The organism is Verrucosispora sp. TAA-831 (assembly GCF_050780145.1).
Classification (GTDB): domain Bacteria; phylum Actinomycetota; class Actinomycetes; order Mycobacteriales; family Micromonosporaceae; genus Micromonospora.
In genome coordinates this window covers 6295994-6411336 of sequence record NZ_CP192240.1, presented here as the reverse complement: position 1 = coordinate 6411336, position 115343 = coordinate 6295994, and the positions used below count along the sequence as shown (strand labels likewise).

The following is a 115343-nucleotide window of genomic DNA, read 5'->3' as shown; positions in this document are numbered from 1 at the left end:
GCCGTGACCGATGGTGGCACGCAGGGTGCGGGTGCCGTCGCTCCAGTACGGGGTGACCGTCCAGTCCGTCCAGTCGGCGACCCGGACGAGCGGTGCGGCGAGCCCGGCCACGCCGACCCGGATGTCCTCGACGTAGGGGTACTTGTACTCGCCGACGCCGGTCGCGGTGCCGCTGATGGCGGCCACCGACTCGGCGGAGAAGCCGAGTCCGTCGGTGACCGGCCGGTAGGAGGCCGGGTGGGCGTGCAGTGGCTCGCTGAACGAGCAGTTCAGCCGCTTCCACAGCAGCGAGGACCACCAGTCGTTGGTGGGGATCGGGCCCGGCGGTGCGTCGGCGGTGGCGAACTGGCGCGGGTTGGTGGTCATGTCGCCGCAGCCGCTGGGCAGCGGGCCGACGGGGGTGGTGGTGTAGCTGCCGGCGCCGACGGGCGCGGCCTGCGCGGGGGAGGTGGCGGTGACGGCCAGCCCGCCGAGGACGAGGGCTGCTGCGGCGGTGGCGGCCAGCAGCCGGTGACGGGTACGGCGTGGGACGGGAGGTCGCATCTTTCCTCCAGGGCGCCGGTCGACGGCGCGTTTCGTCGTCGTTTGGGAGGTTGATTCCATGAGAGAGCGCTCTCTCTGGTGTTACGCGACGGTAGTTCACCGGCAAGACCTGCGTCAATGTGTCGGACTGATGAAGTGCGGATGACGCCGGACGGGACGTCTCCGGCTCACCGCGCCGGTGGGCGCTCCGGGCAGCCGTTCCTGCGGTGCCAGGCGGCCACCTTCGCCGCCGGCTCGCGGTTGCCACCCTCGCGCCACGAGTCGAGGTACGGAGCCGGCCAGATCACGCCCCGGCGGATCCACCAGCCGTCCTCGCCCAGGCACGGCGGGGAGATGCCGAAGTGCAGGTGACAGACGTTGTTGGCGTTGCCGGTCCGGCCCACCGTGCCGAGCTGCCGCCCGGCGCGGACCCGCACGCCCGGCGCGATGTCGTCGGCGATCTCGGTCAGGTGCGAGCCGTAGTAGCGCACGCCGTCGTCACCGAGCACCGACACCGACAGGCCACCGTTGTACGGCCCCTGCGGCCCCTGCCTGTCGTACCGGTCCCGGCGACTGACCTCGCCGATCGTGCCGTCGGTGACCGCCACGACGGGTTCGCCGCAGTCCGCGAAGATGTCGGTGCCCGGGTACGCCGAATGGGTCGGGTGGTAGGCCACCTTCGTCGCGCGTACCGGGAAGACGTGCCGGAGCCCGGCGCGGGTCGGACTGGCGGTCACCGCCGGCTGGTCCGCGGTGTCCGGCGTCGCGGCGGTCGGCGGCGCCGCCTCGCCGGTGATCGGCGGCGCGGGCGAGCCGGTCGGCGGCGCCACGCGCGGGGGCGGGGGCGTCCCGCAGCCGGCGGCGGCGAGCACCGGCACGAGCAGCAGCGCGGCGTACGCGCGACGGCGTCCGATCGTCAGCGAGACCATCGGGCCATCCTGACAGAATCGCCTACGGTGGGAGGACGACGTCCGCACGTGGGAGGAGTGGCAGGGATGATGCCGTACAGCCCCTCGGGCCTCTTCCCGTCCGGGCGTCCGCCGCGCCCCACCTATCGCGAGCCGCACCCGGTCAGCGGCGCCGGTGTCGCGTCGGGAGCCGTCGGCGCGCTCGCCTGGCTGGGCCTGTTCGCCCTACTCGGACGCAGCCTCGCCGGGTACGCCTGGTGGACGCTGCTCGCCGGTGGCGTGGCCTGGCTCGTCGCCCTGGTGCTGGTCCGCTTCGGCGACCGGGGAGCCGCCGCCGGCATCGCGATCGTCACCGCCGGAGGCTGGAGCATCGCCACCGTCGCGGTGGTCACCCGCTGGGCGGCCAGCGGCGACTGGCCGCTCTGGTAGGGCGGGCACCGACTTCGGCCGCACGGGGTCGGACGGCGGCCACGGCCGCCACCGGCGGTGACTGCGCTGCGTTGTTGTGCAGGCACCGAAACCCGTCTTGACTCGGCCGCCGGGACTCGGCACGCTCCCGGTATGGCCTGGACCACTCCGCGGTTCGATCCGGATCGCAGCCGTCGCCGCCTTCAGCTCCTGGCGCAGTTGGCGGACGCCCGCTCGGTGCGCGAACGTGAGCGGCCACAGCGGGCCCGCACCCAGCGACTCCGCCAACTGATCGCCACCCGCCGTCGCCTGACCGGCTGACCCGCGCCCGTCACTTTCCCCAGGAATGACCGGCCCTTCGGGGCGTTGACCGGTCGCCTGCCGACCCGACCGGCTAACGTGCACGCGTAACGGGTCGGCGTGTGCTGTGCCGAGGCTACTTGGGGGAACCGTGTCGTACTTCGCTGCGGCCGTCGTGCGCGAAAAGGGCGGCTGGACGGCCGCCGAGCTGAGTCTGCGGGGGACCGCCGACGTCGACGAGGTGGCCGAGCGGCTCCGCGACCTCGCCCCCGACGCGGACCTGTCGTTGCTGTTCGTCGAGGCCGACGACACCTATCTGGTCATCCTCCGCCTCGACGAGGGCGAGGACCTGCGGGTCTTCGGTTCCGACTCGGCGTACGCGGAGGAGTCCCGGCTCGGTGCCCTGCTGGTCGGCGACCTCAAGACGTCGGTCACCGGCCTGGACGACACCGAGGAGGTGCGCCCGGCCGCGACCAGCGACGACAACGAACAACCCGCCGTCGACCCGGAGGCGGACCCGGTCGGCGAGGCGGACCTTCTCACCGACCTGGGCATCCCCGCGCAGCGGCTGCTCGCGCTCTGCGCCCACGAGGGCATGATGCCGGCCGACGTCACCGCCGAGGTGTGCCAGGTGCTGGGCTGCGTGGACGACGTCGAGGAACTGCGTGAGGTATGACCCGGTCGAGGGTGCGCCGGTCCGGTCCGGCGGTGGACCGGTCGATTCGACGGACCCGGCACTGGAGACGGTCCGACCCGGCCAACCCACGCCCGGCGCGGTCGGCCGGGTGGGGCCGGGAGCGCACGAGGCACTCGCCGACCTGACCGGCACCGGTCGGCGGCAGCGGCACGAACTCTGGATGCGTCGGGCGCTGGAGATCGCGGTGACCGGGCCGGACGCCGGTCCGGCCGTCCCGGCTTCGGCCGGTGCGTCAGCCCCGGCCGACGACGTGTCGACCGGCGACGTGCCGGTTGGTGCGGTGCTCTACGGTCCGGACGGCACCGAGCTGGCGGTGGCCCGCAACGAGCGGGAGCTGACCGGCGACCCGACCGCGCACGCCGAGGTGCTGGCGCTGCGACGGGCCGCCCAGCGGCGGGGCCGGTGGCGGCTGGACGGCTGCACGCTGGTGGTGACCCTGGAACCCTGCACCATGTGCGCGGGCGCGCTGGTGCTGGCCCGGGTCTCGACCGTGGTGTTCGGCGCGTGGGAGCCGAAGACCGGGGCCGCCGGTTCGCTCTGGGACGTGCTGCGGGACCGCCGACTCAACCACCGCCCCGAGGTCTACGGCGGCGTCCTGGAGGCGGAGAACGCCGCCGTGCTGCGCGCCTTCTTCCGCTGACGCCGTCGGGCGTCGCCGGGCCCGGTCGTGCCGTCGTCGGTCGCCGCCGGGCGGCACCGTCCGGCTCGTCAGGCCGAGGTCGGCCGGAGCAGCGTGTCGGCCACCGCCCGGGCCGCCTCCGTCCACGGTGTCGGGCGCATGGTCGCCGGGTCCAACCGGACGATCGCCCGTCGGCCCTCGGCGTACGTGGTGGTGTCGTCGTCGAGGGAGTGGAACCGGAAGGCGTACTCGGCGCTGCTGGTGCCGAAGTGCTCCAGCCAGAAGTGCACGGCGATCGGGCCGGTGCCGGTGACCGGCGCGCGGTAGGTGATGCTGAACTCGCGGACCGCGTGGAACACGTCCGGTGTGGTCGCCCGTCCGGCGCGGTAGGCCACCCCCCGATCCGACCAGTACGCGGTGAGCGCCCGCTCCAGCAGCAACGCGTACCGGGCGTTGTGCAGCAGGCCGAGCGCGTCGAGGTCGTCGAAGTGCACCATGGCCTGCCCGACGTGGCCGTACGTGACGGCGGACTGGTCGGCGAGGGCGTGTGTCATCAGGGGCCTTCCGGTAGCAGGGTGGAATCGGGGCACAGCGCCCGCAGGCGGGCCAGTACGCCCCGGCGGGCGTGTCGATAGGTGGTGTCCGGGTCGAGCAGCCGGGAGCGCATCGCCGCCGCGATCCCGTACGCGTCGATCTCGTACGCGAGCAGCGCGACGTCCAGGTCGGCGGGGAGTTCGCCCAGCTCGACGGCCTCCCGCACGAGCCGCTCCAGGAACTGTGTCCAGGCGGCGAAGACCTCGGCGAGGCGATCCCGGACCGCTCCGGGCCGGGCGTTGAACTCGAACTCCGTGGTGGCGAAGAAACAGCCGCCGGGCAGCACCCGCGCGGCGTAGAAGTCGATCCGTGCCTCGTGCAGCGCCAGGATGCGGCGTACGCCCCGGGGTGCGCGCAGGGCTGGCGCGACGATCCGCTCCTGCCACTGCCCGACCGCCCGGTCGATGGTGGCCAGTTGCAGCGCCTCCTTGGAGCGCCAGTGCGCGAAGAGGCCGGACTTGCTCACGCCGAGGGAGTCGGCGAGGTGCCCGAGGGAGAGGCCGTCGAGACCGTTGGCGGTGGCCAGGACGACGGCGGCGTCCAGCACCGCGGTGCGGGTGCGCTCACCCCGGGCGAGCCGGCCGTCGACGGTCATGCGACGACCCTACTAAAGAAGACCGACCGGTCGTATTTATTTCGGCGGTGACGGCCGTCACCACTCCGGGCGCGCCACGTCCCGCCACCGCGAGGCGGTGACGGGACGGTCGATGCGGCTGCCGCCGTGGTTGCGTCGGCGGTGGCTGTGCTGCGGCGGCGCGGTGCTCAGGCGATGATCGTGTCCAACGCGATCTCGACCATCTGGCTGAACGTCTGCTCACGCTCCTGCGAGGTGGTCTTCTCGCCGGTCTTGATGTGGTCGCTGACCGTCAACAGCGTCAACGCCCGCGCCTTGAACCGCGCGGCGATCGTGTACAGCGCGGCCGACTCCATCTCCACCGCCAGCACGCCGTACTCGGCCAGGCTGTCGTAGAGGTCCGGGCGGTCGGTGTAGAAGGCGTCCGCCGCCAGGATCGGCCCCACCCGCATCGCCACGCCGCGCCGCTCGGCCACCTCCACCGAGGTACGCAGCAGCCCGAAGTCGGCCACCGGGGCGTAGTCGATCAACCCGTCGAACCGCATCCGGTTCATGTTCGAGTCGGTCGACGACCCGATCGCCGCGATCACGTCACGCAGCTTCAGGTCCTCGGTCAGGGCACCGCACGAGCCGACCCGGATCAGCGACTTCACGCCGTACTCGTTGACCAGCTCGTGCGCGTAGATCGAGGCGGACGGCATGCCCATCCCCGAGCCCTGCACGGAAACCTCGACACCGTTCCAGCGCCCGGTGAAGCCCAACATCCCCCGGACCGTCGAGTAGCAGGTCGCGCCCTCGAGGTAGGTCTCCGCGATCCACTTGGCCCGCAGGGGGTCACCCGGCATCAGGACCCGCTCGGCGATCTCGCCCGGCTTCGCGCCGATGTGCGTACTCATGGCAGAGATCCTGCCAGGCCCACCTGCCCGGGACCGGTTCGGCGTCGGAACCGGCAGTCCTGTACCCTCGTCGGCGGTGGCGTGTCCGAGTGGCCTAAGGAGCACGCCTCGAAAGCGTGTGAGGGTTTACGCCCTCCGCGGGTTCAAATCCCGCCGCCACCGCCCGTGAAACACCGAGAACGCCCGGCATGATCCCTGCGGATCGCGCCGGGCGTTCTCGGTGCCGTCTCCTCGTCTCGCCGCCCGGTGAGCGCTTCCGCTCGTACGGGTCGCCAGGTCTGGCCGACCGGACATGGTCATCGATATCCGTGTCCCTAGGATGTGTGAGCGGCGGTCACCGGTGACCAGGCCGGTGTCTCGTCCGGGTCGGTCGCGGTGTTCCACGGTGGCTCCGGCGGGCTCGTCCCGCAGGTGACCTCGTGGAGCGGCCTGAACCTGCGCACCGAGACCGTCTGGCCGAAGTGGTACGGCCGGGCGGATTCGTACCAAGATCTCGTCGTCAGCAGGGGCCGTGGCCCTCGACGAAGAGGCGGTGCGCCCAGTCCGCGTACCCGGCGATGATCTTCCGGACCGTCTCACCGTCGTGCAGGAACAGGTACGCGCGGTCGCCGTCGCGGGCGAACAGACCGTCGAAGCGGTGCGTTCCCGGCGGTGCGTGCAGCGCGCGTACCTCCGGATAGCTGGCCCTGACCTCGGCGATCGGTGACCCGGCCGCGATCCCCTCCGGGGTGCGGACCGGCTCGCCGGCCCAGAGCAGGACCAGCCGGTCATCGATGAAGACCGGGCTGATCATGTCGTGCCCGGCCAGCGTCGGACCGCAGGCGTCGACGTCGGTGCGGAGTATGCCGCGCCGGGCCAGGTCGTCCTCCGTGTCGCCAAAGTCGACATCGGACAGACCGTCGAGGTCGACGATGCTGGCCGCGGCGACCGGCTCGCGGACGGCGATGGTGTCCGGTGGCATGGGTCCGCTGCCCGAGATCGCGGCAGCAAGCAGCAGTGTGGCGATGAAGCCGAATTGTCGCAATTTCATGGAATCCCCCAGTCCCCAACGTGACGGGAGCGAAGAGGTTATTGCCGCGCCTCCCATTCCTCGGCCAACTCGTCCCAGTAGTCGGCGCTGAGCCCGCGTCGGCCGTGCGTGAGCCAGCCCTCGGTACTCCGCTCCACGTGCAGCCCCAGCTCGGCGAAGGGGTCGATCCAGCGCCCCGGCTCCGCGCCCAGCTCGGTCAACGCGGCGTTGATCGGCCACTCAGGACGGGGCCCCTCGAACGCCGCGTCGAAGCGCGGCCCCCAGGACAGGACGCCGCCCAACCAGACCGCCGCCGCCTGACGCCCGACCCCACCGAAGAACTCCGCCTCGACATACGCCACCGGCCCCCGTCCCGACCAGCGGGCCAGCACCTCCACCAGCGTGGGGGAGAGCACCAGCGCGAACGGGTCCGCCGCGCTCGGCTCGTCGGCCGCGTAATCCGGCGGGATGCCGGTCAGCTCCGCCACCAACTGCGGCGTCACCGGCAACAGGGCGAAGTCCTGCCGCAACTCGCCGAGCACCGCATGATCCAGGTCCCGGGTCTCCTCGCGCAGCAGGTCGGCGTCCGCGACGATCGCGCTGAGCTGGTAGCTCACCGCGCGTCCACAGCCTGTGGATAGCACATGTGTACGACGGCGGTCGGGCGTGCTCGCCGTCGTCGGGCAGCGCTCGGCTCCATCCGGTCAGTATCGCGGCAACGGCGACCAGGACCCCGGCCACGGTGAGCCCGGGATCAGCCGTGGGAGCTGGTGTTCCAGGACGCGTCGACCTCTAATCTAAGCTAAGGCGACCCTCGACCGGTACAACACCGTCCCGGCGGTCTGACCGGCCAGCGCGGGCCGTTGTCGCCGCCGTCCTCGTCGCCGCGCCGCTCCGAATGGTCGGCTGGCCGGGCTGACGCCCGTGATCGCAGTGCGATGCGATGTCAGGGGGTGACGACCGGGTCGATCCAGGCGGCGTAGACGGTGCCCTTGCAGGTCGCGTTCTCCATGACCTGCGTCCTGATCTCGATGCGGAACGCCCCGGTGATGTCGGCCTCGAAGGGCACGGTCTGCCCGAGCGCCACGGTTTCGGTGTGGCGCACCACGCCGTCTGCGAGAACCGTGAACCTGACCCTGGCTTCGGAGGTCGTGTCGTCGCCGATCCCGACCTCGGCGCCGAACGTGCCGTACTTCCGATCCACCTGGTAGGTCTCCGAGATGGGTTCCAGGTACGCGCACCCCGGGTGGTTGTAGAGCACCTGCTCGTACAACCGGGTGTCGACCGTCAACGGGCCGGCTGTGAAGCGTGCCTCGTCGTCGCCGACACGCTTGGCATCGAGGAGGGACAATTCACCTGCCGGTGGAGGTGGCGCGGACGCGGACGGGGTGTTGCTGGGCGTGGGTCGCGGTGCGGCACTGCTCGGGTTGCCGGTGTCGCCGCCGGTTGCCGCCGTGGTCGGCGGTTGATCTTCGTTCAGGGCGTCCTGCGTCACCACCACCAGCGCCGCCGATCCGGCGATCATGGTGACGGTGGCCATGGCGATCCGCCAGTCCACCGGCCGGCCCCACCGCACCGCAAGCTGATAGATCCCGGCCAGCAACGCGCACAGCCCGATCACCGCGACCACCATGCGAGCGCCGGAGCCCAGCACGGCGATCACCGCCGACACGTCGGCGATCACCGCGACCGTGATCCACAAACGGTCCGGAGTACGACGAGCAGGCTCTCCACCGGAATCCGGCACGGTCAATCCCCTCGGCGCTCACAGACCCATCGACGCGGGGCTCATCGTAGTCGGCCCAGCGCAACCTGTGCCGCCCTGCGGCCGTCCTGCGCGGTGCTGACAGGAGCCAGCGGAACGGACGAAGCCGGGCTGCTCCGAGCTGGCCGGGAGGCTGAGTCACGAAACGACGAAAGGGCCGACCTGTCGGTGCGGCCCTGTCGTTCGTGCTGCTCAAGCGAGCGGAGGATACGAGATTCGAACTCGTGAGGGTGTAAACCCAACACGCTTTCCAAGCGTGCGCCCTAGGCCTCTAGGCGAATCCTCCGTCGAACAGGATACAGGTCCCTCACGACCCGCCCACCCCACCACCCCCTGAAGATCGAGGGCGGGTCGGGTAGGCTGGTGCCACCTCCCGTGCGGCGGTATCTCGTGAACCTCCCCAGGGCCGGAAGGCAGCAAGGATAAGCGAGCTCTGCCGGGTGCACGGGAGGCCTTTCTGTCTCCGGCGCCGTGCGCTCCCCTCCCACCCAGCGTGGTCGGGCGCTGAGCTGTCGGTGTTAACAAGGGGCCCTTCCTCTACCGGAGGCGTTAACAAGGTGCCCTTCCTTGCACTCGGCGCTGCACTCGGAACACCCCGAACAGCGGGGTGGGTGGTCAGTGGGGTGTGCGCGGGGCGAGAATGGCGCGGTCGAGAGGAGGCGGGACGCCGTGGCACTGGCGCTCTACCGCAAGTACCGGCCGCGTACCTTCGCCGAGGTCATCGGGCAGGAGCACGTCACCGAGCCGTTGTCGCAGGCGCTGCGCAGCGGGCGGCTCAACCACGCCTACCTCTTCTCCGGGCCGCGTGGCTGCGGCAAGACCTCCAGCGCCCGCATCCTGGCCCGGTCGCTCAACTGCGAGCACGGTCCCACCCCGGAGCCCTGCGGCACCTGTGACTCGTGTCGCTCGCTGAGCGGTGACGGGGCCGGCTCGATCGACGTCATCGAGATCGACGCGGCCAGCCACGGTGGCGTGGACGACGCCCGCGAGCTGCGGGAGAAGGCGTTCTTCGCGCCGGCCAACAGCCGCTTCAAGATCTATGTCATCGACGAGGCGCACATGGTCTCGTCGGCAGGCTTCAACGCCCTGCTCAAGCTGGTCGAGGAGCCGCCGGAGTACGTCAAGTTCATCTTCGCCACCACCGAGCCGGAGAAGGTCCTCGGCACGATCAAGTCGCGAACCCACCACTACCCGTTCCGGCTGATCCCGCCGAAGACCCTCCGGCCGTATCTGGAGCAGCTCACCGAGGCCGAGGGCGTCCAGGTGGAGCCGGCGGTGTTCCCGCTGGTCGTCCGCGCCGGTGGGGGCAGCGCCCGGGACAGCCTCTCGGTGCTCGACCAGCTCATCGCCGGTGCCGGCCCGGACGGTGTCAGCTATGCCCGGGCCGCCGCGTTGCTCGGTGTCACCGACGCGGCGTTGATCGACGAGATGTGCGACGCGCTGGCGGCCGGGGACGGCGCGGCGGCGTACGCGACCGTCGACCGGGTGGCCGAGGCCGGGCACGACCCCCGCCGGTTCGCCTCCGACCTGCTGGAACGCCTGCGCGACCTGATCGTGCTCCAGCAGGTGCCGGACGCCGCCACCAAGGGGCTCATCGACGGGCCGGACGACCAGATCGAGCGGATGGCCGCCCAGGCCCAGCAACTCGGGCCGGGCACGCTGTCCCGGTGCGCCGACATCGTGCACGACGGCCTGGTGGAGATGCGCGGTACCACCGCGCCCCGGCTGCTGCTGGAGTTGATCTGCGCCCGGATGCTGCTGCCCGGCGCCGACGACTCGGCCGGCGGTCTGCTCCAGCGCCTGGAGCGCATGGAACGTCGGCTCACCCTCGCCGGTACGGACGCGCCGTCGGCCGCCGTCGGCTCCGCGCCCGCGACCGCGCCTGCCGCCGTACGCTCCGCGCCTCCCGCCGCGCCCGCGGCTGCCGCCGCGAACCGGGCCGGGACCGGCACGCCGGCTGCCGCCCCCACCTCGACGGGGTACTCCGGTCCGACCGGCGACGCCCCGACGGGGACTGGCACACCCTCGCCGAGCCGTGACTCCGACGGCGTCTCCGGCGCAGCGGGGGTGGGCGGTCCCGGCGACGCGGGTCAGGTCGACGTGGCCGGATCGACCGCGCGCCGTCCGGTGCACCCGTCGGCCGTGATGCCCGACCCGGCGACCCCGGAGCCGCCCCGCCCCGGTGCGGTGGCGCCCGGCGAGCTGGACGCGGTGGCGGTGCGCCGGGTCTGGCCCGAGGTGGTCGGCAAGGTCAACCGGAGCAACAAGCGGATCGCCGCGCTGATGCGGGACGCGGTGGTGCGGGATCTCGACGGCGACACGCTCGTGGTGACCGTGAAGTCGGGTGTGCTGGCCAAGATGATGACCGACCACGCCCGGGTGCTCACCGACGCGCTCTACGAGGAGTTGGGCGGGCGCTGGCAGATCCGCTGCGAGGTGGCCGGCGAGCGGGGCGGCATGTCGCCGGGCAACCCGCGTGCCGCCAACTCGGCGCCGACCCGCCCGACGCCCGCCGCCGAGGCTCCGGGCCGCCCCGCCGGTGCGGGGTCCCCGGCCGACAACGGTCCACCCGACGGCACGGCCCATCCGGGCTCCGCCGGTCGGGCTCCCGGAGGCGTCGCTGCTGACGGTACGGCCGTGGCCGGCCGACCCGGCGGCGCCGACGCGGGCAGTGGCGGCGGTGCGAGCGCGGGACCGGGTGGCGTGGCAAGCGCGGGTCCCGGTGGTGCGGCAGGCACGGGTCGTGGCGGAGGTCAGGCCAGCGCCGGCCCTGGTGGCGCGGTCGATGCGAGTGCGACCGGCTCCGCGCGCTCCGCTGGGGCGGCCGATGCGGCTCGCGCCGGAGGGGGCGCCAACGCGGCGACCGACGCGGGTGCGTCCGGTGCTGCCGGGCGACCGCCGGGCCGGGCCGGTGGCGGCGCAGCGTCGGCGGCGTCGGCCCAGGAGGACGACGGGGGCTGGCCGGAGCCGGCCAGGCCGGGCGGTGCGACGGCGTCCACGTCGGGTGGATCGGACGAGGGCTGGCCGGAGGCGGCCCGGCCGGGCGGCGGGTCCGCGTCGACCGGGGCCGGCTCGGTAGCGCAGGCCACGGTGACGAACGGTCGGTCCACCCCGATGGACGGTCAAGCCGTGGACGCGGCGGCAGGCCGCTCCGGATCGGCCGCCCTGCCCCGCCCGGCTTCGCCGGGCAACGGCAACGGTGGCTCCGGTGGCGCACCGGTCAGCAGCGCGATCGCGGCGGCTCGGGCGGCGGCGGCCGGGCGGGGTACGCGTACCGCTGCGGCCGGCACCCGTACCGCTGCGGCGGGGCGGCGGACCGCGGACGCCGAGTTCGCCGGTGAGCCGCCGTACGATCCGGACTTCGACGGTCCGGGACGCGGCGGTGGGCGTCCGGGCGGTGGCCCACCGGCGACGACGCCGGTCTACGAGGGTTTCGACCCGGGCGACGAGCCCGGGGACGAGATCATCGACGAGAAGACCGCCCGGGAGTCGGGCGAGGAGCAGGCGGTACGTCTGCTGCGGGAGGCGTTCGGCGCCGAGAAGATCGACGAGGCACCGACCCGCTGACCCACGGACCGCGCCCGATGGGCGGGGTGTGGCCGCCGGGGGGTGGTCGGTGGGCATGGTTAGGGTGGGCGTGGTCTTGTAGACGAGTCGAGGGAGCGATCGTGCGGCCTGGTGGACAGCCGAACATGCAGCAGATGCTGAAGCAGGCGCAGAAGATGCAGCAGCAGATCGCCAAGGCACAGGCCGAGTTGGCCGAGGCCGAGGTGACCGGCACCGCCGGCGGTGGTCTGGTCACCGCGACCGTGTCCGGTGCCGGTGAGATCAAGAGCATCAAGATCGACCCGAAGGCGGTCGACCCGGAGGACGTGGAGACCCTTGAGGACCTGGTCCTCGCGGCGCTGCACAACGCCACCGCGGCGGTCCGGGAGCTGACCGACCAGAAGATGGGCCCGGTCGCGGGTGGGATGGGCGGCCTCGGCCTGCCCGGGTTCTGAGCCACCCGATGTACGAGGGTGCCATCCAGGATCTGATCGATGAGCTGGGCCGCTTGCCGGGCGTGGGCCCGAAGAGCGCCCAGCGGATCGCCTTCCACATACTGTCGGCGGACCCGGCGGACGTGAACCGGCTGGCCGGTGCGCTGCGCAAGGTCAAGGACCTGGTGCGCTTCTGCACGAGCTGCTACAACGTGGCCGAGTCCGAGCAGTGCCGGATCTGCCGCGACCCGCGACGCGGCAACGAGGTCATCTGTGTGGTCGAGGAGCCGAAGGACGTCGTCGCGATCGAGCGGACCGGCGAGTTCCGGGGGCGGTACCACGTGCTCGGCGGGGCGATCAATCCGTTGGAGGGCATCGGGCCGGACAACCTGCGCATCCGGGAGTTGTTGACCCGGCTCAGCGGCGGTGAGGTCCGGGAGCTGATCCTGGCCACCGACCCGAACACCGAGGGCGAGGCGACCGCGACGTACCTCGCCCTCATGGTCAAGCCGATGGGCATCTCGGTGACCAGGTTGGCCAGTGGTCTGCCGGTCGGCGGCGACCTGGAGTACGCCGACGAGATCACTCTGGGCCGTGCTTTCGAAGGTCGTCGGGCGGTCTGATCGAAGGCGGATCGGTGTGACACCGCCGTCGGCGGGCCGTCCGAAACACGTAACAGATTGATATCGATTATTTGCGGTTTTTGATCGCTTTTGTCGCGTGGCCCCTGTGCGGGCTTCCTGGTGGCCGGTCACTAAGGACACGATCCGGTACCAAGAGCTTCGCGCGCCGTTTCCCGGCGGTCGAAGTGGGAGCTATGGTCACCGCCATCGGTGACCCTGTCACCACGTTGTCCGTACCCCCTAGGACGAGGTGAAGCACCCATGCGTGCATCCAGGCCGAAGGTCGCTATCGCGGCCGTGGCGGCCGCGGCCCTCGCGGTAGCAGGCTGTGCCGAAAGCGATCGCGATGGTTCCAGCGGTAGTAGCAACGAGACCCTCGTCTTCGGCGTCGCCGGAGACCCGAAGGTGCTCGACCCCAGCTTCGCCAGCGACGGTGAGTCGCTGCGCGTGGCGCGTCAGGTGTTCGAGACGCTGGTCAGCCCCGAGGAGGGCGGCACCAAGGTCAGCCCCGGCCTCGCCGAGTCCTGGGAGCCCGACGCGGCGGGTACGACCTGGACGTTCAAGCTGCGCTCCGGCGTGAAGTTCCACGACGGCACCGACTTCAACGCCGAGGCCGTCTGCACGAACTTCGACCGCTGGTACAACGCCAAGGGCCTCATGCAGAGCCCGGACGTGACGGCGTACTGGCAGGACATCATGGGTGGCTTCGCCACCAACGAGGACGACACTCTTCCGGAGAGTCTCTTCAAGTCCTGCACGGCCACCGACGCGACCACGGTCAGCCTGGCCTTCACCCGGGTCTCCAGCAAGATCCCGGCCGCCCTGATGCTGCCGTCCTTCTCGATCCACAGCCCGAAGGCGTTGCAGGAGTACGACGCCAGCAACGTCACGGGCAGCGCGGACGACATCAAGTACCCGACGTACGCGACCGAGCACCCGACCGGTACCGGTCCGTTCAAGTTCAAGTCCTGGGACGTCCCGAACAAGACGCTGACCCTGGAGCGTAACGAGGACTACTGGGGCGAGAAGGCCAAGCTCAAGAGCCTGATCTTCCGCACCATCTCGGACGAGAACGCGCGCAAGCAGGCGCTGCGCTCCGGTGACATCCAGGGCTACGACCTGGTCGGACCGGCCGACGTCGAGCCGCTCAAGGGCGAGGGCTTCAACGTCCTGACCCGCCCGCCCTTCAACATCCTCTACCTGGCGATCAACCAGAAGGGGAACCCGAAGCTGGCGGACCTCAAGGTCCGGCAGGCGCTGGCGCACGCCGTCAACCGCCAGGCGCTCGTCGACTCGAAGCTGCCCCCGGGCGCCCAGGTCGCGGTGAACTTCTTCCCCGAGACCGTCGAGGGCTGGAACGGCGACGTCACCAAGTACGAGTACGACGTCGAGAAGGCCAAGTCGCTGCTGGCCGAGGCCGGCGCGTCGGACCTGACGCTGCGGTTCCACTACCCCACCGAGGTCACCCGGCCCTACATGCCGAACCCGAAGGACCTGTTCGAGCTGGTCTCGGCGGACCTCCAGGCGGCTGGCATCAAGATCGAGCCGATCCCGCTCAAGTGGAGCCCGGACTACCTCAACGCCACCACCTCCGGCTCCGCGCACGACCTGCACTTCCTCGGCTGGACCGGTGACTACGGCGACGGTTACAACTTCATCGGTACGTTCTTCGACCGGCAGAAGGACGAGTGGGGCTTCAACAACCCCGCGCTCTTCGAGAAGTTCAAGCAGGCGGACACCACCGCGGACCAGGCGGCCAAGGTGGCGCTCTACAAGGAGCTGAACGCCGACATCATGAACTTCCTGCCGGGTGTGCCGATCTCGCACGCACCGCCGGCCATCGTGTTCGGCAAGGACGTGACCGGGGTCAAGGCGAGCCCGCTCACCGCCGAGGACTTCTCGACCGCCGAGTTCAAGTCCTGATCTGACACGCACATAGAACGCGGGCGGGCGCTGTACCACAGCGCCCGCCCGCTACCCTCAGCACACCCTTCGAGGCCGCCGTGTTCCGGTTCATCGTCAGACGCCTCCTGCAGCTGATACCCACGCTGTTCGGGCTCTCCATCCTGTTGTTCATCTGGCTCCGGCGACTGCCCGGTGGCCCCGAGACCGCCATCCTCGGCGAGCGGGGCACACCCGAGATGCGCGCCGCGATCCGCCGCAATCTCGGCCTCGACGAGCCGATCCTGATCCAGTACGGCCGGTTCGTGCGACGGATGGTCCGCCTGGACCTGGGTACGTCGATCTCCACCAAGCGCGAGGTCACCACCGAGTTCCTCCAGCGCTTCCCCGGCACCGTCGAGCTGACCGTCACCGCGATGGTGATCGCGATCGGCATCGGTATCCCGCTGGGCTACCTGGCCGCCCGTCGACGCGGACGCTTCCTCGACCACGCCTCGGTCGGCGGGTCGCTGATCGGCATCTGCATCCCGGTCTTCTTCCTGGCGTACGTGCTGAAGGCGATCTTCTCGGAGAACCTCGGCTGGTTCCCCTCCAGCGGACGACAGGACCCGACGCTCGGCGCGACCCGGATCACCAACTTCTTCGTGCTGGACGGGCTGATGACCCGGGAGTGGGACGCCGCCGCCGACGCGCTGTGGCATCTGGTACTACCCGGGCTCGCGCTGGCCAGCATCCCGCTGGCGATCATCGTCCGGATCACCCGGGCCAGCGTGCTCGAAGTGCTCAACGAGGACTTCGTGCGTACCGCCGAGGCCAAGGGCCTGACCGAGAACGTCGTACGCCGCCGGCACGTGCTGCGCAACGCGATGCTCCCGGTGGTGACCTCGATCGGTCTGCTCACCGGCGGTCTGCTCTCCGGCGCGGTGCTCACCGAGACCGTCTTCGCGTTCAGCGGGATCGGCGCCTTCCTCGCCGAGGCCATCAACCAGCGCGACTATCCGGTCCTGATGGGCTTCATCATGATCATTGCGGTGGTGTACGTGCTGGTGAACCTGATCGTGGACCTCTCGTACAGCCTGATCGACCCGAGGGTGAGGGTCCGATGACGATCATCAGTGGCAAGAAGCGCGAGAAGATCGACCGGCTCGCCGAACTCGCCGCGCGCGAGGAGGAGCGGGGCGTCAGCCTGTGGCAGGACGCCTTCCGGCGGCTGCGGCGCAACCCGGCGGCCGTCATCGGTGCGGTCATCCTGGCCATCTTCGTGGTGGTGGCGCTGGTCGGACCGTTCCTGGTGCCGTACGGCCCGACGGACACGATGGGTATCCGCGAGGGCGTGATCAGGCCGGGTGTCATCCCCGGCCCGTCCGGCGAGCACTGGTTCGGCTACGACCACCAGGGTCGGGACGTGTTCAGCCGGATGGTGGTGGGTGCCCGGCAGACCCTGCTGGTCGGCGTGGTGGCCACCCTGATCGGTCTGGCCGTCGGCGCGCTGATCGGTGGCGTCGCGGGTGCCGCCGCCGGCCTGGGTGGCCGCTGGGGACGCTGGATCGACAGCACCCTGATGCGCTTCATCGACATGCTGTTGGCGCTGCCCAGCCTGCTGCTCGCGGTCAGCATCGCCGCCCTGCTCGGCCGGAGCCTGACCACCGTGATGATCGCGGTCGGCATGGTCTCGGTGCCGGTCTTCGCCCGGCTGCTGCGCGGCTCGATGATCGTGCAGTCGAACAGCGACTACGTCCTCGCCGCCACCTCGCTCGGCGTACGCAAGTCGAAGATCGCGCTGACCCACGTACTGCCCAACTCGCTCGCCCCGGTCATCGTGCAGGCGACGTTGACCCTGGCCACCGCGATCATCGAGGCTGCCGCGCTCTCCTTCCTCGGACTCGGCAACCCCGACTCGGCCACCCCCGAGTGGGGCGTCATGCTGGCCGACGCGCAGCAGTACCTCGGGGTACGGCCGGAACTGGCCATCTATCCGGCGGTCGCCATCATCATCACCGCCCTGGGATTCACCCTGCTCGGTGAGGCGATGCGCGAGGCCCTCGATCCGAAGCTGCGGAAGTAGGAGGGTTCGTAATGGCACTACTCGAAGTGAACGACCTCTCCGTCACCTTCGCCCGGCGCGGTCAGCGCGCCGTGCACGCCGTCGACGGGGTGTCCTTCTCGGTCGACGCCGGTCAGGTCGTCGGCCTCGTCGGTGAGTCCGGCTGCGGCAAGTCGGTGACCTCGCTGGCCATCATGGGTCTGCTGCCCAAGCAGCCCGGTCTACGGGTCGGCGGCAAGGCGGTGTTCGACGGCACCGACCTGCTCCAGCTCGACGACCGGTCCCGGCGGGACATCCGAGGCCGCGACGTCGCGATGATCTTCCAGGACCCGCTGTCGTCCCTGAACCCGGTCGTACCGATCGGACTCCAGGTCACCGAGGTGCTGACCCGGCACCGGGGGATGAAGGGCGCCGCCGCGGCGAAGGAGGCCGCCGCGCTGTTGGACCGGGTCGGCATCCCCGATCCGACGCGGCGGCTCAAGGAGTACCCGCACCAGCTCTCCGGCGGGATGCGGCAGCGCGCCTTGATCGCGATGGCGGTGGCCTGCCAGCCCCGGCTGCTGATCGCCGACGAGCCGACCACGGCGCTGGACGTCACCATCCAGGCCCAGATCCTGGAGCTGCTCAAGGATCTCGTCCGGGACTCCGGCACCGCGCTGGTGATGATCACGCACGATCTGGGCGTGGTCGCCGGCATGTGCGACACGATCAACGTGCTCTACGGCGGCCGGGTGGTGGAGACCGCCCGGCGACGTCCACTGTTCCGCGAGCCCCGGCACCCGTACACGGTGGGGCTGCTCGGCTCGGTACCCCGCCTGGACGCCGGGCGCGGCGAGCGGCTGAACCCGATCCCCGGCTCGGTGCGCGACCTGCTGCCCTGGCTGGAGGGCTGCGCCTTCGCCCCGCGCTGCACCCGCCGGGTGGACGCCTGCATCGGCCAGCCGCCGGAACTGGTGCTCACCCACGCCGGCCGTGGCTACCGATGCGTCAACCCGGCCCCGGTGGCGGACACCACGCCGGCCACGCCGCCTGCCGAGGCGACCGCGCCCGCCGAGTCGTCGGGTGCCGACCGGGTGCCCGCGCCGCGCGAGGAGGAGAAGCCATGACCGAGAGCGACGTCCTCGTCGAGGTACGGGACCTCAAGGTGCACTTCCCGATCAAGCGGGGGGTGCTGTTCGACCGGACGATCGGCCACGTCAAGGCGGTCGACGGCGTCGACCTGAGCATCCCGCGCGGCAAGACGTACGGTCTGGTCGGGGAGTCGGGCTGCGGCAAGTCGACGCTCGGCCGGGCGCTGCTCCAGCTCAAGCCGCCCACCGCAGGCGAGGTGCGCTTCGACGGCGTGGAGTTGACCACGCTGGCGCCGCGCAGGCTGCGGACCATGCGGCGGCGGATGCAGATGATCTTCCAGGACCCGATGTCCAGCCTCGACCCGAGGCAGAACGTCGAGTCCATCCTCACCGAGGGCCTACAGACGCACGGCATCGGTGGCGACCGGAACGGCCGTCGGAAGATCATCGCCGAGACGCTGGACAAGGTGGGCCTACCCCGCTGGGCGTTGTCCCGCTATCCACACGAGTTCTCCGGTGGTCAGCGGCAGCGCATCGGCATCGCCCGCGCGCTGGTGCTCGGACCGGAGCTGATCGTCGCCGACGAGCCGGTCTCCGCCCTGGACGTGTCGATCCAGGCGCAGGTGATCAACCTGCTCGACGAGTTGCAGGACAGCCTCGGCCTCACCTATCTGGTGATCGCGCACGATCTGGCGGTGGTGCGGCACATCTCCGACACCGTCGGCGTGATGTACCTGGGCGGACTGGTCGAGGAGGCGCCCAGCGACCGGCTGTACACCGAGCCGCTGCACCCGTACACCCGGGCGCTGATGTCGGCGGTGCCGGTGCCGGACCCGGACGTGGAGGACCGTCGCGAGCGGATCCTGCTCTCCGGTGACCTGCCCTCGCCGGCCAACCCGCCGTCGGGTTGCCGGTTCCACACCCGCTGCCCGTGGGCGCAGCCGACCCGGTGCGCGGACGAGCGGCCGGTGCTGCGGGAGATCGGCGGAAGCCGGGTGGCCTGCCACTTCGCCGAGCAGATCGCCAGCGGCGAGCTGCGACCGCACAAGGTGAGTGCGGAGATCGTCCGCCCGGAGGGCGAGGGCGAGGAGCCGGGCGTGGTCTCCGCGCCCAGCGAGCCCGGCACGTTCGTCTAGCAGAGATGTAAGGAGGGGGCCCTTTCTATGCCGTAGGCGTTAGAAAGGGCCCCCTCCTTGCGACCAGGATCAGCCCTCGGGGCGGTTCAGCAGGCCGACCGCGATGCTGTGCACCGCATTCAGCCCGGCGGCGTCGGCCAACGCCGCGCTGCCGCCGGTGACGGCGTACCACTCGTCGGCGTCCTTGTACTGCACGTGCAGGGTGACCCGCCCGTCGGCGAGGTCGGTGCGCAGGGTCAACTCCCCGGTGACCACGCCGACCTCGTCGGTCATCACGCCGCCCGGTCCGGGCACGATGTCCGTGGTCCGGCTCTGCGGGCCGGTGGCGCCACCGGCGTCGGCGGTCATCCCGGCACCGGGCACCTCCACCTCACCCGCGGCCGCACCGTCGGCGGTCATCCCGGCGGTGGCCGGGCCGGGGCTGCCGGTGGCCGCCGCGGCGTCGTCCCCACCCGCGTCAGGCGTCCGCTCGGGTGCCGGGGTGCCGCCGGCTCCGGTTACGGCTTGCTCTCCCATGTGCAGCCCTCCAACATGTCGGCCAGCGCGGCCTTCTCAGCACTGGTGATCGTGAGCTTCCAGTGGTGCTTCACCGCCACCCAGTCGCCGGCATACTGGCACCAGTATGACCGGTTTGGCGGTTTCCACTGGGACGGATCCTGATCACCCTTTGCCCGGTTGGAGGAGGCCGAAACCGCGAAGAGCTGCGGTCGGTCGAGGTCGTTCGCGAAATCACTACGCTTCGAGTCGTCCCACTCGTCGGCGCCGGAGCGCCACGCGTTGGCGAGCGGGACCATGTGATCGATGTCCACGCTGGACGGGTCGGTGAAGGTCCGTCCGTCGTACACGCTCTCCCAGTTGCCACCCACCACGTTGCAGCCGGAGTGCTGGATGTCCTTGCCGTCGCGTTCCAGCACGGTGTCACGGACGTCGCAGTTCTGGCCGGTCTTGCGCCAGTGCGAGAAACGGTTGCGGCTGTAGCCGCGCATCGGGTTGGCCTCGGCGACGGTCAGTTCGGAGAGCATCTGGGTGGCGGTGCCGCCGTCACCGCTGGTGGGCGACACCTCCGGCTCCACCAATTCGACGCAACCGGCCGCGCCGAGGGTCAGCGCCGCGACGAGCGCGAGCGCCCCCAGGGCGCGAGGTCCTGATCTGGTACGCACAGACGACACCTCTCCAGCTTGCGGGCTCTTGGCGATCCCGCACAGTACCCGGGCCCAGTTTCGGCGATTCGTGGTGTCTCACGTATGGCGCACGGCACATTGGTAGGCATGCCCGAAACCGCGCCCGCACTCCGGCTGAAGTCGCACGCCGGCCGAGGCACCCTGGCCGCCGCCGTCCTGGCCTCCGGCATGGTCTTCCTGGACACCACCGTGGTCAACGTGGCCCTGCCCCGGCTCGGCGCCGAGCTGGGCGCCTCGGTGGCGGGACTACAGTGGACGGTGAACGGATATCTGCTCACGTTGGCCGCGTTCGTGCTGCTCGGCGGGGCGCTCGGGGACCGCTTCGGGCGACGCCGGATCTTCCTGCTGGGCGTGGTCTGGTTCACCGTCGCCTCGGTGCTGTGCGGGCTGGCACTGCGTACCGACTGGTTGGTGGCCGCGCGCTTCCTCCAGGGTGCCGGCGGCGCGCTGCTCACGCCCGGCTCGCTGTCGCTGCTCCAGTCGAGCTTCCACCCGGACGACCGGGGCAAGGTGATCGGGGCGTGGTCCGGGTTGTCCGGCGTCTCCACCGCGCTCGGCCCGTTCATCGGTGGATGGCTGATCGACGCGCTCTCCTGGCGGTGGATCTTCTTCCTGAACCTGCCGCTGGCCGTGCTGGTGGTGCTGGCCTCGCTGCGCTGGGTGCCGGAGAGCCGGGACGAGAGCGCCTCGCGTAGCCGGGGAACGGGCCGACGCTTCGACATCGCCGGTGCGCTGCTCGGCGCGCTGGCCCTGGCCGGGGTCACGTACGCGCTGGTGGACGCGCCGGGTCGCGGGATCAGCTCACCGGCGGTGCTGGTGGCGGCCGTGGTCGCGGTGCTGGCCGCGGTGGCGTTCGTCGGGGTGGAACGGCGTCGCGGCGAAACCGCGATGCTGCCCACCGGCCTGTTCGGCAGCCGACTCTTCTCGGTGCTGAACGTCTTCACCGTGCTGGTGTATGCCGCGCTCGGCGGTTTCACCTTCTTCTTCGCCGTCTACCTGCAGAACGTGGTCGGCTGGTCGGCTCTGCTCACCGGCCTGGCGCTGCTGCCGATGACGGTGCTGCTGCTGATCGGCTCGCCGAGGGCCGGGGCGCTGTCGGCGAAGATCGGGCCGAGGCTGCCGCTGACCGTCGGCCCGGTGCTGGCCGCCGTCGGGCTGCTGGTGCTGCGCGAGGTGGACGCGGGTGCGTCGTACTGGCGGCAGGTGCTGCCCGGGGTGGTGCTGTTCGGCGCCGGGCTGACCCTGGTGGTGGCGCCGCTGACCGCGTCCGTGTTGGCCGCCGTGGCGGACCGCTTCGCCGGGGTGGCCAGCGGCTTCAACAACGCCGCGTCCCGGGTGGGCGGTCTGCTGGCGGTGGCCGCGTTGCCGCTGCTGGTCGGGCTCAGCGGTACGGGCTACGAGCAGCCCGCCGAACTCACCGCCGCCTACCGGGGCGCGCTGCTCTGGTGCGCCGGTCTGCTGGTGGCGGGCGCGGTCATCGCCGTGCTGCTGGTACGCCGTCCGGCCCGCCGTCCACCGCCCGCACAACCCTGCCACTCCATGCCGGTCTCCACCCCGGACCACTCGACCGCCCGGGACAGATGAAAGGAGGGGTCCCCTGCTATGCACGAGGCGATAGCAGGGGACCCCTCCTTACATCCAGGCCGGCGGTCAGCGACGGGCGCGGTTGACGGCGCTGGTGACCGCCTTGACTGAGGCGGTGACGATGTTCGCGTCCATGCCGACGCCCCAGATCGTCCGCCCGTCCACCTCGCACTCCACGTACGCAGCCGCCTGCGCGTCGCCACCGGAGGAGAGCGCGTGCTCGTGGTAGTCGAGCACCCGGACGCTCACCCCGGCCGAGCCCAGCGCGTTGACGTACGCGTCGATCGGGCCGTTGCCGATCGCGGTCACCGACCGGGCCTGGCCGCCGACCCCGACCTGTGCGGTGATCTCGACCTTGCCGTCGGCGCTGCCGATGACGTACTCGGTCAGCGTCACCGCCGGGTCGACCTGGTGGTCGAGCAGGTACTGCGTGGCGAAGATCTGCCACATGGTGTCCGGGCCGACCTCGCCACCGTCGTGGTCGGTGACCTGCTGCACCACGCCGGAGAACTCGATCTGGAGCCGCCGGGGCAGGTCGAGCTGGTGCTCGGTCTTCATGATGTACGCGACGCCGCCCTTGCCGGACTGCGAGTTGACCCGGATCACCGCCTCGTAGCTGCGGCCCAGGTCCTTCGGGTCGACCGGCAGGTACGGCACCGCCCAGGTGAAGTCGTCGACCGGTACGCCGGCCGCCGCCGCGTCGGCGTTCAGCGCGGCGAAGCCCTTGTTGATGGCGTCCTGGTGGGAGCCGGAGAAGGCGGTGTAGACCAGGTCACCGGCGTACGGGTGGCGCTCGTGCACGGGCAGTTGGTTGCAGTACTCGACGGCCCGCTTGACCTCGTCGATGTCGGAGAAGTCGATCATCGGGTCGATACCCTGGGAGAAGAGGTTCAGGCCCAGCGTCACCAGGTCGACGTTGCCGGTGCGCTCGCCGTTGCCGAACAGGCACCCCTCGATCCGGTCCGCGCCGGCCAGCAGGCCCAGCTCGGCGGCGGCGACGCCGGTGCCCCGGTCGTTGTGCGGGTGCAGGCTGAGTACCAGACTCTCGCGCCGGGGCAGGTGCCGGTGCATCCACTCGATCGAGTCGGCGTACACGTTCGGCATGGCCATCTCGACCGTGGCGGGCAGGTTGACGATCAGCTTGCGGTCCGGCGTGGGGTCGACGACCTCGATGACTTTGGCGCAGACCTCCAGCGCGTACTCCAGCTCGGTGCCGGTGTACGACTCCGGCGAGTACTCGTAGTGGATCTCGGTGTCCGGCGTGTGGATCTCCGCGTACTTCTGGCAGAGCCGGGCGCCGGTGGTGGCGATGTCGGCGATGCCGTCGCGGTCCAGCCCGAAGACCACCCGTCGTTGCAGCGTGGAGGTGGAGTTGTAGAAGTGCACGATCGCCCGGCGCGCGCCGCGCAGTGCCTCGAAGGTCCGGTCGATCAGGTGCTCCCGGCACTGCGTCAGCACCTGGATGGTGACGTCGGCGGGGATCATGTCCTGCTCGATGAGCTGCCGGACGAAGTCGTAGTCGGTCTGGCTGGCCGACGGGAACCCGACCTCGATCTCCTTGTAGCCCATCTGCACCAGGAGCTGGAACATCCGGCGCTTGCGCTCCGGCGACATCGGGTCGATCAGCGCCTGGTTGCCGTCGCGCAGGTCGACGGCGCACCAGCGCGGTGCGGTCTCGACGTGCCGGGTCGGCCAGGTGCGGTCCGGCAGGTCGATGCGGAACTGCTGCTGGTAGGGCTGGTACCGGCGGTACGGCATCTGGCTGGGACGCTGCCGGGCGATGGCATCGGAATCAACGTCGGTGGTGCCGGCTGGGTGAGCCATGGCGGACTTCTCCTGGGGTCATGTGACGTCAGCGACGGGGGTCGGCACGGGGTGCCGAGCGAAAGATCCGGGACTGTGCTGGCGGCGCGGTTCGACTCCGCGACGAGGTGCCGGCCGTCAGGCCTCGTCGCGGCGACCAAGGAGGAGGTACGCCTGCCACATGACAGGGTGACCCTACGTGATGGCACCTGGCCTGGGAAAGGCCCGTCCGGAGTATGGGATGGAAATTGCGCCCAACGGCTCAGTCGACGGTCTCGCCGCAGCTCAGAACGAGTTCGGCGAGCGGGCGACGGTGCCGCAGGGCGGTCTCATCGGCCAGCAGGTCGGCGGGAAGGCTCAACGGATCGCCGAGTTGGCCGACCGCCACCACCACGTACGGTCGCACGTCGCGGGGAAGGTCGAGGTCGGCGATCAGCCCGGCCCGGTCGAAATCGGTCACCTGGCGGACGTGCAGTCCCAGCGCGGTGGCCTGCACGGTGAGGTGGGCCACCGCCTGCCCCAGGTCGTACGCGGCGAACGCCTGCTCGGTTCGCCGGTACGCGCCGAGCAGCAGGGCCCCGGCGCGTCCGGCCCACCGCTGCTCGGTCGGCGCGAGGTTGACCAGGATCCGCTTGAAGGTCTGGTCGTCCCGGTGCCCGAGGGCGAACCGCCAGGGCTGCCGATTGCCGACCGACGGCGCCCATCGGGCGGCTTCCAGCAGTGCGACCGCCTCGGCCCGGGGCAGTTCCGCGACCGGGTCGAAGGACCGGGGACTCCAGCGGAAGGCCAGCACGGGGGTGAGGTCGGTCATGCGTAGAAGCGTCCCGTATGGGGGATTTGGTAGTGATGTCAGGGTGGCCGAATGTGGGAAACGACACCCGTAACGGGACGGCCGCCCCGGCGTTGGCGGCGCGGTCGAGACCCGGTGCCGACCCGGGACGCCGAAGCGGACGTCGTGGTCGACGGCGCGGATCGGGCGACCGGACCGTACAGGCCGGGACCGGCGGCGCGAGCTGGAGTCGACCCGGCCTACCCGCCGCCGGTCGGTGCGGTGCCGCCCGGCTCGATCCCGCCCGGTGCCGTGCCGTTCGGCGTGGGGTCACCCGGGGTGGTGCCGCCCGGATCGAGGTCGGACGGCGGCGGTGGCGGGGCCTCCATGCCCAGCGGTTCGCCGTCGACCACCGGGCCGGCGAGCTGCACGGTGGCCGGTGCGGGCTCGGGCGGGCCGGCCAGTGTCAGGGTGCCGAACGCCGCGCGGACCGCGGTCGGCGTGCCGTCGGCGTCGAAGCAGTAGATGCCGACGTCCAACGGCGGGTTGATCGAGGCGGCGGTGGTCTCCACCGAGTAGCAGGTGCCGATCGCCTCGGGTGGGGCCATCGCGGGGGAGACCGACAGCGGAGCGCGCCGGTCGGTCAGCACGTCCAGCCAGTCGGTGAACGGATGCTGCACCCGGGGGTCGATCCGGCGGGGCAGCGTGTCGTCGCGCTCGCCGACGCGTACGCAGCTCGCGGGCTCGGGCCGGGTCGCCGTCGGCAGCGCGCACTGGAACAGCCCGTCGGCGGTGGCCGCGAGCGAGATGTCCGCCGTGCCGCCGAGCGCCCCGCCGGGTACGTCCACCCGCCAACTGCCGTCGTTGGCGCTGGTCACCACGATCGTGCGGTCCGGGGTGTCGGCCACCCGCAGGGTGTACCGGGCGATCAGGTGCCGGTCCTGCGCGGCGGCGGCGAGCGCGGCCAGTTCGTCCCGGGCCGCGTCCTGGCCGGCCGGTCGGGGCGCGGTGCTCGGCGGTGGCGGCGGGTCGTCCGGCGGGTCCGAGGAGCAGCCGGCGAGCAGGACGGGCAGGGCGAACGCGATCGGGGCGGTCAGGCGGACGGCGGGACGATGGGCGACGTACACCCGGCCATTCTCGGCGTTGGGTGCGCTTACGGACACCCCCGGAAAGGTCGGCCTTCCCGGCGTGTCGCACACCACCTCGCCCGCCGCGCCGGGCCGGATCGTGGGATCACCTGACCCGGCGGTCAGAGCGGCCCGATACCCTGAGGTCGTCCGACCCGCGCCGCCGGCCCCGGTGCCGGCGGCGTCGGCACGCTCAGGGCAACCGGGAGGGAGTGCGCCGTCGTGGCACTCGTGGTGCAGAAGTACGGCGGATCCTCCGTCGCCAACGCCGAGCGGATCAAGCGGGTGGCGGAACGGATCGTGGCCGCTCGCAAGGCCGGCGACGACGTCGTCGTGGTCGTGTCGGCGATGGGCGACACCACCGACGAGCTGCTCGACCTGGCCAACCAGGTCAGCCCGCTGCCGCCCGGGCGCGAGCTGGACATGCTGCTCACCGCCGGGGAGCGGATCTCGATGGCGCTGCTCGCCATGGCGATCCACAACCTGGGCTACGAGGCCCGCTCGTTCACCGGATCGCAGGCGGGTGTCATCACCACCTCGGTGCACGGCCGGGCGCGGATCATCGACGTCACGCCGGGGCGGCTCAAGGGCGCGCTGGACGAGGGCGCGGTGGTCATCGTCGCCGGGTTCCAGGGTGTCTCGCAGGACACCAAGGACGTGACGACCCTGGGGCGGGGCGGCTCGGACACCACCGCCGTGGCGCTGGCCGCCGCGTTGCACGCGGACGTGTGCGAGATCTACACCGACGTGGACGGCGTCTTCACCGCCGACCCGCGGATCGTCACCAACGCCCGGCACATCAAGCAGATCACCTACGAGGAGATGCTGGAGCTGGCCGCCTGCGGCGCGAAGGTGCTGCACCTGCGCAGCGTGGAGTACGCCCGCCGGGCGGGACTGCCGATCCACGTCCGCTCGTCATACTCGACCAACACCGGCACCATGGTCATCGGATCGACGGAGGAGCTTCCTGTGGAGCAGGCACTGATCACCGGCGTCGCCCACGATCGCAGCGAGGCCAAGATCACCATCGTCGGGGTGCCCGACGAGCCCGGCGCCGCCGCGCGGATCTTCGACACGGTCGCGGGCGCCGAGATCAACATCGACATGATCGTGCAGAACGTCTCCACCGAGGGGACCGGGCGCACGGACATCTCCTTCACCCTGCCGAAGACCGACGGCCCGACCGCGATGGCCGCGCTCAGCAAGATCCAGGAGTCGGTCAACTTCAAGGGCCTGCTCTATGACGACCACGTCGGCAAGGTCTCCCTGATCGGTGCCGGGATGCGCTCGCACCCGGGCGTCGCGGCCGGCTTCTTCGCCGCGCTCGGCCAGGCCGGCGTGAACATCGAGATGATCTCCACCTCGGAGATCCGGGTTTCCGTGGTCTGCCGGGACACCGACCTCGACGCAGCCGTCCGCGCCATCCACGAGGCGTTCGACCTGGGCGGTGACACCGAAGCCGTGGTGTACGCGGGAACGGGACGGTAGCGCGGATGGCCGGGCTGCCCACCCTGGCCGTGGTCGGGGCGACGGGCGCTATCGGCACCGTGATGTGTGAGTTGCTCACCGGGCGTCGCAACGTCTGGGGTGAGATCCGCCTGCTCGCCTCCGAGCGGTCGGTCGGGCGCAGGGTCCGCTGCCGGGGCGAGGAGTTGACCGTCCAGGCGCTGACCGCCGAGGCGTTCGACGGCGTCGACGTGGCGATGTTCGACGTACCGGACGAGGTCGCCGCGCACTGGGCGCCGATCGCCGTACGCCGGGGCGCGATCGTGGTGGACAACTCGGGCGCTTTCCGGATGGACCCGGACGTCCCGCTGGTGGTGCCGGAGATCAACCCAGAGCAGGTCCAGCACCGCCCCCGGGGCATCGTCGCCAACGCGAACTGCACCACCCTCGCGATGATCGTCGCGGTCGCCCCGCTGCACCGCGAGTACGGCCTGCGCGAGCTGGTCCTCGCCTCGTACCAGTCGGTCTCCGGGGCGGGTCAGCGCGGCGCGGACACGCTGCACGACCAGTTGGCCAAGGTGGCCGGCGACCGGCTGCTCGGCTCGCGTACCGGCGACGTGCGGCAGGCGGTCGGTGACGACCTCGGCCCGTTCCCCGCACCGATGGCGCTCAACGTGGTGCCGTGGGCCGGAACACCGGCCGACGACGGCTGGTCCTCCGAGGAGATGAAGATGCGCGACGAGTCGCGCAAGATCCTCGGTACACCGCACCTGAAAGTCACCGCCACCTGCGTACGGGTGCCGGTGCTCACCGGCCACTCGGTCGCGGTGCACGCCGTCTTCGGCACCGAGATCAACGCCGAGGGGGCGCGTGGGGTGCTGCGCAACGCCCCCGGTGTGATCGTCGTCGACGACCCGGCCGCCGGGGAGTTCCCGATGCCGATCGACGCGGTCGGCACCGACCCGTCCTGGGTCGGCCGGATCCGTCGGGCCCTCGACGATCCCCGTGCGCTGAACTTCTTCGTCACCGGCGACAACCTCCGCAAGGGTGCCGCCCTGAACACCGCCCAGATCGCCGAACTCCTGGCCAAGGAACTCACCCGACGCTGACCGGCGGGGCCGGTCAGGCGGCGGCGAGGCGTACGCCGTCGCGACCCTGCCGTTTCACGGCGTAGAGCGCCTGGTCGGCGCGGCGCAACGTCACCTCGGGGGACTCGCCCGGCCGGGGCAGCGCGACACCGACGCTGATCGTGCGGCCGATCCGGCGGGCGGCCTCGGTGAGCCGCTCGGCCACCCGGACGGCCTCCTCGGGACGGCTCACCTCGATCACCGCGACGAACTCGTCGCCGCCGACCCGGTACAGCTCGTCGCCCTGGCGCAGCGCGCCCTCCAACGCCCGGGCCAGGCCGACCAGCACCCGGTCACCGGCCTGGTGCCCGTACGTGTCGTTGATCGTCTTGAAGCCGTCCACGTCGATCGCGAGCAGCGCGGTCCGTCCCGGCGTCGCGGTGGCGATCCGCTGCCCGAACGGGCCGGTGTGCCGCAGCCCGGTCAACGGGTCGGAGCTGGCCTGTTCGCGCAGCCGGTCCAGCGTGCGCAACCGGTCCAGGCAGCTCCACGCCTGACCGGCCAGCAGCTCCAGCAGGTTGACCGTGGTGGGGTCGGGGCGCAGCAGCCGGTCGTCGGCCACCAGCAGCACCCCGCCGCGTCGGGCCGGACCCACCGGCACCGTGACCAGCGTCCGGACACCGGCGCGGACCAGCGGCTCGTGTTCCACGGTCGGCGGGTGGCCCGCCTCGCCGAGGGTGTACCCGGCCCCGTACCGGTGCGCCCGGTCGATGATGCCGCGCAGCGCCTCCGGGCCTGCCTCGGTCAGCTCGGCCCGCATCCGGCACTCCAACTCTCCGGGGGCCACGGTCGGGGCACCGAGCCGTACGCCACCCCGGCCGCCGAGCACCAGGACGGCCGCGCCGAGCGTGGAGACGTCCCGGGCCGCCCCGATGGCGGCGGTCATCAGGTCCCACTCGGTGCCGGCGGCGGTCATCGCGGCGGCGTGCCGGAGCAGCTTCTCGCTGCGGCTCTCGGTCGGCCCGCCCAGCGCGACGATCCGCGCGCCGAGGCGGGCGGCCACGCGCTCGGCGCTGGTCCGCCAGGCGGCGAGGTCGGCCGGGCCGGTCCACTGCACGTCGAGTACGCCGATGACCCGCCCCGCCGGATCCGGCACCGGTACGCACACCTCGGCGGTGACGTCGGGGCGTACCGGGATGTGATCGGGATCGGTCGTCACGTCCGGGGCGACGACGGTCGCGCCACCGGTGTAGGCCCGACCGACGATCCCGGCGTCCGGCGCGACGGTGGCGAAGACCTGCCAGGAGCCGGTGGCGGCGACGCACCGGAGCCGGTCGTGCACGTGCAGCAGAACGGCGATGGTGGCGGGGGTGTGACGGGCCAGCGCTTCGACGGTGGCCTGACACACCTCGGCGACGGTCGACGCCATCGGCAGGCGCACCGTCACGTCGCGGAGGACTTGCTGATGATCCACTCGCACGTCGTTCCAGGTCGGGTATGTCTCCCGGCGGCACCGGGAGGATGACCAAGCGTACTCACCGGAAACCGGGAGCGGGCTGGGCTCGTACACATGTGCTATCCACAGGCTGTGGATGCAGGCTGTGGGCTACGCACGGACGTCTGCGGCGATAGCGTGAGGTCTCCGGTCGAGTGGAGGCCCGATGCTCGTCGCACACCTCAGCGATCCGCACCTGACCACCGGCGTGCTCGGCGCCGAGGCCGCCGCCGGGCTGCACCGCGCGCTCGGCCGGGTGCTGGCCCTCGACCCCCGACCCGACTGCGTGGTGATCACCGGCGACCTGGCCGACCACGGTCGCCCCGACGAGTACGCCCTGCTGCGCGAGGTGATCGGCCGGTTCCCGCTGCCGGTGCACCTCGCGACCGGCAACCACGACGACCGGGAGTCGCTGCTCGACGCGTTCGGCGGCACCGGCTGGTTGGGCGGCGGCTTCTCGGCGTACTACCAGGTCGAGCAGCCCGAGGGGACGCTTGTCGTACTCGACTCGCTCGTCCCCGGGGCGGACGGTGGCCGGCTCGGCGACGAACAGCTCGCCTGGCTCGACGCGGTGCTGGCGGCCCGCCCCGGCGTACCGGCCGTGGTCTGCCTGCACCACCCGCCGATCGAGGTCGGCATCCTGGCCGCCGACGCCATCCGCCTCGCCGACGGCCCGGCCCTCGCCGAGGTGCTGCTCCGACACCCCCACGTGGTACGCGTCGCCGCCGGTCACGTGCACCGGTCGGTCACCGCGACGTACGCCGGCACGGTGCTCACGGTCGCCCCGAGCACCTGGCGGCAGGCCACCCTGACCACCGACGAGCACCAGCAGATCGGCTGGGTCGACGAACCGACCGCGTTCCTGCTGCACCGGGCCACCGCTGACGGTTGCGTCACGCACACCGTCCAGGTCAGCCACACCGCCGGAAAGACCTGCGGCTTCTGAAACTGGTCAGGGTGAGCCGGCAAGCGTCGCGTCCGACGGCTCGTCGACGGCGGCCGGTGGCATCGTCGGCCTGCGGTGACGCCGGGCCCGGAACATCTCGACCAGGCGCGGACTCCAGCCCACGATCAACAGGAGCAGCATTCCTGCGCCGATGGCCCAGGCGGCACGATCCGTCCAGTTCCGCATGCTCGGGAGCGTGAAGGCCAGTGCGAGCGCAGACACACCGGGGAAGATGAGCCCCAGGGCGAATGCCTGCGCCAGATGACCGTCGTGCTTGCGCATCCGGTAGTACGTCTCCCAGCCGAACAGGGAGTCGTCGCCCGTGTGCCTGGCGATGGCCGGTCGGAGCACCTCTTCGAGATAGGCCCCGGCGATGCGGCCGTCGCGATACTGCGCGGCGACGCTCAGACCCAGCGCGGCGCTGAGCATCGGAAGGAGGAGGAGCAGCCGGACGTCCGCCTTCTCGGAGAGCACCACACCGGCGACCGCCGCCACCGCGGTGAGGTACAGGCTGATCAGGTTCTGATTGTGGTTGGCCTTGCGTTCGATCGTGGCGCGGATGGCGGCGGCATCGGCGAGCGCCGCATCCAAGGCCAGGTTCCGTGTCTCCTGGTGCACCGGACACTCCCTTCCGAGGACTGCCCTCCGGTGTATCAGGATTCCTCAATGGCGGTTCGATCTGCACGCCGTGACGGCTCCGGTGGCTCGCCTTCCGGTCCTCGATGGACATCGAACGCACAGCCGTCGATCATCTTTCGTGCGGTCGGCCCGGAACTCCGGTCGAGTCGGCACAACCGGACCGGCGGGCCGGGTCGAGCCGGCTGGACGCTAATCGACACCCGCGTGGCCGTATTCGGCGGCGCGGGTGCGAGCGGGACCCATGTTGCCGTAACTCGTCGTTAACCTCGCTCCGTCACGCGTCGGCGTGACGTTTCCGCGCCGAACTTCGGCGCGCATCATGTGGGGGTAACACGCATGTCGAGAAGGTTCATCGGGTTGGTGTCCGCGCTCGCCGTGGCGCTCGGCGGTTCGCTGGCCGTCGCCGCACCGGCGCAGGCCGCCACCCCGGCGATCGAGATCACGAAGGTCTACTACGACTCGCCGGGTACGGACACCCGCTCGAACGCCAGCCTGAACGCCGAGTACGTGAAGCTGACCAACCGGCGCGCCCGCACCATCAACCTGAAGAACTGGACGCTGCGCGACAAGGCCAACCACGTCTACACGTTCACCGGGGACGTCAAGCTCGCCAAGGGCAAGAGCGTGGTCATCCGGACCGGCAAGGGCAAGAACACCGCCAAGAACCGCTACTGGGGTTCGGGCAACTACGTCTGGAACAACACCGGCGACACCGCGTACCTGCGCAACGCCAGCGGCAAGCTGATCGACAAGTGTGCCTGGTCGAAGAAGGGCAAGGGATACACCGCCTGCTGAACGGGTAACCGTTGATCGGCGCAGGCGTTGTGGCGTCGAGGGAGTCTCTCGCACGGGCTTGATCTCACCGGGGCGTCGCGGTTCTCGGTGAGATCAAGTTCCCGTCCGGCCGACACCACGGCGACGTCGTCCGGGCCGCCTTGGTCGAGTGCCATACCGACCAGCCCTTTCGCGACCGGCGCTGCGTCATCTGAGGAACACCGGACATCACGTACCCCCTCTTCAGGCACGTGCGAGCGGTTCGGGTGGCCAGGGCTGGTGGGCGTTCTCGTCACGATGCAGGACATGGACGGTCTCGACCCGGTCGCTCGCCACCACGCACTCGGTGACCTCGACCGGCCGATCATCTGTCCCTGACGTGCCGACGCGCACGATCTCCAGTACCGGCAGATCGGCCGGGATCTCCAGCAGGCCGGCCTCTTCCGCGCCGGGCATTCGCGCGCGGTGAATCTCCATCCACCTGATCGGCCAGTGTCCGGCCTTCTCGATGCGACTCAGCCACTCGCCCGCCGCCGGGCTTGCACCGAGGCCGGCGACGATGTCAGCGATGCGCGGATGAATCCACGTGACGTTGATCTGAAAGGGCGCTTCCGACGCCGGCCCGGTCACCCGGAATCTCCGCAGCACCTCCGTGCCGGGATCGACGCCCAGGAGCATGGCGATCCGCGGATTCTCCAAGTGGGCTGGCGCGTTCGTGGCAGTGCCGTGACGAACCCACACCTCCCGGCTGCTTGCGGACGGAAACGAGTAGCCGGTCACCCGCTCGTTGCGTTCGACCAGGTCACCACGCTCTCGGCGGGGCCGCAGCGTGTCGTAGCGCACGGAGATGCCCCGCCCCTGGACCGCCCACACGAAACCCGCGGTCTCCAGTTCGGCGATGGCCCGGACGACGGTGTCCCGGTTCGCCCCGTACTCCGCCGCGAAGTCGTCGAGGCGAGGCAACCGGGCACCGGGAAGCCACTCGCCGCCCTCGATTCGCTCGCGGATCCTTGACGCGATCTCCAGGTAGCGCGGATGCACGGGCACGTCGACGCCCTCCTTCCACCATCGCGGCGATCTCTGACGGTTGGCCGCGTCGTCCCCAGACCGCCCACACCGATTGTCCCGAGCCGAGCTCCGTGGGCGGTGCATCTCCTCTGCGGCGAGCCGTAGCCTGAGAGTCGTGCGCCGCCCACGCCTCCGACCCGTACTGCTCTGCCTCGGCTTCCTGCTCTGGCTGGTGGCCGCACTCGGCCTGTGGTTCGGGTGGTCGGGACGGTACGGGTCACTGCTTCTGCTGGCCGCAGGCGCCCTCGTGCACGGCCCGGACCTTGTGCAGGAGTGGCGGGAACGCAGGTCGAAGTCACCGGAACCGGCGGACCGGGTACTGCGGCACTACCCCAAGTGGTGGTGACCACGACCGTCAGAGGTATTCCGACGAGGCAGGCCCCGAGAGCAGCATCCGGTGATCGGGCGATCACGGTCGAGAGGTGCGGCGTCGACTGGCCGGTTGACGAACCGCCGCAGAGGCAAGCGAGTGAGGCGTGATTGCCGAATGAGATCTAATGATCTCGTGCCCAAACTCTTCGATTCTTCACTCAGCAACCACCTGCGCTATCCGCTGTGGCTCTTCGCGTTGCCGGTGGTCCTCTACGGGGTCTTCATCGCCTATGTGCTGGTTGAACGCGGCGACATCATTCCGGCTGTGCTGTTGATGCTCAGCTACGTGCACGCGATCCTGCTGGGGCGGGTTCGTCTGGCGAAGAGTCTTGTCACCCGGGGAAAGGTGAGACCCGAGGACCTGGGCTGAGTCGCACCGCTCGCGGCGCGACTCAGCACGACGTCCCGTCCGTCAGCTCCCGAAGATCGGCTGGCGGTACACCTTGTGCTGGGCAGCTTGGGCGACCGGGCGGACGACGAGACGATCCACGTTGACGTGGCCGGGAAGCGCCACCGTCAGGGCGATGCACTCGGCGACGTCCTCGGCCACCAGCGGTCGGTCCACGCCCGCGTACACGGCGGCGGCCTTGTCCGCGTCGCCGTCGAACCGGTTGACCGCGAACTCGTCCGTGCGGACCATGCCCGGTGCGATCTCGATGACCCGCACCGGTTCACCGCAGAGTTCCAGCCGGAGCGTCTCCACCAGCGCGTGTTCCGCGTGCTTGGCGGCGGTGTAGGTGCCGCCGGACTCGTAGGTCACGTGCGCGGCCGTCGAGGTCACGGTCACGATGGTCGGTGCGTCGGAGGCGCGCAGCAGCGGTAGCAGCGCCTGGGTCACGTACAGCATGCCCAGAACGTTGATCTCGAAGCTCCGCATCAGGTCGGCGGGCGAGGTGGTGGCCAGTGGGTCGGCGCCCACCGCCCCGCCCGCGTTGTTGACCAGGAGGTCGCAGCGGTCCAGCCCGGCGGCGAGGGCCTGGACGGACGCCTGGTCGGTGACGTCGAGCGCGACGGCCCGCCCACCGATCTCGGCCGCCAGTGCTTCGAGTCGGTCCAACCGGCGGGCCGCCACCACGACGAAGAATCCGTCCTTGGCCAGTCGGCGTGCCGTGGCCGCCCCGATCCCGCTGCTGGCGCCCGTCACCACCGCGGTGCGCTTCATGGTGTTCTCCTTCATCAACCGGTGACGAAGTCTATCTTCGCGTTGATCGCCTCGGCCTTGGCGATGGCGTCGAGCGCGTCCGTGCCGGAGGCCAGGATGTAGCCGTTGCTACAGTCCGCGACCGTCAACAGCGGTGCGACCTCGTCGCCGGGGTTCTTGGTGATGACCACGGCGGTGTCCTCGGCGCCCAGCTCGAACAGGTACGGCATGAAGACCCGGGCCGACTCGCCGGGCGGGATGCGGCGTACCGTCGCCGGGATGTCCTCGCTGACGGCGATCGACGTGATCGGTCCCGGTTTCGGGGTCAGGAAGAGTGCGACCGCGCCCCCGATCGGTGCGGGCGATTCGAGCGGAAGTTCGTCGATGCCCAGCGGCACCGTCAGGAACATGCGGTTGAGGTCCAGGCCGAACGCGCGTCGCACCAGCTCCGGCGCGCCGCTGCCGGCCAGGCGCGCGTGGGATTCGAGCACCCGGGGTCCGTTCGGGGTGAGCACGAACTCGCTGTGCGACGGCCCCTCGGTGACGCCGACGGCGTCCAGGAGCTTCGCGGTGAGTTCCCGGAGTTCCGCGAGGTGGGGCACGGCGACCCGGCTCGGCGTGCTGACCTCCCACTCGACGAACCGATCGTTCATCCGGTACTCGGAGTAGCCGATGGTGAGGTGCCGGCCCTCGAAGGAGAACGAGTCGACGCTCACCACCGGGCCGGAGAGGAACTCCTCGGCCATCGGGGCGGTGATGCCGGCGGCGGCCAGCTCCGACATGGCCTCGGCGACCTGCTCCGGGGTGTCGACCTCCTTGATGTGCAGGCTCGCCGCACCGTCGATCGGCTTGAGGACGATCTTCCCGCCGATCTGCTCCAGGAACGCGACCGCCTCCTGGACCGAGTTGACCACCTGGTAGCGGACGTGCTCGACGTCGGCCTTGGCCAGGCACTCCCGGGTGAGCGACTTGTCCTTGAGCGCGCGGGCGGTGAACTCGGTGACGCCGGGCAGGCCGAACCTGTCCACCACGTAGCCGGAGGAGATCGCGGCGACCTCGGTCGTGGTCATCACGCGGTCGAACGGGCGCTCGGCGTGCAGTGGGCTGAGCGATGCGTGGATGGCCGGACCGTCGTCCAGCGGGGCGTGGACGACCCGCTCGGTGTGCGCCAGGATGGACGGCTCGTACTTGCCCTCCTCGTGCACCAGCACGACGTCGATGCCGAGTTCCTTGGCGCCGTGGATCGGCGCGGGCATCCCACCGATGACGGCGACGCGATACTTGCCCATGATCGTCCTCCTGGTGTCCGGGTCAGCTTGCATAGCAGCGGCGCAGCCAGCGGGCGGTGTCCGCCGGACCGGGTCGGAACGCCCGACGGCGGTGCAGCACCCGGTAGTTGTCGAAGATCAGGAAGTCGCCGGGGCGCAGCACGAACGCCTCGGACCGCGCCTGGTCGAGGGCTCGTACCCACCGGTCGAGGGCGGCGGTCGCCGCGGGCGTGGTCGGGGAGACCGTGCCCCGGTCGAACCGGGCGCGGGTGCCCTCGTAGCTCTGCTCCAGCAGCGCGGTGTCCCGTAGCGGTGCCGTCTCGTCGTTGGAGGCGGGCGGGCCCACGGTGAACTGGGCCGACTGCAACTCCTGGACGGTGGCCCCGTCCAGCGCGGCCACGGCCTCCTCGATGGCGAGCACCTCGGTCGGCACCTGCTCGTCGTTGCGGACCGCATAGAAGCTGAGGTAGCGCGGGACGTACCGGCGCGGGTCGACGCCCTTGCCGCCGAAGGGCAGGTGCGGGTTGTCGGTGTGCCAGGAGAACTCCGAATCCGCCCCCCACGAACTGGTGGTGCCCGCCGCCGCCGGGTTCGGGGCCACGTTGCGGATGTATCGGCCGGTGTTCTCGTAGTCGACCGCGAACGGCGTCAGCGAGAGCAGTTGCAGCAGACCGAAGTGCAGGGCGTTGGTCACCGCCATCGCGGGTTCGGCGGTGAAGCCGTCGCGCGGCGTGGCCGGGAACTCCTGCTGCGGCAGGTTGCCGATGGTCAGGACGTGTGAGCCGGTGGCCGGGTAGAACGTCAGTGCCTGGAGGATCTCGCCGGGCAGGTGGGTCTGCAGGGCGTGTGCGCCGATACCGGCGAGGATCGCCTCGTGGGCGTCCGAGTCCAGTTCGATGTCGCAGACCGCAGCCGTGAGTTCCTTGGCGAGCAGGTCACGGGTCCGGTCGTTGAGATGGTGACGGGCCACCCGGAGTGCGCGGGTCATCTACGGCTCCGATCATGAGGGGTCGCCGCGAATCCCCAGCTCGCGGTCGGATCGGGTGCCACGCCCAGTCGTCGGGCACCCGAGACCTCACGATGCCGCACGGCGACAGGGGGTAACAACGCCGTCACGGAGGCCAGAAGTGGCCAGGCACCTTGCTGCCGTCTCCGGCCACCGGCAGGAGACGGGGAGTCCTACGGAGCGCCGTCGCCCGGCACGACCGGGGAGCGTACGGCGCCCCAGCGGACCGACAACCGTGTCGCCGCCCGCTCCGCGCGGATCTCCATGGCGTCGCCGACGACCACCGCGCGGTCCACCACCACGGCGGTCCCGTCGAGGGCGATCGTCGTCCGTTCGCTGACGAAGACCGGGCTGCCGGCAGGCTGGCGCAGGTGCCCGGCAGCCGGCGCGGCGAGCAGGGACGGCACGATCCGTTCCGAGGCGCGCAGGATGGCGACCCCGGCGTCGGCCAGCGCGGCGTAGAGCGACGTCCGGACGAAGTCGCGGTCCCGGATCGCCGTCCCGTACGGCGGCCGGACCCAGGAGACCTGGTGGATGGCGGGACGGCCGTTGAGCAGGCGCAGCCGTTCCAACCGCAGGGCCCGCTCGCCGCCACCGTCGCCAAACCGATCGACCACCCAGGTCGGCGGTCGGCGCATCGCACCGGACAACACCTGGGTCACCACGTCGTGGCCCTGCTCGCGCAGGTCCTCGGTGAAGCTGCGCAGGGTGTCCACGCGATAGGCGGCCTGGACCGGGGTGACGTAGGTGCCCCGCCCGGCCTGCTGCACGATGAGCCCCTCGTCGGACAGCTCCTGGAGAGCCTGACGCAACGTCATCAGCGTGACGCCGTAGTGCGCGCTCAGGTCACGCTGCGCCGGCAGCGCCTCGCCGGGCTCGTACTCGCCCTGCCGGATCCGGGCCGCCAGGTCGGCCGCGATCTGCCGGTAGCGCGCGGACGGTCGACCACCCACCGTCGCCTCACCCATGGGCGTCTCCCGTCCCTGCGGCCGTACCGGTGCCCAGTGTGGCCCACGGTCGACGACCGGCCGCAGCGGGCACCGGCCCGGCGCGCGGTCACCCGGGGATCGGTACGCCCACGCCGTCCAACGCCGCCCGGAACTCCGCGACCACGGCCCCGACCTGTGCGGGGTCCGCGCCGTCGAGCACCATCCGCATCAGTGCCGAGGCCACCACGACACCGTCGGCGGCCTCGGCCGCCTCCACCGCGTGTGCGGGCCGCGAGATGCCGAAGCCGAGCAGCACCGGCAGGTCGGTCAGGGCCCGCAGGTCGCGGGCGAGCCGGGCGGCGTCCTCGGCGAGCCGGTCGCGCTCGCCGGTGGTGCCCATCACCGAGACGGCGTAGACGAAGCGGCGACTGCGCCGCGCGATGGTGGCCAGCCGAGGGGCGGGGGTGGTGGGCGCGGCGAGCAGGACCAGGTCGACCCCGGCCGCCGTGGCACCGGCCGCCAGCTCGTCCACCTCGTCGATCGGCACGTCGGGCACGATCAGCCCGCTGACCCCGGCCGCCGCGAGGTCCGCGCAGAACGCCGGGTCGTGCATCACCAGGTTGTAATAGGTCATGGCGATCAGCGGTACGTCGACGTGCACCCCGGCGAGATCGTCGAGGATCGACCGCACCGTGGCCCCCTGTTGCAGGGCTCGGTAGGACGCCTGTTGGATCGTCGGCCCGTCGAGGATCGGGTCGGAGAACGGGAGCCCGATCTCGATCATGTCCGCGCCGCTGTGGGCGTACGCCTCGACGTACCCGGTCCAGTCGGGTCGGATGCCCCCGGTCACGTACGGAACCAGCAGCTTGCCGCTCATGCGCTCTCCCGGATGGTGTGCATGTCCTTGTCGCCACGGCCGGAGAGCGCGACCAGCACGGTGCTGAAGGGTGGCAGCTCGCCGCTCTCCGCGGCGCGGATCACCCAGGCGATGGCGTGGGCCGACTCCAGGGCGGGCAGGATCCCCTCGGTGCGGGCCAGCCGCCGGACCGCCGGGATGACCTCGGCGTCGTTGACGGTGACGTACCGCGCCCGGCGGGAGTCGTTGAGGAAGGCGTGCTCCGGACCCACGCCCGGGTAGTCGAGCCCGGCCGCGATCGAGTGCGCCTCGCTGACCTGGCCGTGCTCGTCCTGGAGGACGTACGAGCGGAACCCGTGCAGCACGCCGACCCGGCCGAACGCGACCGCCGCCCCACCCTCGGCCTCCACGCCGACGAGCCGGGCCGGGGTGTCGACGAAGCCGGCGAAGGTGCCGGCGGCGTTCGAGCCGCCACCGATGCAGGCGACCACGTAGTCGGGCACACCGGTGCGCAGTTCGGCGGCGCACTGGGCGCGCGCCTCCTCGCCGATCACCCGCTGCAACTCCCGCACGATCCACGGGTACGGGTGCGGGCCCATCACCGAGCCGATGCAGTAGTGGGTGTCGTCGACCCGGGTGACCCACTGCCGCAGCGCCTCACTGGTGGCGTCCTTCAGGGTGCGACTGCCGCCGGTGACCGGAACGACCTCGGCACCGAGCAGCTCCATCCGGAAGACGTTGAGCGCCTGACGCTCGACGTCCTTGGCCCCCATGTAGACGGTCGCCTCCAGGCCGAGCAACGCGGCGGCGGTGGCCGTGGCGACGCCGTGCTGGCCCGCGCCGGTCTCGGCGATCAGCCGCGTCTTGCCCATCCGGCGGGCCAGCAGGGCCTGGCCGAGCACGTTGTTGATTTTGTGCGAGCCGGTGTGGGCGAGGTCCTCCCGTTTCAGCAGCACGTTGATGCCGAGTTCCGCGGAGAGCCGCCAGGCCGGGGTGAGCGCGGTCGGGCGTCCGGCGTGCACCGCGAGCAGGCGGTCGAGGTCACTGCGGAAGCGCTGGTCCGCCCACGCCTCCCGGAACGCCGCCTCCAGCTCGGTGCAGGCGGGGATCAGCGACTCGGGGACGAACCGGCCCCCGTGCCCGCCGAATCTGCCGCGCTCGCCGGGATCAGCCATGACGCTGCCGTTGGGCAGCACGGTCAGATCGGTCACCTGGACTCCAACTGTTCTAGAACTGTTGGAGTCAGGATGGCACACCCGGCCGTCCGGACGGAAGCCCGGTTCACCGCGAGGCCACGCCGTCCGGGTCGCGTGGACGTGCCCGACGTCCGGGCGGGGCGCTGTCCCGAGGCGTACCCGGATCGTCGTCGTCCGGGTGGCCACGCATGGTCCGCAGCGGCGAGAGGTAGACCGGCAGGACGGCGACCAGGCTGAGCACGGCCCCGACCCAGAGTGCCTCCCGGAGCCCGACGTGCTCGGCGAGGAACCCGCCGAGGAACGAACCGACCGGCATGGCCCCGAAGATCAGGAAGCGGATCGTGGCGTTCATCCGGCCCTGCAACTGCGGCGGACACAGTTGCTGCCGGATCGCCATGCTGTTCACGTTGTTGATGACCAGGCCGGTGGAGACCAACGCGTTGCCCGCCCCGGCGAGCCAGAGCCGCCAGTCGGCGTCGGCGAGCGGCACGACCAGACCGGCGACACCGGCCACGGCCATCCCGACCCAGACCGCCGGCCCCGGCCCGATCCGGGCGCTGACCCGCCGGACGACGAACGCCCCGACCAACCCGCCGATCCCGCCGACGGCGAACCACAGGCCGACCGTCCCGGGAGCGATGCGCAACTGCTGGGCGAGCAGCACCACCACCACGGTCCCGGTGACGAAGACCCCGAGGTTGAACAGGGCGCCCGAGACGGCGAGCGCACGCAGGGACCGGTGCCCGAAGACGAACGACAGCCCCTGTCGGATCTCCCGCACCAGGTGGCGGTCGGTGCCACGGGCGGGAACGGCCTCCCGCATCCGGATCAGCGTCAGGACCACCGCCGAGGCCAGATAACCGCCCGCGACGGTGAGCACCGCGAGCGGCGCTCCCAGCCACTGGGTCAGGTAGCCGCCGAGGGTGGGACCGCCGACCTGCGCCACGGACCGGGTGCTCTCCAGCTTCGCGTTGCCCTCCACCAGTTGCCCGCGTTCCAGCAGCAGCGGCAGGTAGCTCACGTACGCGGTCTCGAACAGCAGCGTCCCCACGCTCACCCCCAGCGCGACCACGTACAACTGGGCCAGGGAGAGCACGTCCAGGTAGGCGGCCACCGGCACCCAGGCCAACAGCAGACCGCGCCCGAGGTTCGCCGCGATCATGACGGGGCGCTTGCGCCGCCGATCGACCCACGCCCCGGCGGGCAGGCCGACCACGAGGAACGCCACGGTCTGGAACGTCGCCAGCAGCCCGGCCTCGAACGCGGTGGCGTCCAGGGCCAGGATCGCCACCAGGGGCAGGCCGACCCGGCTGAAGTGCGCGCCGAACTGCCCCAGCGTCTGCGTGACCCACAGCAGCCGGAAGTCGTGATGCCGCAGGAGCGTCACGTGTGGAACTGGATCTGCTGGTCCACCAGGACACAGGTGGCGACCGCCGACTCGGCGTCCGCGCCGGTGGCGAGCACGTAGCCGGAGCTGCAGTCGGCGAGCGTCTGGATCGGGGTGATCACGTCGCCCGGATTCTTGTGCACGACCGCGCCGACCGGTACGTCGACCAGCTCACCGAGCAGCGGGAGGTACACGTCGGTCAACTCGCCGGGCGGTACCCGCTTGACCACCGCCGGGATGTCCTCGGCGACCGTGACGGCGCGGATCTCACCGGGCTCGGGCCGCAGGAACCGGATGGCGGCACCCGCCGTGGGCTGCGGAGACTCGGCGGGCAACGCGTCGATCCCCAACGGTACGGTCAGCCACATCCGGGCCAGGTCCAGGCCGTAGGCCCGGCGGACCAGCTCCGGGATGGCGTGGCCGCCCATCCGGGCGTGCGACTCCAGCACGCGGGGACCTCGCTCGGTCAGGACGAACTCGCTGTGCGAGGGGCCCTCGGTGAGTTCGACCGCGTCCAGCAGGCGCACGGTGAGGTCCCGAAGCTCCGGCAGGTACGGCTCGACGAGCCGGCTCGGCACGCTGACCTGCCACTCCACGTGGTACGAGTTGACCAGGTACTCGGAGTAGCCGACGGGCAGGTGCCGACCGGCGTAGGAGAACGACTCCACGCTCACCACCGGCCCGGAGAGGAACTCCTCGGCGAGCACCGAGGTGTTCCCGGCCTCGGTGTGCACGCGCCAGGCGTGGCCGAGTTCAGCGGCGTCCGCCACCCGCAGGATGTTCCGGCTGGCCGCGCCGTCCACCGGCTTGAGCACGACGGGTCCGCCGACCGCCGCGAGGAAGTCCCGCGCCTCGCGTTCGGAGCGCACCACCCGGTACCGGACCGGGCTCAGGTCGTACTTGGCGAGCCGCTCGCGCATCAGCGCCTTGTCCTTGAGTAGGCGGGCCGTCTTCTCCGAGGTGCCGGACAGGCCGAGGCCGTCCACCACGTGTCCGGTGGGCACACCCCACGGCTCGGAGACGGTCAGCACCCGGTCGAAGGGGCGCTCGGAGTGCAGCGGGCGCAGCACGTCGAGCATCGCCTCGCCGTCGGCCAGCGGGGCGTGCACGATCCGCTCGCAGTGCGGGCGGATCGACTCCTCGTACTGCCCGGGTTGGTGTACCAGGACGACGTCGACGCCCAGGTCCCGGGCTCCCTTGATCGGGGCGGGACGGCCTCCGATCACCGCTACTCTGAACATCGCGTTCCGCACCTTCTCGTGGGTTGAGGGGTCATCGCTGTCGGTTCAGGAGAGGCCGAGCTGGTCGGCGAGCAGCGCGGCGACGATGTCGTTGCCCTCGTCGGTGAGGTGGGCCCGGTCGACGTACAGCCAGGACTTGTCGGTCACCGCCGCGCGCAGGACCGGGTTGAGGTTCACGAAACGGACGCCCTGCCGCTCGCAGGCCGGTGCCAGCGCGTCGGCGTACCGCTGCCCGGCCGCCACCGAGGAGACGTCGCCGTAGAGGGCCTCCCAGGTGCCCAGCTTGGAGATCCGGTCCAACTCGTCGAAGATCAGCTTCTCCTCGGGCGCGGGCTCGGCCCGCAACCAGGTGGCCATCGGCTGCAACACGAAGGAGACCCGCGCCCCGGTGGCGGCGGCGAGCACCTGCCAGCTCGCGAGGTGCCGACCGACCAGGTCGACCGCGCTGGCGATCGCCTCGTCGAGCTCGGGACGGACCTCGTCCGGCGACGGCCAGGAGGGTACGGCCGACCTGGCCCGACGACCGAAACCGCGCGACGTCTTGCGGTGCCGGGCCCGCACCTCCTCCATCTGCTCGAAGAACTCGCCGCAGAAGTAGAACGGCCCCTGGTCGGCGCGGTGCATCTCGACCAGCCGGGACATCACCAGCGTGTTGAAGCCGCTGAGGATGACGATCTCCTCGACCGGCGGCAGCAGGTGCCGGTAGAGCAGGAACAGCAGCAGTTCCTGGGTCGAGTTGTAGCAGTGCCCGGCATAGGTGAGCCACGGACGGGACGAGGCGTGCTTCGTCCACAACCGCGAGGCCATCGTGGTCGCGTCGCTGGTGGAGCCGTACCCGAGCGGGACGGAACCGCCGACCAGCAGGCGGACCGGCCCGTCGGGCAGAGTACTGCCGACCGAGGCCTGCTCGTCGACGCCGTGCGAGATGCGGAAGCCCAGCCGGTCGGTGTTGATCGCCTCCGACCGGTAGTCCGGCCGGTTGAAGTACATCAGGTAGGGGAGGTACTGGGTCTCCCCACGGGACGCGAAGTCGTCGTACTGCACCATCTGCGGCGTCAGGATCTCGCGCTGGAGTTTCACGTCGGGTTCTCCTTGTCGGATGGGGAGGGCAGAGGTGCGGGGGTCACCAGAGCGGACTGATGTCGGTCCGGCCCGACTGGTCGGAGTCCGCCACCTCGTCGGCGAGGATCCCGAGCTGAGCGATCCTGACGCCGGCCTGGAAGCGGCTCGACACGTTGAGGCCCTTGAGGATCGAGGAGATGTGCCGTCGACAGGTACGCAGCGCCATGCCCAGCCGGTTGGCGATGGCCTCGTCCTTGAGGCCGGCGGCCATCAGCCGGAGGATGGCCATCCGGGTGCCGAGCGACACCTCGTCCATCTGGTCCTCGGCGAGTTCGAGCGGGACCGCGTTGGCCCAGAGGTGGGTGAACGTGCGGTGCAGGTACTCCACCACCAGGTCGTCGGAGATGACGGCGGCGGCGTGTTCCGCCGATCCCGGTGCGTCGACGGGGACGAACGCCACCCGGCGGTCGAAGATGATCAGACGTTCGAAGCTCGCCGCCGTGGTGCGGATGCCGCCGCCGTACGCCGCGACCGCCTTGGCCCGCGCCGCGAGACCCGGGTTCGCGCGGGCGGTGTGGTGGTAGACGAACTGACACCGCAGGCCACGGACGAGGATCGAGGTCACCGACGCCTCGGAGGCGCTGAACCGGTCCGTCGACCGGGGACCTCCCGGGCGCAGCGAGAGGATCTCGGTGGCGCAGCGCAGAACCGCTGAGTCGATCTCGTCGCGGATCGCCTTCTCACCCTGGACGACCCGTACGCCGTCGTGCTGCCGGCCGTTCTCGGCCAGCCGCCGGCCGATCGACTGGAGCACCCGGCTGTTGGCGGCCATCGCCTGTTCCCGCTGCCGGATCTCGTCGGTGAGCGGCGCGTTGAGGATGCTCAACGCGACGTCGGGATGGACCGCGGTCAGGCCACCGTCCTCGTCCCGGGAGAGCAGACGGCGCCGGACCAGGTTCTCGCAGGCGCGCGCCCACTCGCCCGAGCCGACGCCGATCTCCGGCGGCGGACGGTCGGCGTGCAGCCGACTGCCCAGCACCGCGTGTTCGTACGCGGCGGACTCGGCGCTGTCGAGCGGGCCACGCTGCTGGTGGAGGCAGGACACCGAGGTGCTCATCGGGGCGTCAGTGGGCCGACGGCAGGTCCGACCGGCTGGGCACACACTCCAACCAGAGCTGGCCCGCCGTACGCCGGATCGCCTTCTCCACGTCGTCGGTGGCCGCGCCGGAGAACCGGAACCGCGCGCCGACGTGCTCGTAGCCGCCGGCTCTCGGGATCTCGGTGCCGACGGTCGGGATCACCCGGGCGTAGGGCCATTCGGCCTCCGGCAGGTCGAGTTCCGCGACGGTGATCCGGCAGGGCGCGGGCACCGGCGTCGGCACCAGCAGCCATCCGCCGACCCGCTGGTCGGTGATCTGCCGGACGGTCGGGGCGCGCCCGAGCTGGATGTGGATCGCCGCTTCCATCAGGTCCACGCCGTGCACCTCGCGCCAGACGAACGGGATCTCGGCGCCACCCACCCGGGAGCCGGCTTCCAGGAAGTTGATCCGGACGGTGCCGTCGGCCTCGGTGCCGACGAACGCCTCCATGTGGAACACCCACGGTGCGTCGCCGAAGGCGGCGCAGGCGTCGGCGAGGAACTCGCCGAGCGGCCCGAGCAGGTCGGCGTCGTCCACCTCCACCGAGCCGAGCACGTCCCCGGCGGCGAACTCCATGCAGGTGTTCACATAGCGCGACGCTCGCCAGGGACCGAGCGCGGAGCCGGTCCACAGGCCGTCGATGTGGAAGACCTGGTCCGGGCAGAAGGTCTGCACCATCCGGGGTTCGGGCGGCAGTCGGTCGAGCATGGACAGGTCGTCGACCGAGTTCAGCCGCAGCACGTCCCGGCTCGCCGTGCCCCGGCGGGGTTTGACGATCAACGGCCAGCCGTGGGAGTCCGCGAACCGCACCACGGCCTGCGTGTCCGGCGCATCGGCGAACGCCGGGATGGCGACGCCGCCGTTCACGACGGTCTGCGCCATCACCAGCTTGTCGCGGAACCGGGCCAGCCGGTCGGGCCGGTCACCGGCCACCGCCAGGCGGGCGCGCAGCTCGGCCGCGGTGTCCAGGTCGCCCTCGTTGAGCGCGATGATGCGTTCGGGGACGCCGAAACGCGCGATCAGCCCGTCGGCGGCGGCGCTCACCAACTCCAGGCGGTCGGTGGCGGCGACCAGCGCCACGGCCGAGGCCGACGCGGGTACGGCGGCCGTGGCCAGTTCGGTGCAGACGTACGTGACGTGGTGCAGGTCGTGGTCGAGGTGTTCCGCGTACCCCGCATAGTGATCGCGCCAACGGTGAATGACCAGAATGTGCGGCTTCATCGGACGTGCTCCTCGCCTGTTTCGTCGATCCACGATTCGAACAGGTGGCGAATTCGCCACCGAACACGTAGTCAAGGAAGTCGCTCGGCGGCACGCAGTAATTGCCCGACGTTGCCGGAATCGACTATTGCGGTACGGTTGCCTCCGTCCGGTCGAACGCCATGCTCGCCGCGAGGCCGATCAGCACGCTGCCCATCATGTAGCGCTGGGCCCGCAGCCAGGCCGGCTTCCGGGCGAGGAAGGCGGCGACCGAACCTGCGGTGAGCACGATGAGGCAGTTCACGGTCAGTGCCACCGTGATCTGGATCAGCCCCAGGGAGAGGCTCTGCGCCGCGATGTCGCCCTTGGCCGGGTCGACGAACTGCGGGAGAAGCGACACGTAGAGCACCGCGATCTTGGGGTTGAGCAGATTGGTCATCAGGCCCATCGTGAACAGCTTCCGGGGCCGGTCCTCGGGCAGGTCCCGGGGCGCGAAGGCGGACTGGCCACCGGGCTTGAGCGCGTTCCAGGCCAGCCACAGCAGGTAGCCGGCGCCCGCGATCTTGATCGCCGTGTAGAGCGCGGGCACCAGCGCGAACACCGCCGAGACACCGGTCACCGCGGCGAGCAGGTAGACGAAGAAGCCGACCGCGACCCCGAGCAGGGAGATCAGGCCGGCCGGGCGGCCCTGGGTGATCGACCGGGACACCAGATAGATCATGTTCGGCCCGGGGGTGAGCACCATTGCCAGGGCGACGGCGGCGATGCCCAGCCCCGCGTTGAGGTCGATCACGTGTTTTCTCCTGCTTCGGACAATGGGCAGCCGAAATCACAGCGGCCGTTCGTGGAAATCCCAGTAGGTGTTCAGCTCCGGCTGCAATTTTCTGCGCAGCGGATCGCGAAACACCCGGAAGAATATACCAACCGGAACGAATATCAGGAGATAGGCCAGGGTCCACAGGAGTCTCATGATCATCCTCGTCGGTGCGGAAGCGGTCGGTCAGTCCAGGGCGATCTCGTCGCGCCAGTCGCCCTGCTCCCGCCATTCGGGCTGGTCGGCCTTGTGCAGGAGGAAGCTGCCCATGGCGAGCAGATCGATGTTGGTGCGCATGAAGCACTGGTAGGCGTCGTGCGGAGTGGCCACGATCGGCTCGCCCCGGACGTTGAACGAGGTGTTCACCAGCACCGGGCAGCCGGTGATCTGCTTGAACGAGGTCAACAGCCGGTGGTAGGCCGGATTGGAGTGGGCGGTGACCGTCTGCACCCGCGCCGAATGGTCCACGTGGGTCACCGCCGGAATCGCCGACCGACGCACCTTGAGCCGATCCAGCCCGGTCGTCGCCGACTCCGACACCTCCCGGCGCTGCTGCTGCGCGACCGGCGCCACGATCAGCATGTACGGGCTCTCCTGGGTCAGGTCGAAGTACTCCTCGACGTCCTCGGCCAGGACCGAGGGCGCGAACGGCCGGAACGACTCACGGAACTTGATCTTCAAGTTCATCGTCGACTGCATGTCGGCGTCACGCGGGTCGCCGATGATCGACCGCGCGCCCAGAGCCCGGGGTCCGAACTCCATCCGGCCCTGGAACCAGCCGACGATCTTGCCGGTGGCCAGCTCCTCCGCCACGTGCTTGGCGATCGCATCCTCGGCCAGCCGGGTGTACGGCACACCCAGACCGTCCAGGAAGCGGGCGATCTCCTCGTCGTCGTACGCGGGACCGAGCAGCGCGGAGGACATGCCGTCACCGCCCCCGGCGAGGTGGGCGCGGGGCGCACCCGACTCCGTCGCCACCAGCAGGGCGGCACCCAACGCGCCACCGGCGTCACCGGCGGCCGGTTGCACCCACACCGAGTCGAAGAGGCGCTCCCGGACGACCTTGCCGTTCGCCACGCAGTTCAGCGCCACGCCGCCGGCCAGACACAGGTCGGTCTCACCGGTCAGGTCGCGTGCGGTCCGCGCCAGCCGGGTCACCACCTCCTCGGTCACCAGTTGCACCGAGGCGGCCAGGTCGAACTCGCGCTCGGTCAACGGGCTCTCCGGCTCGCGCCGGGGACCACCGAACAGCCGCTCGAACCCGCGACCGGTCATGACCCGACCGCGCAGGAACTCGAAGTTGCGCATGTTCAGCCGGAACGAACCGTCGTCCTTGACGTCGATCAGGTGCTGCCGGATCACGTCGGCGTAGCGCGGCACACCGTACGGCGCCAGCCCCATCAGCTTGTACTCGCCCGAGTCGACCTTGAACCCGCAGAAGTAGGTGAAGGCCGAGTAGAGCATGCCCAACGAGTGCGGATACCGGATCTCCGCCACCTGGCGCAGCTCGCTGCCCCGCCCGTGCCACAGGGTGGTGGTCGCCCACTCGCCGACGCCGTCGATGCAGAGCACCGCCGCCGACTCGTACGGGCTGGGCAGGAACGCGGAGGCCGCGTGGGACTCGTGGTGTCGTCGTACGCTGATCTGCGGCACCTCGGCCGACCCCAGCGCCGCCAACGACCGGCGTACCTCGCCGACGGTGTCCCGCTTCCAGGACATCCACTCCGGCATGACCCGGGTGAACGCCTCCAGCGAGAACGGAGCCGAACCGGCGAAGCTGGTCAGCACCCGGCGGAACTTCAGCTCCGGGTCCTCGTAGTAGGCGACGGCGTCCACGTCGCGCAGCGTGACGCCGCCCTCGGCCAGGCAGTACCGGACGGCCTCGGCCGGGAAGGCCGGGTCGTGGCGCTTGCGGGTGAACCGCTCCTCCTGGGCGGCGGCGACGGGCGTGCCGTCCCGCACCAGCACCGCCGCGCTGTCGTGGTAGTAGGCGGACAACCCCAGAACCAGCTTTCCCACTGGCGTTCCCCTCGGTCGTGGGTGTGGGTGGGTGGACGGTCAGATGGCGGCGAGTGACCTGCTGGCCTTTCGGGCGCGGCGAAACGCCCGGCGGGCCAGCAGACCCGTCGGTGGGTTGAGCGAGCGGAAGCCGGTGCGTACCCGGTCCCAGACCTCGGTGACCGCCTGCGCGCCGTGCGAGACCGGCAGCGAGGCGAGATAGGTGTCGACGGCGTCGGCGGCCCAGGCGGAGTGCCCGGTGGCGACGTTGTCGATGGTGTTGTGGATGTCCACGAACTTCGTGGAGAAGCCGTACCTCTTCAGCGCCTGACGGGCCCGCCGGTAGGTGCCGCCGACGCCGGACAGCTCCATGGCCAGGTTCAACCCGAGGATCTCCGGCAGGAACGTACGCGGGAAGCGCCCGATACTCAGCCAGTAGACCGGGAGTTCGAAGGACTCGTCCCGGAACCCGTCCCACTCGGCGAACTCCCGCGACGCCGTCGGCGGCACGTGGACGTCCATCTCGGCGAGCACCTCCCGGTAGATCAACGGGTGGTTCATCCGGGGCACGCCGTTGCCGAGCTCGTCCCAGTAGGTCTCGAACAGGAAGTAGCCCTGCTCCGACGCCGCATGTTCGTAGTCGGTGAACCCCTGGAGCCAGGCACCGTCGATCAAGGTCAACGGGGCCAACTGCACGGTGGAGTCGACGAGATCCTCCCGCGTCGGCATCGGCGTGCCGGCCGACTCCTCGAAGTCACGCCCCTGCCGGTCGTGCTGCTCGACGAGCCAGGGACGCAGGCCCTCCCGTCCCCACACGTCGGGCAGGCGCTGCGGGTCCGACGCCATGTTGTGCCGGGACCGCGCCAGCCAGCCCCGCACGTAGTCGACGGCGAACCGGCGGACGGCCGGGGTGTCCGTCCGTTGCTGGAGCAGGTGGTACGCCTCCCGGACGTCACCCGGCTCCCGGTCGTCCGCGACCGAACCGACCGTGACCGAGGCCAGCACCGTCGGGGACACCGTGGGCGCCTGCTGGACCGGCCCGGGTCGAGCCCGCTCCGGCTGCCCGGTGGGGAGTGAGTCGATCCACCGGCGGATGACGACCAGGTCGGCCGGGGAGAACACCCGGAACATCGGGCCCCGCTCCCCGACGAGACCGTTGACCAGCGGGCTCTGCGCGGAGCGGCCCGGCTTGACCAGGCGGCTGGCGGCCAGTTCGGCCAGCAGCCCGCTCGGATCCGTGCGGGCCTCCGCCAACCAACTCGACAGCGAACGGTCCGCCACGGTGAAGTCCCGGTGGTAGACCGCGCCCTCGCGCGCCCGATGGCGGAGCAACTCGGCCATCTCGTACGCCGGGTCGAGGGCCTCCGCCAGCTCCGCGTACAGAGTCGTGCTCCACCTGCGCAGCACGGTGAACGCCCACCGGAAACCGGCGGTCACCCGGGCCAGCTCCCCGTCGGCGAAGCCGTGCTCGACGACGTCCCGGCACAGCTCCAGCCCGGTCCGCGGATCGCCGTCCCGGGCGGCGGACGGGTCGACGGCACTCCAGTCCACGAGTTGTGGATGCGCCTGACGCACCAGCCGCAACGCGGGCAGCAGTCCGACCGTACGCAGACACAGGTCGGCGCCGAGGATCTCGGGGCGGAACTCGACCGGTCTCCGGCTCATCGCCAGCAGGATCGCGGGCAGGTAGAAGTGGTGGTCGGCCACCCGAGGGTCGTGCGCCAGCCGGGCCACCGGCACCGCGTGCTCGGACAGGTGCAGGTGGCGGAGCAGGGCCAGGTAGACGCTGCCGCGCGAGTCCTGCGGCCGACCGACGCCGACGTCGGAGGCGTACAGGGTCAGGATGCGCAGCGTCGTCGCCTCGTCGGCGTTCCCGGGCGCACTCTGCCACTGCAACCAGGCCCCGGACCGCAGCGCGAGCGGCGCCGCCGCCAGGGCGGTGCGGCGGACCAGGGACTCGGTGGCCAGCGGAGCCGGGGCGGTGGAGACCAACTCCTCGAACCGGCGGGACTCGGCGGTCGACCAGCGCACCGCCTCGTCCCGAAGCCCGTCAAGTGCTGCCGGCAGCGACTCCTGGTCGGCGAGGTCGCCGACCTCGGACCGCAGCCGGGCGACGAACGGGTCACCCGGAAAGGAGGTCTCCGGGTCGACCGCGATGACGAAGAGTTCGCGGGACCGGGCCTGATGATCAATCGGTCGGGCCGCCTGCCGGTCCGACTCACCGTCTTCTTTCGTTGACACTGCCAGCTCCTGGCTCTATCCGTGTCTGCTATCCCGAAACAAATTGGTAATCAAATGTCCGGACGGAGTTCGACGGCACGGAGGGCCCGCGCGACGAACATGTCACGTGTCGCCACGGGAAGGTGTCGCCGTCTCGGGAAGCTAGAACATCGGGTAGATGGAGGCGTCGTTCTTCGGCTTCTTCTTGCGTCCGAAGATCTTGTTAAGAATTCTGCGCACCACGTTCATCTTTCTGTCCTCACCTCAGGCGGGCCCGTGTCGGCCCTAGGACGAGAAATGCAACTGTTCGGCCAACAGCCGGGCCACCAGGTCCAAACCGTGGTCGGTCATGTGGGCTCGGTTGACAAACAGCCAGTCGTCGTCCTTGACGCTGGTCGCGAGGAGGGGGTTGATGTCCAGGAATTCCACGCCGATCTTCTCGCAGCCCAGTTGCAGCAGCTCGGCATATCTGCGGGCCGAATCCCTGGTGGCGATGTCACCGAACAGCTCCCAGAAGTTCGAGATCCGGTCCAGCTCGTCGAAGAGTCGCTTCTCCTGTGGTGCCGCCGACTCGCGTACCCAGGTGGCGAGCGGTTGCAGCACGAAGGCGATCCTGGTGTCGGTCGCGGCGGCGAGCTGCTTCCACGACTCCAGATGCCGCACGGTCAGCGCTGCGGCGTCCGCGATGCGTACCTCCAGCGGACGGACCGGTTCGTCGTCTCCGGCCGACGGGGCGGCAGGGCCGAACGGGTGCGTCCGGTGCTGGGACCTGAGCTTGTCCATCTGTCCGAAGAAGTCGCCGCAGTTGAAGAACGCGCCGTCGTCGCCGCGCTGGGCGGCGGGCAGGCGGGCCAGGGCGAGGTTGTTGAGCCCGGACACGATGACGATCTCCTCCACCGGCGGCAGCAGGTGCCGATAGAAGAGGAAGAGCAACAGCTCCTGGGCGGAGGAATGACTGCGTCCCGCGAAGTTCAACCAGGGCAGCGAGGGTGCGTGGGCGGCCCACAGTCGCGAGGCGAGTGTCGCCTGATCGCTGGTGGCTCCGATGCCCATCGCCATGGAACTGCCGGCCAACAGCCGGATCGGGCCGTCGGTCGGCTCCCCACCCGCCGACGCGTGGCTGTCCACGCCGTGCGAGATGCGGAAACCGAGGCGATCCGTATTGATGACCCGGGAGCGGTAGTGCACGCGGTGAAAATGCATCACATAGGACATCCAGCGGGCCTGACCGCGTTGGTCGAAATCGTCGTAAACAAGCATCTGCGGGGTCAACTCGGAGCGCGCCGAGCTTGGACAACGCACTGTTCCCCCAATAGAGAGAATTATCCGGCCGCGGCCCCCAACCCATCTACGGCCGTTGTTGCGTGAGTACGGTAACACGCTCAGTGGTGGAGGAAAAAGGGTCGACCACGGGAATTATTGCCTGTCTGGTTTATCCTGGCTTGAGTGGAGGATTCCCGAACCAGCAAACATTGAACTGATCTCAGCGACTTTGCGCGTAGGTATTTGTGTTCGAAACGAGGTGCCCCGATTGTGGCGGCGGCCGTGTCGAGTGAGGTCAGACGGCCTTTCGGGTGTTCTCGGACTGTAGTGCACCACCACCGTTCTCGGGGGGTGGGATGCGCGGGTCGACGCGGCTGCGGCGGCGGCCGGATCGTTCGGCCGAATGATGTACGCCACTGTCCGCCGGTCGCCCTGCGGCGGCGGTCCGCGCAGGACTCGCCGCACCTCGCACGAGAGAGGCCCTGGCCGGCGAGAATGCCGATCAGGGCCTCACATCTGTCGGGGTGGCCGGATTCGAACCGACGACCTCTTCGTCCCGAACGAAGCGCGCTACCAAGCTGCGCCACACCCCGAGGCGTGCGGACAAATACTAGCCCACCCGCCCCAAGGGTCAAACTCGGTACCCCCGGGGCGGGGAGGTCAGCGCGGGATCAGGGTGAGCAGGCTGGCCTCGGGCGGGCAGGCGAACCGCACCGGGGCGGTCGGATGGGTGCCGAGGCCGGCGGAGACGTGTAGCCAGGAGTCCGAGCCGGGCCAGCGGTGCAGGCCCTTGGCCATCGACCGGGGCAGCCCGCAGTTGGTCACCAGCGCGCCCACACCCGGTACGCACACCTGGCCGCCGTGGGTGTGCCCGGCGAGCAGCAGCCCGAAGCCGTCGGCGGCCATCTCGTCGAGCAGAGCCGGCTCGGGGGAGTGGGTCAGCGCGATGGAGAGGTCGGCCGAGGCGGAGACCGGACCGGCCACGGAGGGGTAGTCGTCGCGTTCGATGTGCGGGTCGTCCACACCGACCATGTCGATCGCCCGGCCGCCGGCCTTGAGCGTGCCCCGTCGGTTGTTCAGGTCGGTCCACCCGGCCCCGGTGAAGACGTCGCGCAGGTCCTCGTAGGGCAGCTCGACGCCCTCGGTGTACTCCCGGTCGGGCAGGAAGTAGCTGAACGGGTTCTTCAACACCGGGCCGGTGTAGTCGTTGGAGCCGAAGACGAAGGCACCCGGGTAGTCGAGCAGCGGTTGCAGCGCCCGCAGGACGCCCGGCACCGCCCCCGGGTGGGCCATGTTGTCCCCGGTGACCACGACCAGGTCGGGGTCGAGGGCGGCCAACGAGGCCACCCAGTTCTGTTTGCGTACCTGGTTGGGGGTCATGTGCAGGTCGGAGAGGTGCAGGACGCGCAGCGGCTCGGTGCCGGTCGGCAGCACCGGGACGTCGAAGCGCCGGAGGGTGAACATGTTGCGCTCGACGAGGGACGCGTACGCCAGGGCGGCGGCGCCCGTCGCGACAGTGGCGGTCGCGAGCCGGAATAGTGTGCGCTTTCGCATGCCGATCAGGGTAGTTTGGGCGACCATGAGCACGCTGAAGGACCGTCTGACCGCCGACATGCGCGCCGCCCTCAAGGCCCGCGACGAGCTGACCACCTCCACCCTGCGGATGGCCCTGGCCGCCGTGGGCACGGCCGAGGTCTCCGGCAAGGCCAAGCGTGAGCTCAGTGACGACGAGGTGCTGGGTGTGCTGACCAAGGAGGCCAAGAAGCGTCGCGAGGCGGCCACCGCCTTCGCCGACGCGGGTCGCGCCGAGCAGGCCGCCAAGGAGACCGCCGAGGGCGAGGTGCTGGAGCGCTACCTGCCGAAGCAGCTCTCCGACGCCGAGCTGACCGAGTTGGTCGCGGGGGCACTCGCCACGGGCGGGTTCACCGGCAAGGCGCAGATGGGGCCGGCCATGAAGGCGGCCCAGGCCGCGACGGCCGGCCGGGCCGAGGGTGGTCGGGTCGCCGCCGAGGTACGCCGACAGCTCGGCCTCTGACACCTCACCGGCCGGTACGCGCCGGGCGGCGCTACGGCTGACCACGCCCGACGACGCGGAACGGGCGGGCAACCCCTCCAGGGTTGCCCGCCCGTTCGCGTGCGGTCTCGGCGGTGATCAGCCGCCCGGTCGGCCCGGCGGTCTACCGGGGCTGCTCGGCGTACCACCCGGAGGGCCGTTGCCGGCGTCGTTGTTGCCGCCACCACCACCGGCGCTGACCAGGATCGTCACGATGCCGTTCTTGATGGTGCGACCGTCCGGGCTGGTGCCGGCTGCGGTGCCCGCCGCGCATTCCGAGGCGACCCGGTTGCTGGAGACCACCGGCTGGAACCCGGCACCGGAGATGCGGGATCTGGCCTCGTCGACGGAGAGGCACTTGACGCCGGGGATGCTGCGCTGGTCGCCTTCGGCGATCTTCCTGCCGGGCGGGTCGAAGTTGATCCTCTTCTTGCCCTTCATGGCGTCCCGCAGCGTCTCGTTGACCGGCGGGTTGATGCCGTCCGGCTGGTTGTGCCTCATCTTGACGTTGGTCTGCGGCCAGTCCGGGTCGGCCATGATGCCGGCGACCGCATACTGCTTGGTCATCGCGACCAGGGAGGCGGACTTCTCGCCGTCGGTGGTGCCGGACTTGCCGGCGACCGGCGCGTCGACGAGAGCCTTGGTCTGCGGGGACGTCCGGCTGCTACCGCACTTGGTGGTGGGGGAGTTGTCGCCGACCGGGCAGCGGGCCGCGTCCACGGCCGCCCGGGCCACGTCCGTGCTGATCCGCTTCTCGCAGCGCGGGTTCGCCACGTCCAGCTTGTTGTCGTCGATGTCGCGGATCTCCTGCACCGGGATCGGCTCGCAGTACTTGCCGTCGGCGGCCAGCGTGGCGTAGGAGTTGGCCAACTCCAGCGGGGTGACCTGCGAGACGCCCAGCGTGAAGGCGCCCCACTGGTTCGCCGACTCCTTGGTTCGCGCGAGGTCCGCGTCCTCGCGCTCCCGGAACTGGATGCCGAGGCGCTTGGCCACGTCCACCACGTTCGCCGCGCCCACCTGCTGCTGCAGCGGGACGAAGTAGGTGTTGGTCGAGGCGGAGAACGCGCTCCACATGTCCTTCACGCCACCGGGCTGCTTGTTCGAGTTGGTCGGGCAGTAGAAGTGCGTGCCCTCGCAGGCGGCCGGGCTGCTGGGGCTGATGATGTACTCGGACTTGAACTGCTGCGGGGCGTTGATGGTGTAGCTGAGCGGGATGCCCTTCTCCAGCGCGGCCACGATCGTGAAGATCTTGAAGACCGAGCCGGCCTGGTAGCCGGTGATCCCGTCGCCGCCGGTGAGCAGCGGGTTGACCGTGTTCGGGTAGTTGCCGCGCTTACCGTTCTCGCGTTGCTTGGGTTCGCTGTGCGGCAGGTTCTTCGGCTTGTTCGGGTTGTCCAGCTTGTAGTTGCGGTTGACCGAGAGCGCCCGGACCCGGCCGGTGCCGGGCTCGACCACCGCGATCATCGCGGCTTCCTTGGACTTCACCGACTTGGCCTTGCGGACCGCCTTGTCGGCACCGTCCTGGGCCTGCTTGTCCAGGGTGGTGACGATCGTGTAGCCGCCGCTCTTGAGGAGCCGCTCCCGGTCGTACGTGGTCGAGCCGAACGTCTCCTGCGACAGCCACCAGCGGTAGAAGTAGTCGCAGAAGAAGCCCCAGGCGTTCTTGTTGGTGGCGACGCAGCCGTTCGGTGCCCGCTTGCCCTTCACCACCAGCTTGGCGGCCTTGGCCTTGTCGGCGTCCTCCTGGCTGACGGCGCCGGTCTTGACCATGTTGTCGATCACGTAGTTGCGCCGGGCCTCCGCCAGCGGGTGGCCGCCCTTGGTGGTCGGGTCGAACGAGGTCGGCGCCTTGACCAGACCGGCCAGCATGGCGGCCTCGTCGATCGTCAGGTCCTTCGGCGGCTTGTTGAAGTAGACCTGGCTGGCGGCGTAGACGCCGTAGGTGCCGTTGCCGAACGCGGCGAGGTTGAGGTAGCGCTCCAGGATCTGGTCCTTGGTGAGCGTCTTCTCGATCTGCAACGCGTAGTTCATCTCGCGCAGCTTGCGGGCGCTGGTGTCCTCCGTCGCGGCGACCACGTCGGCCGGGTGCGTCGCCGAGTACGCGATGCTCATCCGGACGTACTGCATGGTCAGCGTCGAGGCGCCCTGCCGGTCGTTGCTGGCGGAGCTGTTGTTGACGAACGCGCGGGCGACGCCGTTGAGGTCGACTCCGTTGTGGTTGTAGAAGTCGTGGTCCTCGGCGGCGATGATCGCGTTGCGCATGTTCTCGCCGATGTCGTCGAACGTGATGTCGCGCCGGTTCTCGTCGTACATCGTGGCCAGTGGTGTCTTCTTGTCACTGGCCAGCAGGTAGCTGATCTGGGGGGCGCGGGACACCGTCAGTTCCTTCGGCAGCGCGCCGAAGGTCTCCGCGCCGGCCTTGGCGGCCAGGCCAGACATCGCCACCGCGGGGAATGCCGCCGCGGCGACCACCACGCCGGCCAACAACCCGCAGATGAGCAGCGATGCGGCGTTGGTCAGAATGTTGTGGTCACGTTTCCGCATCCAGGTCACCTCGACAGGGTACGCGAACAGGTAACGAGGGGCGCTGGGGCGTCTTTTCCCCATTTCCTGCGCGCGCCGTCCTCGTTGTGCTAGACGCGTGGCACCGGAGATCTGGTTGCCTGTGATCCGTGCCGAGTCTCCTCTGGACGAGGGGTGACGCGCAGCGTTTTCGCGGACTCCGGTGGGGTAAGCGGGGGTCCCGAGCCCGAGAAGCCGGGAGTGTCCGGAATGATGGATTTAGCCGACAACGTTGCGTAATCGGGTGACTACAGAGCATGATGGTTGCGGCGACAGCGCCACATGTCGTCTGTGCCGCCTTGGGGTAAGGCGTGCCGGACGACCGGGGGGAATTGCCGGCTGGCCCGCGACGGCGTCGGTAGTACTGCAAGGGGGGACGAGTACAGATGGGCATGATCACTGACTGGCCGTCGTTGGCGGCATGTCAGAACGGGGACCCGGACGCGTTGTTCGTACAGGGCGCCGAACAGAACGTGGCCAAGCGGATCTGCCGGAGTTGCCCAGTCCGCTACGAGTGCCTGGCCGACGCGTTGGACAACCGGATCGAGTTCGGCGTCTGGGGTGGCATGACCGAACGCGAACGCCGGGCACTGCTGCGCCGGCACCCGCAGGTGACGAGCTGGCGCAAGATGTTCGAGGCGGCGATGAAGAAGAACGCCAAGGACAAGGCCGGCAAGGACAAGATCCTCGCCACCACCTGACCGGCGCGATCAGGAGCGGCTGATCGCCGCTGCGATCGTCCGCAGCCCGTCGACGTCGTGCACGTCGGCGGGCTGTGCCGTCACCGAGACGGTCGGCACCTGCGGGAACGCCTCGGTGAACCGTGCCGCCACGTGCTGCTCGCGTACCGCCTGCTCGGCCAGGGCCGCGTGGGCGCGCAACACCTCGACGACGCCCTCGTGACCCCCGGTCGAGGCCAACCGGTCGGCGGCGGCCCGGCTGTCCGACGCGTCCAACCCGGTGTCGGCCGGGCGGTGCACCCGGTTGAGCACGAGGCCGGCCAGCGGCATCGTCTCATCCCTCAGCCGCCCGGCGAAGTAGGCGGCCTCCCGGACCGCGTCCGGCTCCGGCGTCGCGACCAGCAGGAACGCCGTCTCGCTGGCCTGGAGGATGCGGTACGTCTGTTCGGCCCGCTGCCGGAACCCGCCGAACATCGAGTCGAGCGCGGCCACGAAGCCGGACAGATCAGTCAGCAACTGCGCGCCGAGGATCTTCTGGACCACCCGGGAGAACATCCCGAACGAGGCGGTGACCAGGCTGAACATGCTGCGTCCGCCGGTCCGTGCCGGGGCCAGCAGCAGGCGCAGCATCCGCCCGTCGAGGAACCGGGACAGCCGGGCCGGCGCGTCCAGGAAGTCCAGCGCCGACCGTGACGGCGGCGTGTCCACCACGATCAGGTCCCAGTCGCCGCGCGCGTGCAACTGGCCCAGCTTCTCCATCGCCATGTACTCCTGCGTACCGGCGAAGGTGGAACTCATCGCCTGGTAGAAGGGGTTGGCGAAGATCTCCGCCGCCTTCGACGGGTCGGTGTGCGCGAGCACCACGTCGTCGAAGGTGCGCTTCATGTCGAGCATCATGGCGTGCAACTCGCCGCCGCTGGCCTCGACGTCGATGCCCTTGACCTGACGGGGTGTGTTGTCCAGCTCGGTCAGGCCGAGCGACTGGGCCAGCCGCCGGGCCGGGTCGATGGTGAGCACCACCGTCCGGCGACCGTGTCGCTCGGCCGCGCGGAGCGCGAGCGCGGCGGCCGTGGTCGTCTTACCCACCCCGCCCGCACCGCAGCAGACCACGATCCGTACGCCGGGATCGGCCAGGATCCGGTCGACGTCCAGCAGCGGCGCGGCGTTGTCGGAAGGCACCATTCGAGCGTATCGGCCCGACCCGGTCCGCGCGGCGGGCCGAGGTCAGGTGTGAGTCAATCGCCCCGCACCAGAGCGGCGGCGAGCACGTCCAGGCCGGCGCGGTCCACCCCGTCGGGCAGCAGCGGCAGCTCCACCAGGGGCACGTCGAGTTCCGCCAGATCGGCGCGGAGCGAGTCCTCCAGCTCGCGGCGGACGGCCTGGTCGCGTGCCTCGTCGCGCAGCCCGTCCAGGGTTCGCCGGTCGGCGGGCAGACCGGCGGCGCGCAGCCCCCGCGCAAGCTCCGCCTCGGTGACGATCCGTCCCGCCGGAAGCGGCGACCGGGTCCCGTTGACGATCACCCGACCCACCCCGAACCCGAGCGAGGCCAGCTCGGCGATGGCGTCGACGGTCTCCTGGACCGGCATCTCCTCCAACAGCGTCACCACGTGCACGGCGGTCATCGGCGACCGCAGCAGCACCGAGACGCTCTCGCTCTGGGTCTTGATCGGGCCGACCTTGGCCAGTCGGGCGGTCTCCGCGGTCACGTTCAGGAAGCGGCCGATCCGGCCGGTCGGCGGGGCGTCCAGCACCACCGCGTCGTACACCCGCCGTTGCTCGACCCGGCGGGTCGTGGCCTCCTTGACCTTGCCGGTGAGCAGCACGTCGCGGAGGCCGGGGGCGATGGTGGTGGCGAAGTCGATCGCGCCGAGCTTGCGTAGTGCCCGGCCGGCGGCGCCCAGCTTGTAGAACATGTCCAGGTACTCCAGCAGCGCTTCCTCGGCGTCCACCGCGAGCGCCCACACCTCACCGCCGTCCGCCGCGTCCGCCAGGTGTCGCTCGGCGTACGGCAGCGGGTCGGTGCCGAAGAGCTGGGCGATGCCCTGCCGCCCCTCCACCTCGACCAGCAGCGTGCGCCGCCCACCGGCGGCCAGGGCCAGGGCCAGGGCGGCGGCCACGCTGGTCTTGCCCGTGCCGCCCTTGCCGGTCACCACGTGCAGGCGGGCGGGCCACTCCGTACCGGCCCGGTCGGCCGGGCGCTGCGCTGCTGCCACCGGCCGAGCCTATCCAGCGGGCCGGCTCAGGCGACCTCGCAGACCCACCAGCCGCTCTTCCGGATCACCGTGAAGCGCAGGTCCTGGTCGGCGATCTTCTCGTCGGCCGTGGTCACCGTCACGGTGGTGGTGACGGTGGCCCGGTCCCCGGTCTCGTTGTCGACCTTCGGGGTGTCCCAGCGGAACCGGGGGCTCTGGTGCGCCGACACGTACTGCTCGACCTCAGCGACCTTCGCCCGGATCTTGTCCTGGTCGCGGGCGCCGGTGCAGACCAGCCGGGTCGCCTTGGCGGCATCGCGTTCCTGGTAGACCGCGGTGAGGAAGTCGTCGACCGCGACCGACGGATCCTGGGCGCCCTCGCCGGACTCGGCGTTGCGCACGGTCAGGAACGCCGCCACACCGCCGCCCGCGCAGAGCAGCAGCACCACGGCCAGCGCGATCGAGGCCACCAGCGCGCCGCCGCGTCTGCGGGACGGCGCGGCCGGCGGCGGGTACGGCGGATAGCCGCCGGACGACGCCGCAGCCGGTCCCGGACCGGCCGGCGAGGAGGGGGCGACCGGCGAGCCGGCCGGCAGCGGGTCGGTGGGGCCGGTCGGGCCGCCGGTGGGTGGCTGGGTCATCGCGTACCCCCGGGTGCGGCGCACCGCCGCGCGACGGCGACGGGCGTGGGATGGGGCGGCCGGGCCGGGCGCCCGTCCAGACGGGAAGGGTAACGGTCCATCGGTCGGGTGCGGGGGTCCCGGTGTCACCCGTGCGGGCCGCGCGATCAGCTTCCTGCTGATGAGGTGTCGCAAATGTGACGAAAGGCCACTGGGCGCGCGCGTCCTGTTGATGGGACCGCCGCAGCGGTCCTACCGTCGCTCCGGCACGCCCTGAAAGGGCTGGCCGCAGCGGCGCCGGACCGGCCGGCGGCGCCGTGACCAGGTACGACGCCCGGAGGCAGTGCATGCGCGAGATCGACAACACCCCCCGAGTCCAGTTCTCCGCCGGGGGGCGCCGGGGCAGCCGGACGGCCGGCGGCGACTCCTCCGGCCGGCTGCCGGTCAACGAGCGGTCGTACCGGCGCACCGTCGACCCGGTCGGGATGGTCGAGCCGGCCGGCGGGCGCGACGACGAGGTCCCCGGCTACGTCATCCACCTGCCCGTCCGGGTGGCCGACCTGGCCGCCGCGACCGCGCTGGCCGCCCGGGTGGCGACGTCGCTGAACTTCCTGCCCGAGCTGGACGCGGGAGAGACCGAGGTGTCGACCGCCGACGACCAGAACAACCGGCACCAGGTCTTCTGCGACCTGCTGCTGCCCGACCGCAGCCGATGCCCGCAGCCGTACGATCACAAGGGCCTCTGTGGCGAGCTGTCGATCGCCCCCGAGCAGCGTCCCGCCGCGGAGCAGTGGCCGACCTCCGAGCAGCGTCCCGCGTCCTGACCGGCCGGCGGACCGTAGGCTGTGCCCCGAAGTGTCCATGCCACCGAGGGAGCTCTCCACCGATGCAGAAGTGGGAATACGCCACGGTCCCGCTGCTGGTCCACGCGACCAAGCAGATCCTCGACAACTGGGGTGAGGACGGCTGGGAACTGGTCTCCGTCGTACCCGGGCCGAACCCGGAGCAGCTCGTCGCCTATCTCAAGCGCCCGAAGGCGTGACGCGGTGAGCAACGGACCGCACGGGAAGTTGGCCGAACTCGGGCTGGAACTGCCGGAGGTGGTGCCGCCGGTGGCGAGCTACGTGCCGGCGGTGCAGTCCGGCCAGCACGTGTACGTCTCCGGGCAGCTCCCGATGGCCGAGGGCAAGCTGCTGGCCACCGGCAAGGTCGGCGCCGGTGTCTCCGCCGACCAGGCCAGACAGCTCGCCGAGCGGTGCGCCCTCAACGCGCTCGCCGCGATCGACTCGCTGGTCGGCCTGGAGAACGTCGTCAAGATCGTCAAGTTGACCGGTTTCGTGGCGAGCGCCCCCGGCTTCACCGGTCAGCCCGGCGTCATCAACGGCGCGTCAGATCTGTTCGGCGCGGTGTTCGGCGAGGCCGGTCGGCACGCCCGGTCGGCCGTCGGCGTGGCCGAGTTGCCGCTCGACGCGCCGGTCGAGGTCGAGGTCATCGTCGAGGTCGCCTGACCCGACGTCACCGTGATCTTGCGGTTCCGCCCGGACGAAGGCCCCTAACGAGGGCGAATCGGGGAGCGGAACCGCAAGATCGCGGAGGTGCGCCCCCGGGGTCGTACGATCGCAGCCATGGGAGGGCATGTGACGGGGGCGGTGACCGCCCTCGCCAGCGAGTTGCCGGGGTGGGTGACGCTGCTGCGGGCACCCAATCCGGGGCCGATGACGCTGGACGGCACCAACACCTGGCTGCTGCGCGCCCCGGGCGCGGAGTACGGCGTGGTGGTCGACCCGGGACCGGCCGACGAGGCACACCTGGCCGCGATCGCCCAGTGGGGGCCGGTCGGCCTGGTGCTGATCACCCACGGGCACCCGGACCACACCGAGGGCTCGCCGCGCCTGCGTGACCTGCTCGGCGGGGCACCGGTACGCGCCGCCGACCCGGCGCACAGCATCGGCGGACCGCCGCTCGACGCCGCCGGTGAGGTGGCCGGGCACGGGCTGACGATCCGACTCGTACCCACTCCCGGGCACACCGCCGACTCGGTCTGCTTCCTGGCCGAGCACGGCGACCGGCAGGTGGTGCTCACCGGCGACACCATCCTGGGCCGGGGCACCACCGTGGTCGCCCACCCGGACGGCCACCTCGGTGACTACCTGGCCAGCCTGGAACTGCTCTCGACGTACCGGGGGATCCCGGCGTTGCCGGGCCACGGTCCGGCGCTGGCCGACTGCGGTGCCGCCGCCGACTTCTACCTCGCCCACCGGCGGGCCCGCCTGGACCAGGTCCGGGCGGCGCGCGACGGCGGAGCGCGGACCCCGGCCGAGGTGGTCGCCGTCGTCTACGCCGACGTGGACCGGTCGCTGTGGTGGGCGGCGGAGTGGTCCGTGCGCGCCCAACTGGAGTACCTGGACCGGGAATCCGAGGGTGACGCCGCGAGGTTGGACCGACCGTGACCTGTCCGGTGTGCGGAACCGTCGCGGTGCCCGGCGCCCGGTTCTGCCACAACTGCGGTGCCGCGCTGCCGGCCGCCGCCACCCTGCCCGCCGCCGAGCGTCGGGTGGTCACCGTGCTCTTCGGCGACCTGTCCGACTTCACCTCCTGGTCCGAGGACCTCGACCCGGAACGCGTCGGCGCGGTCACCGACCGGGTGCTGGCCGCCCTCGCGGGTGCGGTGAAGACCTTCGGCGGGCACGTCGACAAACTCACCGGTGACGGGATCATGGCGGTCTTCGGTGCTCCGGTCGCGCACGAGGACGACGCCGAACGCGCCGTCCGGGCCGCCCTGTCCATGCAGCGCGCGGTCCGTCGGGTGCTCGACGACGAGCGCGGCGGCGGTGCGCCGCTGGGGCTGCGGGTCGGGCTGAACACCGGTGACGTGATCGCCGGCATCCAGGCCGCCATTGAGTACACCGTCATCGGCGACACGGTGAACACCGCCGCGCGGCTGGCCGACGCCGCCGCCGTCGGCGCGGTCTACGCCGGGGCGCGGACCGCGGCGGCCACCCGGCACGTCGCCAGTTGGCGGGCGCTGCGACCGTTGCGGCTCAAGGGCAAGCGCGAGCCGGTCGAGGCGTACGAGCTGCTCGGTCTGCTGGACGCGCCGGGCACCCGCTCCGGCCTCGGCGACGAGGCACCCTTCGTGGGCCGGGAGACCGAGGTCGGCCGGGTCGCCGGTCGACTGGCCGAGGTGATCGACCGGGGTGAGCCCCGGGTGCTGCTGATGACCGCCGAGGCCGGGATCGGCAAGTCCCGGTTCGCCGCCGAGGTGGAGCGCCTGGCCGCCGGCTACGACGTGGGCGCCGGACGGTACGCCGCGCACACCGGCGCCCGGGTCCTCTCGGTACGCTGCGCCGCCTTCGGCGAACGCCGTCGGCTCGCCCCCCTGGCCGACCTGGTACGCGCCGCCACCGGCCTGCCCAACGACACGGCCACCGCGGTCACCCGGGCCGCCGTGGAGGAGCGGCTGCGTCGACTCGGGCAGCGCCTCAGCCGCTCCCGCACCGCGCCCGCCCCGGTCGCCGTGGACCAGTTGCTGGCCCTGCTCGGATACGCCGAACTACCCGCCGCCGGCCACACCGACCAGAGCGAGTGGACCGGCACCCAACCGCCGCCCGACGCCGAGGCGGTGCCCAACGCGGTGGCCGACCTGCTCAGCGCGCTCGCCGAGGAGGCACCGCTGATGGTGGTGGTGGACGACCTGCACGACGCCACCGCGGAGACCATCGGCGCGCTGGAGGTCACCCTGTCCCGGCTCAACGGGCCGATCCTCGTGCTGCTGCTCGGGCGGCCGGAGCTGGTGCGTACCGCCGGCACGCTGGCCCGGGTCGCGGACGCCGAGGTGCAGCCGTTGCCGCCGCTGCGCGGCGCCGACGCGTCCCGGCTGCTCACCAGCTACCTCGGTGGCGGGCGGCTGACGCAGGCCGACGCCGACCGGCTGCTCGCCACCGCCCAGGGCAACCCGTTCTATCTGGCCGAGCTGGTCACCCTGCTGATGGAGCGCGGCGCGCTGACCGCCGGTGCGCGCAACGACTGGCGGCTGGCACCCGGCTCGCTCGGCAGCCGACTGCTCTCCCGGGACCTCGCGGCGGTGCTCGCGGCCCGGATCGACGCGTTGCCCGCCGAGGCCCGTTCGGTGCTGCGGGACGCGGCGGTGGTCGGGGACACGGTGCCCGAGGGGGCGTTGCAGGCGCTGCGCGAGCAGCGGGCCGGACGCGACGGCCGACCGGGCGCGGTGGTCGCGCTCGACCTGGACCGGGCCGTGGAGGAGCTGCTGCAACGCCGGATGCTGCACCGCACCCGCACCGGGTACGCCTTCGCCACCCCGTTGATGCGGGAGGCCGCGTACGCCGGGATCAGCAAGGCGGAGCTGGCCGAGCGGCACGCGGCGCTGGCCCGGTGGGCGAGCCCGGCGGCCAGTGTCAGCAGTGGCCTGGGCGGCCCCGACCTGGTCGCGACCGGCGCCACGGCCGGTCCGAGCGGCTTCACCGAGGCGGCCCGGGACGACTTCGTGGCGCAGCACGTCGAGCGGGCCACCGCGTTGGCCGACGCGGTCACGTTGCGCCCGGATGCTCCGGCCCGGGCGGTCGCCCCGCTCGGGGTCGCCGCGCTCGGCCGGGCCACCCGCCGCGCTCTGCACGAGGGCGAGCCGGCTCTCGCCGTCGAGTACGCCGAACGCGCCGCCGAACTGGCCCGCGTGGACGGCGTACCGGCCTCCGACCGGGTGGTGCACGCGCGGGCGCTGCTCCAGGTCGGTCGGGTGGCCGACGCGCTGGCCTCGGCCGAGAAGATCGCCGCCAACGCCGGGGACCAGGCGACCACCCGGGTCAGCGCGTTGCTGCTCGCCGGGCAGGCCCAGCAGGCCATGGGTGACCTGCGGCGGGCCGAGACCTGCTGGCGCGAGGCGTTGCAGGTGGCCACCGACGCGGACCTGCCGAGCCTGCGGGCGTCGGCCATGCGTCGACTGGGCATGGCCGACTTCCTCGCCGGACGGCTCGGCGAGGCGAGTAGCCGGTTGGCCGCCGCGTACCAGGTCAGCCTGGCGGTGCAGGACCGCCGGGGGCAGGCGTGGTCGTTGCAGAACCTGGCCTGGGTGACCACCACCCGGGGCGACTTCGCGGGTACGGACGCGGTGCTCGGTCGGGCCGCCCGACTCTTCGCCGAACTCAAGGATCCGTACGGGCGGGCGTGGTTGCGTGGCACCACCGCCTTCGCCCGACTGCTCGCCGGTCGGCTGAGCGAGGCGCGTCGGCTGGCCCGGATCTTCCTGCCCTTCGGGGAACGGGTCGGCGAGGCGTGGGCGGTGGGCACCCTGCGGGCGGTCGACGCGTACGCCAACGCGGAGTTGGGCGAACTGCTCGACGCGGACCGGGAGGCCCGGCGGGCGTACCGCGAGTTCGCCGCCGCCTCCGACGAGTGGGGGCAGGGTTTCGCGCTCGTCGTCCGGGGTGTGGTGGCGCGTGGCCTCGGCGAGCCCGAACACGCTGCCGACCTGCTCACCGACGCGCTGGAGTACGCCGGCCGGACGGCTCATCCGCTGCTCACCGGCATGGCCGGCACGCTGCGCGGCTTCGTGGCGCTGGACATGGGCGACGTGGCCGGCGCCGAGCAGTACGCGCGATCGGTGCTGACCAGTGTGGAGCCGCACAACCCGCAGGCGCCCGCGCAGGTGGGGCCCCGGGTGCTGCTGGCGACGGCCCGGTTGGCGGCCGGTGACTCCGGCACTGCGGTCGGACTGCTCGCCCCGGTGGCCACCGCCGCCGCCACCTCGCCGTCGCTGCTGTTCTCCCGTCGACAGTCGATGGCGCGTTACGCCTCGGCACTGCTCGCGCACGGACAGTGCGAGCAGGCGCTGGTCTGGGCCCGCCGGGCGGCGGCCACGCCGGCCGAGGACGTCCGCAGCCAGGTGGTCGCGGCCCGGGTACGCGCCGAGGCGCTGGCCGCCTGCGGCCGGTCGTCGGAGGCGTTGACCAGTGCCGAGGAGGCGGTACGCCTGTCGTTCGCCACCGAGCAGCGCAGCGAGCGCGCCGATTCCGAGGCGCTGTACACCCGGTTGCGCGACGCGCGCTGAGCCACGCCGCCGGCTTGTCGACATGGTGTGGTCCGGCCGGTTCTGTCGGTTCCGGTGATGTCGTCTGTCGGGGCCGACCGCTACCGTGCACGGTGCACGCGGCGGTCAACATGGGCGGTCGTGCCGTCAAGGGGGAGGGCTCAGATGAGGCTGCCGCGCTCGGTCGCCGGCTGGACGATCGCGGTGTTCGGCGTGTTGGCGCTGGTGATGGGGGCGGTCGGGCTGCTCTGGCCGGAGGCGCTGCTCGGGATGCTCGGCTTCGAGATCCCGGCGACCCGGGCGCCCGGCGACTACACCGGCGTGTTCGTGACCGCCTCGTCGATGGCCTCGTTCAACATGGGGGTCTACTACCTGCTCGCCACCGCCACCGAGTGGCGGGCGTTCTACCGCTTCACGGTGGTGTTCCGGTTGGTCACGTTCACCGTGTTCACACTCGCGGTGCTGGCCGACGTGGCGCCCGGCCGGTTCTTCGGCGTGGCGGCGTGGGAGGCCGTGGGTGCGCTGGCCACTGCCGCCGGCCTCTGGTGGGACTCCCGACGCAGTGCGGAAACCTCGCCGGAGCGGTCGCCCGCCGATGCGGTTCACTGAGCCGCCGGTCCAGTTGGGTATTTTCGAAACCGTGACCGACACCCCGCCCGGCGCCCTGCCGACGCCCATCGTGCCTGGTCTGACTGATTTGCAGGTCTTTGCCCGGGGAGGCTACGCGACCGTCTACCGGGCCACCCAGATCTCGGTGGACCGCGAGGTCGCGGTCAAGGTCGAGAACCGCACCCTGGCCAGTGACCGGGACCAGGCCCGCTTCCTGCGCGAGGCGCGGGCAGCCGGTCGGATGTCGTCGCACCCGCACGTGGTGGATCTCTTCGACGTCGGGGTCACCATCGACCAGCACCCCTACCTGATCATGGAACTCTGCGACGGGTCGTACGCCGAACGGATGCGTACCTCGCCGCTGGGCGCCGCCGAGGCGCGGGACCTCGGCATCAAGATCGCGGACGCGCTCGCCCACTCGCACGCGGCTGGGGTGCTGCACCGCGACGTCAAGCCGGCCAACATCCTCTACTCGCACTTCAACTCGGCCGTCCTGGCCGACTTCGGGCTGGCCGTGGTCGCCGAGATGCGCGACGCCACGGTCGCCCTGGAGGTGCTCACCCCGGCGTACGCCCCGCCGGAGATGTTCAGCCACAGCCCGCCCTCACCTGCGGTGGACGTCTACGCGCTCTGCGCCACCCTCTACGCGGTGATGCACGGCCGTCCGCCCCGCTGGCAGACCGAACGCAACCCGAGCCTGGTCACCGTGCTGGAGATGTTCCACCAGCCGATTCCCGGCATCCCCGGCATCCCGGAGGAGCTGGTCGACGTGCTCCGCGCCGGGATGGCCAACGACCCGGCGGACCGCCCCTCCGTCGTTCAGTTGCACGACATGCTGGTCGGCCTGCAACTGGAGGGTTCCGGCCCGCCGAGCCCGCCGATCGGCCTGCTCGGCGGCGGATTCCAGGGCGGTCCGCGGAGCACGGGTACGGCACCCGACGCCGGGGCCACCGGCACCTCCACCGAGCGCAGCCGGGGACGGCGCTGGTTCCTGGGCGCCACCGGCGTGGTCGCGCTGGCCGCCTCGGCGGGGGTCGGCGCCTGGGCGGCCGGTGGATTCCCGCCCGGCCAGCCCACCGTGCCGAACCGGCCCATCACGACCGGGGTGCACCGTCCGGGCTGCGCCACCCTGCCCGAGGTGCTGCCGGAGGGCGCCCGGTGCGCGGAGGAGTTGGAGTGCTTCGGCCCGGTGCAGGTACGCGCCCAGCGGGCCGAGGCCGACCAGGTGTCGTGCGACACCCGGCACACCTGGGAGAGCTACGCCGAGGGGGAGTTGCCCCGCGCGCTGTTCGACGCCGACCACGACGAGATCGTGACGGACCCGGGCGTTCGCAAGGTCTGCAACACGGAGACGTTCCGGCTGGTCAGCGGCATGGACAAGCCCACCGGGTGGAACCTGGAGGTGCTGCCGCCAGCCGACGCGCAGACCGACGCCACCTACCGCTGCCTGGCCGGGCGGGGTCTGGACGGGCTTGCGTCGCCCACGATCACCGGCGGCTGAGCGCGAGGTCAGTGGCTCGCGTCGCGGCGGTAGCGGTCCCGCATCGCCCGGACTGCCTCCCGGTCGCCCAACGTCTCCAGGGTGTCCGCGTCGATGCCGGGTGCGTGGGCCATCGGGTGGACCGGCGGGGCCGGAGGCGGGGTGTCGACCGGGCGGGCCTGCCGGGCGGCGGTGACCGCCACTCCGCTGACGATGGCGAGCAGCACGCAGCCCAGGGCCATCGCGACTCCCAGCAGATCCTGCCGGGGCCCGACGATCAGTGTCACCAACAGCCACAGCGATCCGAGTGCGGCGACCACCGCCACGGTGCGCGCGTCAGGTCCGGGGATGCGTCTCACGCGTCCAGAATGTCGGAGATTGCCGATCTGTCAACAGCAGATGGTCGAGCGCCTGCGTAACACCTGATAACTCCAGCTTACGGGATTCGGGAATCGTGACATCGGCGCCTGCATTGTCGGACATGTTGCTGTTCATTGGACCGCATCCATCGTTCGACGTCTCTAGAGTGGCGGAGGTCGAGTCCGACTCGACCTGTCCCGTATCCCACCGGAAGGCGTCCACATGCCACGACCAATCCGGAACCTCGCCGCCGCAGGGCTCGTCGGCGCGCTGCTCGCCGGAGCGGCGGTCGTACCCGCCAGTGCCGCACCCGCCACGATCGGTGCGGGCATCGTCACCGTCGCCCACCGCACCAGCCTGCTGGAGCGGCTGCGGGTCGACCGCGTGCCCACGCCCAGGCTGGACTGGTACGAGTGCTACGACTACGCCGAGTGCGCCACTGTCGACCTGCCGTTGGACTACGACCAGCCGAAGGGTGACACGACCGAGATCGCGGTCCTGCGGGTCAAGGCGCGGGACCAGAAGCGCAAGATCGGCAGCCTCTTCGTGAACCCCGGCGGCCCGGGCGGTTCGAGCACCAGCTTCGCCCTCGCCGCGCCGTACGTCTTCGGTGACGACGTGCTCGACCGGTTCGACATCGTCGGCGTCGACCCGCGTGGAGTGGGCGCCAGCGAGCAGCTCCGGTGCTTCCGGTCGGTCAAGGACCAGGCCCGGGCGTACGAGGGGGCGAACGTCGCCTTCCCGTACACGAAGGCCGAGGAGAAGGCGTACGTCGCCGCCGCGATCAGGATCGGCAAGGGCTGCTCGACCACCGGCAAGCCGCTCAGCGGCGCGATGTCGACCGCCGAGGTCGCCCGCGACATGGACGTGCTGCGGCGGGCGGTCGGCGACCGGAAGCTGTCCTACGTCGGCTTCAGCTACGGCAGTGTGCTGGGGCAGTACTACGCGAACATGTTCCCGGACCGGGTGCGGGCCGTCGCGATCGACGGTGTGCTCGACCCGACGGCGTGGTTCGGCGCCGGTGCCTCCGGGAACCTGGGCCAGGAGGACCGGATGCGCAGTGCGCAGGGCGCGCACCTGGCGCTCCGCGAGATCCTCACGCGCTGCAAGACCGCCGGTGTGGACGCCTGCCCGCTGGCCTCCGGTGACCCGGCCGCCCTGTTCGAGCTGGTGGCGAAGCGACTCAAGGCCAAGCCGTTGGTGCTGGAGGATCCGGACCTGGGCGAGTACACCTTCACCTACGCCGACTTCGTCGCCTTCATCGCGAGCTCCCTCTACGGCCCGTACGGGTACATGGACGTCGCCTACCTCACCCAGGAACTGCTGGTCCTGACCGACCCGTCGGCGACGAACGCGTCACGTACGCAGGCACGTACCTCGCTGCTGCGACGGGCCGAGAAGGCTCGGGAGTCGGCCCGCGCCTACGACTTCCCGTACGAGAACGGGCTGGAGACCTTCCTCGGGGTGGACTGCACCGACGCCAACCACCCGAAGGACGCCGCCTCCTGGGCGGCTCGGGCCGCCAAGGCCGACAAGCGCGACCCGTACTTCGGTCGGTACTGGACCTGGCTCACCGCCCCCTGTGCCCGGGACACCTGGACGGTGCGCGACGAGGACCGCTTCACCGGTCCGTTCGACCGGCGGACCGCCAACCCGGTCCTGGTCGTCGGCAACTACTGGGACCCGGCCACCAACTACAACGGTGCCGTCGCCTCCGCGAGGCTGCTGCCGAACAGCCGCCTGCTGTCCAGCGACAACTGGGGCCACACCGCGTACGGCTCGTCGGCCTGCGCGACCGGCGCCATCGACGCGTACCTGCTGCGGCTCACGCTGCCGAAGAAGGGCACCGTCTGCCACGGTGACATCCAGCCGTTCGAGGAGCTGCCGGAGTCGGCGGCCTCCGTCCGGGTCGACATCTCCAAGGAGGACCTGGCGGCCAGGGGCGCGCCGCGCCGCGGTGAGCCGAAGCAACTCCCGCCGGTGGTCGTGCCGATGCCGGCCCTCGGCGCGCCGACGGCGCGCTGAGGTCGCGACACACCTTCCGGGGTGCGGCGGGCAGTCGGATGCCCGCCGCACCCCGGTGCGTTTCGCGGCGGCGTCGACTGGCAGACACTCGCTACTTTCGGTGGCATGACAACTTCGGAAGGTAGTGAGGTGATCCATGGTCGGACGGTTCTCCACCACCCGGTTCCGCTCGGTCGCCACCACCCTCGCGGTCGCCCTGACGCTGTTCCTGGGTGCGGCGGCCGGTTGTGACAGCCAGCAGGAGCCGGAACTGCCCTCGGTGCAGGAGAAGCTCCGCGAGTCCCACATCTGGGAGCAGAACGTGCTGCGGATCGGAGTGGCGACCAACGAGCCGCTGATGGGCGACGTCCGCGACGGCGGGCACGTCGGCTTCGACGTCGAGATCGCCCGCTACGTCGCCGCCTCGCTCGGCTTCGAGGGCGACCAGCGGATCGAGTTCGTGTCGGTCTCCACCGAGGACCGGATCCCCGCCCTCCAGGGCGGCATGGTCGACCTGGTGGTGTCCAGCTTCTCCATCACCGAGGAGCGCAAGAAGGAGGTCAGCTTCGCCGGGCCGTACCTGGTGACCACGCAGGAGGTGCTGGTCCCGAGCCGACACCGGGACACCATCCGGACCATCGAGGACCTGCGGAACCCGGAGTTCCAGATCTGCACCAGCGGTGGCTCCACCACCGAGGCGGAGCTGGAACAGCACCAGGTGCGCGCGGTGGTGGTGAAGGACGTCGGCGACTGCGTCGAGGGCATCCTGGACGGCCGGTACGACGCGGTCAGCTCGGACGAGACGATCCTCGCCGGTTTCGTCGCCCGGTATCCGACCGAGTTCGAGATCGTGGACATGCCCTTCGGCACCAGCGAACTGCTCGGCATCGGCGTGCCCATCGGCGACCCCGCGTTGCGCGACCTGGTGGCGTACTTCCTCGACAAGAGCTACCGGCAGGGACGCAACGGGGAGATCAGCCCGTGGCAGGTCGCGTACAACCGGACGCTGGGCCCGTGGCTGCGGACGGAGAAGCGGCAACCACAACCGCTCGACGTACCCCGACTGGTCGACTTCGACGACAAGGTGCCGGGGCGATGAGCACGCCGGCGGCGACCACCGGCAACGCCCCGGACGCCGACCGGCCGGTGCCGTACCAGGTGACGCCCTCCGTCCCGGCGGATCCGCCGGTGGACGACCGCGCCATGCCGGACGGTCTCGCCAAGTCGAGTGGGCGCGCGGAGGTCGGCGTGGACCGGAGCGAGCGCCGGGCCCGGGCCAGCCAGTCGTTCTGGACGGCGGTGGTCGGCGTACCGGCGGTCTTCTCGGTGCTCCGGCTCGGCGTCGAGGCCGGCGGCGAGTTGCAGACGACGCTGCTGCTGGTGGCCAACGTGGGGCCGGTCAACATGCTGGCCGGCTTCCTCACCACGGCGGCCCGCCTGCTCTGCACCGCGCTGGTGGCGGTGTTCGCGCTCGGCGGGGTGCTCGCGGCCAGCCGGGAGGCCACCGCCCGCCGCTCGCTCTTCGCCCGCTGGATGGACGTCACACCGAGCTGGTTCATCGCGGCGAGCTTCCTGATGGCCCTGGTCACCTGGCCGCTGCTGTACCTGCCGCTGCTGCTGCCGACCCTGGCGGCGGCGTTCGGGCTCGCGCCGGTCCGCCTGCACGAGCGTCCGGCGGTCCGCGCGCTGACGATCACGGCGGCGTACGCGGGCTATCTGTGGTTGCTCGTCCCCACCTTGCGCGACGCGTGGCGGCAGGCCGAACCGCTGCCGATCGTGCTGCTGGTGGTGCCGCCGTTGCTGGCGCTCTTCGTCGCCGGGCCGCTGCCCCGGGTGGTGCTGCGGGCCTTCGCCCCACTGAGTCAGGCCGCCGTGCTGGTGGTGCTGGTCTGGGCGGCGTTGCCCGTGATCAGCACACCGGTGCTGCCGCTCACCGTGACCACCGTCGGAGCCACCCCCGAGGTCACCGAGGAGATCCGGGGGCACGTGGTGACCACCGACGATGTGCACATGGTGATCCTCCAGGAGCGGGGCGGCGTCCGGTACGTGCCCGTCGACTTCGTACGCGAACAGGTGCTCTGCCCCGCCGAGGAGGAACTGCCCCGCTACCGGCTGTGGATCCACGACTTCCACGTCGAGGACTCGCTGCTGGAAGGGCTGGGCCGACGGGTACGCCCGGTGCACCGGGTGGACGCGGCCTGTCGGTGAGCGCCCGACTCAGTACGACTTGTCCTGGCCGAGCACGTGCTGCGCGACGAAGTTGAGGATCATCTCGCGGCTGACCGGGGCGATGCGACCGGCCCGTACCGCCCCGAGCAGCGTGGCCACCCCGTACTCGGTGGTCATGCCGGCACCGCCGAGCGCCTGCACGGCGGTGTCGACCGCGAGCGCGGCGGCCTCGCCGGAGGCGTACTTGGCCATGTTGGCGGAGATGCCGGCCTCCAGGTCTCGGCCCGCGTCGTAGAGCGCCGCCGCCTTCTGGATCATCAACCGGGCCAGCTCCACCTGGACCGCCGCGTGTGCCAGGGGATGGGACACGCCCTGGTGCGTACCGATGGTGCGACCACCCCAGACCGTGCGGGTGGCGGTGTACTCCGAGGCGCGCTCGATGGCGTACCGGCCGGTGCCGGCGCCCATCGCGGCGACGGTGATGCGTTCCGGGTTGAGCCCGGAGAACAACGCCGGCAGTCCGGCGTCGAGCGACCCGCCGACCAACGCGTCGGCGGGCAGCCGGACCTCGTCCAGATAGAGCAGGAACTGGTTCTCCGGGGAGAGGATCTCCATGTCCAGCTTGGACCAGGTCACGCCGGGGGCGTCGGTCGGCACGATGAACAGGGCCGGCTTCAACCGCTGCCCGGCACCGTCGGTGGCGGTGTCGTCCCCGGCCCGGGCCACCACGAGGACGTGCCCGGCCTCGTCGACGCCCGAGATGTAGCACTTGCGGCCGGAGAGGACCCAGTCGTCGCCGTCGCGGCGGGCGACGGTGCCGAGGCGGTGGAAGTTCGATCCGGCCTCCGGCTCGGTGATCGCGAACACGATCTTCCGGGAGCCGTCGGCCAGGCCGGGTAGGTGGTGTTTGCGCTGGTCCTCGGTGCCGTGCCGGGCGATGACCGTGGCCGCGATGGCGGGGGAGACCACCAGCAGCAGCAACGGGCAGCCGGTGGCGGCCAACTCCTCGCAGACGATGGCCAGGTCGGTGATGCCGCCGCCCCCGCCGCCGTACTCGGTGGGGATGTTGACGCCGAGGTAGCCGAGCTGTCCGGCCTCGTGCCACAGCTCGTCGGTGTGCTCGCCGGCCTTTGCCTTCGCCACGAAGTAGCGGTGCCCGTACCGCCGACCGAGCGACCGGACGGCGTCGCGGAGCTGCTCCTGCTCCGGGCTGAGGTCGAAGTTCATGACGATGCCTCCTCGATGGGGGTGACCACGGCCAGCACCGCACCCGTCTCGACCTGACCGCCGGCCGGGACCGGAAGCTCGGTGACCACGCCGTCGGTCGGGGCGAGCACGGGGTGTTCCAGCTTCATCGCTTCCAGGGTCAGCAGCAGGTCACCGGCGGCGACCCGCCGTCCGACCTCGACGTGCACCCGGGCCACCGCCCCGGGCAGCGGAGCGAGCAGCGACCCGGCGGCCAGCTCCGCGCCGGGTGCCGGGAAGCGCGGCAGCTCGGTCAGGCCCGCCGCACCGTCCGGGCCGTCCACGAAGAACACCGCGCCGGTCAGGTGCACCCGGTACGCCCGGCGCACCCCGTCGACGTCGAACACCACCCGGTCCGGGCCTGCCCCGACCAGCGTGACCTCCGGCGCACTGCTCTCCGGTGACCCGGTCTCCGACGACGTGGACCACTCGGCGAGCGAGCCGTCCCGGTCCAGCCGGTACCGCACCTCGACCTCCCCGTCCGGGCCGGTGAACCGGGCGACCTGCGGAAAGGCGGGTACGTTGCGCCATCCCGAGGGCAGTCCGGCCAGCACCGGTGCGGCGGCGCGACGCGCCGCCGCCGAGGCCAGCGCGGCGGCGAGCGCGACCAGCGGCACCTCGCCGGGCGGCAGCAGCGGGGCGAAGACCTCGGGATGCCGCTCCAGGAACCCGGTGTCGACCGCCATCGCGCCGAACTCCCGACTGCGCAGCACCCGCACCAGCAGGTCCCGGTTGGTGGTCACCCCGTGCAGTTCGGCGCGGGCCAGCGCGGCGGCCAGCGTACGGGCGGCCTCGGCACGGGTGGGCGCCCAGGCGACCAACTTGGCCAGCATCGAGTCGTAGTGCACCTGCACCGCCGAGCCGTTCCGCACCCCGGAGTCGAGCCGCACCCCACGCGTCGGAGCGAACTCGCCGACCACCCCGGGGATCGCGAACCGGTGCAGGGTGCCGGTGACCGGCAGGAAACCCTGGGCCGGGTCCTCGGCGCAGAGCCGCACCTCGATCGCGTGGCCCTCGACCGGCGGCGTCACCGCCAGCGGCAGCGGCTCGCCCTCGGCCACCAGCAGTTGCAGCCGGACCAGGTCCAGTCCGGTGACCGCCTCGGTCACCGGGTGCTCCACCTGGAGACGGGTGTTCATCTCCAGGAAGTGGAAGTCGCCGTCCGGGGCGAGCAGGAACTCCACCGTGCCCGCGCCGACGTAGTCGACGGCCCGGCCCGCAGCCACCGCCGCCGCGTGCAGCCGGTCCCGCAGCTCCGGGGCGAGCACCGCCGGAGCCTCCTCGACGATCTTCTGGTGCCGCCGCTGGATCGAACAGTCCCGTTCGCCGAGCGCCAGCACGGTGCCGTGCCGGTCGCCGACGATCTGCACCTCGACGTGGCGACCCCGCTCGACGTACCGCTCGATGAAGACCGTGCCGTCGCCGAACGCCGACGCCGCCTCGCGGCCCGCGCTCGCCACCGCCTCGGCGAGACCGTCGGCGTCCCGGACGACCCGCATGCCGCGCCCGCCACCACCGGCGGACGCCTTCACCAGCACCGGAAAGTCGGTGACCTGGTCCGGGTCGGTCCAGGTGGACAGCATCGGCACGCCCGCCTCGGCGAGCAACGCCTTGGCGGCGAGCTTGTCACCCATCGCCGCGATCGCCTTCGCCGAGGGGCCGATCCAGGTCAGCCCGGCGTCGGTCACCGCTGCCGCGACGTCGGCGTTCTCGGCGAGGAAGCCGTAGCCCGGGTGGACGGCGTCCGCGCCGGACCGGCGGGCCGCCGCCAGGATCAGGTCGATCCGCAGGTACGTCTCGGCGGGCGTGTTCCCCGGCAGGCGTACCGCCCGGTCGGCCTCGCCGACGAAGGGCGCGTCGGCGTCCGCGTCGGAGTGCACCGCGACCGTCTCCACGCCGAGCAGCCGACAGGTGGCGATGATCCGGCGGGCGATCTCGCCCCGGTTGGCGACCAGAAGCCTGGTGATCATGGCAGCAGAGCCTTTCTCGCGCTCATCGGGCCGGCCTTTCGTTCGCGACTGCGGGACTCCGCTGCGCTGCGTTCCTCGCGCTCACGGGTGTCACATCCGGAACACGCCGAAACCGGCGGCACCGCGCACCGGTGCGTTGTGCACTGCCGACAGGCAGAGCCCGAGGACGGTACGGGTGTCCCGAGGGTCGATCACCCCGTCGTCGTAGAGCCGCCCGGAGAGGAACAGCGCGCCGGACTGGGACTCGATCTGCTGCTCGACCATCATCCGCATGGCGGCGTCGGAGTCCTCGTCGAACTCACGTCCCCGAGCGGCGGCGGCCTGCCGGGCCACGATGGACAGCACCCCGGCCAACTGGGCCGGACCCATCACCGCAGACTTCGCGTTCGGCCAGGTGAACAGGAACCTCGGCTCGTACGCCCGGCCGCACATGCCGTAGTTCCCGGCCCCGTACGAGGCGCCCAGGTTGACCGTCAGGTGCGGCACCGTCGAGTTCGACACCGCGTTGATCATGAGCGCGCCGTGCTTGATGATGCCGCGCTGCTCGTACTCGGTGCCGACCATGTAGCCGGTGGTGTTCTGTAGGAAGATCAGCGGGGTGTCGGCGGCGTTGGCGAGCTGGATGAACTGCGTCGCCTTCTGCGCCTCCTCGCTGAACAGCACCCCCCGGGCGTTCGCCAGGATGCCGACCGGGTACCCGTGCAGTTCACCCCACCCGGTGACCAGAGCCGTGCCGTACGCCGGCTTGAACTCGTCGAACTCGCTGCCGTCGAGCAACCGGGCGAGCACCTCGCGCGGATCGAACGGCACCTTGAGATCGGCGCTGACGATGCCGAGCAACTCCTCCGGATCGTGCCGGGGCGGACGCGGATTCGCGGTACGCGGCCCCGGCCCCTGCTTGCGCCAGTTCAACCGGCGGACACACTGCCGGGCCAGCCGGATGCCGTCCCGCTCGTCGGCGGCGAGGAAGTCGGCCAGACCGCTACGGGTGGCGTGCATCGCCGCACCACCCAGCGACTCGTCGTCGGCGTCCTCCCCGGTGGCCATCTTCACCAGCGGCGGCCCGGCCAGGTAGACCTGCGAACGCTCCCGGATCATGATGGTGAAGTCCGACATCCCGGGCACGTACGCGCCACCGGCGGTGGCGTTGCCGAAGACCACGCTGACCGTGGGGATCTTCTCGGCCGAGAGCCGGGTCAGGTCACGGAACACCCGCCCGCCCGGAATGAAGATCTCCGCCTGGGTGGGCAGGTCCGCGCCGGCCGACTCGACCAGGTTCACCATCGGCAGCCGGTTGGCCAGGGCGATCTCCCCGGCCCGCCGGGTCTTCGCCAGCGACCACGGGTTCACCGCACCGCCGCGTACGGTCGGGTCGTTTGCCACGATCAGGCACTCGACGCCCTCGACCACCCCGATCCCGGTCACCACGCTGGCCCCGACCGGGAAGTCCGTGCCGTACGCGGCCACCGGCGACAACTCCAGGAACGGGCTGTCCCGATCCAGCAGCAGCTCGATGCGCTCGCGGGGGAGCAGCTTGCCGCGCGCGTGGTGCCGGGTCACGTACTTCTCGCCGCCACCGGCCCGTGCCTGGTCGAGCGCGGCGTCCAGCTCGGCGATCCGGTCCCGCAACGCCTCCCGGTTGGCCCGGTGGATCGGCGAGGTGAGGTCAACCGTGCTCTCCAACGTGGTCATAGGCCGATGCCCTTCGCGACGATCTCGTTCATGATCTCGGTGGTGCCGCCGCCGATGCCGAGGATCCGGGCGTCCCGGTAGTGCCGCTCCACCTCGGCGTCGCGCAGGTAGCCGAAGCCGCCATGCAGTTGCAGGGCCTGGTCGACCACCCAGTCGCTCGCCGCCACGGCCACGTTCTTGGCCATCGCCACCTCGGTCACCACCGGCTCCCCGGCGACGACCCGGGCGGCCACCTCGTGCACGTACGCCCGGGCGGCCTCGGCGCGGGTGTGCATCTCGGCCAGCCGGTGCCGGACCACCTGTCGACCGACCAGCGGACGACCGAACGTGGACCGGTCCCGGCACCAGCGCACGCTCAACTCCACGCAGCGCTGCGCGATCGCGTACGCCTGCGTGGCCAGGGAGAGCCGCTCGGCGGCGAAGTGCTGCATGATCGCGAGGAAGGCGGTGCCCTCCTCGCCGATCCGGTTCCCCACCGGGACGCGTACGTCGACGAAGGAGAGTTCGGCGGTGTCCGAGCAGTGCCAGCCGAGCTTCTCCAGCCGTCGCCCGACGGTGAACCCGGGCATGCCCTTCTCGATCACCAGCAGGCTCAACTCGCCGTTGCCCGGTGGGCCGGTCCGCACCGCCGTGGTCACGAAGTCCGCCCGCACACCGCTGGTGATGTACGTCTTCGCGCCGTTGACCACGTAGTGCTCGCCGTCGCGGCGGGCGTGGGTGCGGATCCCGGCGACGTCGGAGCCGGTCTCCGGCTCGGTGACGGCGAGCGCACCGATCGTCGTACCGGCGAGCGTCGGCCGGACGTACCGGTCGACCAGGTCGTCAGCGGCCGGCGGGCGCTCGGCCGGCGGACCGGCCGCGCCCGGGAGGGTGCCGCCGAGCCGGCCGCCGGCCGCCGCGACCATGTGCGGCACCGCGATGCCGTGCGTGAACAGGGCCGCGACCAGCCCCGAGGATCCGCCGGAGCGGATGATCTCCTCGGTGACGACGATCGAGTCGAGCAGGTCGCCGCCGCTGCCGCCGACCGACTCGGGGAACCCGATGCCGAGCAGCCCGGTCCGCGCGGCGGCGACGTGCAACGTGCGCGGCACCTCACCGGCCTTCTCCCAGTCGGCCAGGTGCGGCAGCACCTCCCGGGTCACGAAGGTCCGGGTCATCTCGCGCAACTGACGCCGCTCCGGCGTGTCCACGATGGTCACGCCTGCGGCCCCCCGACCGACGCCGACCCGGTGGCCGAGGCCGACCCGGTGGGCGAGGCCGGTCCGGTGGGCGAGGCCGGTCCGGTGGGCAGCTCCGCCGGTAGGTCGACCACCCGGGCACGGAGCAGCTCACCGAGCGCCTTGGCCTGCGGGTCGAACCGGGTCGAGCCGGCCACACCGGGTCCGAGCAGCCCTTCGATCACGAAGTTGACGGCGCGCAGGTTCGGCAGCTCGTACCGCCGGACGGTCAGCGGGGCGGTCTCCGGCAGCAGTTCGGCCAGCCGGGCCACGGTCAGCCAACCGCGCAGCCACGCCCAGGTCGCGTCGGTACGCGCCCACACGCCGAGGTTCGCGTCACCGCCCTTGTCGCCCGAACGCGCCCCGACCAACTCCCCGAGCGCCCCCCGCCGCACCGCTCCACTCGGATGAAAGGAAGGGCCCCCTGCTATCGCCTGGTGTATAGCAGGGGACCCTTCCTTACATCGCAGCGGCGGTGGGGCGATCTGCCGGCGGGTGCCGTCGGGCAGTACGGCGACGTGGGTGACCGCGTCCTGCGACACCGCATCGGTGGTGCAGACGCCGTACGGGGTGGCGTCGCCGGGCAGCGTGGTCAGCGTGCAGCCGGGGTACGAGGCCAGCGCCAACTCCACCGCCGCCGCCGAGAAGGCCCGCCCGGCCCGCGTCCGGTCGACGTCCCGCAGGTGTACGTGCAGCAGTGCGCTCGCCACCTCGGTGTCGGTCGCGTCCGGGTGGTCGGTACGGGCCAACCGGAACTCCAGCCCGTCGGTGCCGACCGCCACTTCCAGTTGCGCCCGGACCAGGGCCGCCTTCGCCTCGATGTCCAGCCCGCAGAGCACGAACGTCATCGAGTTGCGGAAACCGCCGAGGTTGTTGACGCCCACCTTCAGCGTCTCCGGCGGTGGCGTGCCCCGGACGCCGGAGACGCGTACCCGGTCCGGCCCGTCCTGGCGCAGCTCGATCGTGTCGAGCCGGGTTACCACGTCCGGTCCGAGGTACTCGGGTCCACCGATCTCGTAGAGCAGTTGCGCGGTGACCGTCTCGACGGTGACCGCGCCACCGGTGTCGGGATGCTTGGTGAGCACCGACGAGCCGTCGCGACGCAGCTCGGCGACGGGAAAGCCGGGCCGGTGACCGCCGTCGGGCAGCTCGGTGAAGAAGCTGTAGTTGCCGCCGGTTACCTGCGCCCCGCACTCGACCAGGTGCCCGGCCACGGTGGCGCCGGCCAGCGCGTCCAGGTCGTCGTGCGTCCAGCCGAAGTGGGCCACGGCCGGGCCGACCACCAGGGCGGCGTCGGTGACCCGACCGGTGACCACCACGTCCGCCCCGGCGTCGAGGCAGGCGGCGATACCGAACGCCCCGAGGTACGCGTTCGCGGTGAGCGCGTCCGGGCGGGCCAGCGCGTCGCCCTCGACGTACCCGACCCGCACGGGCAGCCCGAGCCGGTCGGCGAGGGAGCGGATCGCGGCGGCCAACCCGGCCGGGTGGAGTCCGCCGGCGTTGGTGACCAGCCTGACCCGGCGGTCCATCGCGGTGCCGAGGCAGCCTTCGAGCTGTCGCAGGAACGTCCTGGCGTACCCCAGGTCGGGGTCACGCATCCGGTCCCGGCCGAGGATCAGCATGGTCAACTCGGCCAGGTAGTCGCCGGTCAGCACGTCCAGCTCGCCGCCGTCGAGCATCTCCCGCCAGGCGGAGAACCGGTCGCCGTAGAAGCCGGACGCGTTGCCGACCCGCAGCACGTCGGCGCGGGGCCGCCGGTCGGCCGCGCTCACGCGGCGGCTCCGGCCTGGTCGCCCCCCGGCGACCGGGGCGTGGGGGCGGGACCGGGTGGGCCGGCGAACGCCTGTGCCACGTCCAGCCACGCGTCGGCGACCGGCCCGTCGGCGACCAGGGCGGTGTCGGCGCGGTGCCGCCGCCGGGTCACCAGCAGGCAGAAGTCGTGCGCCGGGCCGGTGACCCGGTCGGTCGCGTCGGGCGGACCGAAGGCCCAGGTCTCCCCGGCCGGTGCCCGCAGCTCGACCCGGACCGGCGCCGTCGGCACCGTCCGGCCGTGCGCGGCGAAGCTGTGCCCGACGGTACGGGAGCCCAGGTACGCGATGTGTCGCAGCCGGGCGGTGGCCGGCCGGGAGACGCCCAGCGCGTCAGCGACGTCCTCGCCGTGCGCCCAGGTCTCCATGATCCGGGCGGTGGCCATCGAGGCGGGCGACATCCGGGTGCCGTACCAGGGCAGTCGCTGCCCGGCCGGAGCGGCGGCGAGCGACGCCGCGAGCGTCCTGCGGCCGACCCGCCAGCGGCTCAGCAGCACCTCCGGCGGGGCGAGGAACGCCTCCGCGCCCGCGTCGACCAGGCGGGTCGGATCCGGGGCGGCGACGACCGAGGCGTGGAACGCGTCCGGATCGGTCGCGGCCAGGTGGGACACGTGGTCGGTCCAGGCCAGGTGAGCGATCTGGTGGGCGACCGTCCAGCCCGCCGCCGGAGTCGGCCGTTCCCACTCCGCCTCGGGCAGGGGCGCGACGAGCACGTCGAGCTGCGCGGACTCGGCGGCCAGGTCGGTGAGCAGGACGGCCAGGTCGACCATGGTGCCTCCGGTGGGGGATCAGTCCCGCTCGTCTTCCGGCCGGTGGTCGGCGGGCGTGAGCAGGGCGGTGAACTGGTGTTTCCAGGCGTGCAGCAGGGCGGCCCGGCGGGCCGAGTCGTCACTGAGCAGGTTGGCCACGCCGAGCCCCCGGAGCAGGTCGAGGGTGGCCTGCACCGCTTCGCGTACGCCCGGTCGTCGCTCGTCGACGCCGAGCAGTTCGACGGTCAGTCGGTGCATCTCCCGCCCGACCCGGGTCTCCAGCGGCAGCAGCGCGGCTCGCAGTTCGGCGTCGGTGCGGGCGGCCACCCAGAGTTCGAGGGCGGCCACGAAGAGCGGCCCGGTGAAGGCGGCGGCGAGCAGGTCGACCACCCGGTCCAGCCGACGGGGGCCGGCCGGCAGCGCCTCCGCCTCGGCCCGCAGCTCCGCCGCCCGGCGTTCGGTCAGGTGTGCCACGGCGGCGGTGACCAGGGCGGCTCTGGTCGGGTAGTGGTGCAGTTGGGCGCCTCGGGAGACCCCGGCCCGGGCCGCCACCACCGTGGTCGTCGTGCCGGACCAGCCGTGCTCGACCAGGCACTCGACGGTCGCCTCCAGCAGCCGGGCCCGGGTGGCACGGCTGCGCTGCTGTTGAGGGACGCGGGTCGATGCGGTGGGCACGGGCACAGCCTGCCGTCCGCAAAACAAACAGTCAAGACTGACTTTTTCACCGCGCGGTGTGCCCCGGTATACGGTCAACGGAGGCGATCCCGGACACGACACCGCCCGGCCGCAGGTGGGCGACCGGGCGGTGGAGGAAAGCGGGGGTCAGACCCGCGCGCGGCGGGCCAGACGCTCCGGGTCGAGGATGATGATGCTCTTGCCGTCCAGCCGGAGCCAGCCCCGCGAGGCGAAGTCGGCCAGCGCCTTGTTGACCGTCTCGCGGGAGGCGCCGACGAGCTGGGCGATCTCCTCCTGGGTCAGGTCGTGCGTCACGCGCAGCACGCCACCGTCGCGGGTGCCGAAGCGGCCGGCCATCTGGAGCAGGTTCTTGGCGACCCGGCCGGGCACGTCGGTGAAGATCAGGTCGGCCAGGGCGTCGTTGGTCCGGCGCAGCCGGCGGGCGAGCACGCGCAGCAACTGCTCGGCGATCTCCGGCCGGTTGTTCAGCCACGGGCGCAGCGCCTGCTTGCGCAGCCGGGCCAGACGGCTGTCGGTCACCGCGGTGGCGGTCGCCGTACGCGGACCCGGATCGAACAGCGACAGCTCGCCGACCATGTCCGACGGGCCCATCACCGCGATCAGGTTCTGCCGGCCGTCCGCAGCCCGCCGCCCGACCTTGATCTTGCCGGACAGCAGGATGTAGAGACTGTCGCCGGGCTCGCCCTCGTTGAACACGACCTCGCCCTTGCGGACCTCGATCGTCTCCATCTCCTTGGCGAGCGCCTCGGCAGCCTCCGGGTCGACTCCCTGGAAGATCCCGCTGCGGGCCAGTACCTCGTCCATCGCGCACCTCCGGTTGCGCGTGCCGTCTGTCGGCTGGGTCGCCGTCCGCTGATCCCTCGCGCGCCGACCAGTCTAGGCGCACGTGAGCAGGAATCAGAGGTGCACCCCTGGAATCTTGATCGTTGGGCGTAACCTTCCCGTGTCGGTCGCCCGGTACCATCGCTCGCCCGCGCGGGCCGGCGACGACCGGCGAGGTCGCCGGTCGTAGGGTCACGGCGTGCTGAACGAGCCCCAGGTGACCACCCGTCACGAGGACGGAAGGGACATTCCGCTCCTCGTGTGGCGTGCCGTGCGGCCGTTACGGGCGGTCGGCACCGGCCCGCTCGGCGGCGGGCTCGGCCTACGAAGGTGGGTGCTGAACGCGACCGTGCCGATGTCGTACGACCGGGACGACCCCGCCGAGCACCTGGCCGGCATGGCCCGGCGGCTCGGCCTCGACGGAGCCGGGGTGGGCCTGCTGACCGGCGTCGACGTGACCGAGGTGATCGCCCGGACCGACACCGGCGTGCAGGTCTGGGCCACGGTGGGCCTGGGCACGCCGGTGCCCGCGGCGGCGCCCGACGTGGCGGCCCCCGCACAACGGGTCGGCACCGTCAACATCGTGGTGTACGTGCCGGCCCGGCTCGGCGACGCGGCTCTGGTCAACGCGGTGGCCACGGCGACCGAGGCGAAGGCGCAGGCGATCGCCGACCTCGGCCTGCCCGGCACCGGCACCCCGACGGACGCGGTCACCGTGCTCTGCCCGCCGGACGGGCCGGTCAGTGCGTACGGCGGCCCGCGCTCGACCTGGGGAGCCCCGCTGGCCCGCGCGGTGCACGCCGCGGTGTCGGCGGTCGGCGCCGACACCGTCGTCCCATGGTCGGATCGGCTCCGGGGCTGAATCCTCCACCCGATCGGCCGTCGTCGTGGTGTTTCCCGCCCGGTAGGGTCGCCCCCGATGTATGCTCGCGCCCCCCTCGCGCGCAGACGCCGTGCCTCCGAGGCGTCGCGTCCGCGCCACCACGCCTTCTCCGCCTCACGTCCGTTCGGCCGTGCCTTCTCCGCCTCACGTCCGCTGGGCCGTGCCTTCTCCGCCTCACGTCCGCTGGGCCGTGCCTTCGGGGCGTCGCGTCCACGCCGCCGTTCCCTGGCCGCGCTCGGTGCGCTGCTCGCCGTGCTGCTGGTCGCCGGTTGTGCCGATCTCGGTCAGGAGCCGGTCTGGCAGCCGGGCGCGGGCGGCGGTGCCACCGGCGGGCCGGTCGAGTCGACCCCGCCCGAGGTCAAGACCATCTCCCTCTCCGCCACCGGCGACATCGTGATGGGCAACGCGCCCAACCGGCTGCCGCCGAACGGCGGGAAGGGCTTCTTCGACTCGGTCAAGAAGGCGATCTCCGCCGACGTGGCGATGGGCAACCTGGAAGAGCCGTTGACGGTGGACACCGGCACCGGCAAGTGCGGGGCCGACTCGACCCGGTGCTTCCAGTTCCGGGCGCCGCCGGAGTACGCCGCCCACCTCGCCGACGCCGGGTTCGACCTGCTCAACCAGGCCAACAACCACGGCTACGACTTCGGGCCAAAGGGGTACGAGAACACCCAGAAGGCGCTGGAGGAGCACGATCTGGCGCACACCGGCGCGCCCGACCAGATCACCGTGGTCGAGGCCGACGGCGTGAAGGTCGCGGTCGCCGGCTTCTCGTCGTACCGCTGGTCGAACAGCCTGATCGACATCCCTTCCGCGAAGAAGGTGATCGAGAAGGCCGCCACCATGGCCGACATCGTGGTGGTGCAGGTGCACATGGGGGCCGAGGGCTCGGAGATGACCCGCACCCGTCCGGGCACCGAGATGTTCCTCGGCGAGAACCGGGGCGACCCGATCAAGTTCTCCCGCGCGATGATCGACTCCGGCGCCGACCTGATCGTCGGCCACGGCCCGCACGTGCTGCGGGGCATGGAGTTCTACAAGGGCCGACTGATCGCGTACAGCCTGGGCAACTTCGCCGGTGGCGGCAACATGCTGAGCAACAACGGCCGCCTCGGCTGGGGCGGGGTGCTCAAGGTGACCCTCGAACCGGACGGCACCTGGTCCGGCGGGTCGTTCGTCTCGACGTACATGAACGGGATCGGCAAGCCGACCATGGACCCGGACGACCGGGGCCTCGGCCTGCTCCGGGACCTGACCAAGCTCGACTTCCCGGAGACCGGTGCCCGGTTCACCAAGGCGGGCAAGATCAGCCCGCCGGACGAGGGCTGATCACCGGCTCGCACGTGTGGGCCGACCGGAGCGTCGGCGCGGCGACGTAGGCTGGCCGTCGTGACCAGAAGCGCCACCGAGACCGACCTGGGTCGTACGCGTCGGGCGCGGCGGATCGGCCGCGTGCTGACCGAGACGCATCCCGACGCCCACTGTGAGCTGAACCACGGCAACGCGCTGGAGTTGGCCGTCGCCACCATCCTCTCGGCCCAGTGCACCGACAAGAAGGTCAACGAGGTCACGCCGAAGCTCTTCGCCCGCTACCCGGGCGCCGCCGACTACGCCGGGGCGAACCGGGACGAGATGGAGGAGATGATCCGGCCGACCGGCTTCTACCGCAACAAGACCACCTCGTTGATCCACCTCGGCCAGGCCCTCGTCGACCGGTACGACGGCCGGGTGCCGGGTCGGCTGGCCGACCTGGTGACCCTGCCCGGGATCGGCCGCAAGACCGCCAACGTCATCCTCGGCAACGCCTTCGACGTGCCCGGCATCACCGTCGACACGCACTTCCAGCGGCTGGTCCAGCGGTGGCGACTGACCACCGAGACCGATCCGGTCAAGATCGAGCACGCGATCGGGGCGATGTATCCGAAGCGCGACTGGACCATGCTGTCGCACCGGATCATCTTCCACGGCCGACGGGTCTGCCACGCCCGCAAGCCCGCCTGCGGCGCGTGCACGCTGGCGAAGCTCTGCCCGTCGTACGGCACCGGCCCGACCGAGGCAGCCGCCGCCGCGAAGCTGCTCAAGGGCCCCCGGGCCCGTGACCTGGCCGTCGCCGCCGGAGTCGACCCCGAGTTGGTGCCGGTGCAGGCGGTCCGGGCGGAGGCGCCGTGACCCGTCGACTGGCCCTGCTGGCCCTGCCACTGCTGCTGGTCGGCACCGTGGCGTGCACGCCGGAGGACGACCAGCCCTCCGCCGCCGGACCGGGGACGAGCACCAGCCGACCGTCCCCGTTCGAGGACTGTGCGGCCCTCGCGGCCGAGCCCGGCACCACCGGCGACGACGCCCCGCAGGGTGACCGGCTGCCCGAGCTGACCCTCACCTGCTTCACCGGCGGCGCACCGGTCGCCGTGCGTGACATCCCCGGACCGGCCCTGATCAACGTCTGGGCCTCCTGGTGTCAGCCCTGCCGTAAGGAACTGCCCGCCTTCCAGCGGCTCAGCGAGCAGACCCAGGGGCAACTACAGGTGATCGGGGTGAACACCCAGGACAGCCGCAGCGCCGCGCAGTCGATCGGCGAGGACTTCGGCGTACGGTTCCCGATGCTGTTCGACCAGGGCAAGGCGTTCCAACGCGCGCTGGAACGCAACGCGTTCCCGATGACGGTGTTCGTCGGCGCCGACGGGGGCGTCCGGCACATCGACACCTCGGGCGCGCTCGACGACGCCCGACTCGCCGACCTCGTTCAGCAGCACCTCGACATCGCGGTGCCGGCATGAGCGAGGTGCCCGCCGGCGTGAGCCCGGCCCGGGAGGCGGCCGGTGCGCCACGACCGGTGCCGGACTGGCTGGACCCGCTGCTGGTCCGGCTCGGCACCGCACACATGGAGGACTTCACCCAGGTCCGCACCCCGGAGCAGGGCGGCCGGGAGAGCGCCGTGCTCGTGCTGCTCGGTGAGGACGCCGAGACCGGGCCGGACGTACTGGTGCTCCAGCGGGCCGCCACGTTGCGTAACCACGCCGGTCAACCGGCGTTTCCCGGCGGTGCGGCCGACCCGGGTGACGCCGACGCCGCCGCCACCGCCCTGCGCGAGGCCAACGAGGAGGTCGGTCTCGACCCGGCGAGCGTCACCCTGCTCGCCGAGCTGCCGAGACTGTGGATCCCGGTCAGCGAGTTCGTGGTGACGCCGGTGCTCGCCTGGTGGCACGCGCCGCACCGGGTGCACCCCCGGGAACCGGCCGAGGTGGCGCACGTGGCCCGCCTGCCGGTCACCGAACTGGTCGACCCGGACAACCGGGTCCGGGTACGCCACTCCAGCGGCTGGGTCGGCCCCGCCTTCTCGGTCCGCGGCATGCTGGTCTGGGGCTTCACCGCCGGGGTGCTGGCCGCGCTGCTGGAGATGGGCGGCTGGAGCCGACCGTGGCCGCACGGACGGGTGATCGACCTGCCTCCGTCGGGTGCCTCGCCCGCCCCCTCGGCCGGCACCGACGAGGTGGACGAGAGCGCGATCCGCTGACCGCACGGTCACCTTGCGCAAGCGATCGTCATCCCGCGAGCCCTCGGCCCGTACGCTTGACCCGTGTCGGCCGTTGATCTCGTTCTGCTGTTACTCATGCTCGTCTTCGCGATCAGCGGATACCGGCAGGGGTTCGTCATCGGGGTGCTCTCGTTCTCCGGGTTCTTCCTCGGAGCTCTGATCGGGCTTCAGATCGGGCCGATGTTCGCCCGGCAGTTCGTCGACAGTGGCACCCGGGTGCTGATCTCGCTCGTCGCCATCTTCGGCCTGGCGGTGATCGGCCAGGCGCTCGCCGGATGGCTCGGCTCCCACCTACGCCGCACCATCGCCAGTGACGTGGGTCGACGGCTCGACGACATCGGCGGTGCCTTCGTCTCGCTCTTCGCGGTGCTCATGGTCGCCTGGCTGGTGGCGGTGCCGCTCGGCTCCTCCTCACTGCCGTGGCTCGCCGCCTCGGTCCGCAGCAGCGCGCTGCTCAACGTGGTCGACCAGGTGATGCCCGACCAGGCCCAGCAGCTCTCCACCGCGCTGCGGGACACCGTCGACACCAACGGCTTCCCGGACGTGTTCGACGGCCTGCGTCGTACCCAGGCCCGGCAGGTCGAGCCACCCGACCCGGCACTGGCCGGATCGCCGGTGGTGGCCAACGGCCAACAGTCGGTGGTCAAGGTGCTCGGCTCGGCGAAGAGCTGCTCCCGCCGCATCGAGGGCTCCGGCTTCGTGTACGCCGACGACCGGGTGATGACCAACGCGCACGTGGTCGCCGGCACCGACTCGGTCGCGGTGGAACTGCGTGGCGAGCGGTACGAGGGCACCGTCGTCGTCTACGACCCGAACCGCGACCTGGCCGTGCTGTACGTGCCCAACCTGCCCGGCCCGTCCATGCGGTTCGCCGCCGGCAACACCACCTCCGGCGCGGACGCCATCGTGCTCGGTTTCCCGTTGGACGGGCCGTACAACGCCCAGTCGGCGCGGATCCGCGAGGTCGACCGGATCACCGGCCCGGACATCTACTCCTCGGGGGACGTGACCCGGGAGATCTACACGATCCGGGCGCTGGTGCGCAGCGGCAACTCCGGCGGGCCACTGGTCTCCTCGAACGGCCTGGTACTCGGAGTGATCTTCGCGGCGGCTGCGTACGACCCGAACACCGGCTTCGCGGTGACCGCCGCCGAGGCCCGGCCGGTGGCGCTGGCGGGTGCGGAGCGTACCCGGGGCGTGGGCACCGGCGAGTGCACCTGACGGTCAGCCGTCGGACGGCGACCGTCGGGCCCGGAGCGTGAAGGCCACGGTGGTGGCGGTGACCACCGCCGCACCGAGCAGCCATCCGGCGACCACGTCGCTGGTCCAGTGCACCCCGAGCGCGACCCGACTGAACCCGGTGACCAGGGCGATGGCGAGTGCGGCGGACCAGACCGTTGCCCGGCCCGCCGACCACACCCGGGGCAGGAACACCACGAGCAGCACACCGGCGGCCAGCGCCGCGTTCAGCGCGTGGCCCGACGGGAAGGACAGTCCGGGGGCCAGCGCCACCGGCTCGGGCAGATCCGGTCGCGGACGGCCCACCACGAGCTTGAGCAGCGGTCCGAGCAGGCCGCCGAGCACCATGGTGGTGGTGACCCAGACGGCCAGCCGCCGCGCGCCCCGGTAGGCCAGCCAGACCACCAGACACAACGCCCCGGCACGCAGCGGCATCGGTGCGAACACGTCCGTCCAGAGGCTCATCACCGACACCCAGGCGGGGTGGTCGCGGGCGAAGCCGTGCAGGTCTGCGGTGATCGCCGCGTCCAGGCGGCGCAGCGGCGACCAGCCGCCCGCCACCAGCATGGCGAGCAGTGCGAACGGCACCAGCATCGACAGGCCGGAGACGGTGTGGCCGGGACGCAGGCCCGACGGGCCGTCCGCCGGACCCGCCGGGTCGCGGATTGGCGGGGGCGCGGTCGTGCGCCGGCCTGAGGCACTCACGCCGACGGTTGTACCCCGCCGAGCGGGATCGAAGACCCGGGATCGCCGGATTGCCCGGCGGCGTCGCTCAGCGCTTCCGCAGCCGGCGCACCATCAGCGCCGCGCCGGTGACCAGGGCGACGAGGATCGCCGAGCCGACCCAGAGGCGTACCGGACCGGTGTCGGTGGCGGTCCCGGCGGCACGCGCCCGCCACCGGGTCTCCTGCTGTGACCCGGTGAGGCCGAGCTGCTCGGCGTCCGGCTCGCCGACCGGCACCGAGCCGGGGGCCGGACCGAAGCCGGTCACCCCGGGCGAGTCGTTGTCGTCCAGCGGGTTGTCGCCGACCAGCGGTACGTCCGCCGTCAGCGCTGCGATCGGGTCGACCAGGCCGTACCCGAACCGGTCGTCGCGCCCGGTGGGCCCGATGTCCCTGGCGGTGACCAGCAGCCGGTTCACCACGTCCCCGGCGGACATCTGCGGGTACCGGGCCCGGACCAGGGCGGCGGTGGCGGCGACCAGCGGGGCGGCGAAGCTGGTGCCCTGCACCCGCCAGTACCCCTGTGGCGGCCGGGCGCCGACCAGGCCGCTGGCCGGGGCGGTGAGGACGGTGGCGCGACCGGTGATCGCACCGCTCCACAGGTTGTCGCTGTTGCGTTCCAACCCGGAGACGGCGATGACGCCCGGCTCCCGGGCCGGATACCACACCTTCGCCTCGGGAGAGGTGGCGAGATTGCCGGTGCAGGCGACCACCACCACGTCCTTGGCGAACGCGTAGTCGATGGCGGCGGCCAGGGCAGGACTGTCGCCGTTGCCGCCGAGCGACAGGTTGATCACCTTGGCGCCGTTGTCGACCGCCCACCGCACGCCCTTGGCGACGATCAGCGCGTCGTCGTACCGGTTCTCCTCATCGAGTACGCGGACCGGCAGGATGCGGGAGTCGGGGGCCAGTCCCACCACGCCCCGGCGGTCGTCGTTGCGTCCGGCGATCAGGCCCGCGACCGTGGTGCCGTGGCCGACCGGATCGGGTTCGGCGGCACCACCCGGGGAGACCAGGTCGAGACCGGGGAGCACCTGACCGGCCAGGTCCGGGTGCGAGCCGTCCACCCCGGAGTCGATCACCGCGACGATCACGCCGCGTCCGGTCGAGGTGCGCCAGGCGACCCGCGCGCCCAGCTTGTCGAGCTGCCACTGCTCGTCACGGACCTGGTCGGCGCGTTCGGCGGTGTCCGGGGCGTACGCCACCGGCACGCCGAAGGAAGTCGGGGCGACCTGCACGGCGGCGGCCGGCACGACCGCGACCGTGACGGACAACGCCGTGACCGCCGCCGCCAGCAGCGCCCGATGCGCGAACCGTCGAGGCCCCGGCGGGCCGCTCTGCCGCACCCTGGTCACATCCTCAGCCATTCGTCGCAGGGACACATGACGAACGGAGATTACCGGTTCGCCTCCCCGTTACGGGACGTTCCGTGGACTCGACGTCACTGTGGCGGCAGGTATGCCAGTTGAACCAGGCGGACACCCTCGCGCCGGGTGGACAGTCGACCGCGTCCGGGGGGCAGTGGCCCGGGCCGGACGGCACCGACCAATGCGCCCTCCTCGGGGCTGCCGGACATCACCAGGCCCGAGGTGGACAGTTCGCGTAACCGCTGCACGACCGGTTCGTACTGGGCGCGGGCGGCACCGCCGCAACGGCGGACCAGCACCAGGTGCAACCCGACGTCGCGGGCGTGCGGCAGGTGCTCCTCCAGCGCCCGCAGCGGGTTCGCCGGCCCGCTCGCCACCAGGTCGTAGTCGTCGACCAGCACGAACAGTTCCGGTCCGGTCCACCACGACCGGTCACGCAACTGCGCCGGGCCGACCTCGGGACCGGGGGTGCGGTCCTGGAGGTAACCGGCGGCGGAATCCACCAGGTCGGCGGTGTGCGCGGCGGCGGTGCCGTACCCGATCAGGTGCTCGGTCTCGATCGCGCCGAGCAGGCTACGTCGGTAGTCCACCAGGATCACCCGCGCCTGCTCCGGAGTGAACCGGGTGACGATCGACTGGGCCAGCGCGCGGAGGAACGACGACTTGCCGCACTCGGCGTCGCCGTAGACCACGAAGTGCGGCTCGGTGGCGAAGTCGAGCACCACCGGACGCAGGTCCGCCTCGGCGATCCCGACCGGGATCCGCAGCCCGGCGGTGGCGGCCAGGTCGACCTCGGCGTAGGGCAGCACCGCCGGGAGCAGCCGGACCCGGGGTGCCGGTGGACCGGCCCAGTTCTGCGCCGCCCGTCGCACCAGAGCGGCGGTGTCCGCATCGGCGACCTGCGGCAGCGCGGTGAGGAAGTGCAGGCTCCCGGCGGTGATGCCGCGACCCGGCGTCCGCTCCGGCACGTCCGCCGCCGCCCGGCGGGCGACCGCCGAGTCCGACGGGTCACCGAGGCGCAGTTCCAGCCGCGCACCGAACAGGTCCCGGATGGCCGGTCGGAAGTCCAACCAGCGCACCGCCGTGGCCACCACGTGCACGCCGTAGGAGAGTCCCCGGGTGGCCAGGTCGGTGATCAGCGGCTCCAGGTCGTCGTACTCGCCGCGCAGCGTGGTCCAGCCGTCGACGACGAGGAAGACGTCACCGAACCGGTCGGTGAGCGGCGCACCGGCGGCGGCCTGCTCGGCTCGCCGCCGCCGCCAGGCCGCCATCGACTCGACACCGAGTTCGGCGAAGGCGCGTTCCCGCTCGGTCAGGACCGTGGCCATCTCGCCCACGGTGCGTCGCACGCCGGTCGGGTCGGCGCGCCCGGTGATCCCACCGACGTGCGGCAGGTCGCGCAGCGCGGCCAACCCGCCGCCGCCGAAGTCCAGACCGTAGACCTGCACCTCACTGGGGGTGTGGGTGAGCGCCAACGCGCAGATCAGCGTCCGCAGCGCGGTCGACTTGCCGCTCTGCGTACCACCGACCACGGCCACGTGCCCGGCGGCGCCGTCCAACGCCAACCAGAGCAGGTCGCGCCGCTGCTCGTACGGCTTGTCGACCACCGCCACCGGCACCTGCAACGCGCCGTGCAGCTCCGGATTGCCGGACGTCAGCCCTCGGGACGGGTGCACGGTCAACGGCCCGACCAGCTCGTCCAGCCCCGGTGCGCCGTCCAGCGGCGGCAACCACACCCGGTGGGCCGGTGGCCCCTGGCCGACGAGGCGTCCGATCAGCAGGTCGAGCAGGGTCTCCCGATCCGGTTCCTCGTCCTGCTCGACGGTGGGGGGCGCAGTGGGCGGCTCCGGTTCGGGTGTGAAGTGGGTGGTGAAGGTGAGCAGGCGTGGGCGCTCGCCCCCGGGCGCGTCGGCCGTCGCAGCGTGCCGCCGGACCGCCCCGGAGACGTACGCGGTCTTGAAGCGCACCAGGGGCTCGGTGCCGGAACGCAGGTAGCCGTGACCCGGTGAGCGGGGCAACTCGTACGCGTCCGGCACCCCGAGCACCGTGCGCGACTCCAGCGACGAGAAGGTCCGCAGACCGATCCGGTACGACAGGTGGGTGTCCAACCCGCGCAGCCGACCCTCCTCCAACCGCTGGCTGGCCAGCAGCAGGTGCACCCCGAGCGACCGGCCCAACCGCCCGATCTGCACGAACAGGTCGACGAAGTCGGGCTTCGCCGACAGCAGCTCGGAGAACTCGTCGCAGACCAGCAGCAACGACGGCAGCGGGGCCAGCGCGCTGCCGGCCGCCCGGGCCCGCTCGTAGTCGCGCACGCTGGCGAAGTTGCCGGCGCGACGCAGCAGCTCCTGCCGGCGTACCAGCTCGCCGTTGATCGCGTCGACCATGCGGTCCACCAGCGGCAACGCGTCGGCCAGGTTGGTGATCACGGCGGCGGTGTGCGGCAGCCGGTCGAACGGGGCGAAGGTGGCCCCGCCCTTGAAGTCGACGAGGACGACGTTGAGCTGCTCCGAGGAGTGCGTGGCGGCCAGCCCCAGCACCAGCGTCCGCAGCAGCTCGGACTTGCCCGAGCCGGTGGCGCCGATCAACAGCCCGTGTGGGCCCATGCCGTCCTGCGCCGACTCCTTCAGGTCCAGCTCGACGGCGGTGCCGTCCGCGCCGACGCCGATCGGCACCCGCAGCCGGTCGCGGGCCGACCGGGGTGCCCAGCCCTGCTCGGTGGTGAAGCCCTCCGGGTCGCCGATGCCGAGCAACTCCGGCAGGCCCGGATCGGCGCCGGTCGCGGCGTCCGGACCACGGGCGGCGGCCGGGCGCAACGGGGCCAACCGGCGGGCCACCGCCTCGGCCTCGGCGACCTCCAGCGCGTCGGCCGTGCCCACCTCGGCCGGCCCGTCCGCCGAGTGCGAGTGCAGCCGGTCACCGCGCAGCTCCAGCAGCAGGGCGAACCGGTCCAGCAGGCGCGGCGGCGGGGAACTCAGGTCGATCAGCGTCACCCCGTCGATGCCGCTGTCACCGGCCAGTTCGGTGGCGCCGGTCAGGTCGCCGCCGTCGAGCACCACCACCAGGTGCGGCCCGTCGGTGGCCGGACCGGTCGGGCTGAACCGGGACCGGCTGGCCAGCACCCCGTCGAGCAGCTTCTCCAGGTCCACCGCCGCGCTGGCGACCAGCCGTACCGGGCCGAGGGCGTCGTGCCGGGACGGGTGACCGGCGTGCGGTAGCCACTTGACCCACTCCCAGGCACCACGCCGTTCCGGTCCGGCGCAGACCGCGATCAGCAACTCGTCCGGGGAGTGGAAGACCGCGAGCTGGGTGAGCATCGCCCGGACCAGCGACTGCGCGGCCGGTGACGCGGGCCCGACCGGCGCGCCCCGGACGAACACCCGGGCGAAGCTGCGCAGCGACACCGCCACCGGCAGGTTCGGCACCACCGAGTACGCGTCCAGGAACCGACGCAGCGCCCCGGCGGTCATCGGCTCCAACTCCTCCAGCGGCCGGGTGACCGGTGGGACCAACGGGGTGGCCAGCGTCTGCGGCCCGACGGCGACCCGCACCACGGCGAAGTCCGGGTCGGCGGGACGACGTTCCCAGACCCGGTGGCTCTCGACCGTCGACCAGAGACCCCGTGGATCCGGGTGCCGGTAGCAGAGGCCACTGCGCTGCCGTGTCGCGGTCTGCCGGACCTGCCGCCGCAACGTCGCCAGGTGCCGCAGGTACTCGCGTCGGGCGGCCATCATCTCGGACTTGCGGGGGCTGCCGGAGGCGCTGCCCCAGGAGGTCACCAGCATCGCCAGCGTGGAGAGGCCGAACATCGCCCCGACCACGTACGCGTACGCGCCGCCGCCCCGCCCGAACATCATCGCCATCGCGACCGTCCCGCCGAGCATCGGCAGCACCATCAGCATCTGCTGCCAGCGGCCACCGGTGACGTCCGGGATCTCCGGCGGGGCCTGCACCGGCACCTCGCCGACGGGGATCTCCGGTGCCGGACGTCGGGCCGGCCGCCGCACGACGACAGTGGACACTCGACCTCCCGACGACGCACGGTGACCCGAGCCTGGCTCATGGTAGGTAAAGTCCTTCCGTCCGCGCAGGCCCGCACCTCGCTCGATATGGAGATGAGTCGATGACGATCGGGCTGGCCCGGGTCACCGTCAACTCGCCCCTGCGCCGGGTCGACGTGGCCCTGCCCGAGCAGGTTCCGCTCGTCGAGCTGCTGCCCGAGGTGCTCCGGCACGCCGGTGTCGGGCTCGCCGACGACGGCGAACGGCACGGCGGCTGGCTGCTGCGCCGCGCCGACGGCAGCACGCTCGCGACCGGGAAGGCGTTGCTCGCCCAGGGGGTCCGCGACGGTGAGGTGCTGCACCTGGTGCCGGGCCGCGCCGAGTGGCCGGAGCCCGAGTACGACGACGTGGTGGAGGCCATCGCCGACGGTGCACGACGGCGCGGTGCCCCCTGGTCACCCGAGGCCACCCGGCTCGCCGCGCTGACCGGTGCCGGAGTGCCGCTCGGCGTCGGCCTGGTCGCCCTGCTCGCCACCGGCCCCGGTGATCAGGCCACCCGGGCGGTGGCGACGTTGGTCGTGATCCTGCTGGTGCTGGCCGGGACGGTGTTCTCCCGAGCCCGGGGCGACGGCGCGGCCGGTGCCGTCCTCGGCGGGTACGCGCTGCCGTACGCCGCCGTGGCCGGTGCGCTCGCGGTCAGCTCGGGCGACCCGGTCGGTCCCCTCGCTCCGCTGCGCTGGGTCGGCGCGGAGGAGGCGTTGGCCGCGGCGGTGGCCCTGCTGCTGGCGTCGGTGCTCGGGCTGCTCGGCGTGGCCACTTGGCAACGGGTCTTCGTGGCCGGCGCGGTGGTCGGTGTGGTCGGCGTACCCGCCGCTCTCGGTGGCGTGCTGCTCGGCCCGGCCGGCGCGACGGCCGTCCTGCTCTGCGTGCTGGCCTTCGCGATCGGCGCGGTCCCGCTGCTGGCGATCCGGCTGGGCCGGGTGCCGCTGCCGCCGACCACCCTGCCCAGCGGTGCCGCCCACGACCTGGACCAGGCCCGTGACCTGCCTGATCGTGGCCGGGTCCACGCGGCGGTGGCCCGCACCGAGGAGATGCTGACCGGGATGCTGATCGGGCACGCGGTGCTGGCCGGCGCCGCCGGTCTGGTCCTCACCGCCACCGGCGGCGTCGCCGGCCGACTACTGGTCGTGGTGACCTCGACGGTGTTCCTGCTGCGCGCCCGGCTCTTCGCGGCGGTTCGGCACCGGGTGCCGCCGTTGTGTGCCGGCCTGGCCGGGTACGCGGCCCTCGGCACGGTGCTCGCCGTCGACGCCGACCTCGGCGCGCTGCTGCTCCCGGTCGGCGGCCTGCTGGCCGGTCTCACGGTCGTGGCGGCCGGCACCGGCTACGCCCACCGGCCGGTCTCGCCGTACGTCGGGCGGATCGCCGACCTCACCGACACTGCGCTGGTGATCTCCGTGGTGCCGGTCGCCTGCGCGGTGCTCGGACTCTACGACCGGGCCCGGGGACTGCTCGGCTGAGCGGTCCGACGGGCCCGTCGCGAGGTCAGTGCGTGGTCTCGCCGCGCTCCTCGGCGTCCTTGGCCCGCCGGTAGGAGGCCAGGATCTCGGTCTCGGCCTCGGTACGCCCCACCCAGGTCGCGCCCTCGACCGACTTGCCCGGCTCCAGGTCCTTGTAGACCTCGAAGAAGTGCTGGATCTCCAGCCGGTCGAACTCGCCGAGGTGGTGGATGTCGCGCAGGTGCTCCTGCCGGGGGTCCTCGTACGGCACGCAGAGGACCTTGTCGTCGCCGCCCTTCTCGTCCGTCATCCGGAACATGCCGATGGTGCGGCACCGGATCAGGCAGCCGGGGAAGGTGGGCTCGGGCACCAGCACGAGGGCGTCCAGGGGATCGCCGTCCGCGCCGAGGGTGCCCTCGATGAAGCCGTAGTCGGCCGGGTACTGGGTGGAGGTGAAGAGCGTGCGGTCCAGCCGGATCCGGCCGGTCACGTGGTCCACCTCGTACTTGTTGCGGTGACCCTTGGGGATCTCAACCGTGACGTCGAAATCCATTCGCACGCTCCCTCGTTCGCCCACGCTGGCCTGACGGAACCGGCGACCAGCCCGGACAGGCGATTGCTCGCCCACCGAGTCCGGCCGCCGCATAGTCTTCGGACCGAAGTAGTGTCACCCAGGCCGGTTTCCGGTGGGGGAGGAGGGGGTCGTGGGGAGGGAAGATTCACACTACCGTCCGGAGGGTGCCACCGAGGGTGGTACCGCGACACCGCCGGTCACACCGGCGACCGGGCGGGTGGTGGTGCCCGGCGCGCACCTGCTCCGGACACCGTCGCCGACACCTGCGGACCCCGCTGCGACGAGCCCGGCACCCGGTGCCACCCCATCCGCCTCCGTGCCCCCGGGCAGCGTGTCCGGCACGCCCGGCACCGAGGCCGGTCCGGTCGGTCGGGTGAGCGTTCCCGCCGTGTCCGTCGCGGTCCCGGCGGCCGACACGCCGTCCGGCCCGCAGGCTGACTCCGGTGCGGTGCCGCCGGCCCCACCCGGGAACACCGCTGCCCTGGCCGACCAGGGGACACCGTCCGCGCCGTCGTCCGCCCTGCGCCGACGACTGCCGCTGGTGCTCGCCGCCGTGCTGGCACTCGTGCTGGTCGGGGTGGGTGTGGTCGTGGTACGCCCCGGCCCGGTCGGTCAGTGGCTGGGCGACGACCCCGATTCGTCGGCGGTCGCCGAGTCGTCCGAGCCCGCGCCGGCCGCGGTGCTGGCCGCAGCCGACGTCGGCGCTCCCGTGCCCAGCGCCGACGGGATGCGTGCCGTGCTCGACCCGCTGCTCGGTGACCCCGCGCTCGGTGATCGGGTCCACCTCGCCGTGGCCGACGCCCTCACCGGGCAGTCGCTCTTCGACCGGGACGGCGCCGAGGCCACCGTGCCGGCGTCGGTGACGAAGTTGTTGACCGCGGTCACCGCGTTGACCGCCCGTGGCCCCGGCTACCGGATCCCGACTCGCGCGGTAGCCGGCGCCCAGCCCGGTGAGGTGGTCGTCGTCGGTGGCGGGGACCCGACGCTGACCGCCGGTGCCAAGGGCTTCTACCCCGGTGCGGCCAGCCTGGAAAACCTCGCCGAGCAGGTGCGTACCGCCCTGGGCGGCACCCCGCCGACCCGCGTGGTGGTCGACTCCTCGCTGTTCTCCGGGCCGGTCTTCGAGCCGGGTTGGGACGACGACATCCCCACCGGCGGCTACGGCAGCGCGATCACCGCGCTGATGCTCGACGGTGCCCGGAAGGACCCCAAGGCGGGGCGGGGGTGGGCCGAGCGGGTACCCGAGCCGGACCTCAGCGCCGGACGGGCCTTCGCCAAGCTGCTCGGCGTACCGGCCGCAGCGGTCGGCAAGGGCACCGCACCGGTGGCCCCGGTCGACGCGACCGGCACCACCGAACCCGGCACCGAGTTGGGCGTGGTGCACTCGCCACCGCTGCTCCGCCTGGTCGACGTCATGATCAGTGAGAGCGACAACATCGTCGCCGAGGCGCTGGCCCGCCAGGTCGCGCTGGCCCGCGGCCAGCCCGCGTCGTTCGCCGGTGCCGCCACGGCGATGGCCGAGATGGTGCCCGAACTGGGTCTGCCGGTGGACGGGCTGACGCTCGCCGACGGCAGCGGCCTGTCCCGGAGCAACCTGATCAGTCCGGCGCTGCTGACCGAGCTGCTGGCGCTCGCGGCCGGGCCGGACCGGCCCGAACTCGGCGGCATCTTCGCTGGACTGCCGGTCGGCGGCTGGTCCGGCACGCTGCGCGACCGCTACGGTTCGGCACCCGGCACGGACGCCGGGATGGGCGTGGTCCGCGCCAAGACCGGCACGCTGACCCGGGTACACGCCATCGCCGGAGTGGTGACCACCGCCGAGGGCCGGTTGCTCACCTTCGCGGTGCTCACCGACCAGGTGCCGCCGGACGGCATGGAACCCGCCCGGGTGGCGCTGGACCGGATCGCCGCGGCGCTCGCCACCTGCGGCTGCCCCTGACCCGGTGGGCCGGGTGCACCGGGCACGATCCGGGGACGGGTGTCGCGGCGCGGGTACGGTGGGTGGCATGGCGCAGTTCGTGGACTGGGATCTGGCCGCCGCTACCGCGGGGGCGCTGGGCAAGTCGGGCCCCCGGGTGTCGTACGCCGAGGCCACCGAGGTGGTCGCCGAGCTGCGCCGGCTGACCGACGAGGCGGCCGCGCACGTCGCCGACTACACCGGGCTGACGTCGCAGGTGGCCCATCCGCCGGTACGGGTGGTCGACCGGCGCGACTGGGCGGCGACCAACATCGCCGGTCTGCGCGAGGTGATCACTCCGCTGGTCGGTCGGCTCGCCGAGGACAAGCAGCCCGGCGCGTTCACCGAGGCGATCGGGTCACGGGTCACCGGGGTCCAGGCGGGAACCGTGCTGGCGTACCTGTCCGGGCGGGTGCTCGGTCAGTACGAGGTCTTCTCCGCCGACCCGGGGCAGCTCCTGCTCGTCGCGCCGAACATCGTCGAGGTGGAGCGGAAGCTGGGCGCCGAGCCACGTGACTTCCGGCTCTGGGTCTGCCTGCACGAGGTGACCCACCGGACGCAGTTCACCGCGGTGCCGTGGATGCGGGCGTACTTCCTGGGCGAGGTCCAGGCGTTCGTGGACGCCTCGCAGGGGGGCGAGCACCTGGTCGAGCGGCTGCGCCGGGGCGTGGGCACCCTCGCCGACGTGGTACGCAACCCGGAGAGCCGGGCCAGCGTGCTGGACATCGTGCAGACCCCGGGGCAGCGCGCCGTGCTGGACCGGCTGACCGCGCTGATGACGTTGCTGGAAGGGCACGCCGAGTTCGTGATGGACGGCGTCGGGCCGCAGGTCATCCCGAGCGTCGAGCGGATCCGGGCCGGGTTCGACCGACGCCGGGACGCCGGCAACCCGGTGGAGAAGGCGGTCCGCCGCCTGATCGGCCTCGACGTCAAGCTGCGGCAGTACGCCGAGGGCCGCAAGTTCGTCCATGCGGTGGTGGACCGGGTCGGGATGGCCGGCTTCAACCGGATCTTCGAGTCCCCGCTGACCCTGCCCCGCCTCTCCGAGCTGAGCGAACCGGACGCCTGGGTGGCCCGGGTGCACGGTCCGGTCGGGCCGAAGCCCCCCGCCGACTGAGCATGGCCCCACTCGCCCCGCCGGTCGCCGCGATCCGCGTCGCGGTCCGTCGCGCGCTGGCCGAGCTGACGGCGTCCGGGCCGGTGCTGGTGGCCTGCTCCGGCGGTGCCGACTCGCTCGCCCTGGCCGCCACCGCCGCGTTCGTGGTACCCCGGTCGGGACGGGCCGCCGGGCTGGTCACCGTCGACCACGGGTTGCAGCCCGGATCCGCCGAGCGCGCCGAGGCGGTCGCGGACTGGGCGCGGCAGAGCGGGCTGGCACCGGTGGAGGTGGTCCGGGTGCAGGTCACCGGCCGACCCGGTGGCCCGGAGGCCGCCGCCCGCGAGGCGCGCTACCAGGCGTTGGCCGAGGTCGCCGGCCGGTATGCGGCGGCGGCGGTGCTCACCGGGCACACCCGGGACGACCAGGCGGAGACGGTGCTGCTCGCGCTGGCCCGAGGTGCCGGCCCCCGTGGGCTGGCCGGGATGCCGGCGATCCGGCAACTGGCCGGGGTGCCGCTGCTCCGGCCGCTGCTGGAGACCGGGCGGGAGCAGACCCGGGCGGTGTGCGCCGCGTTGGGCCTGACCCCGTGGGAGGACCCGCACAACACCGACCCGGCGTACGCCCGGTCCCGGGTACGGGCCGACGTGCTGCCCGCGCTGGTCGACGCGCTCGGCCCGGCGGTGGTGGACAACCTGGCCCGGACCGCCCGGCTGGTCGCGGCGGACAATGCGGTGCTGGACGGGTTGGCCGTCGAGGCGCTGACCGCCGCCCGGCACCCCGACGGCGGGCTGGCCGCCGAGGCGCTGGCCGACCTCGCTCCCGCGCTGCGCAGCCGGGTGCTGCACACCTGGGCGCACGAGCTGGGCGCCGTACCCGCCGCCCTGTCGCACCGGCACGTCGCCGCGCTGGACAGGCTGGTCACCGACTGGCGGGGACAGGGCGCGGCGTACCTGCCCGGCGGGTTGCGGGTCCGCCGACACCGCGACCGCCTGCTGCCGGCGGACCCGGCACCCGCGACGGACGACGGCGAGGTCGACACGTGACGTACCCCCGCAGGCCGCTGTTCGCCCCGCACGGCGCGGTGGCCACCAGCCACCCGCTGGCCACGGCGGCCGGGCTGGCCGTGCTGCGCCGGGGCGGCAACGCGGTCGACGCCGCCCTGGCCACCGCGACCACCCTGACCGTGGTGCAGCCGCCGTCCAACGACATCGGCGGTGACCTGTTCGCCATCGTCTGGGACGGCCACCGGCTGCACGGGCTGAACGCCTCCGGCCGGTCACCGTCCGCGCTGACCCGGGACGTGGTGCTGGCCGCCACCGACGGCCGGGGAGCCGAGCCCGCCGACGCGCTGGGCGGGGCGCAGGCCCGGGGCCCGGCGATGCCGGCCCGGGGCTGGCTGCCGGTGACCGTGCCCGGCGTGCCGGCGGGCTGGCGTGACCTGCACGACCGGTTCGGCTCGCTGCCCTTCGCCGACCTGTTCACCGACGCCATCGGGTACGCCGAGCACGGGCACCCGGTCTCCACCGGCACCGCCGAGACGTGGGCCCGAGCGGTCGCCGGACACGCCGACCGCACCGGCGGGGAGTACGCCGAGTTCGCCCGGGTCTTCGCTCCGGACGGGCGGGCGCCCCGCCCCGGCGAGCGGTGGCGCAACCCGGACGCCGCGCGGACCCTGCGACTGATCGCGCGCAGCGGAGCCGAGGAGTTCTACCGGGGAGGGATCGCGGCGGCTCTGGCCGACCACGCGGCCCGGACCGGCGGGCTGCTCACCGGCGACGACCTGGCGGCGCACACCTCCACCTGGGTCGATCCGGTGGCGGTGGGCTACCGGGACCACGAGGTGTGGGAGCTGCCGCCGAACGGGCAGGGCGTGGCCGCCCTGATCGCCCTGGGTGTGCTGGACGGGCTCGACCCGGCCGACACGTCGTGGCGGCACCGGCAGATCGAGGCGGTCAAGCTCGGCTTCGCCGACGCGCACGCCCACGTCACCGACCCGGACCGGATGCGGCTGCCGATCCAGGCGCTGCTCTCCCCCGAGTACCTGGCCTCGCGCCGGTCCGCGATGACCGGGCAGGCCGCCGATCCGGTCGCCGGGATCCCGGAACGCGGCGGCACGGTGTACCTCTGCGCCGCCGACGCCGACGGGATGATGGTGAGCCTGATCCAGTCCACCTATCTGGCCTTCGGCTCGCACGTGGTGCTGCCCGGACACGGCTTCGCCCTGCAGAACCGGGGTCTCGGCTTCCGCCTGGACGCCGGCCACCCCAACGTGGTGGGCCCGGCGAAGCGGCCGTTCCACACCATCATCCCCGGGTTCCTGACCCGCGCCGGTGCGCCGGTCGGGCCGTTCGGGGTGATGGGCGGACACATGCAGCCCCAGGGACACGTGCAGTTGATCTCGTCGACCGTGGACGCCGGTCTCGACCCGCAGGCGGCGCTGGACGCCCCGCGCTGGTACTGGCACGCAGGCCGGTCGCTGCTGGTGGAGGAGCCCCTGGCGGACGGGCCGGGCGGCGTCGAGCTCGTCGCCGACCTGCGCGCCCGGGGCCACCGGGTGACCGTCGCGGACGAGCCGGCCGTCTTCGGGTACGGGCAGGCGATCTGGCGTCGTCCCGACGGCGGCTACGTCGCCGGCTCGGAGTCCCGCGTCGACGGCACCGCCGGAGGCTTCTAGGCGGCGCGCCGAGTCAGCCCGTCGGGGCGCGGTCGCGGAACGTGGTGCGGTACTGGTGCGGGGTGGCGCCGACCCGGCGGGTGAAGTGGTGCCGCAGCGCCGCGGCGTCCCCGAAGCCGGCCCGTTCGGCGACCGCCTCCACCGACAGCCCGGTGTCCTCCAGCAGCCGTCGGGCCAGCAGCACCCGCTGGCCGGTCAGCCAGTCGTGCGGGGTGGTGCCGGTCTCCGCCCGGAACCGGCGGGCGAACGTCCGGGGCGCCATCCCCGCGCGGGCGGCCAGGTCGTCGACGGTGAGCTGCTGGTCGAGCCGTTCCATCAGCCACTCCAGCACCGGCTCCAGGGTGGGTGCCTCGGGTGCCTTCGGGATCGGCGCCTCGACGTACTGCGACTGGCCGCCGTCGCGGTGCGGCGGCACCACCATCCGCCGGGCCAGCCGGGTGGCGATGGCCGAGCCGTGCTCCTGGCGTACCAGGTGCAGGCAGGCGTCGATACCGGCGGCGGTGCCGGCGCTGGTGAGCAGCCGGTCGTCCTGCACGTAGAGCGAGTTGCAGCGGACCCGGGCGGTGGGGTTGCGTCGCTGCAACTCGTCGACGTGCCGCCAGTGCGTGGTGCACTCCCGGCCGTCGAGCAGCCCGGCCTCACCCAGCAGGTACGCCCCGGTGCAGACGCTGAACAGGTACGCCCCCCGGTCGGCGGCCCGCCGCAGCGCCTCGCGCACCTCGGCGGGCGCCTCGGTGCCGTGGTGCGCCGGCACGGCCACCAGGTCGGCCCGGTCGATCGGGCCGAGATCGGCGGTGGGCACCAGGCCGAAACCCGCGATGGTACGCACCGGGGCGCCCTGCGGGCTGCACAGGTCGAAGCGGTAGCCGGGCAGGTCGTCGGCGGTGCGGTCGGTGCCGAAGACCTCGGCGAGCACGCCGACTTCGAACGGGGCGACGCCGTCCAGGGTGAGTACCGCGACCGAGCGGAGCATGTGACGAGGGTAACCCGAGGGGTGGCGGAAAATCGAGGGTGAATGGCATTCCTGCCACTGTCGGGTGGGTGGCGCGTCCCGGAGACTGATGTCAAGCCCGGTGCACCGGCGGCGAGAACACCAGAAACCAGATGAAAGCGAGCGCCGCCATGGGATTCCTGTTCTTCCTCGTGTTCTTTCTGCTCCTCGCCCTGCTCTCGGCCGTCGGGCTGACCGCGGACAGCCGCGACTCGGCCGACTGGAAGCCGTCCGACGGCGGCCACCGCTGGCGATCCCACCCGTACTGAGGTGGTTCATACCCTTCGTCGGAAAGATCCGGGCCGGGGCCGTCCCGAAAGAGGCGGCCCCGCCGACGGCGAAGCCGGGGCGTACGGCAGGCTAGGGCCATGGCTGACGGCTCCTGGTACGACGCCGACATCGACCACGTGATCATCTCGGAGGCGCAGATCCGCGAGAAGACCGCGGAACTGGCAAAGCAGGTCTCCGCGGACTACGCCCACGTCACCGACGGGCTGCTGCTCGTCTGCGTGCTCAAGGGCGCGGTCATGTTCATGGCCGACTTCGCCCGGGCGCTGGGCCGCCAGGGACCTCCCGCCGAGCTCGACTTCATGGCCATCTCCTCCTACGGCCAGGGCACCACCTCCTCCGGCGTGGTCCGCATCCTCAAGGACCTCGACCGGGACATCGCCGGTCGGCACGTCGTCGTCGTGGAGGACATCGTCGACTCCGGGCTGACCCTGTCCTGGCTGCTGCGCTACCTGGAGTCACGGTCCGCGGCGAGCGTCGAGGTGGTCGCGCTGTTCCGCAAGCCGGACGCGGTCAAGGTGACGGTGCCGGTGAAGTACGTCGGCTTCGACATCCCGACGGAGTTCGTCGTCGGGTACGGCCTCGACTTCGGCGAGCGCTACCGCGAGCTGCCGTACGTCGGGGTGCTCAAGCCGGAGGTGTACGCGCGCTCCTGACCTCAGCCCCCGATCGGGGCGAGCGTCGGGTCCGGCGTCGCCGGTCCGGCCGACGTTCAGCCGACTTTCAGCTGCTCGGGCTACCGTGGACTCCGGTGACGGTGGGATCCGCTCTCCGTCACGCCGGTCGACATCCGGTTCGCCGTACGCGTAAGTGCTGGGCTCGCCAGCTCAGATCCGTCTCGTACGGTGTACCGTCGAATGACCGTGGCGCGACAGTTCGTGCCCCGGGGTCGAGGCCGGCCCGCACGGCGGCTCCGGCAGCCGCCCAGGCGGCGACACCCACAGTCGGTCAGGACGTCGATCAGGAGGATGCGGGCGTCTCGGCGCTCGACAACAGCATGGAACGTACGCGTTTCTTCCGCCGACCGGTGTTCTGGGTCATCCTGGTCATCCTCGGCGCCGTCGTGCTCAGTCAGTTGTTCACCGGTGGGCCCAGCTACCACCGCGTGGACACCTCAGTCGCGCTCGACCAGCTCAACAAGGGCGGCATCGAGAAGGTCGTCTTCCAGGACAAGGAACAGACGATCCAGTTGGACCTGGCCGAAGAGGCCGAGTTCGGCGAGACGAAGACCAAGCTGATCGAGGCCCAGTTCCCGTACGAGGTCGGTAACGAGGTCTGGAACCAGGTCCTCGACGCCAAGGCGAACAACCGGGTCACCGGGCCTGCCGACACGGAGGTGTCCTCCGACAGCATCTGGGTCAGCCTGCTGGTCAACCTGCTCCCCATCGTGCTGCTGGTGCTTCTGCTGCTGTTCTTCATGTCGCAGATGCAGGGCGGCGGCTCCCGGGTGCTCAACTTCGGCAAGTCCAAGGCGAAGATGATCACCAAGGACACCCCAAAGACGACCTTCGCGGACGTCGCGGGCTCCGAGGAGGCCGTCGAGGAGCTGCACGAGATCAAGGACTTCCTGCAGAACCCGGCGAAGTACCAGGCGCTCGGCGCGAAGATCCCGAAGGGCGTGCTCCTCTTCGGGCCGCCCGGAACCGGTAAGACGCTGCTCGCCCGGGCGGTCGCCGGTGAGGCGGGCGTGCCGTTCTACTCGATCTCCGGCTCCGACTTCGTGGAGATGTTCGTCGGTGTCGGCGCCAGCCGGGTCCGCGACCTGTTCGAGCAGGCCAAGGCCAACGCCCCGGCGATCGTCTTCGTCGACGAGATCGACGCCGTCGGTCGACACCGTGGCGCCGGCATGGGCGGCGGGCACGACGAGCGCGAGCAGACGCTGAACCAGCTCCTCGTCGAGATGGACGGCTTCGACGTCAAGGGCGGCGTCATCCTGATCGCCGCCACCAACCGGCCGGACATTCTCGACCCCGCGCTGCTGCGCCCGGGCCGCTTCGACCGGCAGATCCCGGTCGACGCCCCCGACATGGAGGGTCGCAAGGCCATCCTGCGGGTGCACGCCAAGGGCAAGCCGTTCACGCCCGACGTCGACCTCGACTCGGTGGCCAAGCGGACGCCGGGCTTCAGCGGCGCCGACCTGGCCAACGTGATCAACGAGGCGGCCCTGCTGACCGCCCGCAAGGACCAGCGGGCGATCAGCAACGAGTCGCTGGAGGAGTCGATCGACCGGGTGATCGCCGGCCCGCAGCGCCGGACCCGGGTGATGGGCGACCAGGAGAAGAAGATCACCGCGTACCACGAGGGTGGGCACGCGCTGGTCGCCTGGGCACTGCCGCACGCCGCGCCGGTGCACAAGGTGACGATCCTGTCGCGCGGTCGCTCGCTGGGGCACACGCTGGTGCTGCCCACCGAGGACAAGTACACCCAGACCCGGGCCGAGATGATCGACACCCTGGCGTACGCGCTGGGTGGCCGGGCCGCCGAGGAACTCGTCTTCCACGAGCCCACCACCGGTGCCGGCAACGACATCGAGAAGGCCACCGCGCTGGCCCGGGCGATGATCACGCAGTACGGCATGAGCTCCAAGCTCGGTGCGATCAAGTACGGCACCAGCGGTGACGAGCCGTTCCTCGGCCGCAACATGGGCCACGAGCGGGACTACTCCGACGCCGTCGCCGCCGAGATCGACGGCGAGATGCGGGCGCTGATCGAACTGGCCCACGACGAGGCCTGGGAGATCCTGGTCGAATACCGGGACGTCCTGGACAACATCGTGCTCGAGCTGATGGAGAAGGAGACCCTCTCCACCGCCGACATGGCCCGGATCTGCGCCCGGGTGGTGAAGCGTCCGCCGATGGCGCCGTACAACGGCTTCGGCAAGCGGCAGCCCTCCACCGAGCCGCCCGTGCTCACCCCGGCCGAGAAGGACGCGCTCAAGGTGCAGGCCGAGGCCGACGGCGCCCAGGCCACCACGGTCGGTGGCGTCAGCTCGAACAACTCGGACGGCCCGCACTGAGCACCGACGACACGGCGGCCGGTCCCCAGCCACGGGGATCGGCCGCCTCCGCAACCGAGCCCGACATCGACGACCTCGACGACCTCGACTACATCGCCGCCCGGCTGGTCAACGGCCGGCTCACCGGCCGCCCGGTCGAGGACACCATGGACCTCGGCCGGATCGAGAAGGCGGTCCGCGAGATCCTGATCGCGGTCGGCGAGAACCCGGACCGCGACGGCCTCCAGCAGACCCCGGCCCGGGTGGCCCGGGCGTACGCCGAGCTCTTCGCCGGCCTGCGGGTCGACCCGGCCACCGTGCTCACCACCACCTTCGAGGCCAACCACGAGGAACTCGTGCTGGTCCGGGACATCGACGTGATGAGCCTCTGCGAGCATCACCTGCTGCCGTTCCGGGGCAGCGCGCACATCGGCTACATCCCCGGGCCCGACGGTCGGATCACCGGCCTGTCCAAACTGGCCCGACTGGTCGAGGTCTTCGCGCGGCGTCCGCAGGTGCAGGAGCGGCTCACCTCCCAGATCGCCGACCTGCTGATGGAGCGGCTGGCGCCCCGGGGCGTGGTCGTCGTGCTGGAGTGCGAGCACATGTGCATGGCCATGCGCGGCATCCAGAAGTCCGGTGCCAAGACGATCACCTCGGCGGTACGCGGCACCCTGCAACGGGACGCCAAGTCCCGCGCCGAGGCGATGGCGCTGATCATCCCGCGCTGAGCGGCTCGGGACGTCCCCGTCACGGGGATCGGCCGGGCACCGGTGTCCCCGGAGCCCGGCCCGCTCAGGCGGCCAGCATCGCCAGGACGATCCCGGCGGTGGCCACCACCGCCGGGACCAGGCAGACCAACGCGCCGAACCGAGGTGTCCGGTCCACCCGCTCACCCGGTCGAGGCGGAAAGAGCCGCCCCACCGCGAGCCAGCCCGCGCCGAACGCCACCGCCGGTGCGGGCAGCCCGACCACCAGAGCCAGCACCGCCACCGCGCCGCTGCCGGCCACCAGATACGCCACGACCTGGAACAGCGGCACCAGCAGCCCCAACGGCCCGTACAGCAGCAGGTTGCGCGGCCGGGCCGGCCAGTGAGCCGCCCCGGGCAGACCCCGGGCCGCCAGCACGTCGTCCGCACCATGCGCCCAGCGGTTCGCCTCCCGCAATGCGGCCAGCACCGCCCCCGATCCACCGGTCATCGAGCGGGTCGCCTCGGTCAGCTCCGGCGGCGACGGGACCAGCGACATCGGCGGTAGCCCCAACTCCCGGAGCTGGGCCTCCTGCGGTGCCAACCGGGTCCGTACCGCCGTCAACTCCTCGCGGGCCGCCTGGACCGTCCGCGCCTGCTCGCTGGCGGCGGTCGCCGCGTCCCGACGTACCCCGTCGAGCTGACGGGTCGCGGCCAGATAGTCGGCCCACGCCGCCGCCACCGGATCGGTGGCACCGGACGGCGACGTCCCGCCGGTCCGCTGCCGCACCGGCCCGGCGGCCGTGGTCGACGATCCGCTGCCCGTCACGCCGCCTCCCCGTCCACGTCATCCGGCACGTCGTACGGCACCAGCACCAGCCCACGCTCGGCCGGACCGTCCCAGAGCACCACCCGCCCGGGCCGGGGCCGCCACTCCACCGGCCGACCGAACACCGGCGTGAGCTGCGCCCCCGGCACACCCGCCACCGCCACCGCAGTCAGCTTGTCGACCGTCTCCTCCGGCCCGAGCAGCGCCGCGAACGACGGCACCGTGCGCCACCAACCGAGCAGGTGCTGCCCCGCCGGAGGGCCCTCCCGCAGCAGCGCCCGCAGCCGATCCGGTGGCAACTGCTCGGGCGGCGCCACGTCCAACCCGAACACCACCAGATAGGCCGGCTTCCCGGCGTCCACGACCGCGAGCAACCCGGCCAGGTCCACCGTCTCCACCGGATGTCGGTCCGCCAGTTCCCGCGCCAGGTCGTCGGCGGACGACCGCGACTCGGCATCCGGCACGGCGATCACGAAGCGGGCCGTCCCCTGCGGGTGGTGCGTGGCCGTGGTCCGGGCGGCCGTGACCAACAGCCGGGTCGCCTCCGGGCGCGGCCCGAGGACGGCGAGGTTGCGCCCGGCGGCCGGACCGAGCGGCACGGCCACCGTGCTCCGGGCCACCTCCACCGCCCGCCCGAGCAGCGCCGCCGGTGCCAACGCCTGCCCGGACTCGGCCGACCGGTGCCGTGGATCGTTACGCAACGAGGGGTACGCGAACCCGGCGAAGACCACCGGCGGCACGCTGCCCTCCGGACGCGCCTGCCAGAGACGATGCCGCAGACCCTCCACGACGTCCGGTTCGTCCTGCGGATCGGGGAACCGGACCATCCGCTCGTGGCCCCGGATCGCGCCACGCGGACCACCCAGCCCCCCGGCCGTGTTCACCACCGCGCTGCCCACCGGCAGCCCCGCTGCCGAGTCGTTGGTCGGCTCCAACACCGGCCCGCCGCCCGGCAGCGCCACCCGCACCGGGAACTGGCCGAGCAGCGAGTCCCGCTGCCCACCGTCGCGTACGCCCAGCCCCAGATCGCCCTCGCCGGCCAACACCAGATGCACCCCGTACGCGCGGCCCGCCCGGGTCAGCGCGTCCAACCGGGCCACCACGTCGGCGGCCAACCGGTCCCGTTCGGCGAAGAGCAGCGGCAGGTTCTCCACCACGCAGACCACCCGGGGCAACCGGCGGTGCCGCCGCAGCTCGGCGAAACGTTGCCCACCCGCGCGGGTCGCCGCCTCGGACCGCCGGTGCACCTCCGCCGTCAACTGCTCCAGCAGGTCCAGCACGTACTCCCGGTCGGCGGCCATCGCCGCGGCCCGCACCTGCGGCACCCAGGACCGGTCCCGCTCGGTCTGCAGGAACTCCGCGAAGGACTCGCCCGCACCGAGGTCGACCAGGTACAGCTCCAGTTCCTCCGGGCCGTACCGGGCGGCGAGACCCAGCAGCGCCGTGGTCAAAAACGTGGCGCGACAGATCCGGGACCGGCCGCTGACCAGCCAGTGTGGCGTCAACTCGGTGAAGCCCAGAGGCACCGGACGCCCACCGGCGTCCCCGACCGTGGTGCTCAGCCCGTCGGAAGCGTCCACCTGCCACAACTCGTCGTCGTGCGGCGGCAGCAGGCCCGACAGGGACAACCGGGTACCGGCCTCGATCTGCGCGGCGAGCCGGCGGCAGACGGTGTCGACCAACTCGGCCGGCGGATCCGGCTCGACGAACACCGGCGAGTTCAACCCGCCCGGCGAGCCGGTGCCCGCGCTCGTGAACGGTGCCCCGGGCGGGTCGCCCAGCACCGCGTACGCGGTGCGGACGGAGAGCGCCGTGGCCCGGGGCAGCGGAGCACGTCCGGCCGCCGGCCAGCCGGCGACCACCAGGTGCAGCCCGGCGGCCGGCCCCTGCTCGGCAAGCGCCTCGATCCGCGCCAGTTCGGTCGCCCCGGCGCCGTCCGGCAGGGCCGCGACCACCAACAACATCGACCGGTCGTGCCGACGGGTACCCGAGGCCCCCGGCGTCACCCACCGTTCCGCATCGGCCAACACCGCCCGCAGACCGTCGACGGTCGTGGCCGGCGGCGAGAGCACCCCGGCGTCACCGAGCGCCCCGAACGGCCCGAGCACCCCATCCGTCGCGTCCACCGCCCGCACCAGCAGCGCCCCCGCCGGGGTCGCCGCCACCAAGCGGAGCAGCACGGCCCGCAGCAACCCGGCCACCCGAGGATCGTGCGCGTCGACGTCGACGGCCAGATGCCCGGTGCCGACCAGCGGGATCAGCGCGGGGAAACGGGCATCGTCCAGTGGCGCGGCGGTGCCCACCCGGACGAAGGACGGCGGACCCTCCCCGGCGGGACAGTTCAACGCGATCTCGTCGAGCCCGGCACCGGCCCAGCCGGGCGCGAGAATCTGTGCGGCGCCGCGCAGCCGCTCGGCGAGCGCGTACTGGCGGCGCTGGTCGGCGGGAGCGGGCCGGGTCTCGTCGAGGACCCCTGCCGCCGCTGTGACCGTCGCGGCAGCTCGGCGGTGCAGCGTGGCGGCGCGGAGCGTCCGTGCCTTCGGACCGCCCACCGAGTCCACCTCCTCCGCCCGAGTTCGGCACCAGATCCCGGGCAGAGTCGACGGTATCCCAGCCGCAGCGCCTCCTCGGGGATGCGCGGCGACGCAGCGCCGGTGTTGTCGTGGATCTCACCGGACGGGAGTGGTCCGTCACGATCTGCTGAATCTGGGGCATTGGGGCCACAGCGTCCAGCCGTTAGCCTCAGGGGGTGGAATCAGTGCCGCCCCCCGCCGGTTCCCAGGTCTCCCGCGTACCGGCGCAACGGACCCCGCCGGAGGATCTGGCGCCGCCCTCGACCGCGCCAGCGCCACCCCAGCCTCGGCGGCGGCTGCGGAAGGTGCTGATGGTGATCACCGGAGCGGTGGCGGCACTCTGTCTGACAGGCGGAATAACCGGCTTCGTCCTATACGACCGCGCCACCACTCCCGACCGCAGTACACCTGCGGCGGTGGTGGACAACTATCTCCGCGCGTTTCTGGTCGACAAGAACGATGTCCGTGCGGATCTATTCACTTGCGACGGCGGCACAAACCTGGAGCAGTTGGGCGATCTTAGAAGCGACCTCGGCGCTCGCGAGGAGCGCTTCGGAACCGCGCTGTGGGTCAGCTGGGAGGAGCTTCAGGTCACCAAGAATGGCAACAACGCCGAGGTTCGTGTTGATGTCACCTTCTCCGCACAGGTCGATGGCCTTAGACAAACCGACCGCCAGTCATGGATGTTTGCTACTCAGCTGCGTGATGATTGGCGCGTCTGTTCAGCAGTGCCAGAAGGCTGAGCTCCTATTCGACCCACAACAGATGTACGGGCACTTCCAGTGTGGTCGGAGACTGGCCGCGCCAGGCCCAGCGGTACCACTCCAGCTCGGGCGCGACGCGTACGCAGATGTCGCCTTCGGCACCGGAGTAGGTCTCGGTGACGGCCCGCAGGTCGCGGTGCTCGACGGTGTCGACCATGTGTACGACGCGTCGGCCGGTGACCGCGTCCGCTTCGAACACCGGGGTGGGGGCCCGGTGAGCCGGTGCGTCCAGCGAAACGAGCCGTAGACTGCCGTCCTCGGTGGAGGGGGCGCGTGTGCCCACCGTCTCGACCCAGACCCGCTCGACCGGTACCAGTGGTGCGAAGACCTCCACCTGATCGGACTCGGCGCGGTACCACTCGTGCTCGGGGATCACCGGCACGTAGGTGCGGCTGTTCTGCACCACCCGCTCGTCGGCCCGCAGGTCGGCGCGCCACCCGAGGCCGGGCAACCCGACCAGGACGCGTTGCCCGCGAAGCTCGACGCGGCCGGTGGCAGGCACGATCTCGATCGGGCGGGGTGGTCGTGGTGCCCAGTCCGGCTGATCGGCGAAGGGGTCGGGCAGTGGTCCGGTCATGACGGCGGGCGTCTCACCCCGCGCCCTTGAGCGGCGCGCCCTTGGACCGCATGAAGGGCACCGGGTCGATGGCCCCCCGACTGCTCCGGTCACTGTCGACGTGCACCTCGAAGTGCAGGTGCGGTCCGGATGAGTTGCCGCTGCTGCCCACCTCGCCGATCACCTCGCCGGCCTGCACGGTGTCCCCGACCTGGACCCGGGGACGACTGACCAGGTGACAGTACCGGGTGATGAAACCCTGGGCGTGCAGCACGTCCACGAACCAGCCGCAGCCGCCCTTGCCCGGCCAGCCGTCCACATTGCAGCTCAGTCGGCCGCGCCGGTCCGGGTCGCAGCGGGAGACGATGACGCGACCGGTGGCCGCGACCCTGATCAGGGTGCCCTTCGGTGCGGCGATGTCCACCCCGTTGTGCCCGGGCCGACTGGCCGTCCGGAAACCGGAGCCCACGCCGCCGGGGATCGGTGCGGTCCAGCCGGAGGCGGCGATGTCGCCGGAGGCGGCCGCGTCGCAGACCTGTCGGCCGGCGATCAGCGCCGACCGCGCGGCGCCACCGGCGAGCGCGTCGACGATGCGCGAGGCCAGTTCCTCGTGCTTGGCGTACGCGTCGGGGAAGGCGCTGATCTGGACCCGCTGGGCGGCCACGGTCAGCGGCAGCTTCTCCCAGTCGGGCACGTCCACGAGCTTCTCGTAGAACTTGCGGGATGCGTACGCCGGGTTCATCCGCTGCCGGACCGATCCCCACGAGGCGCGCTGCTGGAACAGACCGACCGAGTCGTGGTCGGCGCCGACGCCTTCGTTGGGGATGTCCTGCGATTCGGCGACCGTTCGGTTGGCCAGGTTGAGCAGCCGCGACTCCTGCATTGCGGTCGCCACGGCGACCACCCAGCCCCGGGCCGGCACCTTCATCTCCTGACCGACCTTGATGATCGCCGCAGCGTTGCGCATCTGTCGTTCCCCGTAGTCGGAGAAGCGGGGCATCTTGCCGGTGACGTCGACCTCGAACTCTCCGGTGCACTCCATGCTGACCGGGTCGATCTGCTCGGCGGACTCGCCGCCCAGCTCGGTGAGGAAGAAGGCACCGGCACCACCCGTGCAGCAGAGCAAGGCGAGCGCGGCGGTGAGCGCCGCGGCGAGCGCGCCCACCCGGACCGGCCGACGACGCGGACTGTTCTCGCTGCTCATGACGGCGCTCCGCTGCTGCGCTCCGCGCCACCGTCATACACGACCGCACGGCACCGCTGACTCACTCGCCGACGCTCGCTCATGCCCGCTCCCAGTCCACGGCGTCCACCAACCATCGCCCGTCCGGTGCCACCAGTTCGAGCCTCAGCCGCCCCGTGTCGAGCGTGACCAGTGCCTCCACGAAGGTCTCACTCCGAGGGCGCACGGTCACCTCCTCGGTCACCTCTCCGGCGGGCACACCCGCGGGATCCGCGCCGGCGAGCTTGTCGAGGAGCGCCGGGGTGGCGAACGGGCGTAGCTCCTGTTGCCACTGCTCCGCGGACTGGCCGGGCTGCCCGAGCCAGGCGGTCGTGAAGCGTTCCGCGATCCGTTCCGGCGTGGGCTCGCCGGAACGGGTGACCGGCGACGGTGTCGTGGTCGTCGAGATCGCGCCGTCGTCACCGGTGGTCGGGTGCACCGTCGTGATCGGAGCCGGCGGGCGGTTGCGCAGTCCGGCCGAGTCGTCCGGACCGGACACCACCCTGGCCGCCCCGACCACGCCGATCACCAGGACCGCGATGCCGAGCGCGACGCCAAGCCGGGACCGCAACAACCGGGTGAAGACGAACTCGACCGCGCGCCGCACGACGCTCACCGGGCCTCGGACCGAACCCGCGGCGTCACCTTCTCGGGTGCACGCTCAGCCGAGCCCGGACGGTAGATGGCGAACGACGGGTTCTCCTCGGGTACGTCCGGCTGAGTCCAGGAGGCGGGCTGGCGACGGCGTGGCCGGGGCGCCGCGGGCCGCCCCTCGGGACGCGGCTCATCCACCGGGCCGGGCGTGCCCTTGGGCTCCCGTCCGTCCGGGCGCTGCGGTGCGTCCGGACGTTGCGGAGCATTCGGGCCGCCGGTGGGTACCGGGTCCGGCCGGGCCTCCGGGCGCACCTTCGGCTGCTCTGGCGCGAGGGCTCGGCGCCGTCCCATGCCCGGTTCGGTGGTCCCGCCCGGCTCGGCCACGTCGAGCCGGGCGGCGGTCCGCATGTCGCGGAAGAACCGTCGGTGCCAGGATCCGGCGGAACTGACCGCCTCGCTGCTGTCCTTACCGCCCAACTGGGTGATCCGCCGGTACGGGCGCAGCAGCAGCCAACCGACCACTCCGCACAGCCAGACCAGGACCACCTGCAGCCAGCCCGGTAGCGTGGCGGTACTCATGATGAGGTCGACCGCGAAGAGGTAGATGGCGGCGCCCGTGCCGAAGATCGCGATGTTGAAGAGGGCCGCCACCACCGCGTTGCCGAGGCGACGCAGGCCGGCGCTGGCCGGACGGAGCAGGCCGATCGTACCCAGGATGGGTGCGGCGATCACCGCCCACCGGAAGATCAGGAAGCCGAGCAGGACGAGTAGTGAAGCGGTCAGGTCGAACATCGCGAAGAGCAGGGCGGCCAGTACGGCGATGAAGCCCGCGCCGACCCGGTCCATGTCCCGGACGCCCTGCAGGTACTCGAACGCCTCCGGATCCTCCCGCTCGATCTGCGCCGCGACGGTCATCCACTGCTGCTTCTTGGCGGCGATGGTGGCATCACGGGTCTCAGGACTAGTGCGGATCTTCTCCGCCTCTCCCCAGGACAGCGACTTGGCGTCGTACAGCGCCGCACCGTACTTGCGGGCGGTCTCACTGTCGGCAGAGCCGAGGGCACCACGCAACCAGTTGCGGTAGAGCATCGCCTCGGCAGCCGTGTCACTCGCACGGACGGCAGGAGGACGTTTGTCCGTGCAGGCGTCCGGGTTGGGCATGACGCACCGGTCGGGTGGCACGTCCTTGGACGCCGGGCCGACGGCGTCGTGTACGACGCCGAGTGTGGAGACGAGGGCGCCGTCGGCGAGGTTGGCGGACTTGACCGGCCAGGCGGCCAGCGCGG

Annotated in this window: 104 protein-coding genes, 3 tRNA genes and 1 other RNA gene (2 of these 108 running past the window's edge); 49 read left to right on the top strand and 59 right to left on the bottom strand. The window is 71.8% G+C overall.

Translation table 11 applies throughout. The features are described 5' to 3' along the window. Together ACQVFL_RS28625 and ACQVFL_RS28620 are read right to left on the bottom strand one after the other, a co-directional pair. Positions 1-543, bottom strand: partial view of a glycosyl hydrolase gene (locus tag ACQVFL_RS28625; RefSeq protein WP_396689613.1) — the beginning only. Its footprint begins 2373 nt before the window's first position; the window shows 543 of its 2916 coding nt (coding positions 1-543); the start codon lies at positions 541-543; the stop codon falls past the left edge of the window. 167 nt (positions 544-710) lie between these two features. Further along, a complete protein-coding gene (locus ACQVFL_RS28620) occupies positions 711-1451 on the bottom strand; it encodes a M23 family metallopeptidase (protein ID WP_431727978.1) in 741 nt (246 codons plus the stop codon). 66 nt (positions 1452-1517) lie between these two features. Here ACQVFL_RS28620 and ACQVFL_RS28615 point away from each other — a divergent pair, with 66 nt between their 5' ends. The 4 genes from ACQVFL_RS28615 to ACQVFL_RS28600 all read left to right on the top strand — a co-directional run bounded on the left by ACQVFL_RS28615 (position 1518) and on the right by ACQVFL_RS28600 (position 3475). After that, positions 1518-1859 (top strand): hypothetical protein, encoded by a 342-nt coding sequence (locus tag ACQVFL_RS28615; RefSeq protein ID WP_396689617.1) that lies wholly within the window; start codon positions 1518-1520, stop codon positions 1857-1859. A 132-nt stretch (positions 1860-1991) separates the two neighbouring features. After that, on the top strand, positions 1992-2159 hold the full coding sequence (locus tag ACQVFL_RS28610; protein ID WP_396689618.1) for a hypothetical protein: 168 nt from the start codon (positions 1992-1994) through the stop codon (positions 2157-2159). A gap of 130 nt (positions 2160-2289) precedes the next feature. Next, positions 2290-2814 carry a tRNA adenosine deaminase-associated protein gene (locus ACQVFL_RS28605; RefSeq protein ID WP_396689620.1) on the top strand — a complete coding sequence of 175 codons (525 nt, stop codon included), beginning with the start codon at positions 2290-2292 and terminating at the stop codon, positions 2812-2814. 181 nt (positions 2815-2995) lie between these two features. Beyond that, on the top strand, positions 2996-3475 hold the full coding sequence (locus ACQVFL_RS28600) for a nucleoside deaminase (protein WP_431729906.1): 480 nt from the start codon (positions 2996-2998) through the stop codon (positions 3473-3475). 68 nt (positions 3476-3543) lie between these two features. Here the strand turns inward: ACQVFL_RS28600 and ACQVFL_RS28595 are convergent, their stop codons facing one another. The 3 genes from ACQVFL_RS28595 to deoD all read right to left on the bottom strand — a co-directional run bounded on the left by ACQVFL_RS28595 (position 3544) and on the right by deoD (position 5518). Then, on the bottom strand, positions 3544-4008 hold the full coding sequence (locus ACQVFL_RS28595; protein ID WP_431727977.1) for an acyl-CoA thioesterase: 465 nt from the start codon (positions 4006-4008) through the stop codon (positions 3544-3546). Beyond that, positions 4008-4643 (bottom strand): TetR/AcrR family transcriptional regulator, encoded by a 636-nt coding sequence (locus tag ACQVFL_RS28590; protein WP_396689624.1) that lies wholly within the window; start codon positions 4641-4643, stop codon positions 4008-4010. Before ACQVFL_RS28590 ends, ACQVFL_RS28595 begins: the two co-directional genes overlap by 1 nt. Before the next feature lie 167 nt (positions 4644-4810). Continuing rightward, positions 4811-5518, bottom strand: coding sequence for a purine-nucleoside phosphorylase (gene deoD / locus ACQVFL_RS28585; RefSeq protein ID WP_431727976.1), 708 nt, complete (start codon positions 5516-5518; stop codon positions 4811-4813). A gap of 75 nt (positions 5519-5593) precedes the next feature. Here deoD and ACQVFL_RS28580 point away from each other — a divergent pair. Continuing rightward, positions 5594-5680 (top strand) — tRNA-Ser (locus ACQVFL_RS28580). 337 nt (positions 5681-6017) lie between these two features. Here the strand turns inward: ACQVFL_RS28580 and ACQVFL_RS28575 are convergent. The 4 genes from ACQVFL_RS28575 to ACQVFL_RS28560 all read right to left on the bottom strand — a co-directional run bounded on the left by ACQVFL_RS28575 (position 6018) and on the right by ACQVFL_RS28560 (position 8578). Then, entirely contained in the window at positions 6018-6512 is a 495-nt protein-coding gene (locus tag ACQVFL_RS28575; RefSeq protein WP_431729905.1) for a hypothetical protein, read from the bottom strand. Positions 6513-6586: 74 nt separating this feature from the next. Next, positions 6587-7144, bottom strand: a complete 558-nt coding sequence (locus ACQVFL_RS28570; protein WP_431727975.1) for a hypothetical protein — start codon at positions 7142-7144, stop codon at positions 6587-6589. A gap of 329 nt (positions 7145-7473) precedes the next feature. Continuing rightward, positions 7474-8229 carry an NPCBM/NEW2 domain-containing protein gene (locus ACQVFL_RS28565; protein WP_431727974.1) on the bottom strand — a complete coding sequence of 252 codons (756 nt, stop codon included), beginning with the start codon at positions 8227-8229 and terminating at the stop codon, positions 7474-7476. Positions 8230-8493: 264 nt separating this feature from the next. Then, a tRNA-Ser gene (locus ACQVFL_RS28560) sits at positions 8494-8578 on the bottom strand. Positions 8579-8659: 81 nt separating this feature from the next. Between ACQVFL_RS28560 and ffs the strand changes: the two genes are divergently transcribed. The 9 genes from ffs to ACQVFL_RS28515 all read left to right on the top strand — a co-directional run bounded on the left by ffs (position 8660) and on the right by ACQVFL_RS28515 (position 19047). Further along, positions 8660-8749, top strand: an RNA gene (ffs, locus tag ACQVFL_RS28555) — signal recognition particle sRNA small type. A 212-nt stretch (positions 8750-8961) separates the two neighbouring features. Beyond that, on the top strand, positions 8962-11859 hold the full coding sequence (locus ACQVFL_RS28550; RefSeq protein ID WP_431727973.1) for a DNA polymerase III subunit gamma and tau: 2898 nt from the start codon (positions 8962-8964) through the stop codon (positions 11857-11859). Between the two features lie 125 nt (positions 11860-11984). Then, positions 11985-12293 carry a YbaB/EbfC family nucleoid-associated protein gene (locus tag ACQVFL_RS28545; RefSeq protein ID WP_396689636.1) on the top strand — a complete coding sequence of 103 codons (309 nt, stop codon included), beginning with the start codon at positions 11985-11987 and terminating at the stop codon, positions 12291-12293. A gap of 8 nt (positions 12294-12301) precedes the next feature. Continuing rightward, positions 12302-12895 (top strand): recombination mediator RecR, encoded by a 594-nt coding sequence (gene recR / locus ACQVFL_RS28540; protein ID WP_431727972.1) that lies wholly within the window; start codon positions 12302-12304, stop codon positions 12893-12895. Between the two features lie 261 nt (positions 12896-13156). Further along, entirely contained in the window at positions 13157-14818 is a 1662-nt protein-coding gene (locus ACQVFL_RS28535) for an ABC transporter substrate-binding protein (RefSeq protein WP_396689640.1), read from the top strand. 80 nt (positions 14819-14898) lie between these two features. Then, entirely contained in the window at positions 14899-15903 is a 1005-nt protein-coding gene (locus ACQVFL_RS28530) for an ABC transporter permease (protein WP_396689641.1), read from the top strand. Further along, on the top strand, positions 15900-16862 hold the full coding sequence (locus tag ACQVFL_RS28525) for an ABC transporter permease (RefSeq protein ID WP_396689642.1): 963 nt from the start codon (positions 15900-15902) through the stop codon (positions 16860-16862). The genes ACQVFL_RS28530 and ACQVFL_RS28525 overlap by 4 nt, the downstream gene beginning before the upstream one ends. Before the next feature lie 11 nt (positions 16863-16873). Beyond that, complete coding sequence (locus ACQVFL_RS28520; protein WP_431727971.1) at positions 16874-17947, top strand: oligopeptide/dipeptide ABC transporter ATP-binding protein; 1074 nt, start codon at positions 16874-16876, stop codon at positions 17945-17947. Next, positions 17944-19047 (top strand): ABC transporter ATP-binding protein, encoded by a 1104-nt coding sequence (locus ACQVFL_RS28515; protein ID WP_431727970.1) that lies wholly within the window; start codon positions 17944-17946, stop codon positions 19045-19047. The genes ACQVFL_RS28520 and ACQVFL_RS28515 overlap by 4 nt, the downstream gene beginning before the upstream one ends. Before the next feature lie 69 nt (positions 19048-19116). On the opposite strand, the gene ACQVFL_RS28510 is transcribed toward ACQVFL_RS28515, so the two are convergent. After that, on the bottom strand, positions 19117-19563 hold the full coding sequence (locus tag ACQVFL_RS28510) for a hypothetical protein (protein WP_431727969.1): 447 nt from the start codon (positions 19561-19563) through the stop codon (positions 19117-19119). Beyond that, on the bottom strand, positions 19545-20207 hold the full coding sequence (locus ACQVFL_RS28505; protein WP_350698730.1) for an HNH endonuclease family protein: 663 nt from the start codon (positions 20205-20207) through the stop codon (positions 19545-19547). Before ACQVFL_RS28505 ends, ACQVFL_RS28510 begins: the two co-directional genes overlap by 19 nt. 108 nt (positions 20208-20315) lie before the next feature. Between ACQVFL_RS28505 and ACQVFL_RS28500 the strand changes: the two genes are divergently transcribed. Further along, positions 20316-21812, top strand: a complete 1497-nt coding sequence (locus tag ACQVFL_RS28500) for an MFS transporter (protein WP_431727968.1) — start codon at positions 20316-20318, stop codon at positions 21810-21812. A gap of 66 nt (positions 21813-21878) precedes the next feature. Here ACQVFL_RS28500 and leuA read toward each other — a convergent pair whose 3' ends face one another. The 3 genes from leuA to ACQVFL_RS28485 form a co-directional block, all read right to left on the bottom strand. After that, positions 21879-23636 (bottom strand): 2-isopropylmalate synthase, encoded by a 1758-nt coding sequence (leuA, locus tag ACQVFL_RS28495; RefSeq protein WP_431727967.1) that lies wholly within the window; start codon positions 23634-23636, stop codon positions 21879-21881. A gap of 241 nt (positions 23637-23877) precedes the next feature. Continuing rightward, complete coding sequence (locus ACQVFL_RS28490; RefSeq protein ID WP_396689655.1) at positions 23878-24426, bottom strand: nitroreductase family protein; 549 nt, start codon at positions 24424-24426, stop codon at positions 23878-23880. A 218-nt stretch (positions 24427-24644) separates the two neighbouring features. Further along, complete coding sequence (locus tag ACQVFL_RS28485) at positions 24645-25511, bottom strand: hypothetical protein (RefSeq protein WP_431727966.1); 867 nt, start codon at positions 25509-25511, stop codon at positions 24645-24647. A 222-nt stretch (positions 25512-25733) separates the two neighbouring features. On the opposite strand from ACQVFL_RS28485, the gene ACQVFL_RS28480 reads away from it, so the two are divergent. After that, a complete protein-coding gene (locus ACQVFL_RS28480; RefSeq protein WP_396689658.1) occupies positions 25734-26999 on the top strand; it encodes an aspartate kinase in 1266 nt (421 codons plus the stop codon). A gap of 5 nt (positions 27000-27004) precedes the next feature. Further along, positions 27005-28066, top strand: coding sequence for an aspartate-semialdehyde dehydrogenase (locus tag ACQVFL_RS28475; RefSeq protein ID WP_431727965.1), 1062 nt, complete (start codon positions 27005-27007; stop codon positions 28064-28066). Between the two features lie 13 nt (positions 28067-28079). On the opposite strand, the gene ACQVFL_RS28470 is transcribed toward ACQVFL_RS28475, so the two are convergent. Continuing rightward, the gene (locus ACQVFL_RS28470) at positions 28080-29453 is read right to left on the bottom strand and encodes a diguanylate cyclase (RefSeq protein ID WP_396690927.1); all 1374 of its coding nucleotides are present in this window, start codon (positions 29451-29453) and stop codon (positions 28080-28082) included. A 232-nt stretch (positions 29454-29685) separates the two neighbouring features. Here ACQVFL_RS28470 and ACQVFL_RS28465 point away from each other — a divergent pair, with 232 nt between their 5' ends. Continuing rightward, complete coding sequence (locus ACQVFL_RS28465; RefSeq protein ID WP_431727964.1) at positions 29686-30465, top strand: phosphodiesterase; 780 nt, start codon at positions 29686-29688, stop codon at positions 30463-30465. Between the two features lie 6 nt (positions 30466-30471). Here ACQVFL_RS28465 and ACQVFL_RS28460 read toward each other — a convergent pair whose 3' ends face one another. Then, entirely contained in the window at positions 30472-31056 is a 585-nt protein-coding gene (locus tag ACQVFL_RS28460; protein ID WP_431727963.1) for a hypothetical protein, read from the bottom strand. A 384-nt stretch (positions 31057-31440) separates the two neighbouring features. On the opposite strand from ACQVFL_RS28460, the gene ACQVFL_RS28455 reads away from it, so the two are divergent. Next, the gene (locus ACQVFL_RS28455) at positions 31441-31899 is read left to right on the top strand and encodes a lamin tail domain-containing protein (protein ID WP_396689666.1); all 459 of its coding nucleotides are present in this window, start codon (positions 31441-31443) and stop codon (positions 31897-31899) included. Positions 31900-32121: 222 nt separating this feature from the next. Here the strand turns inward: ACQVFL_RS28455 and ACQVFL_RS28450 are convergent, their stop codons facing one another. Beyond that, positions 32122-33030, bottom strand: a complete 909-nt coding sequence (locus ACQVFL_RS28450) for a GntR family transcriptional regulator (RefSeq protein ID WP_431727962.1) — start codon at positions 33028-33030, stop codon at positions 32122-32124. A gap of 31 nt (positions 33031-33061) precedes the next feature. On the opposite strand from ACQVFL_RS28450, the gene ACQVFL_RS28445 reads away from it, so the two are divergent. Together ACQVFL_RS28445 and ACQVFL_RS28440 are read left to right on the top strand one after the other, a co-directional pair. Continuing rightward, positions 33062-33292 (top strand): hypothetical protein, encoded by a 231-nt coding sequence (locus tag ACQVFL_RS28445; RefSeq protein ID WP_396689668.1) that lies wholly within the window; start codon positions 33062-33064, stop codon positions 33290-33292. Between the two features lie 159 nt (positions 33293-33451). Then, a complete protein-coding gene (locus ACQVFL_RS28440; RefSeq protein ID WP_396689670.1) occupies positions 33452-33688 on the top strand; it encodes a hypothetical protein in 237 nt (78 codons plus the stop codon). A gap of 42 nt (positions 33689-33730) precedes the next feature. Here ACQVFL_RS28440 and ACQVFL_RS28435 read toward each other — a convergent pair whose 3' ends face one another. From ACQVFL_RS28435 to ACQVFL_RS28350, 18 genes are all read right to left on the bottom strand, one after another. Beyond that, positions 33731-34480, bottom strand: a complete 750-nt coding sequence (locus ACQVFL_RS28435) for an SDR family oxidoreductase (protein ID WP_396689672.1) — start codon at positions 34478-34480, stop codon at positions 33731-33733. A 14-nt stretch (positions 34481-34494) separates the two neighbouring features. Beyond that, positions 34495-35748, bottom strand: coding sequence for an ATP-grasp domain-containing protein (locus ACQVFL_RS28430; RefSeq protein WP_431727961.1), 1254 nt, complete (start codon positions 35746-35748; stop codon positions 34495-34497). 22 nt (positions 35749-35770) lie between these two features. Then, complete coding sequence (locus ACQVFL_RS28425; protein WP_396689676.1) at positions 35771-36715, bottom strand: TauD/TfdA family dioxygenase; 945 nt, start codon at positions 36713-36715, stop codon at positions 35771-35773. Positions 36716-36906: 191 nt separating this feature from the next. Then, positions 36907-37701, bottom strand: a complete 795-nt coding sequence (locus ACQVFL_RS28420) for a GntR family transcriptional regulator (protein ID WP_431727960.1) — start codon at positions 37699-37701, stop codon at positions 36907-36909. Between the two features lie 88 nt (positions 37702-37789). Continuing rightward, a complete protein-coding gene (gene trpA, locus ACQVFL_RS28415) occupies positions 37790-38539 on the bottom strand; it encodes a tryptophan synthase subunit alpha (RefSeq protein ID WP_396689680.1) in 750 nt (249 codons plus the stop codon). After that, the gene (trpB, locus tag ACQVFL_RS28410; protein WP_431727959.1) at positions 38536-39729 is read right to left on the bottom strand and encodes a tryptophan synthase subunit beta; all 1194 of its coding nucleotides are present in this window, start codon (positions 39727-39729) and stop codon (positions 38536-38538) included. The genes trpA and trpB overlap by 4 nt, the downstream gene beginning before the upstream one ends. A 70-nt stretch (positions 39730-39799) precedes the next feature. Beyond that, positions 39800-41101, bottom strand: coding sequence for an MFS transporter (locus tag ACQVFL_RS28405; RefSeq protein ID WP_396689683.1), 1302 nt, complete (start codon positions 41099-41101; stop codon positions 39800-39802). Next, positions 41098-42342: an ATP-grasp domain-containing protein gene (locus tag ACQVFL_RS28400; protein ID WP_431727958.1), complete on the bottom strand. Its 1245-nt coding sequence runs from the start codon at positions 42340-42342 to the stop codon at positions 41098-41100. The genes ACQVFL_RS28405 and ACQVFL_RS28400 overlap by 4 nt, the downstream gene beginning before the upstream one ends. Before the next feature lie 45 nt (positions 42343-42387). Beyond that, positions 42388-43422: an SGNH/GDSL hydrolase family protein gene (locus tag ACQVFL_RS28395; RefSeq protein WP_431727957.1), complete on the bottom strand. Its 1035-nt coding sequence runs from the start codon at positions 43420-43422 to the stop codon at positions 42388-42390. 43 nt (positions 43423-43465) lie between these two features. Further along, a complete protein-coding gene (locus ACQVFL_RS28390; protein ID WP_396689689.1) occupies positions 43466-44521 on the bottom strand; it encodes a LuxR C-terminal-related transcriptional regulator in 1056 nt (351 codons plus the stop codon). 7 nt (positions 44522-44528) lie between these two features. After that, positions 44529-45764 carry an acetyl-CoA carboxylase biotin carboxylase subunit family protein gene (locus ACQVFL_RS28385; protein WP_396689691.1) on the bottom strand — a complete coding sequence of 412 codons (1236 nt, stop codon included), beginning with the start codon at positions 45762-45764 and terminating at the stop codon, positions 44529-44531. A gap of 124 nt (positions 45765-45888) precedes the next feature. Next, positions 45889-46536 carry a LysE family translocator gene (locus ACQVFL_RS28380; protein ID WP_396689693.1) on the bottom strand — a complete coding sequence of 216 codons (648 nt, stop codon included), beginning with the start codon at positions 46534-46536 and terminating at the stop codon, positions 45889-45891. Positions 46537-46572: 36 nt separating this feature from the next. After that, entirely contained in the window at positions 46573-46713 is a 141-nt protein-coding gene (locus ACQVFL_RS28375; RefSeq protein WP_396689695.1) for a hypothetical protein, read from the bottom strand. A 30-nt stretch (positions 46714-46743) separates the two neighbouring features. Then, positions 46744-48576, bottom strand: a complete 1833-nt coding sequence (locus ACQVFL_RS28370) for a carbamoyltransferase (RefSeq protein WP_396689697.1) — start codon at positions 48574-48576, stop codon at positions 46744-46746. Positions 48577-48615: 39 nt separating this feature from the next. After that, positions 48616-50796, bottom strand: coding sequence for an iron-containing redox enzyme family protein (locus ACQVFL_RS28365; protein ID WP_396689699.1), 2181 nt, complete (start codon positions 50794-50796; stop codon positions 48616-48618). A gap of 264 nt (positions 50797-51060) precedes the next feature. Then, positions 51061-51978, bottom strand: coding sequence for an Inducer of phenazine A (locus tag ACQVFL_RS28360; protein WP_431727956.1), 918 nt, complete (start codon positions 51976-51978; stop codon positions 51061-51063). 579 nt (positions 51979-52557) lie between these two features. Beyond that, positions 52558-52631 (bottom strand) — tRNA-Pro (locus ACQVFL_RS28355). 67 nt (positions 52632-52698) lie between these two features. Continuing rightward, positions 52699-53592 carry a metallophosphoesterase gene (locus ACQVFL_RS28350; protein WP_396689703.1) on the bottom strand — a complete coding sequence of 298 codons (894 nt, stop codon included), beginning with the start codon at positions 53590-53592 and terminating at the stop codon, positions 52699-52701. 25 nt (positions 53593-53617) lie between these two features. Between ACQVFL_RS28350 and ACQVFL_RS28345 the strand changes: the two genes are divergently transcribed. After that, complete coding sequence (locus ACQVFL_RS28345) at positions 53618-54073, top strand: GatB/YqeY domain-containing protein (protein ID WP_396689705.1); 456 nt, start codon at positions 53618-53620, stop codon at positions 54071-54073. 117 nt (positions 54074-54190) lie between these two features. Here the strand turns inward: ACQVFL_RS28345 and ACQVFL_RS28340 are convergent, their stop codons facing one another. Beyond that, positions 54191-56635 (bottom strand): penicillin-binding protein, encoded by a 2445-nt coding sequence (locus ACQVFL_RS28340; RefSeq protein ID WP_396689707.1) that lies wholly within the window; start codon positions 56633-56635, stop codon positions 54191-54193. Positions 56636-57039: 404 nt separating this feature from the next. On the opposite strand from ACQVFL_RS28340, the gene ACQVFL_RS28335 reads away from it, so the two are divergent. Continuing rightward, positions 57040-57354, top strand: a complete 315-nt coding sequence (locus tag ACQVFL_RS28335; protein ID WP_350698672.1) for a WhiB family transcriptional regulator — start codon at positions 57040-57042, stop codon at positions 57352-57354. A 9-nt stretch (positions 57355-57363) separates the two neighbouring features. Here ACQVFL_RS28335 and ACQVFL_RS28330 read toward each other — a convergent pair whose 3' ends face one another. From ACQVFL_RS28330 to ACQVFL_RS28320, 3 genes are read right to left on the bottom strand one after another with little or no spacing between them, the layout of a single operon-like run. Next, positions 57364-58515, bottom strand: coding sequence for an ArsA family ATPase (locus ACQVFL_RS28330; protein ID WP_431727955.1), 1152 nt, complete (start codon positions 58513-58515; stop codon positions 57364-57366). Positions 58516-58568: 53 nt separating this feature from the next. Continuing rightward, the gene (locus tag ACQVFL_RS28325; protein WP_396689711.1) at positions 58569-59546 is read right to left on the bottom strand and encodes an ArsA-related P-loop ATPase; all 978 of its coding nucleotides are present in this window, start codon (positions 59544-59546) and stop codon (positions 58569-58571) included. 26 nt (positions 59547-59572) lie between these two features. Further along, positions 59573-60166, bottom strand: a complete 594-nt coding sequence (locus ACQVFL_RS28320; RefSeq protein WP_396689713.1) for a hypothetical protein — start codon at positions 60164-60166, stop codon at positions 59573-59575. A 326-nt stretch (positions 60167-60492) separates the two neighbouring features. Between ACQVFL_RS28320 and ACQVFL_RS28315 the strand changes: the two genes are divergently transcribed. The 7 genes from ACQVFL_RS28315 to ACQVFL_RS28285 all read left to right on the top strand — a co-directional run bounded on the left by ACQVFL_RS28315 (position 60493) and on the right by ACQVFL_RS28285 (position 68298). Further along, positions 60493-60969 (top strand): hypothetical protein, encoded by a 477-nt coding sequence (locus tag ACQVFL_RS28315; RefSeq protein WP_396689714.1) that lies wholly within the window; start codon positions 60493-60495, stop codon positions 60967-60969. A gap of 62 nt (positions 60970-61031) precedes the next feature. After that, positions 61032-61187, top strand: a complete 156-nt coding sequence (locus tag ACQVFL_RS28310) for a DUF4177 domain-containing protein (RefSeq protein ID WP_013736319.1) — start codon at positions 61032-61034, stop codon at positions 61185-61187. Positions 61188-61191: 4 nt separating this feature from the next. Next, complete coding sequence (locus ACQVFL_RS28305) at positions 61192-61653, top strand: RidA family protein (protein ID WP_396689715.1); 462 nt, start codon at positions 61192-61194, stop codon at positions 61651-61653. 117 nt (positions 61654-61770) lie between these two features. Continuing rightward, entirely contained in the window at positions 61771-62595 is an 825-nt protein-coding gene (locus ACQVFL_RS28300) for an MBL fold metallo-hydrolase (protein WP_396689716.1), read from the top strand. Further along, positions 62592-66209, top strand: a complete 3618-nt coding sequence (locus ACQVFL_RS28295) for an adenylate/guanylate cyclase domain-containing protein (RefSeq protein ID WP_431727954.1) — start codon at positions 62592-62594, stop codon at positions 66207-66209. The genes ACQVFL_RS28300 and ACQVFL_RS28295 overlap by 4 nt, the downstream gene beginning before the upstream one ends. A gap of 144 nt (positions 66210-66353) precedes the next feature. Continuing rightward, positions 66354-66797, top strand: coding sequence for a hypothetical protein (locus tag ACQVFL_RS28290; RefSeq protein WP_396689718.1), 444 nt, complete (start codon positions 66354-66356; stop codon positions 66795-66797). 31 nt (positions 66798-66828) lie between these two features. Then, complete coding sequence (locus ACQVFL_RS28285) at positions 66829-68298, top strand: serine/threonine-protein kinase (RefSeq protein WP_396689719.1); 1470 nt, start codon at positions 66829-66831, stop codon at positions 68296-68298. Between the two features lie 8 nt (positions 68299-68306). Here ACQVFL_RS28285 and ACQVFL_RS28280 read toward each other — a convergent pair whose 3' ends face one another. Then, positions 68307-68636 (bottom strand): hypothetical protein, encoded by a 330-nt coding sequence (locus ACQVFL_RS28280; protein WP_396689720.1) that lies wholly within the window; start codon positions 68634-68636, stop codon positions 68307-68309. Between the two features lie 223 nt (positions 68637-68859). Between ACQVFL_RS28280 and ACQVFL_RS28275 the strand changes: the two genes are divergently transcribed. The 3 genes from ACQVFL_RS28275 (at position 68860) to ACQVFL_RS28265 (ending at position 72849) form a co-directional block, all read left to right on the top strand. Next, on the top strand, positions 68860-70662 hold the full coding sequence (locus tag ACQVFL_RS28275; RefSeq protein ID WP_431727953.1) for an alpha/beta hydrolase: 1803 nt from the start codon (positions 68860-68862) through the stop codon (positions 70660-70662). Between the two features lie 136 nt (positions 70663-70798). Beyond that, positions 70799-71740 (top strand): transporter substrate-binding domain-containing protein, encoded by a 942-nt coding sequence (locus tag ACQVFL_RS28270; RefSeq protein ID WP_396689722.1) that lies wholly within the window; start codon positions 70799-70801, stop codon positions 71738-71740. Next, the gene (locus tag ACQVFL_RS28265) at positions 71737-72849 is read left to right on the top strand and encodes a hypothetical protein (protein ID WP_396689723.1); all 1113 of its coding nucleotides are present in this window, start codon (positions 71737-71739) and stop codon (positions 72847-72849) included. Before ACQVFL_RS28270 ends, ACQVFL_RS28265 begins: the two co-directional genes overlap by 4 nt. Positions 72850-72858: 9 nt before the next feature. Here the strand turns inward: ACQVFL_RS28265 and ACQVFL_RS28260 are convergent, their stop codons facing one another. The 8 genes from ACQVFL_RS28260 to ACQVFL_RS28225 form a co-directional block, all read right to left on the bottom strand. Continuing rightward, complete coding sequence (locus ACQVFL_RS28260) at positions 72859-74037, bottom strand: acyl-CoA dehydrogenase family protein (RefSeq protein WP_396689724.1); 1179 nt, start codon at positions 74035-74037, stop codon at positions 72859-72861. Continuing rightward, a complete protein-coding gene (locus ACQVFL_RS28255; protein ID WP_431727952.1) occupies positions 74034-76025 on the bottom strand; it encodes a biotin carboxylase N-terminal domain-containing protein in 1992 nt (663 codons plus the stop codon). The genes ACQVFL_RS28260 and ACQVFL_RS28255 overlap by 4 nt, the downstream gene beginning before the upstream one ends. A gap of 90 nt (positions 76026-76115) precedes the next feature. Further along, positions 76116-77717, bottom strand: coding sequence for an acyl-CoA carboxylase subunit beta (locus ACQVFL_RS28250; RefSeq protein ID WP_431727951.1), 1602 nt, complete (start codon positions 77715-77717; stop codon positions 76116-76118). Then, positions 77714-78916, bottom strand: a complete 1203-nt coding sequence (locus tag ACQVFL_RS28245) for an acyl-CoA dehydrogenase family protein (RefSeq protein ID WP_431727950.1) — start codon at positions 78914-78916, stop codon at positions 77714-77716. The genes ACQVFL_RS28250 and ACQVFL_RS28245 overlap by 4 nt, the downstream gene beginning before the upstream one ends. Next, positions 78913-80613 (bottom strand): acyclic terpene utilization AtuA family protein, encoded by a 1701-nt coding sequence (locus ACQVFL_RS28240; protein ID WP_431729904.1) that lies wholly within the window; start codon positions 80611-80613, stop codon positions 78913-78915. The genes ACQVFL_RS28245 and ACQVFL_RS28240 overlap by 4 nt, the downstream gene beginning before the upstream one ends. Positions 80614-80702: 89 nt before the next feature. After that, positions 80703-81512 (bottom strand): TIGR03084 family metal-binding protein, encoded by an 810-nt coding sequence (locus ACQVFL_RS28235; RefSeq protein ID WP_396689732.1) that lies wholly within the window; start codon positions 81510-81512, stop codon positions 80703-80705. Between the two features lie 18 nt (positions 81513-81530). Beyond that, positions 81531-82166 (bottom strand): TetR/AcrR family transcriptional regulator, encoded by a 636-nt coding sequence (locus tag ACQVFL_RS28230; protein ID WP_396689734.1) that lies wholly within the window; start codon positions 82164-82166, stop codon positions 81531-81533. Positions 82167-82313: 147 nt separating this feature from the next. Continuing rightward, positions 82314-82991: a Crp/Fnr family transcriptional regulator gene (locus ACQVFL_RS28225; protein ID WP_013736306.1), complete on the bottom strand. Its 678-nt coding sequence runs from the start codon at positions 82989-82991 to the stop codon at positions 82314-82316. A 217-nt stretch (positions 82992-83208) separates the two neighbouring features. On the opposite strand from ACQVFL_RS28225, the gene ACQVFL_RS28220 reads away from it, so the two are divergent. The 6 genes from ACQVFL_RS28220 (at position 83209) to ACQVFL_RS28195 (ending at position 88645) form a co-directional block, all read left to right on the top strand. Beyond that, entirely contained in the window at positions 83209-83871 is a 663-nt protein-coding gene (locus tag ACQVFL_RS28220) for an adenosylcobinamide amidohydrolase (protein WP_396689736.1), read from the top strand. Between the two features lie 57 nt (positions 83872-83928). Continuing rightward, positions 83929-85221 carry a CapA family protein gene (locus ACQVFL_RS28215; protein ID WP_431727949.1) on the top strand — a complete coding sequence of 431 codons (1293 nt, stop codon included), beginning with the start codon at positions 83929-83931 and terminating at the stop codon, positions 85219-85221. Between the two features lie 60 nt (positions 85222-85281). Further along, positions 85282-86061: an endonuclease III gene (nth, locus tag ACQVFL_RS28210; RefSeq protein ID WP_431727948.1), complete on the top strand. Its 780-nt coding sequence runs from the start codon at positions 85282-85284 to the stop codon at positions 86059-86061. Then, entirely contained in the window at positions 86058-86666 is a 609-nt protein-coding gene (locus tag ACQVFL_RS28205) for a TlpA family protein disulfide reductase (protein ID WP_396689741.1), read from the top strand. The genes nth and ACQVFL_RS28205 overlap by 4 nt, the downstream gene beginning before the upstream one ends. Continuing rightward, entirely contained in the window at positions 86663-87403 is a 741-nt protein-coding gene (locus ACQVFL_RS28200; RefSeq protein WP_431727947.1) for an NUDIX hydrolase, read from the top strand. The genes ACQVFL_RS28205 and ACQVFL_RS28200 overlap by 4 nt, the downstream gene beginning before the upstream one ends. A 63-nt stretch (positions 87404-87466) precedes the next feature. Further along, positions 87467-88645, top strand: coding sequence for a MarP family serine protease (locus ACQVFL_RS28195; protein WP_396689745.1), 1179 nt, complete (start codon positions 87467-87469; stop codon positions 88643-88645). A gap of 3 nt (positions 88646-88648) precedes the next feature. Here ACQVFL_RS28195 and ACQVFL_RS28190 read toward each other — a convergent pair whose 3' ends face one another. From ACQVFL_RS28190 to eccCa, 3 genes are all read right to left on the bottom strand, one after another. Further along, positions 88649-89368: a phosphatase PAP2 family protein gene (locus tag ACQVFL_RS28190; protein ID WP_431727946.1), complete on the bottom strand. Its 720-nt coding sequence runs from the start codon at positions 89366-89368 to the stop codon at positions 88649-88651. Positions 89369-89435: 67 nt separating this feature from the next. Continuing rightward, positions 89436-90752 carry a type VII secretion-associated serine protease mycosin gene (mycP, locus tag ACQVFL_RS28185; RefSeq protein WP_396689749.1) on the bottom strand — a complete coding sequence of 439 codons (1317 nt, stop codon included), beginning with the start codon at positions 90750-90752 and terminating at the stop codon, positions 89436-89438. A gap of 74 nt (positions 90753-90826) precedes the next feature. Further along, the gene (gene eccCa, locus ACQVFL_RS28180; RefSeq protein ID WP_431727945.1) at positions 90827-94774 is read right to left on the bottom strand and encodes a type VII secretion protein EccCa; all 3948 of its coding nucleotides are present in this window, start codon (positions 94772-94774) and stop codon (positions 90827-90829) included. A 101-nt stretch (positions 94775-94875) separates the two neighbouring features. Between eccCa and eccD the strand changes: the two genes are divergently transcribed. Next, positions 94876-96273 (top strand): type VII secretion integral membrane protein EccD, encoded by a 1398-nt coding sequence (gene eccD, locus ACQVFL_RS28175; protein ID WP_431727944.1) that lies wholly within the window; start codon positions 94876-94878, stop codon positions 96271-96273. Between the two features lie 25 nt (positions 96274-96298). Here the strand turns inward: eccD and ACQVFL_RS28170 are convergent, their stop codons facing one another. Beyond that, entirely contained in the window at positions 96299-96805 is a 507-nt protein-coding gene (locus ACQVFL_RS28170) for an inorganic diphosphatase (RefSeq protein ID WP_350698623.1), read from the bottom strand. A 541-nt stretch (positions 96806-97346) separates the two neighbouring features. Here ACQVFL_RS28170 and dacB point away from each other — a divergent pair. From dacB to ACQVFL_RS28150, 4 genes are all read left to right on the top strand, one after another. Continuing rightward, positions 97347-98765: a D-alanyl-D-alanine carboxypeptidase/D-alanyl-D-alanine endopeptidase gene (dacB, locus tag ACQVFL_RS28165; protein WP_396690933.1), complete on the top strand. Its 1419-nt coding sequence runs from the start codon at positions 97347-97349 to the stop codon at positions 98763-98765. A 67-nt stretch (positions 98766-98832) separates the two neighbouring features. Beyond that, positions 98833-99900 (top strand): zinc-dependent metalloprotease, encoded by a 1068-nt coding sequence (locus ACQVFL_RS28160; RefSeq protein ID WP_396689755.1) that lies wholly within the window; start codon positions 98833-98835, stop codon positions 99898-99900. 2 nt (positions 99901-99902) lie between these two features. After that, positions 99903-100925 (top strand): tRNA lysidine(34) synthetase TilS, encoded by a 1023-nt coding sequence (gene tilS, locus ACQVFL_RS28155; protein ID WP_431727943.1) that lies wholly within the window; start codon positions 99903-99905, stop codon positions 100923-100925. Further along, complete coding sequence (locus ACQVFL_RS28150; protein WP_431727942.1) at positions 100922-102556, top strand: gamma-glutamyltransferase family protein; 1635 nt, start codon at positions 100922-100924, stop codon at positions 102554-102556. Before tilS ends, ACQVFL_RS28150 begins: the two co-directional genes overlap by 4 nt. Before the next feature lie 13 nt (positions 102557-102569). On the opposite strand, the gene ACQVFL_RS28145 is transcribed toward ACQVFL_RS28150, so the two are convergent. Continuing rightward, positions 102570-103529, bottom strand: coding sequence for a GlxA family transcriptional regulator (locus ACQVFL_RS28145; RefSeq protein WP_396689761.1), 960 nt, complete (start codon positions 103527-103529; stop codon positions 102570-102572). A 149-nt stretch (positions 103530-103678) separates the two neighbouring features. Between ACQVFL_RS28145 and ACQVFL_RS28140 the strand changes: the two genes are divergently transcribed. The 4 genes from ACQVFL_RS28140 to folE all read left to right on the top strand — a co-directional run bounded on the left by ACQVFL_RS28140 (position 103679) and on the right by folE (position 107561). Continuing rightward, positions 103679-103816, top strand: a complete 138-nt coding sequence (locus ACQVFL_RS28140; RefSeq protein WP_396689763.1) for a hypothetical protein — start codon at positions 103679-103681, stop codon at positions 103814-103816. Positions 103817-103915: 99 nt separating this feature from the next. After that, the gene (gene hpt, locus ACQVFL_RS28135; RefSeq protein WP_013736289.1) at positions 103916-104491 is read left to right on the top strand and encodes a hypoxanthine phosphoribosyltransferase; all 576 of its coding nucleotides are present in this window, start codon (positions 103916-103918) and stop codon (positions 104489-104491) included. 341 nt (positions 104492-104832) lie between these two features. Beyond that, a complete protein-coding gene (gene ftsH / locus ACQVFL_RS28130; RefSeq protein ID WP_396689765.1) occupies positions 104833-106851 on the top strand; it encodes an ATP-dependent zinc metalloprotease FtsH in 2019 nt (672 codons plus the stop codon). Between the two features lie 92 nt (positions 106852-106943). Then, positions 106944-107561: a GTP cyclohydrolase I FolE gene (gene folE, locus ACQVFL_RS28125; RefSeq protein ID WP_117227356.1), complete on the top strand. Its 618-nt coding sequence runs from the start codon at positions 106944-106946 to the stop codon at positions 107559-107561. Between the two features lie 64 nt (positions 107562-107625). On the opposite strand, the gene ACQVFL_RS28120 is transcribed toward folE, so the two are convergent. Both ACQVFL_RS28120 and ACQVFL_RS28115 read right to left on the bottom strand, forming a co-directional pair. Continuing rightward, positions 107626-108348 carry a hypothetical protein gene (locus ACQVFL_RS28120; protein WP_396689767.1) on the bottom strand — a complete coding sequence of 241 codons (723 nt, stop codon included), beginning with the start codon at positions 108346-108348 and terminating at the stop codon, positions 107626-107628. Beyond that, complete coding sequence (locus ACQVFL_RS28115) at positions 108345-110909, bottom strand: FtsK/SpoIIIE domain-containing protein (RefSeq protein WP_431727941.1); 2565 nt, start codon at positions 110907-110909, stop codon at positions 108345-108347. The genes ACQVFL_RS28120 and ACQVFL_RS28115 overlap by 4 nt, the downstream gene beginning before the upstream one ends. Before the next feature lie 188 nt (positions 110910-111097). Between ACQVFL_RS28115 and ACQVFL_RS28110 the strand changes: the two genes are divergently transcribed. Beyond that, positions 111098-111664, top strand: a complete 567-nt coding sequence (locus ACQVFL_RS28110; protein WP_396689771.1) for a hypothetical protein — start codon at positions 111098-111100, stop codon at positions 111662-111664. A gap of 4 nt (positions 111665-111668) precedes the next feature. On the opposite strand, the gene ACQVFL_RS28105 is transcribed toward ACQVFL_RS28110, so the two are convergent. The 4 genes from ACQVFL_RS28105 to ACQVFL_RS28090 all read right to left on the bottom strand — a co-directional run. Then, the gene (locus tag ACQVFL_RS28105) at positions 111669-112262 is read right to left on the bottom strand and encodes a hypothetical protein (RefSeq protein ID WP_396689773.1); all 594 of its coding nucleotides are present in this window, start codon (positions 112260-112262) and stop codon (positions 111669-111671) included. Between the two features lie 13 nt (positions 112263-112275). Continuing rightward, on the bottom strand, positions 112276-113445 hold the full coding sequence (locus ACQVFL_RS28100; protein WP_431727940.1) for a M23 family metallopeptidase: 1170 nt from the start codon (positions 113443-113445) through the stop codon (positions 112276-112278). Between the two features lie 79 nt (positions 113446-113524). Then, positions 113525-114079 (bottom strand): hypothetical protein, encoded by a 555-nt coding sequence (locus ACQVFL_RS28095; protein ID WP_431727939.1) that lies wholly within the window; start codon positions 114077-114079, stop codon positions 113525-113527. Further along, a protein-coding gene (locus ACQVFL_RS28090; RefSeq protein ID WP_396689779.1) for an MFS transporter crosses the window boundary here: on the bottom strand, positions 114076-115343 show its 3' portion. 688 nt of this gene lie beyond the right edge of the window; only the last 1268 of its 1956 coding nucleotides appear in the window; its start codon lies beyond the right edge, outside the window; it ends in the stop codon at positions 114076-114078. The genes ACQVFL_RS28095 and ACQVFL_RS28090 overlap by 4 nt, the downstream gene beginning before the upstream one ends.

Bases quoted from the DNA above. Each gene is read 5' to 3' on its own strand.
- ACQVFL_RS28620 (WP_431727978.1), bottom strand. From the start codon at position 1,451: ATGGTCTCGCTGACGATCGGACGCCGTCGCGCGTACGCCGCGCTGCTG.
- ACQVFL_RS28615 (WP_396689617.1), top strand. From the start codon at position 1,518: ATGATGCCGTACAGCCCCTCGGGCCTCTTCCCGTCCGGGCGTCCGCCG.
- ACQVFL_RS28610 (WP_396689618.1), top strand. From the start codon at position 1,992: ATGGCCTGGACCACTCCGCGGTTCGATCCGGATCGCAGCCGTCGCCGC.
- ACQVFL_RS28600 (WP_431729906.1), top strand. From the start codon at position 2,996: ATGCGTCGGGCGCTGGAGATCGCGGTGACCGGGCCGGACGCCGGTCCG.
- ACQVFL_RS28595 (WP_431727977.1), bottom strand. From the start codon at position 4,008: ATGACACACGCCCTCGCCGACCAGTCCGCCGTCACGTACGGCCACGTC.
- ACQVFL_RS28590 (WP_396689624.1), bottom strand. From the start codon at position 4,643: ATGACCGTCGACGGCCGGCTCGCCCGGGGTGAGCGCACCCGCACCGCG.
- deoD (WP_431727976.1), bottom strand. From the start codon at position 5,518: ATGAGTACGCACATCGGCGCGAAGCCGGGCGAGATCGCCGAGCGGGTC.
- ACQVFL_RS28545 (WP_396689636.1), top strand. From the start codon at position 11,985: ATGCAGCAGATGCTGAAGCAGGCGCAGAAGATGCAGCAGCAGATCGCC.
- recR (WP_431727972.1), top strand. From the start codon at position 12,302: ATGTACGAGGGTGCCATCCAGGATCTGATCGATGAGCTGGGCCGCTTG.
- ACQVFL_RS28535 (WP_396689640.1), top strand. From the start codon at position 13,157: ATGCGTGCATCCAGGCCGAAGGTCGCTATCGCGGCCGTGGCGGCCGCG.
- ACQVFL_RS28525 (WP_396689642.1), top strand. From the start codon at position 15,900: ATGACGATCATCAGTGGCAAGAAGCGCGAGAAGATCGACCGGCTCGCC.
- ACQVFL_RS28520 (WP_431727971.1), top strand. From the start codon at position 16,874: ATGGCACTACTCGAAGTGAACGACCTCTCCGTCACCTTCGCCCGGCGC.
- ACQVFL_RS28515 (WP_431727970.1), top strand. From the start codon at position 17,944: ATGACCGAGAGCGACGTCCTCGTCGAGGTACGGGACCTCAAGGTGCAC.
- ACQVFL_RS28510 (WP_431727969.1), bottom strand. From the start codon at position 19,563: ATGGGAGAGCAAGCCGTAACCGGAGCCGGCGGCACCCCGGCACCCGAG.
- ACQVFL_RS28500 (WP_431727968.1), top strand. From the start codon at position 20,316: ATGCCCGAAACCGCGCCCGCACTCCGGCTGAAGTCGCACGCCGGCCGA.
- leuA (WP_431727967.1), bottom strand. From the start codon at position 23,636: ATGGCTCACCCAGCCGGCACCACCGACGTTGATTCCGATGCCATCGCC.
- ACQVFL_RS28490 (WP_396689655.1), bottom strand. From the start codon at position 24,426: ATGACCGACCTCACCCCCGTGCTGGCCTTCCGCTGGAGTCCCCGGTCC.
- ACQVFL_RS28475 (WP_431727965.1), top strand. From the start codon at position 27,005: ATGGCCGGGCTGCCCACCCTGGCCGTGGTCGGGGCGACGGGCGCTATC.
- ACQVFL_RS28470 (WP_396690927.1), bottom strand. From the start codon at position 29,453: ATGGCGTCGACCGTCGCCGAGGTGTGTCAGGCCACCGTCGAAGCGCTG.
- ACQVFL_RS28465 (WP_431727964.1), top strand. From the start codon at position 29,686: ATGCTCGTCGCACACCTCAGCGATCCGCACCTGACCACCGGCGTGCTC.
- ACQVFL_RS28455 (WP_396689666.1), top strand. From the start codon at position 31,441: ATGTCGAGAAGGTTCATCGGGTTGGTGTCCGCGCTCGCCGTGGCGCTC.
- ACQVFL_RS28450 (WP_431727962.1), bottom strand. From the start codon at position 33,030: ATGCACCGCCCACGGAGCTCGGCTCGGGACAATCGGTGTGGGCGGTCT.
- ACQVFL_RS28435 (WP_396689672.1), bottom strand. From the start codon at position 34,480: ATGAAGCGCACCGCGGTGGTGACGGGCGCCAGCAGCGGGATCGGGGCG.
- ACQVFL_RS28430 (WP_431727961.1), bottom strand. From the start codon at position 35,748: ATGGGCAAGTATCGCGTCGCCGTCATCGGTGGGATGCCCGCGCCGATC.
- ACQVFL_RS28425 (WP_396689676.1), bottom strand. From the start codon at position 36,715: ATGACCCGCGCACTCCGGGTGGCCCGTCACCATCTCAACGACCGGACC.
- ACQVFL_RS28420 (WP_431727960.1), bottom strand. From the start codon at position 37,701: ATGGGTGAGGCGACGGTGGGTGGTCGACCGTCCGCGCGCTACCGGCAG.
- trpA (WP_396689680.1), bottom strand. From the start codon at position 38,539: ATGAGCGGCAAGCTGCTGGTTCCGTACGTGACCGGGGGCATCCGACCC.
- ACQVFL_RS28400 (WP_431727958.1), bottom strand. From the start codon at position 42,342: ATGTTCAGAGTAGCGGTGATCGGAGGCCGTCCCGCCCCGATCAAGGGA.
- ACQVFL_RS28390 (WP_396689689.1), bottom strand. From the start codon at position 44,521: ATGAGCACCTCGGTGTCCTGCCTCCACCAGCAGCGTGGCCCGCTCGAC.
- ACQVFL_RS28385 (WP_396689691.1), bottom strand. From the start codon at position 45,764: ATGAAGCCGCACATTCTGGTCATTCACCGTTGGCGCGATCACTATGCG.
- ACQVFL_RS28375 (WP_396689695.1), bottom strand. From the start codon at position 46,713: ATGAGACTCCTGTGGACCCTGGCCTATCTCCTGATATTCGTTCCGGTT.
- ACQVFL_RS28360 (WP_431727956.1), bottom strand. From the start codon at position 51,978: ATGCATTTTCACCGCGTGCACTACCGCTCCCGGGTCATCAATACGGAT.
- ACQVFL_RS28350 (WP_396689703.1), bottom strand. From the start codon at position 53,592: ATGCGAAAGCGCACACTATTCCGGCTCGCGACCGCCACTGTCGCGACG.
- ACQVFL_RS28345 (WP_396689705.1), top strand. From the start codon at position 53,618: ATGAGCACGCTGAAGGACCGTCTGACCGCCGACATGCGCGCCGCCCTC.
- ACQVFL_RS28340 (WP_396689707.1), bottom strand. From the start codon at position 56,635: ATGCGGAAACGTGACCACAACATTCTGACCAACGCCGCATCGCTGCTC.
- ACQVFL_RS28335 (WP_350698672.1), top strand. From the start codon at position 57,040: ATGGGCATGATCACTGACTGGCCGTCGTTGGCGGCATGTCAGAACGGG.
- ACQVFL_RS28330 (WP_431727955.1), bottom strand. From the start codon at position 58,515: ATGGTGCCTTCCGACAACGCCGCGCCGCTGCTGGACGTCGACCGGATC.
- ACQVFL_RS28320 (WP_396689713.1), bottom strand. From the start codon at position 60,166: ATGACCCAGCCACCCACCGGCGGCCCGACCGGCCCCACCGACCCGCTG.
- ACQVFL_RS28315 (WP_396689714.1), top strand. From the start codon at position 60,493: ATGCGCGAGATCGACAACACCCCCCGAGTCCAGTTCTCCGCCGGGGGG.
- ACQVFL_RS28310 (WP_013736319.1), top strand. From the start codon at position 61,032: ATGCAGAAGTGGGAATACGCCACGGTCCCGCTGCTGGTCCACGCGACC.
- ACQVFL_RS28300 (WP_396689716.1), top strand. From the start codon at position 61,771: ATGGGAGGGCATGTGACGGGGGCGGTGACCGCCCTCGCCAGCGAGTTG.
- ACQVFL_RS28290 (WP_396689718.1), top strand. From the start codon at position 66,354: ATGAGGCTGCCGCGCTCGGTCGCCGGCTGGACGATCGCGGTGTTCGGC.
- ACQVFL_RS28275 (WP_431727953.1), top strand. From the start codon at position 68,860: ATGCCACGACCAATCCGGAACCTCGCCGCCGCAGGGCTCGTCGGCGCG.
- ACQVFL_RS28270 (WP_396689722.1), top strand. From the start codon at position 70,799: ATGGTCGGACGGTTCTCCACCACCCGGTTCCGCTCGGTCGCCACCACC.
- ACQVFL_RS28265 (WP_396689723.1), top strand. From the start codon at position 71,737: ATGAGCACGCCGGCGGCGACCACCGGCAACGCCCCGGACGCCGACCGG.
- ACQVFL_RS28260 (WP_396689724.1), bottom strand. From the start codon at position 74,037: ATGAACTTCGACCTCAGCCCGGAGCAGGAGCAGCTCCGCGACGCCGTC.
- ACQVFL_RS28255 (WP_431727952.1), bottom strand. From the start codon at position 76,025: ATGATCACCAGGCTTCTGGTCGCCAACCGGGGCGAGATCGCCCGCCGG.
- ACQVFL_RS28250 (WP_431727951.1), bottom strand. From the start codon at position 77,717: ATGACCACGTTGGAGAGCACGGTTGACCTCACCTCGCCGATCCACCGG.
- ACQVFL_RS28240 (WP_431729904.1), bottom strand. From the start codon at position 80,613: ATGCTCGACGGCGGCGAGCTGGACGTGCTGACCGGCGACTACCTGGCC.
- ACQVFL_RS28235 (WP_396689732.1), bottom strand. From the start codon at position 81,512: ATGGTCGACCTGGCCGTCCTGCTCACCGACCTGGCCGCCGAGTCCGCG.
- ACQVFL_RS28225 (WP_013736306.1), bottom strand. From the start codon at position 82,991: ATGGACGAGGTACTGGCCCGCAGCGGGATCTTCCAGGGAGTCGACCCG.
- ACQVFL_RS28215 (WP_431727949.1), top strand. From the start codon at position 83,929: ATGTATGCTCGCGCCCCCCTCGCGCGCAGACGCCGTGCCTCCGAGGCG.
- ACQVFL_RS28200 (WP_431727947.1), top strand. From the start codon at position 86,663: ATGAGCGAGGTGCCCGCCGGCGTGAGCCCGGCCCGGGAGGCGGCCGGT.
- mycP (WP_396689749.1), bottom strand. From the start codon at position 90,752: ATGGCTGAGGATGTGACCAGGGTGCGGCAGAGCGGCCCGCCGGGGCCT.
- eccD (WP_431727944.1), top strand. From the start codon at position 94,876: ATGACGATCGGGCTGGCCCGGGTCACCGTCAACTCGCCCCTGCGCCGG.
- ACQVFL_RS28170 (WP_350698623.1), bottom strand. From the start codon at position 96,805: ATGGATTTCGACGTCACGGTTGAGATCCCCAAGGGTCACCGCAACAAG.
- ACQVFL_RS28160 (WP_396689755.1), top strand. From the start codon at position 98,833: ATGGCGCAGTTCGTGGACTGGGATCTGGCCGCCGCTACCGCGGGGGCG.
- tilS (WP_431727943.1), top strand. From the start codon at position 99,903: ATGGCCCCACTCGCCCCGCCGGTCGCCGCGATCCGCGTCGCGGTCCGT.
- ACQVFL_RS28145 (WP_396689761.1), bottom strand. From the start codon at position 103,529: ATGCTCCGCTCGGTCGCGGTACTCACCCTGGACGGCGTCGCCCCGTTC.
- ACQVFL_RS28140 (WP_396689763.1), top strand. From the start codon at position 103,679: ATGGGATTCCTGTTCTTCCTCGTGTTCTTTCTGCTCCTCGCCCTGCTC.
- hpt (WP_013736289.1), top strand. From the start codon at position 103,916: ATGGCTGACGGCTCCTGGTACGACGCCGACATCGACCACGTGATCATC.
- ftsH (WP_396689765.1), top strand. From the start codon at position 104,833: ATGGAACGTACGCGTTTCTTCCGCCGACCGGTGTTCTGGGTCATCCTG.
- ACQVFL_RS28105 (WP_396689773.1), bottom strand. From the start codon at position 112,262: ATGACCGGACCACTGCCCGACCCCTTCGCCGATCAGCCGGACTGGGCA.
- ACQVFL_RS28100 (WP_431727940.1), bottom strand. From the start codon at position 113,445: ATGAGCAGCGAGAACAGTCCGCGTCGTCGGCCGGTCCGGGTGGGCGCG.